104 protein-coding genes, 2 tRNA genes and 2 pseudogenes (2 of these 108 cut by a window edge) are annotated in these 113,862 nt (G+C 68.0%); 56 read left to right on the top strand and 52 right to left on the bottom strand.

What is annotated here, in order from left to right:
- Positions 1-618, bottom strand: partial view of a LysR family transcriptional regulator gene (locus ACIBVQ_RS13985; RefSeq protein ID WP_399177730.1) — the 5' portion only. The gene continues 285 nt to the left of window position 1, outside the view; 618 of the gene's 903 nt are visible here — the first part of the coding sequence; its start codon is at positions 616-618; its stop codon lies beyond the left edge, outside the window.
- A gap of 98 nt (positions 619-716) precedes the next feature.
- Here ACIBVQ_RS13985 and ACIBVQ_RS13980 point away from each other — a divergent pair, with 98 nt between their 5' ends.
- Complete coding sequence (locus tag ACIBVQ_RS13980; protein WP_352014165.1) at positions 717-1,085, top strand: nuclear transport factor 2 family protein; 369 nt, start codon at positions 717-719, stop codon at positions 1,083-1,085.
- 20 nt (positions 1,086-1,105) lie between these two features.
- On the opposite strand, the gene ACIBVQ_RS13975 is transcribed toward ACIBVQ_RS13980, so the two are convergent.
- Positions 1,106-1,975 carry a helix-turn-helix transcriptional regulator gene (locus tag ACIBVQ_RS13975; protein ID WP_352014166.1) on the bottom strand — a complete coding sequence of 290 codons (870 nt, stop codon included), beginning with the start codon at positions 1,973-1,975 and terminating at the stop codon, positions 1,106-1,108.
- Between the two features lie 185 nt (positions 1,976-2,160).
- Between ACIBVQ_RS13975 and ACIBVQ_RS13970 the strand changes: the two genes are divergently transcribed.
- Complete coding sequence (locus ACIBVQ_RS13970) at positions 2,161-3,228, top strand: aldo/keto reductase (protein ID WP_399177727.1); 1,068 nt, start codon at positions 2,161-2,163, stop codon at positions 3,226-3,228.
- On the opposite strand, the gene ACIBVQ_RS13965 is transcribed toward ACIBVQ_RS13970, so the two are convergent.
- The 4 genes from ACIBVQ_RS13965 to ACIBVQ_RS13950 all read right to left on the bottom strand — a co-directional run bounded on the left by ACIBVQ_RS13965 (position 3,229) and on the right by ACIBVQ_RS13950 (position 5,938).
- A complete protein-coding gene (locus ACIBVQ_RS13965; RefSeq protein WP_399177725.1) occupies positions 3,229-3,726 on the bottom strand; it encodes a hypothetical protein in 498 nt (165 codons plus the stop codon).
- Positions 3,727-3,836: 110 nt separating this feature from the next.
- Complete coding sequence (locus tag ACIBVQ_RS13960) at positions 3,837-4,487, bottom strand: hypothetical protein (RefSeq protein WP_399177723.1); 651 nt, start codon at positions 4,485-4,487, stop codon at positions 3,837-3,839.
- 20 nt (positions 4,488-4,507) lie between these two features.
- The gene (locus ACIBVQ_RS13955) at positions 4,508-5,080 is read right to left on the bottom strand and encodes a sigma-70 family RNA polymerase sigma factor (protein WP_352014170.1); all 573 of its coding nucleotides are present in this window, start codon (positions 5,078-5,080) and stop codon (positions 4,508-4,510) included.
- Between the two features lie 525 nt (positions 5,081-5,605).
- Positions 5,606-5,938, bottom strand: a complete 333-nt coding sequence (locus ACIBVQ_RS13950; protein WP_399177721.1) for a hypothetical protein — start codon at positions 5,936-5,938, stop codon at positions 5,606-5,608.
- A gap of 135 nt (positions 5,939-6,073) precedes the next feature.
- Here ACIBVQ_RS13950 and ACIBVQ_RS13945 point away from each other — a divergent pair, with 135 nt between their 5' ends.
- The 3 genes from ACIBVQ_RS13945 to lepB all read left to right on the top strand — a co-directional run bounded on the left by ACIBVQ_RS13945 (position 6,074) and on the right by lepB (position 8,000).
- A complete protein-coding gene (locus ACIBVQ_RS13945) occupies positions 6,074-6,739 on the top strand; it encodes an SDR family NAD(P)-dependent oxidoreductase (RefSeq protein WP_399177719.1) in 666 nt (221 codons plus the stop codon).
- A 235-nt stretch (positions 6,740-6,974) separates the two neighbouring features.
- A complete protein-coding gene (locus tag ACIBVQ_RS13940; RefSeq protein ID WP_399177717.1) occupies positions 6,975-7,295 on the top strand; it encodes an antibiotic biosynthesis monooxygenase family protein in 321 nt (106 codons plus the stop codon).
- A gap of 234 nt (positions 7,296-7,529) precedes the next feature.
- A complete protein-coding gene (gene lepB, locus ACIBVQ_RS13935) occupies positions 7,530-8,000 on the top strand; it encodes a signal peptidase I (protein WP_399178027.1) in 471 nt (156 codons plus the stop codon).
- Between the two features lie 161 nt (positions 8,001-8,161).
- Here lepB and ACIBVQ_RS13930 read toward each other — a convergent pair whose 3' ends face one another.
- Positions 8,162-9,376 (bottom strand): WD40 repeat domain-containing protein, encoded by a 1,215-nt coding sequence (locus ACIBVQ_RS13930; RefSeq protein WP_399177715.1) that lies wholly within the window; start codon positions 9,374-9,376, stop codon positions 8,162-8,164.
- 139 nt (positions 9,377-9,515) lie between these two features.
- On the opposite strand from ACIBVQ_RS13930, the gene ACIBVQ_RS13925 reads away from it, so the two are divergent.
- The gene (locus ACIBVQ_RS13925; protein WP_399177713.1) at positions 9,516-10,109 is read left to right on the top strand and encodes a hypothetical protein; all 594 of its coding nucleotides are present in this window, start codon (positions 9,516-9,518) and stop codon (positions 10,107-10,109) included.
- Positions 10,110-10,424: 315 nt separating this feature from the next.
- On the opposite strand, the gene ACIBVQ_RS13920 is transcribed toward ACIBVQ_RS13925, so the two are convergent.
- Positions 10,425-11,000, bottom strand: coding sequence for an SDR family NAD(P)-dependent oxidoreductase (locus tag ACIBVQ_RS13920; protein ID WP_399177711.1), 576 nt, complete (start codon positions 10,998-11,000; stop codon positions 10,425-10,427).
- A 63-nt stretch (positions 11,001-11,063) separates the two neighbouring features.
- Here ACIBVQ_RS13920 and ACIBVQ_RS13915 point away from each other — a divergent pair, with 63 nt between their 5' ends.
- On the top strand, positions 11,064-11,684 hold the full coding sequence (locus ACIBVQ_RS13915; protein ID WP_399177709.1) for a hypothetical protein: 621 nt from the start codon (positions 11,064-11,066) through the stop codon (positions 11,682-11,684).
- A 314-nt stretch (positions 11,685-11,998) separates the two neighbouring features.
- Here ACIBVQ_RS13915 and ACIBVQ_RS13910 read toward each other — a convergent pair whose 3' ends face one another.
- From ACIBVQ_RS13910 to galU, 10 genes are all read right to left on the bottom strand, one after another.
- A complete protein-coding gene (locus tag ACIBVQ_RS13910; protein ID WP_399177707.1) occupies positions 11,999-12,940 on the bottom strand; it encodes an NmrA family NAD(P)-binding protein in 942 nt (313 codons plus the stop codon).
- The gene (locus ACIBVQ_RS13905; RefSeq protein WP_399177705.1) at positions 12,937-13,545 is read right to left on the bottom strand and encodes a TetR family transcriptional regulator; all 609 of its coding nucleotides are present in this window, start codon (positions 13,543-13,545) and stop codon (positions 12,937-12,939) included. Before ACIBVQ_RS13905 ends, ACIBVQ_RS13910 begins: the two co-directional genes overlap by 4 nt.
- Before the next feature lie 154 nt (positions 13,546-13,699).
- A complete protein-coding gene (locus ACIBVQ_RS13900; RefSeq protein ID WP_399177703.1) occupies positions 13,700-14,146 on the bottom strand; it encodes a DUF6461 domain-containing protein in 447 nt (148 codons plus the stop codon).
- Positions 14,147-15,039: 893 nt separating this feature from the next.
- Positions 15,040-15,113 (bottom strand) — tRNA-Ala (locus tag ACIBVQ_RS13895).
- Between the two features lie 70 nt (positions 15,114-15,183).
- Positions 15,184-15,945, bottom strand: a complete 762-nt coding sequence (locus ACIBVQ_RS13890) for a hypothetical protein (RefSeq protein ID WP_399177701.1) — start codon at positions 15,943-15,945, stop codon at positions 15,184-15,186.
- Positions 15,946-16,069: 124 nt separating this feature from the next.
- Entirely contained in the window at positions 16,070-16,723 is a 654-nt protein-coding gene (locus ACIBVQ_RS13885) for a GNAT family protein (RefSeq protein WP_352014343.1), read from the bottom strand.
- A 68-nt stretch (positions 16,724-16,791) separates the two neighbouring features.
- Positions 16,792-17,265, bottom strand: coding sequence for a MogA/MoaB family molybdenum cofactor biosynthesis protein (locus ACIBVQ_RS13880; protein WP_352014180.1), 474 nt, complete (start codon positions 17,263-17,265; stop codon positions 16,792-16,794).
- Positions 17,262-17,732, bottom strand: coding sequence for a cyclic pyranopterin monophosphate synthase MoaC (gene moaC, locus ACIBVQ_RS13875; RefSeq protein ID WP_399177699.1), 471 nt, complete (start codon positions 17,730-17,732; stop codon positions 17,262-17,264). Before moaC ends, ACIBVQ_RS13880 begins: the two co-directional genes overlap by 4 nt.
- Positions 17,729-18,913, bottom strand: a complete 1,185-nt coding sequence (gene glp / locus ACIBVQ_RS13870) for a gephyrin-like molybdotransferase Glp (protein WP_399178025.1) — start codon at positions 18,911-18,913, stop codon at positions 17,729-17,731. The genes moaC and glp overlap by 4 nt, the downstream gene beginning before the upstream one ends.
- Before the next feature lie 5 nt (positions 18,914-18,918).
- The gene (gene galU / locus ACIBVQ_RS13865) at positions 18,919-19,818 is read right to left on the bottom strand and encodes a UTP--glucose-1-phosphate uridylyltransferase GalU (protein ID WP_352014182.1); all 900 of its coding nucleotides are present in this window, start codon (positions 19,816-19,818) and stop codon (positions 18,919-18,921) included.
- Positions 19,819-19,841: 23 nt separating this feature from the next.
- Here galU and ACIBVQ_RS13860 point away from each other — a divergent pair, with 23 nt between their 5' ends.
- The 3 genes from ACIBVQ_RS13860 to ACIBVQ_RS13850 all read left to right on the top strand — a co-directional run bounded on the left by ACIBVQ_RS13860 (position 19,842) and on the right by ACIBVQ_RS13850 (position 22,411).
- Complete coding sequence (locus ACIBVQ_RS13860; RefSeq protein WP_352014183.1) at positions 19,842-20,414, top strand: 5-formyltetrahydrofolate cyclo-ligase; 573 nt, start codon at positions 19,842-19,844, stop codon at positions 20,412-20,414.
- Between the two features lie 60 nt (positions 20,415-20,474).
- Positions 20,475-21,980, top strand: coding sequence for a potassium/proton antiporter (locus ACIBVQ_RS13855; RefSeq protein ID WP_399177696.1), 1,506 nt, complete (start codon positions 20,475-20,477; stop codon positions 21,978-21,980).
- 119 nt (positions 21,981-22,099) lie between these two features.
- Positions 22,100-22,411 carry an FmdB family zinc ribbon protein gene (locus ACIBVQ_RS13850; protein WP_362779466.1) on the top strand — a complete coding sequence of 104 codons (312 nt, stop codon included), beginning with the start codon at positions 22,100-22,102 and terminating at the stop codon, positions 22,409-22,411.
- A gap of 11 nt (positions 22,412-22,422) precedes the next feature.
- Here the strand turns inward: ACIBVQ_RS13850 and ACIBVQ_RS13845 are convergent, their stop codons facing one another.
- Entirely contained in the window at positions 22,423-24,420 is a 1,998-nt protein-coding gene (locus ACIBVQ_RS13845) for an MFS transporter (RefSeq protein ID WP_399177694.1), read from the bottom strand.
- Between the two features lie 375 nt (positions 24,421-24,795).
- Here ACIBVQ_RS13845 and ACIBVQ_RS13840 point away from each other — a divergent pair, with 375 nt between their 5' ends.
- The 3 genes from ACIBVQ_RS13840 to mscL all read left to right on the top strand — a co-directional run bounded on the left by ACIBVQ_RS13840 (position 24,796) and on the right by mscL (position 27,137).
- The gene (locus ACIBVQ_RS13840; protein WP_352014187.1) at positions 24,796-25,605 is read left to right on the top strand and encodes an S-methyl-5'-thioadenosine phosphorylase; all 810 of its coding nucleotides are present in this window, start codon (positions 24,796-24,798) and stop codon (positions 25,603-25,605) included.
- 460 nt (positions 25,606-26,065) lie between these two features.
- A complete protein-coding gene (locus tag ACIBVQ_RS13835; RefSeq protein WP_399177691.1) occupies positions 26,066-26,671 on the top strand; it encodes an SAF domain-containing protein in 606 nt (201 codons plus the stop codon).
- Between the two features lie 61 nt (positions 26,672-26,732).
- Complete coding sequence (gene mscL / locus ACIBVQ_RS13830; protein ID WP_352014189.1) at positions 26,733-27,137, top strand: large conductance mechanosensitive channel protein MscL; 405 nt, start codon at positions 26,733-26,735, stop codon at positions 27,135-27,137.
- Between the two features lie 89 nt (positions 27,138-27,226).
- Here mscL and ACIBVQ_RS13825 read toward each other — a convergent pair whose 3' ends face one another.
- The gene (locus ACIBVQ_RS13825) at positions 27,227-28,360 is read right to left on the bottom strand and encodes a D-alanyl-D-alanine carboxypeptidase family protein (RefSeq protein WP_399177689.1); all 1,134 of its coding nucleotides are present in this window, start codon (positions 28,358-28,360) and stop codon (positions 27,227-27,229) included.
- A 128-nt stretch (positions 28,361-28,488) separates the two neighbouring features.
- A complete protein-coding gene (locus ACIBVQ_RS13820) occupies positions 28,489-28,917 on the bottom strand; it encodes a hypothetical protein (protein ID WP_399177687.1) in 429 nt (142 codons plus the stop codon).
- A gap of 557 nt (positions 28,918-29,474) precedes the next feature.
- On the opposite strand from ACIBVQ_RS13820, the gene ACIBVQ_RS13815 reads away from it, so the two are divergent.
- Positions 29,475-29,547 (top strand) — tRNA-Arg (locus tag ACIBVQ_RS13815).
- Between the two features lie 86 nt (positions 29,548-29,633).
- Here the strand turns inward: ACIBVQ_RS13815 and ACIBVQ_RS13810 are convergent.
- Positions 29,634-29,861, bottom strand: a pseudogene (locus ACIBVQ_RS13810) (transposase); the annotation flags it as partial.
- A gap of 680 nt (positions 29,862-30,541) precedes the next feature.
- On the opposite strand from ACIBVQ_RS13810, the gene ACIBVQ_RS13805 reads away from it, so the two are divergent.
- Entirely contained in the window at positions 30,542-31,147 is a 606-nt protein-coding gene (locus ACIBVQ_RS13805; protein ID WP_399177685.1) for a thioredoxin domain-containing protein, read from the top strand.
- A 286-nt stretch (positions 31,148-31,433) separates the two neighbouring features.
- Here ACIBVQ_RS13805 and ACIBVQ_RS13800 read toward each other — a convergent pair whose 3' ends face one another.
- Together ACIBVQ_RS13800 and ACIBVQ_RS13795 are read right to left on the bottom strand one after the other, a co-directional pair.
- Entirely contained in the window at positions 31,434-31,823 is a 390-nt protein-coding gene (locus ACIBVQ_RS13800; RefSeq protein ID WP_352014192.1) for a hypothetical protein, read from the bottom strand.
- Positions 31,824-32,362: 539 nt separating this feature from the next.
- Complete coding sequence (locus ACIBVQ_RS13795; RefSeq protein ID WP_362779451.1) at positions 32,363-32,563, bottom strand: hypothetical protein; 201 nt, start codon at positions 32,561-32,563, stop codon at positions 32,363-32,365.
- Positions 32,564-32,654: 91 nt separating this feature from the next.
- Here ACIBVQ_RS13795 and ACIBVQ_RS13790 point away from each other — a divergent pair, with 91 nt between their 5' ends.
- The 3 genes from ACIBVQ_RS13790 (at position 32,655) to ACIBVQ_RS13780 (ending at position 36,208) form a co-directional block, all read left to right on the top strand.
- Positions 32,655-34,589, top strand: a complete 1,935-nt coding sequence (locus tag ACIBVQ_RS13790) for a primary-amine oxidase (protein WP_399177682.1) — start codon at positions 32,655-32,657, stop codon at positions 34,587-34,589.
- Positions 34,590-34,678: 89 nt separating this feature from the next.
- Positions 34,679-35,665, top strand: a complete 987-nt coding sequence (locus tag ACIBVQ_RS13785; RefSeq protein ID WP_399177680.1) for a sigma-70 family RNA polymerase sigma factor — start codon at positions 34,679-34,681, stop codon at positions 35,663-35,665.
- A gap of 135 nt (positions 35,666-35,800) precedes the next feature.
- Positions 35,801-36,208, top strand: coding sequence for an SgcJ/EcaC family oxidoreductase (locus ACIBVQ_RS13780; RefSeq protein ID WP_352014196.1), 408 nt, complete (start codon positions 35,801-35,803; stop codon positions 36,206-36,208).
- Between the two features lie 40 nt (positions 36,209-36,248).
- Here ACIBVQ_RS13780 and ACIBVQ_RS13775 read toward each other — a convergent pair whose 3' ends face one another.
- On the bottom strand, positions 36,249-37,256 hold the full coding sequence (locus ACIBVQ_RS13775; RefSeq protein WP_399177678.1) for an HNH endonuclease: 1,008 nt from the start codon (positions 37,254-37,256) through the stop codon (positions 36,249-36,251).
- 30 nt (positions 37,257-37,286) lie between these two features.
- On the opposite strand from ACIBVQ_RS13775, the gene ACIBVQ_RS13770 reads away from it, so the two are divergent.
- The gene (locus tag ACIBVQ_RS13770) at positions 37,287-37,640 is read left to right on the top strand and encodes a phosphoribosyl-ATP pyrophosphohydrolase (protein WP_399177676.1); all 354 of its coding nucleotides are present in this window, start codon (positions 37,287-37,289) and stop codon (positions 37,638-37,640) included.
- A 48-nt stretch (positions 37,641-37,688) separates the two neighbouring features.
- On the opposite strand, the gene ACIBVQ_RS13765 is transcribed toward ACIBVQ_RS13770, so the two are convergent.
- From ACIBVQ_RS13765 to ACIBVQ_RS13755, 3 genes are read right to left on the bottom strand one after another with little or no spacing between them, the layout of a single operon-like run.
- The gene (locus ACIBVQ_RS13765) at positions 37,689-38,120 is read right to left on the bottom strand and encodes a nitroreductase family deazaflavin-dependent oxidoreductase (RefSeq protein ID WP_399177675.1); all 432 of its coding nucleotides are present in this window, start codon (positions 38,118-38,120) and stop codon (positions 37,689-37,691) included.
- Positions 38,117-38,767, bottom strand: a complete 651-nt coding sequence (locus ACIBVQ_RS13760; RefSeq protein WP_399177673.1) for an antibiotic biosynthesis monooxygenase — start codon at positions 38,765-38,767, stop codon at positions 38,117-38,119. The genes ACIBVQ_RS13765 and ACIBVQ_RS13760 overlap by 4 nt, the downstream gene beginning before the upstream one ends.
- The gene (locus ACIBVQ_RS13755; protein ID WP_399177671.1) at positions 38,764-39,363 is read right to left on the bottom strand and encodes an NADPH-dependent FMN reductase; all 600 of its coding nucleotides are present in this window, start codon (positions 39,361-39,363) and stop codon (positions 38,764-38,766) included. The genes ACIBVQ_RS13760 and ACIBVQ_RS13755 overlap by 4 nt, the downstream gene beginning before the upstream one ends.
- A 105-nt stretch (positions 39,364-39,468) precedes the next feature.
- Between ACIBVQ_RS13755 and soxR the strand changes: the two genes are divergently transcribed.
- Positions 39,469-39,912, top strand: a complete 444-nt coding sequence (gene soxR / locus ACIBVQ_RS13750; RefSeq protein WP_352014202.1) for a redox-sensitive transcriptional activator SoxR — start codon at positions 39,469-39,471, stop codon at positions 39,910-39,912.
- 161 nt (positions 39,913-40,073) lie between these two features.
- On the opposite strand, the gene ACIBVQ_RS13745 is transcribed toward soxR, so the two are convergent.
- Positions 40,074-41,006 (bottom strand): hypothetical protein, encoded by a 933-nt coding sequence (locus tag ACIBVQ_RS13745; RefSeq protein WP_399177669.1) that lies wholly within the window; start codon positions 41,004-41,006, stop codon positions 40,074-40,076.
- A 260-nt stretch (positions 41,007-41,266) separates the two neighbouring features.
- On the opposite strand from ACIBVQ_RS13745, the gene ACIBVQ_RS13740 reads away from it, so the two are divergent.
- The 4 genes from ACIBVQ_RS13740 to ACIBVQ_RS13725 all read left to right on the top strand — a co-directional run bounded on the left by ACIBVQ_RS13740 (position 41,267) and on the right by ACIBVQ_RS13725 (position 44,212).
- Positions 41,267-41,413 (top strand): hypothetical protein, encoded by a 147-nt coding sequence (locus ACIBVQ_RS13740; RefSeq protein WP_184718277.1) that lies wholly within the window; start codon positions 41,267-41,269, stop codon positions 41,411-41,413.
- A 50-nt stretch (positions 41,414-41,463) separates the two neighbouring features.
- Positions 41,464-42,447 (top strand): MvdC/MvdD family ATP grasp protein, encoded by a 984-nt coding sequence (locus ACIBVQ_RS13735; protein WP_352014204.1) that lies wholly within the window; start codon positions 41,464-41,466, stop codon positions 42,445-42,447.
- Entirely contained in the window at positions 42,447-43,559 is a 1,113-nt protein-coding gene (locus ACIBVQ_RS13730) for a TIGR04500 family putative peptide maturation system protein (RefSeq protein ID WP_399177666.1), read from the top strand. The genes ACIBVQ_RS13735 and ACIBVQ_RS13730 overlap by 1 nt, the downstream gene beginning before the upstream one ends.
- A 77-nt stretch (positions 43,560-43,636) precedes the next feature.
- Complete coding sequence (locus ACIBVQ_RS13725; RefSeq protein ID WP_362779422.1) at positions 43,637-44,212, top strand: cupin; 576 nt, start codon at positions 43,637-43,639, stop codon at positions 44,210-44,212.
- Positions 44,213-44,241: 29 nt separating this feature from the next.
- Here ACIBVQ_RS13725 and ACIBVQ_RS13720 read toward each other — a convergent pair.
- Both ACIBVQ_RS13720 and ACIBVQ_RS13715 read right to left on the bottom strand, forming a co-directional pair.
- Positions 44,242-44,573 (bottom strand): annotated as a pseudogene (locus ACIBVQ_RS13720) (MerR family transcriptional regulator).
- Between the two features lie 350 nt (positions 44,574-44,923).
- On the bottom strand, positions 44,924-46,570 hold the full coding sequence (locus tag ACIBVQ_RS13715) for an MFS transporter (protein WP_399177664.1): 1,647 nt from the start codon (positions 46,568-46,570) through the stop codon (positions 44,924-44,926).
- Positions 46,571-46,684: 114 nt separating this feature from the next.
- Between ACIBVQ_RS13715 and ACIBVQ_RS13710 the strand changes: the two genes are divergently transcribed.
- Positions 46,685-47,104 carry a MarR family winged helix-turn-helix transcriptional regulator gene (locus ACIBVQ_RS13710; protein ID WP_399177662.1) on the top strand — a complete coding sequence of 140 codons (420 nt, stop codon included), beginning with the start codon at positions 46,685-46,687 and terminating at the stop codon, positions 47,102-47,104.
- A gap of 44 nt (positions 47,105-47,148) precedes the next feature.
- On the opposite strand, the gene ACIBVQ_RS13705 is transcribed toward ACIBVQ_RS13710, so the two are convergent.
- Both ACIBVQ_RS13705 and ACIBVQ_RS13700 read right to left on the bottom strand, forming a co-directional pair.
- Positions 47,149-48,234 (bottom strand): hypothetical protein, encoded by a 1,086-nt coding sequence (locus ACIBVQ_RS13705; RefSeq protein ID WP_399177661.1) that lies wholly within the window; start codon positions 48,232-48,234, stop codon positions 47,149-47,151.
- 258 nt (positions 48,235-48,492) lie between these two features.
- Positions 48,493-49,425: a sensor histidine kinase gene (locus ACIBVQ_RS13700; RefSeq protein WP_362918522.1), complete on the bottom strand. Its 933-nt coding sequence runs from the start codon at positions 49,423-49,425 to the stop codon at positions 48,493-48,495.
- Positions 49,426-49,718: 293 nt separating this feature from the next.
- Between ACIBVQ_RS13700 and ACIBVQ_RS13695 the strand changes: the two genes are divergently transcribed.
- From ACIBVQ_RS13695 to ACIBVQ_RS13680, 4 genes are all read left to right on the top strand, one after another.
- The gene (locus ACIBVQ_RS13695) at positions 49,719-50,702 is read left to right on the top strand and encodes an NAD-dependent epimerase/dehydratase family protein (RefSeq protein WP_399177658.1); all 984 of its coding nucleotides are present in this window, start codon (positions 49,719-49,721) and stop codon (positions 50,700-50,702) included.
- 70 nt (positions 50,703-50,772) lie between these two features.
- Positions 50,773-51,453 (top strand): TetR family transcriptional regulator, encoded by a 681-nt coding sequence (locus ACIBVQ_RS13690; protein ID WP_399177656.1) that lies wholly within the window; start codon positions 50,773-50,775, stop codon positions 51,451-51,453.
- Complete coding sequence (locus ACIBVQ_RS13685; protein WP_399177654.1) at positions 51,447-53,180, top strand: ABC transporter ATP-binding protein; 1,734 nt, start codon at positions 51,447-51,449, stop codon at positions 53,178-53,180. Before ACIBVQ_RS13690 ends, ACIBVQ_RS13685 begins: the two co-directional genes overlap by 7 nt.
- A gap of 104 nt (positions 53,181-53,284) precedes the next feature.
- Positions 53,285-55,174, top strand: coding sequence for an ABC transporter ATP-binding protein (locus ACIBVQ_RS13680; protein WP_399177652.1), 1,890 nt, complete (start codon positions 53,285-53,287; stop codon positions 55,172-55,174).
- Positions 55,175-55,228: 54 nt separating this feature from the next.
- Here the strand turns inward: ACIBVQ_RS13680 and ACIBVQ_RS13675 are convergent, their stop codons facing one another.
- On the bottom strand, positions 55,229-55,393 hold the full coding sequence (locus ACIBVQ_RS13675) for a hypothetical protein (protein WP_390038258.1): 165 nt from the start codon (positions 55,391-55,393) through the stop codon (positions 55,229-55,231).
- Between the two features lie 257 nt (positions 55,394-55,650).
- Here ACIBVQ_RS13675 and ACIBVQ_RS13670 point away from each other — a divergent pair, with 257 nt between their 5' ends.
- Positions 55,651-56,475: an NAD-dependent protein deacetylase gene (locus ACIBVQ_RS13670; RefSeq protein WP_399177650.1), complete on the top strand. Its 825-nt coding sequence runs from the start codon at positions 55,651-55,653 to the stop codon at positions 56,473-56,475.
- A gap of 59 nt (positions 56,476-56,534) precedes the next feature.
- Positions 56,535-57,995, top strand: a complete 1,461-nt coding sequence (locus ACIBVQ_RS13665) for a hypothetical protein (RefSeq protein ID WP_399177648.1) — start codon at positions 56,535-56,537, stop codon at positions 57,993-57,995.
- A gap of 246 nt (positions 57,996-58,241) precedes the next feature.
- Here ACIBVQ_RS13665 and ACIBVQ_RS13660 read toward each other — a convergent pair whose 3' ends face one another.
- The 5 genes from ACIBVQ_RS13660 to ACIBVQ_RS13640 are packed head-to-tail and all read right to left on the bottom strand — an operon-like array spanning position 58,242 to position 64,203.
- Positions 58,242-59,306, bottom strand: coding sequence for a DNA cytosine methyltransferase (locus ACIBVQ_RS13660; protein WP_399177646.1), 1,065 nt, complete (start codon positions 59,304-59,306; stop codon positions 58,242-58,244).
- A 10-nt stretch (positions 59,307-59,316) separates the two neighbouring features.
- On the bottom strand, positions 59,317-60,294 hold the full coding sequence (locus ACIBVQ_RS13655) for a DNA cytosine methyltransferase (RefSeq protein WP_399177644.1): 978 nt from the start codon (positions 60,292-60,294) through the stop codon (positions 59,317-59,319).
- Between the two features lie 59 nt (positions 60,295-60,353).
- Positions 60,354-61,187 (bottom strand): DUF6339 family protein, encoded by an 834-nt coding sequence (locus ACIBVQ_RS13650; protein WP_399177642.1) that lies wholly within the window; start codon positions 61,185-61,187, stop codon positions 60,354-60,356.
- Entirely contained in the window at positions 61,184-62,104 is a 921-nt protein-coding gene (locus tag ACIBVQ_RS13645) for a hypothetical protein (RefSeq protein WP_399177640.1), read from the bottom strand. Before ACIBVQ_RS13645 ends, ACIBVQ_RS13650 begins: the two co-directional genes overlap by 4 nt.
- Before the next feature lie 8 nt (positions 62,105-62,112).
- On the bottom strand, positions 62,113-64,203 hold the full coding sequence (locus tag ACIBVQ_RS13640) for a helix-turn-helix domain-containing protein (RefSeq protein WP_399177638.1): 2,091 nt from the start codon (positions 64,201-64,203) through the stop codon (positions 62,113-62,115).
- A gap of 450 nt (positions 64,204-64,653) precedes the next feature.
- Between ACIBVQ_RS13640 and ACIBVQ_RS13635 the strand changes: the two genes are divergently transcribed.
- The 5 genes from ACIBVQ_RS13635 to ACIBVQ_RS13615 are packed head-to-tail and all read left to right on the top strand — an operon-like array spanning position 64,654 to position 78,438.
- On the top strand, positions 64,654-69,351 hold the full coding sequence (locus tag ACIBVQ_RS13635) for a DEAD/DEAH box helicase (protein WP_399177636.1): 4,698 nt from the start codon (positions 64,654-64,656) through the stop codon (positions 69,349-69,351).
- Positions 69,348-71,222 (top strand): UvrD-helicase domain-containing protein, encoded by a 1,875-nt coding sequence (locus ACIBVQ_RS13630; RefSeq protein ID WP_399177634.1) that lies wholly within the window; start codon positions 69,348-69,350, stop codon positions 71,220-71,222. Before ACIBVQ_RS13635 ends, ACIBVQ_RS13630 begins: the two co-directional genes overlap by 4 nt.
- Entirely contained in the window at positions 71,206-74,406 is a 3,201-nt protein-coding gene (locus ACIBVQ_RS13625) for a helicase-related protein (RefSeq protein ID WP_399177632.1), read from the top strand. Before ACIBVQ_RS13630 ends, ACIBVQ_RS13625 begins: the two co-directional genes overlap by 17 nt.
- Positions 74,407-74,408: 2 nt before the next feature.
- Complete coding sequence (drmB, locus tag ACIBVQ_RS13620) at positions 74,409-76,283, top strand: DrmB family protein (protein ID WP_399177630.1); 1,875 nt, start codon at positions 74,409-74,411, stop codon at positions 76,281-76,283.
- 46 nt (positions 76,284-76,329) lie between these two features.
- Positions 76,330-78,438: a UvrD-helicase domain-containing protein gene (locus ACIBVQ_RS13615; protein WP_399177628.1), complete on the top strand. Its 2,109-nt coding sequence runs from the start codon at positions 76,330-76,332 to the stop codon at positions 78,436-78,438.
- On the opposite strand, the gene ACIBVQ_RS13610 is transcribed toward ACIBVQ_RS13615, so the two are convergent.
- Positions 78,392-80,347, bottom strand: coding sequence for a DNA translocase FtsK (locus ACIBVQ_RS13610; RefSeq protein ID WP_399177626.1), 1,956 nt, complete (start codon positions 80,345-80,347; stop codon positions 78,392-78,394). The two genes, ACIBVQ_RS13615 and ACIBVQ_RS13610, sit on opposite strands and share 47 nt — an antisense overlap.
- A gap of 319 nt (positions 80,348-80,666) precedes the next feature.
- On the opposite strand from ACIBVQ_RS13610, the gene ACIBVQ_RS13605 reads away from it, so the two are divergent.
- The 4 genes from ACIBVQ_RS13605 (at position 80,667) to ACIBVQ_RS13590 (ending at position 84,141) form a co-directional block, all read left to right on the top strand.
- Entirely contained in the window at positions 80,667-81,047 is a 381-nt protein-coding gene (locus tag ACIBVQ_RS13605; RefSeq protein WP_399177624.1) for a very short patch repair endonuclease, read from the top strand.
- A 763-nt stretch (positions 81,048-81,810) separates the two neighbouring features.
- Complete coding sequence (locus ACIBVQ_RS13600; protein WP_352014217.1) at positions 81,811-82,125, top strand: metalloregulator ArsR/SmtB family transcription factor; 315 nt, start codon at positions 81,811-81,813, stop codon at positions 82,123-82,125.
- Positions 82,122-82,658: an SRPBCC family protein gene (locus ACIBVQ_RS13595; protein WP_362917684.1), complete on the top strand. Its 537-nt coding sequence runs from the start codon at positions 82,122-82,124 to the stop codon at positions 82,656-82,658. Before ACIBVQ_RS13600 ends, ACIBVQ_RS13595 begins: the two co-directional genes overlap by 4 nt.
- Positions 82,659-82,959: 301 nt before the next feature.
- Complete coding sequence (locus tag ACIBVQ_RS13590; RefSeq protein ID WP_352014219.1) at positions 82,960-84,141, top strand: cytochrome P450; 1,182 nt, start codon at positions 82,960-82,962, stop codon at positions 84,139-84,141.
- On the opposite strand, the gene ACIBVQ_RS13585 is transcribed toward ACIBVQ_RS13590, so the two are convergent.
- The gene (locus tag ACIBVQ_RS13585; RefSeq protein ID WP_399177621.1) at positions 84,131-84,982 is read right to left on the bottom strand and encodes an alpha/beta fold hydrolase; all 852 of its coding nucleotides are present in this window, start codon (positions 84,980-84,982) and stop codon (positions 84,131-84,133) included. The two genes, ACIBVQ_RS13590 and ACIBVQ_RS13585, sit on opposite strands and share 11 nt — an antisense overlap.
- A gap of 53 nt (positions 84,983-85,035) precedes the next feature.
- Here ACIBVQ_RS13585 and ACIBVQ_RS13580 point away from each other — a divergent pair, with 53 nt between their 5' ends.
- Complete coding sequence (locus ACIBVQ_RS13580; RefSeq protein ID WP_399177619.1) at positions 85,036-85,470, top strand: MarR family winged helix-turn-helix transcriptional regulator; 435 nt, start codon at positions 85,036-85,038, stop codon at positions 85,468-85,470.
- A 7-nt stretch (positions 85,471-85,477) separates the two neighbouring features.
- Here ACIBVQ_RS13580 and ACIBVQ_RS13575 read toward each other — a convergent pair whose 3' ends face one another.
- Positions 85,478-85,834: a VOC family protein gene (locus ACIBVQ_RS13575; RefSeq protein ID WP_399177617.1), complete on the bottom strand. Its 357-nt coding sequence runs from the start codon at positions 85,832-85,834 to the stop codon at positions 85,478-85,480.
- Positions 85,835-85,944: 110 nt separating this feature from the next.
- On the opposite strand from ACIBVQ_RS13575, the gene ACIBVQ_RS13570 reads away from it, so the two are divergent.
- The gene (locus tag ACIBVQ_RS13570; protein ID WP_399177615.1) at positions 85,945-86,793 is read left to right on the top strand and encodes an AraC family transcriptional regulator; all 849 of its coding nucleotides are present in this window, start codon (positions 85,945-85,947) and stop codon (positions 86,791-86,793) included.
- Here the strand turns inward: ACIBVQ_RS13570 and ACIBVQ_RS13565 are convergent.
- Positions 86,783-87,985 (bottom strand): cytochrome P450, encoded by a 1,203-nt coding sequence (locus tag ACIBVQ_RS13565; RefSeq protein WP_362779369.1) that lies wholly within the window; start codon positions 87,983-87,985, stop codon positions 86,783-86,785. The two genes, ACIBVQ_RS13570 and ACIBVQ_RS13565, sit on opposite strands and share 11 nt — an antisense overlap.
- Before the next feature lie 35 nt (positions 87,986-88,020).
- A complete protein-coding gene (locus ACIBVQ_RS13560) occupies positions 88,021-89,214 on the bottom strand; it encodes an acyltransferase (protein ID WP_362779366.1) in 1,194 nt (397 codons plus the stop codon).
- Between the two features lie 593 nt (positions 89,215-89,807).
- On the opposite strand from ACIBVQ_RS13560, the gene ACIBVQ_RS13555 reads away from it, so the two are divergent.
- Positions 89,808-90,905, top strand: a complete 1,098-nt coding sequence (locus ACIBVQ_RS13555) for an acyltransferase (RefSeq protein WP_352014226.1) — start codon at positions 89,808-89,810, stop codon at positions 90,903-90,905.
- A 57-nt stretch (positions 90,906-90,962) separates the two neighbouring features.
- Here the strand turns inward: ACIBVQ_RS13555 and ACIBVQ_RS13550 are convergent, their stop codons facing one another.
- Positions 90,963-92,501, bottom strand: a complete 1,539-nt coding sequence (locus ACIBVQ_RS13550; RefSeq protein WP_362779360.1) for an MFS transporter — start codon at positions 92,499-92,501, stop codon at positions 90,963-90,965.
- Positions 92,502-92,670: 169 nt separating this feature from the next.
- Between ACIBVQ_RS13550 and ACIBVQ_RS13545 the strand changes: the two genes are divergently transcribed.
- The gene (locus tag ACIBVQ_RS13545) at positions 92,671-93,039 is read left to right on the top strand and encodes a YciI family protein (protein WP_352014228.1); all 369 of its coding nucleotides are present in this window, start codon (positions 92,671-92,673) and stop codon (positions 93,037-93,039) included.
- 38 nt (positions 93,040-93,077) lie between these two features.
- Complete coding sequence (locus ACIBVQ_RS13540; protein WP_386195754.1) at positions 93,078-94,328, top strand: RNA polymerase sigma factor; 1,251 nt, start codon at positions 93,078-93,080, stop codon at positions 94,326-94,328.
- On the opposite strand, the gene ACIBVQ_RS13535 is transcribed toward ACIBVQ_RS13540, so the two are convergent.
- Entirely contained in the window at positions 94,325-95,137 is an 813-nt protein-coding gene (locus ACIBVQ_RS13535) for an alpha/beta fold hydrolase (RefSeq protein ID WP_399177611.1), read from the bottom strand. The genes ACIBVQ_RS13540 and ACIBVQ_RS13535 overlap by 4 nt on opposite strands.
- 171 nt (positions 95,138-95,308) lie before the next feature.
- On the opposite strand from ACIBVQ_RS13535, the gene ACIBVQ_RS13530 reads away from it, so the two are divergent.
- Positions 95,309-95,923 carry a TetR/AcrR family transcriptional regulator gene (locus ACIBVQ_RS13530; protein WP_399177609.1) on the top strand — a complete coding sequence of 205 codons (615 nt, stop codon included), beginning with the start codon at positions 95,309-95,311 and terminating at the stop codon, positions 95,921-95,923.
- Between the two features lie 112 nt (positions 95,924-96,035).
- On the opposite strand, the gene ACIBVQ_RS13525 is transcribed toward ACIBVQ_RS13530, so the two are convergent.
- Positions 96,036-96,542 (bottom strand): DinB family protein, encoded by a 507-nt coding sequence (locus ACIBVQ_RS13525; RefSeq protein WP_399177607.1) that lies wholly within the window; start codon positions 96,540-96,542, stop codon positions 96,036-96,038.
- 160 nt (positions 96,543-96,702) lie between these two features.
- Between ACIBVQ_RS13525 and ACIBVQ_RS13520 the strand changes: the two genes are divergently transcribed.
- The gene (locus tag ACIBVQ_RS13520) at positions 96,703-97,248 is read left to right on the top strand and encodes a DUF4262 domain-containing protein (RefSeq protein WP_352014233.1); all 546 of its coding nucleotides are present in this window, start codon (positions 96,703-96,705) and stop codon (positions 97,246-97,248) included.
- A 364-nt stretch (positions 97,249-97,612) separates the two neighbouring features.
- Positions 97,613-99,478: a potassium transporter TrkA gene (locus ACIBVQ_RS13515; protein ID WP_399177605.1), complete on the top strand. Its 1,866-nt coding sequence runs from the start codon at positions 97,613-97,615 to the stop codon at positions 99,476-99,478.
- 467 nt (positions 99,479-99,945) lie between these two features.
- On the opposite strand, the gene ACIBVQ_RS13510 is transcribed toward ACIBVQ_RS13515, so the two are convergent.
- A complete protein-coding gene (locus tag ACIBVQ_RS13510) occupies positions 99,946-101,607 on the bottom strand; it encodes an alpha-amylase family protein (protein ID WP_399177603.1) in 1,662 nt (553 codons plus the stop codon).
- A gap of 106 nt (positions 101,608-101,713) precedes the next feature.
- Between ACIBVQ_RS13510 and ACIBVQ_RS13505 the strand changes: the two genes are divergently transcribed.
- The 7 genes from ACIBVQ_RS13505 (at position 101,714) to ACIBVQ_RS13475 (ending at position 109,732) form a co-directional block, all read left to right on the top strand.
- Positions 101,714-102,121 (top strand): hypothetical protein, encoded by a 408-nt coding sequence (locus ACIBVQ_RS13505; protein ID WP_399177601.1) that lies wholly within the window; start codon positions 101,714-101,716, stop codon positions 102,119-102,121.
- Positions 102,122-102,442: 321 nt separating this feature from the next.
- Complete coding sequence (gene secD, locus ACIBVQ_RS13500) at positions 102,443-104,710, top strand: protein translocase subunit SecD (protein ID WP_399177599.1); 2,268 nt, start codon at positions 102,443-102,445, stop codon at positions 104,708-104,710.
- Between the two features lie 124 nt (positions 104,711-104,834).
- Entirely contained in the window at positions 104,835-105,035 is a 201-nt protein-coding gene (locus ACIBVQ_RS13495; RefSeq protein ID WP_352014239.1) for an EF-hand domain-containing protein, read from the top strand.
- 596 nt (positions 105,036-105,631) lie between these two features.
- Positions 105,632-106,747 (top strand): aminotransferase class I/II-fold pyridoxal phosphate-dependent enzyme, encoded by a 1,116-nt coding sequence (locus ACIBVQ_RS13490; RefSeq protein ID WP_399177597.1) that lies wholly within the window; start codon positions 105,632-105,634, stop codon positions 106,745-106,747.
- Positions 106,744-107,805 (top strand): cupin domain-containing protein, encoded by a 1,062-nt coding sequence (locus ACIBVQ_RS13485; RefSeq protein ID WP_399177595.1) that lies wholly within the window; start codon positions 106,744-106,746, stop codon positions 107,803-107,805. The genes ACIBVQ_RS13490 and ACIBVQ_RS13485 overlap by 4 nt, the downstream gene beginning before the upstream one ends.
- Positions 107,802-109,322 carry a hypothetical protein gene (locus ACIBVQ_RS13480; RefSeq protein WP_399177593.1) on the top strand — a complete coding sequence of 507 codons (1,521 nt, stop codon included), beginning with the start codon at positions 107,802-107,804 and terminating at the stop codon, positions 109,320-109,322. The genes ACIBVQ_RS13485 and ACIBVQ_RS13480 overlap by 4 nt, the downstream gene beginning before the upstream one ends.
- A complete protein-coding gene (locus ACIBVQ_RS13475; RefSeq protein ID WP_352014243.1) occupies positions 109,319-109,732 on the top strand; it encodes a nuclear transport factor 2 family protein in 414 nt (137 codons plus the stop codon). Before ACIBVQ_RS13480 ends, ACIBVQ_RS13475 begins: the two co-directional genes overlap by 4 nt.
- A 96-nt stretch (positions 109,733-109,828) precedes the next feature.
- Here the strand turns inward: ACIBVQ_RS13475 and ACIBVQ_RS13470 are convergent, their stop codons facing one another.
- Positions 109,829-111,202, bottom strand: a complete 1,374-nt coding sequence (locus ACIBVQ_RS13470; RefSeq protein ID WP_399177590.1) for a hypothetical protein — start codon at positions 111,200-111,202, stop codon at positions 109,829-109,831.
- Between the two features lie 232 nt (positions 111,203-111,434).
- Between ACIBVQ_RS13470 and ACIBVQ_RS13465 the strand changes: the two genes are divergently transcribed.
- Positions 111,435-112,067, top strand: a complete 633-nt coding sequence (locus tag ACIBVQ_RS13465) for an IclR family transcriptional regulator (protein ID WP_399177587.1) — start codon at positions 111,435-111,437, stop codon at positions 112,065-112,067.
- Between the two features lie 7 nt (positions 112,068-112,074).
- On the opposite strand, the gene ACIBVQ_RS13460 is transcribed toward ACIBVQ_RS13465, so the two are convergent.
- The 3 genes in view from ACIBVQ_RS13460 to ACIBVQ_RS13450 are tightly spaced (at most 45 nt apart) and all read right to left on the bottom strand, a layout consistent with a single transcriptional unit that may run on beyond the window.
- A complete protein-coding gene (locus tag ACIBVQ_RS13460) occupies positions 112,075-112,791 on the bottom strand; it encodes a DUF981 family protein (RefSeq protein ID WP_352014246.1) in 717 nt (238 codons plus the stop codon).
- Between the two features lie 45 nt (positions 112,792-112,836).
- Positions 112,837-113,280, bottom strand: a complete 444-nt coding sequence (locus tag ACIBVQ_RS13455) for a MarR family winged helix-turn-helix transcriptional regulator (protein ID WP_399177584.1) — start codon at positions 113,278-113,280, stop codon at positions 112,837-112,839.
- Positions 113,277-113,862 carry the 3' portion of a LysR family transcriptional regulator gene (locus ACIBVQ_RS13450; protein ID WP_362917646.1) on the bottom strand. It continues 314 nt past the right edge of the window, so only the last 586 of its 900 coding nucleotides appear in the window; its start codon lies off the right edge, out of view; the stop codon is at positions 113,277-113,279. Before ACIBVQ_RS13450 ends, ACIBVQ_RS13455 begins: the two co-directional genes overlap by 4 nt.

Below are 113,862 nucleotides of genomic sequence, written 5' to 3'. Positions count from 1 at the left end.
GTCGAACACCGTGCGCAACCCCGTGCCCGGCGGCATGCACACGATCGGGTGGGCGGTCAGGTCCCGCAGGGTGACACTCGGCCGCTCCGCCAGCGGGTGACCGTACGGCACGGCCGCGACGAGTCCCTCCCTGACGACCGTCAACGCCTCCAACCCCTCGGGGGTCGTGCCCGCGCTGCCGACGAGGGCCAGGTCGGCGGTGCCCGCGCGCACCTCCTCGACGAGCCGGTCGGAAGCTGCCTCGAACAGTGAGATCTCCACCCCGGGGTGGGCCCGGTGGAAGGCCGCCAGGGCGTCGAAGAGCGGCGTGACGGTGCAACCGACGACCATTCCGACCGTGAGGCGCCCCCTGACCAGGCCGGTCACCTCCCCCACCGCCCGGCCGAACGCGGCGGCCTCGGCGAGCGCCGCGCGGGCGTGCCCGAGGGCGGCCTTGCCCGCGACCGTGAGGGTCACGACGCGCGCCGAGCGGTCGAACAGCTCCGCCCCGACCTCCCGTTCGAGCTGCCGGATCTGGGCGCTGACCCCGGACTGGCTGATGCGGACCCGCTCGGCCGCCCGGGTGAAGTTGCGCTCCTCGGCGACCGCGACGAAGTACTCCAGCTGCCTCAGTTCCATAACCATGGATTCTAGTTACGAGAAGAACAATCTGTTGGACTTCTGAAAAGGGGGTGACAAGACTGGAGAACGTCCGAACCGACGACCAGGAGGACCCCATGACGGAGTACGAGAAGGCCATGCGCCCCGAGGACATCACCCGGCTGTTCGTCGAGCGGTCCAACGCCGGTGACGCGGCCGGGGTCGCCGCCCTCTACGAGGAGAACGCGGTCCTCGCCTACCCGCCCGGCGGCCGGACCGTCGGCCGGGAGGCGATCCGCGTGCTGTGGGAGAAGGTCCTGGCCAACCGGCCGCGCTTCGAGGCGGAGGAACCGCTGCCGACCCTGGTGAGCGACGACATCGCCCTCACCTCCACCCCGCCGAAGGACGGCTCGGGCGCCCGAGCCCAGGTCGTACGGCGCCAGCCCGACGGGAGCTGGCTGCGCCTGCTCGACCAGCCCGAGTTCGTCACGCCTCCCGCTCGCTGAACCCGCGGCCTTCGAGGGTCCTACCCGACGGCCCGGTGGAGCGTGCGCCGGCCGTCCTCGGCCTCGCGGGCGATGGCGTCCAGGGCGGCCTGCGAGGCCGCGTCGGAGGCCCGGTAGATGACGAGCCGGTGACCGGGGTCCTGCAACGGGTTCAGCACCTCGAAGTCGACGGTGAGCGGCCCCACCCTGGGATGCATGAGCGGCTTACGGCCCCGGCCGTTCACCTTCACATCACGGAGCGCCCACAGACGGACGAACTCCTCGCTCTGCTCCTGCAACTCGGTGACCAGGTCGCCGAGCGCGGCGTCGTCGGTGTGGGCGGCCCACGCCGCGCGCAGGTCGGCGATGCCCTCGCGCATCACCCGCTCACGGTCACGGTAGAAGTCGTGCAGCCCGGGGTGGACGAAGCAGAGCCAGAGCGAGTTGCGCTGCCGGGCGGGCACGGCGCCGAAGTCCAGCATCAGCGCGGCCATCTCACGGTTCCAGGCGAGAATGTCGAACCGGTGGTCGAGCAGCATGCACGGCAGTGGCGACAGGTCGTGGACCAGCCGGGCGACCGGCGGGGGAACCTGCCTCGACGGCGGAACCCGGGTCACCGCCCGCTGCCCGACCAGGTCGAACAGGTAGGCCCGCTCGTCGTCGCTCAGCCGCAGCGCCCTGGCCAGGCCGTCCAGCACCTCCGGCGAGGGGCGCAGCCCCCGCCCCTGCTCAAGGCGGATCACGTAGTCGACGCTCACCCCGGCCAGCTCGGCGACCTCCTCGCGCCTGAGGCCGGGAGTGCGGCGCGAACGTCCGCTTCGCGGAAGCGCGAGGTCGTCGGGTGCCAGCCGTTCACGGCGGGTGCGCAGGAACACCGCCAGTTCGTTGGTCACGTACGCGTTGCCGTTCACCGTCTCGATCCTACCTCCGGCCCCCTGGAAGGGCCGGTCCCCGGGCCTCGACGCCGATGCCGCCGTTGGGCGGGCGGAGGCCTCCGGTTGCCTGGGAGAGCCAGTCCCAGGAAGGACCTTCACTGGTTGGCCGTACGTGATCGTTCCAGCATGGGAGAAACGAATCCGGCACACAGGAGGCCATCGTGTCCGAACCCGTCTCCCTCGACCTCTACCGGCTGCTCGGCCGTTCCGGCCTGCGCGTCTCCCCTCTCTCCCTGGGCACCATGACCTTCGGGTCCGACTGGGGCTGGGGATCGGACAAGGACGAGGCCCGGCATATCTTCGACGCCTACCTCGACCGGGGCGGCAACTTCGTCGACACCGCCAACCAGTACACCAACGGTACGGCGGAGCGGTTGCTCGGCGAGTTCGCGCACGGCCGTCGCGAACGTCTGGTGCTCGCCACGAAGTACACGCTGGCCACCCGCCCCGGCGACCCGAACTCGGGCGGCAACCACCGCAAGAGCATGATCGACTCGGTCGAGGCGAGCCTGCGCAGGCTGAACACCGACTACATCGACCTGCTCTACCTGCACGCCTGGGACGGCACCACCCCGGTCGAGGAGGTGCTGCGCGCCATGGACGACCTGGTCAGGGCGGGCAAGGTGCTCTACGTCGGCATCTCCGACACCCCCGCCTGGCAGGTCTCACGCATGCAGGCGATCGCCGACCTGCGCGGGTGGAGCCCGCTGATCGCGCTGCAGATCGAGTACAGCCTGATCGAGCGGACCGTCGAACGTGACCTCATCCCGATGGCGCGTGAGATGGGGCTCGGGGTGATCCCCTGGTCCCCGCTCGGCAGTGGCGTGCTGACCGGCAAGTACACCCGCGCCGATCTGGAGACCGGGGCGGTGTCGGCCACCGCCGAGGGGACGCGGAAGGACATCGCGGTGTCCAACGGCTCCCTGACCGAGCGTGGTCTCGCCATCGCCGACGTGGTCAAGGAGGTCGCCGCGGGCAGGGGCGCCACACCCGCGCAGGTCGCGCTCGCCTGGACGCTGCTCAACCCGGCGGTCACGTCCTCGATCGTCGGAGCCAGGACCCTCAAGCAGCTTGAGGACAACCTGGGCGCCCTTGAACTGCGCCTCACCGAGGACGAGGTGACCGCCCTCGGCGAGGCCAGTGCCGTCGAGCTCGGCTTCCCGCACGCGTTCCTGACCAGCCCGATGCCCCAGGGCCTCATCTTCGGCGGCACCAGGGTCGCGCGCTGATCAACGCACGGCGGAGGGCTCACGCGTCCTACGCGCCACCACGCCCGCGGCCCACAGCGCGACGCCGATGTAGAGGATCTGCTCGGGGACCCGCTGCCACAGCGGTGTCGCGGGCTCCCCTCCGAGGGTCGTCCCGGCCAGCACGGCGTAGACGTTGGCCGGGAGCATGAGCACGAACAGCAGTGCCAGGCAGATCCCGGCCGCCCGCCGGGTGGCGGGAAGCACCAGCCCGACCGCCCCGGCCAGTTCCAGGACCCCGGTCAGGTAGACCACGAAGGCGGGCAGCGGGACGAACGGCGGAACCATCGCCACCATGTCGGCGTGGTTCGGCATGAACGTCACGCTCGACGGGACGAAATGGGCACTGGCCGTCATGACCAGCATGACGGCCAGCCCGCAGGCGGCGCTCATCCTCCAGGTGGCGAAGCGCGCCACGCCGAACACCGCCCCCGACAGACGGAAGCACAGCGTGGCCACGAAAAGGACGATCACGGTCATAGAACTCACCTTCCTTGGATAGTGATGTTATCCAATGTTCGATAGTGGCGCTACCTAACGAACTTCGCCGGTGAGTTCCGTGCTCCGCGGTGGCCCGCCCCGCCCGGGGATCAGCTACCCGCGGGCGGGAGTCCCTCGGGGCCGATCACGTCCCAGGACGGATCGTCGATGACCACACAGGGCTTGACGGGGCCGTCGGTGACCTGGAAGAGGAACTGCCACAGCGCCCTCGGCTTCTCCGGACCCGAGGTCTGGTCCTCGTTCTCGGTGAACTCCATGACCACGGTCCAGTTCGGCTTGATCTTCTCCGGGTAGATCTTCAGGCCGCCCCCCGGCACGGTGTCGTACGCCTGACGTGAGGGCGTGCCCTCCATCGCCTCCAGGACCCGCTTCCTGACCCCGGGGTCCTTGCTCCGTAGCTCCTCGGGGGTGAAGGCCGGCTCACCGATGGTGGTGAACCGCCCCGGGGCGCACCTCTTGCCGGGCCGGACATAGGAGACGTCCGCCTTCACGCCCAGATCGGCGAGGTCCCGCTCGACCTGGTCCGGGTTCCGGAACTCGTTGATCTTCAACGTGATGGATCCGTCCGGGTTCTCGGTCAGCGCGTACGCCGAGCTCTCCGTCCCCATGACCATCGGTACGGCCACCAGCGCCGCGGCGGCCAGGCCCGCCACCGCCACCCCCGTCAGCAGCCGCCGGCGCATGGGCCTGCGGACGGGCCCCCGCGCCATCCGCTCGCTCATCTCTGTCTTGAGTTCCATGAGCAGTCTCTCCTCGAAATTCATCGGAGTCCTTCCATGACCGTGGGGGAGGTGACGCCGGGAGCGTGGCGCAGTGCGCGGCGGGCGCGGTACAGCCGGACCCTGGCGGTCCCCTGCCGGATGCCGAGCGCGGTCGCCGCCTCAGGGATGGAGAGCTGGTCGACGACGACCAGTTCCAGGACGGCGCGTTCGCTCTCCGGCAGACCGGCCATGGCCTCGAAGGCCCGCCGGGCCGGGCTCTCCGCGTCCAGACGTTCCTCAAGCCGCAGCAGGTCGTCCGCGTCGAGGAGCCGCCGTCCGCTGATCCTGCTGGTGAGACGCAGCTCGCTCGCCGTCCGCCGCCGCTCCGCGGACAGGGTGTTGCGCGCCACGCCGTACAGCCAGCCGATCTCACTGCCCAGGCCAGAGCGGTAGGTGTGCGCCGAGTCGAGCACCGCGACGAAGACCTCCGCGACCAGGTCGGCGACCGTGTGTGGATCGTCCACCCTGCGGGCCATGAATCGCGTGACCGCTTCGACGTGGCGCCTGTAGAAGGCTTCGAAAGCCTCGGGATCGGTGGAGATCTCCACCGATCCCGTGTGTTTGAGGCGCACTGGCCGTGCTCCCTTCGTCGTCCTCCCGAACACGTCAGTGCTTGGAAGAAGGCAAAAGAAGCGTTACATGCCCAACCCCCACGATCCCGACAACCTTCGGCGTCCTCCGGTCACGTGAGGAGGCGAGCATGCCCCTGGGGCCGAGCGGTAGGCGCCGGCGAAACCACGATGAGACGCCCGGGCAGCTTCTCCAGGTCGTACCTCCGCCGCCAGGTGAGGATGCGCTCGCCGTCCGGTGCGGCGGAGGGCCGACGCGCGCCCGCCATGATCACCCCGCTCGGAGCAGGCGCGGTCGCCGTACCCGCCTTGTTCGGAGGCGGATCCTTGCTCAGAGACAGATGGAGCCGGGCCGCGGGATCCGTCGCCCGGCCGATCGGTTCGAGGTGCTTTCCGGCCGTCCGCGCGGAGGACACCCGTCCTGGCGCGCGGTCACCGTACCCGGCCGGAGGGCCACTGCGACCCGGCGGGAGAACCTCCGCGACTCGGCACGGAGCCGCCATGGCTCAGCCGAAGAACCGCTGTGACTCAACCGGAGAACCGCTGTGCGAGGTCCCGGGCCCATCGTGCGGCCTCGGCCGCCTGGTCGCCGGGGACGGGCGCGCCGGGCATCCGGCTCAGGCGCTCCACCTGCTCGGCGAAGCCGAGACACTCCCGGTGCGCGTGCTCCCGGCACGGCAGACAGGTGACGCTCTCCGGGCGGAGCGAGGTCATCGCGTAGGGCACCTGAAGCCCGCACCCGGTGGTGACGACGCTCGGACTGTCGGGCACGAGCCCGAACAACGAAACGATCACATTGCGAAAGTCGGCACCGGCCCGCAACACCTGCCGCCCGACGTGGACGTGCGGATCAACCTCCACACCGCCTCCATTCGAGTCGTCTGCAAATGAGGCTAATTCGTGGAAGCCATGTATGCCGATATATGGACTCAAGTGTCATGCGCCGTTTCCCTGAAGGTGGTGATCATGTGCCATGTCGAGACGGAGGGAAGTCGCGTGGGAAACGTTCTGGTGACCGGGGCCACGGGAGGGATCGGGAGGGTGCTGGTCGACGCGCTCACCGAGGCGGGACATCGGGTGATCGCCGTGGGCCGTGACGTCGGGCGGCTCGACGTCCGTGGCATCGAGGCCGACCTGGCCGAACCCGCCACCCTGGCCGCCGCACTGGAAGGGCTGGAGGACATACAGGGGCTGGTGCACTGCGCGGGTGTCTCCCCCGTCGAGGCCGTCGCCGAGAGCGACCCTGAGACGTGGCGGCGGACCCTGGCGGTGAACGTGGCCTCGGCCGCCGAGCTCGTACGGCTGACGCTGCCCGCGTTGCGTCGGTCCGGAGGTCACGTGATCTTCGTCAACGCCTCGCCCGGGATGACGGCGGTCCCCCGCTGGTCGGCCTTCGTCGCCAGCAAGGCGGCGCTGCGGGAACTGGCCGAGTCGCTGCGCGCGGAGGAGGCGGCCCACGGGGTGCGTGTCACCACGGTCTTTCCCGGGGGAACGGCGACCGACCTGCTGGGAGAGGTCAGGCACGCCTTCGGGCGCCCGTACGACCCCGGACTGTGCATCCAGCCGCGGTCTCTGGCCGCGATGATCGTCTGGGTTCTGAACGCGCCCCCCGACGCCTACGCCTGCGAACTGTCCGTACTGCCGGCGCCGCATTCGCCCTGACAACAGCGGGCTTTTCCCAGCCGTTCCGCGGACCGGGCAGCACCACAAGAACCAGGACGGTCGGCGAAGTAAGGGACGCCCGGATGAAACGATAACGGTCGGTGATCGCACGATTCCGTTCGGCGGCGGCATATCCCCCAGCAGGGGCATTCGGCCCGGCAGAAAGCAACTCCGGCGAGCGGGACCCTCTCTGATATCAAGCGCGCCAAAACGGGATTGTCAGTAGCATAGACACATGACGCCTCTTACACCCCCCTACTACGCGGTGATCATCACCCAGAAGCTGAAGGACACCGGCCTGGAGGGGTATGACGAGATGGCGGCCCGGATGGTCGAGCTCGGCACCAAGTGGCCGGGCTACCTGGGCCGTGAGTCCGTCGCCAGAGCCGACGGCCACGAACTGACGGTGATCTACTACGCCGACGCCGAGTCGATCGCCGACTGGAAGGCGGACGTCGAGCACCTGGAGGCGCAACGACTCGGACGCGAGCGCTGGTACGAGTACTACGACGTTCAGATCGCCCGGGTCGAACGCGCCTACAGTTTCAGGCCCTGAACGTTCACAGGGCGCCTCTTTCCGCCTCGCGGCGACGAATCCATAACCTGGAACCGAAACTCGCGTTCCGGGTCTCCCTCTGGGAACGAAACACGCGCCGTGGAGGGGGAATGAGATCGTGACAAGAATCGCCAGTTCAGAACTGCGTGTGACTCGGATAATGCCCGGGTGGTATTCAAAGGACTGAGGGCCCTACTCGTGGTGTTACTCATCCTCCCCACGACCGCCTGCGGGATGGTGGAGGACATCACGGGAAGAAGAGGCTTCCGAACCGGAAGTGCCGCGATGGAGCCCACCATCAAGAAAGGTCAGCACTTCATCGTCCGCATGGTCGGCGCAGACTTCGTTCCGAAGACCGGTGAGGTCATCCTCTACCGGCCACCCGCGTCCTGGACCGGCCCGAGTTCCCAGCCGGACACCGGTTTCCGCATAGCGCGGATCATCGGCGCTCCCGGAAACTCCGTCAGTTGCTGCGACGCCACCGGGAAGGTGGTGGTCAACGGACGCTCGCTGTCCGAGCCGTACGTGTCCGCGCATCCGGCCTCCGCCGCGGACTTCGAGCTCGACGTACCGCCGGGCCGACTCTGGATCATGGGCGACAACCGCGACATATCCGCGGACTCGCGCTATTACCAGGACACCGCCGAGCACGGCACCATCGCGGTCTCGGACGTCGTCGGCGTCGTCGACACCAGATCCAGCTGAGCCTCAGGCCGGGTCACCCGGACGACCTTCGGCAGGCCTCCCCGGCTTCCGTGAGCGATGGACACCGCGTCGAACCGGGACAGCCGTGAGAAACCAGGGGCGCCCGTCGTCCTCGGTGAGACAGACCCCTGTTTGGGATCACCCGGTGCGACAGACGTGACTCATCTCGCGTAGGCGCTCAGATCCTGCACCCGCACGTCGCCGTCGCCATCCCCGGTGACGGCGACCACTTTTCCACCCACATGTCCGACCGCTACGTCTCCGACCCGGTTGGCGTATCTCATTCGTTCGCCCACCGGTCTGCGCGTACGTAGGTCCCAAACCCGCACGGCACCGCCGCCGTTTTCGTCGTCGCCACCGCCGGTGAGGGCCACCGGCCGACCGTTGATCTCTTCGACCACCACTGTCCTGACCCCATGGACATGGCCGGCCGGCATCGGTGCACCGATGAGCCGGTGGGTGGTCAGGTCCCACACCCGAACGTCCTTATCGTCGCTGGAGACAGCGATCTGTCTGCCATCCACCCGTCCAAGCGCGACATCCCCGACGCCGGCGCCGTTGGTCATCGGATCGCCGATCTGCTCGCGGGTGGTCAGGTCCCACATGCGTATCGTGCCGTCAACGCTGCCGGTGACGGCGACCGCTCGACCGTTCACCTCTCCGAGCGCCACGGTCGAGACGAAGTCGGTGTGTCCGATCATCGGATCGCCGAAAGGTTCGTGTGTGGCCAGGTCCCACACCCACACAGGCAGTTCATAGCCGGAGTCGCCCCAGCCCGCCGCAACGACGACGACGGCTCGACCGTTCACCTCCCCGACCGCAAGAGCATCGACGCGTTCGGTGTTTCCGAGCCTTATCGGTTCACCGACGAGGCCGCGCGTAGCCAGATCCCAGATCCGTACGGTGTTGTCGTAGCCGCCTGTGACGGCCACCGGCCTGCCGTCCACTTTCCCGAGTGCCATCGCCACGACGCCCTCCGGGTGAGCGACGATCGGTTCGCCGATCGGATCGCCTGTGGTCAGGTCCCACACCCGCAAGGTGGTGTCGTCGGGGCCACTACCGGCGCTTACGGCGACCGGCCTGCCGTCCAGTTCCCCCACTGCCGCCGCCCCGACAGGGTCGTCGTGATGCCCCAGCAGATCGAAGGAAGGCCACACGACGACGGCCGACGCTCCCAGAAGTGCCAATGCGACGACCCACCGGAGACTTCGACGGAAGAACGACGGTCGCACCGATACGGCTGTCGGCTCCATGGAGCCGGACCGAGCGGAGGGGAAAGATCGGTCGTCCACCGAGGGGTCACCCATACCCGGCGCGGTTGGACCGCCGGCAGAGGCATGGGAACCGTCCGTGTCCAGCCGCACCAGATCAGACACCACTCACCGTCCCTTGTGGCCGGTTCTCAGCCCGAGGGCGACCGGAGGAGTCAAACGATCACAGACGGCCGAGAGTAATGGCAGTACTCCCGGCACACCAGATCATGCAGAAACCCTTGTTCTCCACCACAATGATCATGTGATCGATTACTACCGTGACTTCTTCGAGCGGCATCAGTGGCTGGAGAACGGTCTCTCCTGGACCGTGGTGCTGCCCCTCAACGAAGAGATCACGGTGGATGACCTTCTACGGCGGCTGAACGGAGGTCGCGACCCCGAGCAGCGCGTCATGGACCATCCCGGGGAAGAGGCCATGGACGAAGGCCGCCCCGTACTCCTCCTCTCCGAGGGAGAAGGAACCTGGGGCTTCCTCGAACTCGCCTACGGCTTCGGCCTGTCCGACCGCGTCCTGACCGAACTCAGCAGGGAGTCACGCGTATGGATGGTGACCTGGCACTTCAACGGGGGATACACGATCCTCTACGCGGCCGACGGCAAGATCAGGGCACGAATGCGCGACTTCGTCTTCACCGAGCACCGCATTGAGGAGGGTGATCCGAGCATATTGACCGACTTCCGCGCCATGCTCGACATGCTCGGCCCGGAGGACTACCGCGGTAAGCGCAGTGCGGCGTTCGCCTTCATCAAGGCGGCCACCGGCATGGACCTGGACGGTGAGTTGCCGGTTGTGGAGAACGCCCCCGTCGTCATCCTCGACAACCCCGACGCCTGACCCGGTCATCGGCCACCGCCCCCGTCACGGGTGGCGGCTCACCCGTTGCGAGGACGTTCGCTGACTCCGCCCCCGGAACCCTGAGTGGACGCCACGCCGTACGGGCCCGGCCACTAACAACCTGTGCGGCACCTGAACAGCGAAAAGACCCGGCCCCATGTTCTGGAACCGGGTCTTTCGATCTTGTGGGGTGTTCACGAGTGGGCCTGGCCTGGAAGATCTCGCCGGTTGGAGATCGCTTCCCAGCCGACGACTGATCGTTTCCCGGGCTGAAGGTTCCTGCCCGGCGCCGACCGCAGGCCGACTGAGCGTCGGTCACCAGGCGACGGGGCCTAGGCGATCAATGAAGATCCCGGTCGGCCCGTCGGCGTCGATCATCGCGAGTTCGACGATCGGGTCGGTGCCTTCGGTGACCGTCAGCTGGCCGGTGTGACCGTTCATGTCGGTGGCGGCGAACTTGCGGTTGGCGACTTCTCCAGGAGTGACCATGTTGAACTTGATCTCCGGGAGCGCCTGGGCGTACCGGACAGTGATCATGTTCAGCGCCGCCTTCGACGAGCTGTAGGCGAGCTCGTGCATCTTCGAGGCGGGCTGCCCCGGATCGGTCACGACCGCGAAGGTACCGACGGCGCTGGACACCATCACCACCCGCGGATTGTCCGCCGCCCGCAGCAGGGGAAGAAATGCGTGCGTGACTCTGACCGGTCCGTACACGTTGGTGTCGTAGACGGAGTGAATCTCGTCAACCGTCGCGTCCGCGGGTGCGATGGCCCTTCCCGGCGCGCCGGCGTTGTTGATCAACACGTCCAATCGGTCGGTGTGCTCCCGAACGAGCCGTACCGCGTCTCTCACCGACTCCTCCGAGGTCACGTCCAGCGGGACCATGATCACGTTCGCGCCGCCGGTGGTCAGCTTGGTCGCGGCCGCCTGTCCCCGCTTGAGCGGGCGGTCTTCGTGCTGCGTGAGGTGTTCGACTTCGGCTTTTCCGAGGTCGCGTCAGCCGTGGGGCGCTCGGAGGCGGCGTGCCGCCAGCTGGTAGTGCGGGCGCGGCGCCATATGGCCGCAGGCCGGCCCCGCTTCGAGGCGGCCCGCAAATCGCGGGAAGAACTGGCGTCGCGGTTCTTCGACGCCCTTCGCGAAGGCGACGTCGCCGGCCTGCAGAAACTCCTGTCCGCCGACGTATCGATGGTCGGCGACGGCGGCGGCAGAGCCCCGCAGCTGGCCAAGGCCGTCTTCGGCGCCCAGAACGTGGCCCGGCTGTTTGCCCCCGTCTTCCCCCAGATGGCTCTGATCGGCGTGACGTTCGAGCCGCATGAGATCAACGGCCAGCCGGGCGCGGTCTTCCGCGGCCGAGACGGCAAGGTACTCCACATCCTGGCGCTCGACGTACTCGACGGGCAGATCCAGACGATCCACGCGGTGATCAACCCCGACAAGCTCGGGCACGTGGGCCCAGTGGCGGATGCCTGGGCAATCGACCGCGAAGTAAGACAGGCACGCCAACTCACGAAACAGCAGACTGCACCTCGAACCCTGCTCCAAGAGCTGTCCTTGAGTGAGTCCGAGCTGGGGTGACTGCCGGGTGGTGGCTCCGGACCCGTCGGTCACCCGCCCACCCGAGCCTTCCCGGACACCTGCTCCGCAGCCCCAAACCAGGACGAACCCAATTCGGAGACCTCTGAAACGACAAGATCTCGTCTGATCGCGATGATCAGACGGGACCCGTCAACCTCAGTCCAGCCGTTTCAAGAACGGCTCTGGGTGGGGCGTTCACGAGTGGGTGTGGCCTGGGCGGCGAGGCTCCTTGGAAGATGGCTTCCCAGGCGAGGCTTGCGGTAGCGCGAAACTTGAGGACCGCTTTCAGCGCCGCCGCCCTCATCGAAGGGTGTTCAGCCCCAGCTGGGCTGCTGAGCGAGCACCTGGTCCCAGTCAACGGTCTGCGCCCAGGCCAGGTAGGAGTGCCAGCCCACTTCCGGGAACTCCGCATGCAGCGCGGCTATATCGGTGTGCGCCCGGTTGTCCTCGAAACTCTGGAACATGTCGGCGATATCGTCCCCGGCCCACTGGCGGATCATCGGAATGGGAATGTTCTCGTACGGCACGGGCGAGCCGATGGCCTCAGACAGGAACCGCGCGGCTTCCAGGGTGGTCACGCTGTCGGAGACGACATCGATCGCTCTCCCGTACAGCTTGGCGGGGTTCTCGATCGCATGGACGGCCATGCCGGCGATGTCCAGCACGGAGACCTGGTCGAGCTTGCGGTCAGGAGAGAGCGGGAAGGCGTAGACGCCCTGGTTCAGCCGGGTCAAGCCCACGTTGAGCGCGTTCTCCATGAAGTAGGCCGGCTGGACACTCGTGAAAGTGGTGCCTTGCTCGATGAGGTAGCGGTGCACGACCTGCTTGGCGGAGGCATGCTCGACGGTGAAGTCGACGCCACTCGCCGCCCCCTTGACCGAGGAGTACACCAGGTGTGCGCCCGCCGCCCCCGCCGCGTCGGCGAGGGCGCGGCCCTGGGCGATCTCCTCGGCGGCGCCGTTCTCGCCGAAGGGAACCGTCAGCCCGAAGATCGCGTCCATGCCCTTCGCCGCCCTGGTGAGGGCTTCGCGATCAGCGAGATCGCCGACCGCGAGGCGGATGCCCTGCGCGGCGAGCGCGTCCGCCGCCGGGGTCGCGGGGTCGCGGACGTAAGCGACGGGTTCGTGGCCGTGCTTGAGGAGGCGTGCGACGACGGCGCCGCCCTGCTGGCCGGTGGCTCCTGTGACGAGGACACTGGTCATGAGTTCTCCATATTCAATCAGTTGAATGATTTTATCGATGAGGACGAGCCTCACGCCCGCCGTACATCGAGAAAGGCCGAGAGATCCTCGCTCACGCGTTGCCGGTACTCCTGCGACAACGGATCCACCTCGTAGATCCCCTCGATCACCTGCGGAAGCGCAACCGGGGCGAAGGCGAGCAGAAAGGAAAGCAGCGCGACGAACTCGGGCGAGTGGCCGTCGCCGATCTCTCCCGAAGCCTGCCGGGCGCGCGTCTGCTCGACGGCGGCGGCAGTCACCGTGCGCCATTCCTGCGCCAGCGCGTCGGTGTCGCCGGGGTAATCACCGAGCGCCTGCCACACCACCAGACGAGCCCGCCGGGGATCACGCAAGGTGGCGTTCAACACCATGCGGAAGCTCTCCAGGAACGGCTCGGCCTTGCTGGCCGGGACCAGCTTCGTGCGCCGCTCCTGCCAGCTCGACAGAAGCTCTTCCAGCAGACCTTCCTTGCCGCCGAAGTAGTAGGAGATCAACTGCACATTGACACCGGCGCGCTTGGCGATGGCCGCGGTGCGAGCGCCGCTGTACCCCTTGGCGGAGAACTCGTCCAGGGCCGCATCCAGGATGCGCTTCCTCGTACGTGCCGCCTTGTCCGTTTCCGGGACCCGATCTCCTGGCATGTGCCCAATATTATCAATCAATTACATGATTACAAGACCTGGGCCAGGACGTTGATCACTTCCCGGCTTCGCTTCCCGCCAAGAGAGTGATCTTTCCCCGCCTCCGCCGAGGCACTTTTGCACGGCCCGGACGCGGTAGGGCCATGGGGTGATGTCAGGCAGGTTCTGGCGCGCCACCATGGCTCAGGCGAGTAGTAGTCGCATACAAGGGCGACTGCAGGTGCTGAGGTTCCAGACGGGCACCGGTACGGTGCTCGGCAAGGGCGAGTGCAGCCGGGAGATGGCGGTAGATGAACCCGTCGCCGGGATCCTGGTAGCCGGGAATCATGTCGAGGTACTCGCCGTCGAGAAGTTGGTCGTCCAGGTGGCGTATGGGGCTGTAGCCGCGATACATGGGATCGAACCTGGCGCGCACTTGGCCGTCAACGGCGTAGAGGAAGGTGGCGTGCCAGTTGACGCCGGCGATCAACGCACCGGCCGGCAGATCGCGAACCACGTCTCGCATGATGCCCGCGTAGGCACCCCATTCGATCATGACGGATCCCCCCGATGCAGTGCCCACCTCGATGCCGCCCGGGCCGATGCAGTCGGGGTCGTCCACGGCCCGCAGGCGGCGCAGCACGTCGGAAGAGCTCGCCGCGCTGATCGCCGTGCGAGAGCCGTACTTGCTGCGCCTCAAACAGAGCGCGAACGCAGACGGCGCCGTCCGCTACCGGTGCCCGGCAGCAGGCACCTCCCCATCGGTCACCTGCCCCCGCTTCGACCGCCTCCACCAGCGCGGATCCAGCCGACCCACCGCTGTCGACCTGACCGACGCCCGGCAGCGAGCCGCTCATCCCGCGTCCTGCCGCCACAACCTGATCTGAAGGCCGACCAACTGCCGAAGATCTGCAGCCAGCACACCATCACCGTCCGCAAGGACGATCTCGGCCACCTCGACAAGTTCCGCCTGGATCGGGACCTACAAGTCCGCCCGCGCCAACACCGAAGGCATCAACGGCAGACTCAAGGGACACGACCTCTACCTCGGCGATCCCAAGAACCGGCTCGCCCACGGCCGCGTCGCCCAGACCATCCTGGTCGCATTGCTCGTCACCGTCGCCAACGACCACTTCCTCGACCAGTGGCGCCACACCCGCCACCCCCAAGACGAGCCCGTCATACCCGCCGACACTCCGCAGACTCCACTCGAGCCTTTCGACGGCACGCCACCTCCAAGCCAGAGCAGGCCACCACCAGCCCCATAAGCCGCGAATCCCACCATCTCCTCGCAGCGCCCCACTCGCCGTCGGCTTCGCCATGCCCAACGGCCGGATCTCGGTCCTCCACCAGCGGCCCGACACCACCTGGGCCTTCCCGGACGCCTGCTCCGCGGCTCCCAAACCAGGACGAACCCAATTCGGAAACCCTTGAAACGACAAGATCCCGCCTGATCGCGATGATCAGACGGGATCCCGTCAACTTCAGTCCAGCCGTTTCAAGAACGGCTCTCGGTGGAGATGAGGGGATTCGAACCCCTGACCCCTTCGATGCGAACGAAGTGCGCTACCGGACTGCGCTACATCCCCGAAGACGTCCCCTAGATTAGCAAACATCCGGAGGCGCTCGCGCCATCCGTGCATCGGGGTGTGGAGGAGATCAGTCGCCGACCGCGCGGCGGTTCGGTTCGGCGTACTGGTCGAAGATCTCGTCGCGGTGGGCCGACAGGTCGATGATCTCGGCGGCCGGGCGCCGTGTCTCAAGCTCGGCCCGCCTGCGGGCCCGCCTGGCGCGTTCCGCACGCGCCTGAGCCGCGGCCTGACGACGCTGGGCGTCGAGCCGTACGGCGCTCCTGAGAACCACCAGATAGAGGCCGAGAAGGGTCACAGAGGGCGCCACGCCCCACCAGGGGATGACCTGAACAGAGGCCGTCACCGTTGAGGCGACGACCAGGAGAAAGCACCACAGGGTCAACCGTCTGCGTTTGGCCACCCGTCTGGCCCGGCCGCGCAGTTCCGCGCGCCTGCGTTCCGTGGCGGAGCGCCGTAGGGGCCGGGTGGGCGGGGCAGGGGCACCACGAGGCGCGGGCGCCTTCGACGAGGTCTCCCGGAAGCCGGACGACGCCTCCGCCGGACGAGCGGACGCTCCGGCCTGACGGGAGCCGGACGACTCAGCCGGACGGGGGTCGGACGGCCTGTCCAGGTTTTCCCGGACGACCGGGGCCGACGGCGCCGAGGGGAGAACGATGTCACGCTGCGTTTCGACCGAGTCCTCTGAGGGCAGTTCCTCCTCGTCCTGAACGTACGGCTCGGCGTCCTCGGTGAGTTCGGTGAAGGCGGCCCGGTCGCGACGCAACCACATGGGCACGAGCACGCACAACCACATGACGACAATGGCCAGGTACAGAAGAACGCTGCTCACGGCCACCTCCGGGCAGCATGGAAACGCCTGGGGTCCTTTGGCGTCTCCAATGTGCTCACGTCACGCACAGTAAGACCGCGTGTCACTATTTGACGAGTATTCAGTGCGGTGTGTCGCGAGATCTTCAAGCCTCTTCATGGGGAGGGCCACCATGGGCCGCCGCCTCCCGGGCCCTGCGCCAACGCACCAGCAAACCTCTTGGTGCGTCTTCAACCGTGAGCGCGTAACAAATGTGGTCGCGCCAAGCGCCATCTATGTGCAGCTGGCGCCGTCTTATGCCTTCCTCCCTAAACCCCAGTTTTTCAACCACCCGTCGGCTCGCGTGATTTTCCGGACGGATATTCGCCTCAACCCGGTGCAGACCGGTGGTGAAGAAGCAGTAGTCGACCGCCATCGCCACGGCGGTCGGGGTGATGCCCCGGCCCGCCAGGGCGCCGTCGATCCAGTAGCCGATCTGAGCCGACCTGGCCGAGCCCCAGACGATGGCGCCGATGGTGAGCTGCCCGGCGAAGGCGCCACGGTAGGTCATCACCCAGGGCAGGGCGAGCCCCTGTCTGGCCTCCCTGCGCAGGGTGCCCGCCATCGAGATGTAGGGGCCGAGACCGGTCCGGAAGAGCGGGGTCTCCGGATTGCTCGGCTCCCAGGGGCGCAGCCAGCCGGCGTTGCGCAGCCGCGTCTCGCGCCAGACACGAACGTCTCGCAGGCGCAGCGGCCGGAGTCCCACCGGGCCCTCCGTCAGGGTCACCGGCCAGCCACGAAGTCGATCCACGTTCCCCATCATCCTCCCAAGACGCGCCGACGTGCCATGGAGTCCCCCGGCCTGTCAGCGTGTGCGACAGGAGGGCGTCATCGGGGGTGGTCGCCTCCCCTGATCTGGTCGACCGCGTGGCCGAGGATCGGCGCGAGCACCGCCATGCCGTCGCGGACCCCGCCGGAGGAGCCCGGGAGGTTGACGACCAGGGTGTCGGCGGCCTGTCCCGCGAGCCCTCTGGACAGGATCGAGGTGGGCACCCGGTCGCGGTTGGCCTGCCGTACGGCCTCGGCGATGCCGGGGATCTCGCGGTCGAGCACCCGCGCGGTCATCTCCGGGGTCAGGTCGGAGGGGGTCAGCCCGGTGCCGCCGGTGGTGACGATCACGTCGTAGTCTTCGGCGATCCCGGCGCGCAGGGCCTGTTCGACCGGTTCTCCGTCGGGGACCACCCGTGGGCCGTCCACCTGGCATCCGGCCTCGGCGAGCAGCTCCGCCAGGAGCTTTCCTGATTTGTCCTCGTATATCCCGGCAGAGGCCCGGTTGGAGGCGGTGATCACCAAGGCTCTCATGTCCTGGTCCACGTCCCGGTCTTGCCGCCGGTCTTCTCCTCGACCCGGACATCGGTGATCACGGCCGCCGGATCGACCGCCTTGACCATGTCGATCAGTGTGAGGGCCGCGACCGAGACGGCGGTCAGCGCCTCCATCTCGACGCCGGTCCGGTCGGCGGTCCTGACCAGGGCGACGATGTCCACCCCGTCGTCGGCCACGGTCAGCTCGACCTTCACCCCGTGCAGCGCGATCGGATGGCAGAGCGGGACCAGGTCAGGGGTGCGTTTGGCCCCCATGATGCCCGCGATCCGCGCGGTGCCGAGCGCGTCGCCCTTGGGCACCTCACCCGACCGCAGCAGGGCGACGGCCTGCTCGGACAGCAGCACCCTGCCGGTCGCGCGGGCCGTACGGACCGTGACGTCCTTGGCCGAGACGTCCACCATGCGCGCCGCGCCGGTCTCGTCGATGTGCGTGAAGCCACTCATAGCGGGATGACCTCGACTTCCGTTCCCTCGGGCACCGCGGTTACGTCCTCGTCGATCACGATCAACGCGTTCGCCGTGGCGAGCGCGGCGAGCTGGTGGGAGCCCTGTCTGGTCACCGGGGTGACGGATCCCCCGGTGAGCACGGCGCGCAGGTAGGACCGCTTGCCCTGGGGCGAGTGCAGCGGGGCGAGGGTCACGGCCCGTACGGCCGGCACGGGCCTCGGCTCCAGCCCTCGCATCTTCCGCAGCGCGGGCCCGACGAACAGTACGAACGACACGAACGACGACACCGGGTTGCCCGGCAGGGCGAAGACCGGGATCCGGCCCTCCCCCGCGACTCCGAAGCCCTGGGGCATGCCCGGCTGCATCGCGACCTTCTCGAAGCGGAAGGTGTCGAGATCGCCGAGCGCCTCCTTGACCGGCTCGTAGGCCCCCATCGAGACCCCGCCGCTGGTGATCACGGCGTCGACCTCGGGCAGGTGGGCGTTGAGCTGGTCGAGGAAGCCCGTGGCGTCGTCGGCGGTGATCCCGGCCCGGTAGGCCTCACCGCCCGCCTCCCGCACCGCCGCGGCCAGGGCGTAGCTGTTGGACTCCCAGATCTGCCCCGGCCCCAGCGGCGTGCCCGGCTCGGCCAGTTCGGAGCCGGTCGAGATGACCACCACCCGTGGGCGGGGCCGTACCAGCGCGTGGGCGCGGCCGACCCCGGCCAGGATGCCGAGCTGGGCGGGTCCGATCAGTGTCCCCTCGGGGAGCACGACGTCGCCCGCCAGGACGTCCTCGCCCGCCAGGCGGATCGCGTTCCCGGCGGGCGCGGACCGTTCGAACCTGGCCTGTTCCCCACCGCCGTCCGTCCACTCGACCGGTATGACCGTGTCCGCGCCCTCAGGCATGGGGGCGCCGGTCATGATGCGCATGGCCGTCCCCGGCGCGACGACCGGCCGTCCGCCCTCGCCGGCCGCGACGTCACCGGTGACCGGCAACGTCACCGGAACCTCCGCGACGTCACACGCCCGTACGGCGTAGCCGTCCATGGCCGAGTTCGCGAAGGGTGGCAGCGCGACGGGAGAGGCGACATCCTCGGCCAGGACCGTGCCCAGCGCCTCCTGAAGCCCCGTCTCCCTCGGGGCCGTCGGCCGTACGGCGAGCAGGATGTCGGCGAGGTGCTCGTCGACCGATCTCATCGAGGTCATCGGTTGGCCAGGAACTCCTTCAGCCAGGGCAGGAACTCGGGCGCCAGGTCGGGGCGGTCGGCGGCGAACTGGACCACCGTGCGCAGGTAGTCGAGCTTGTTGCCGGTGTCGTAGCGACGGCCGCGGAACAGCACGCCGTGCACCGGGCCGCCCTCGTCGCCACCACGGGCGGCCAGGGTGCGCAGGGCGTCGGTGAGCTGGATCTCGTTCCCGCGGCCGGGCGGGGTGTTCTCAAGGACCTCGAACACGGCCGGGTCGATCACGTAACGGCCGATGATCGCCCAGTTGGACGGCGCCTCCTCCGCTGGGGGCTTCTCGACCAGGTCGGTGACCCGGACCACGTCGTCCTCATCGGTCGGCTCGATGGCCGCGCAGCCGTACAGGGACACCTGCTCCTTGGGGACCTCCATCAGGGCGATGACGCTGCCGCCGTGGGCCTGGCGGACCTCGATCATGCGTTTGAGCAGTTCGTCGCGGTAGTCGATCAGGTCGTCGCCGAGCAGGCAGGCGAAGGGGTTGTCGCCGACGTGCTGCTTGGCGCACAGCACCGCGTGGCCGAGACCCCTCGGCTCGCCCTGCCGTACGTAGTGGAGGGTGGCCAGATCGGCGGGCTCGCGCACCTGCGAGAGCCGTTCGTCGTCACCCTTCGCTTCCAGGACTTCCTCCAGCTCGATGGCTCGATCGAAGTGGTCCTCGATGGAGCGCTTGTTCTTGCCGGTGACCATGAGGACGTCGAGCAGACCGGCGGAGACCGCCTCCTCGACGACATACTGGATTGCGGGCTTGTCGACGATCGGCAACATCTCCTTGGGAGTCGCCTTGGTCGCCGGTAGGAAGCGGGTGCCCAGGCCCGCGGCAGGGACGACGGCTTTGGTCACGAGATCGAAGTCGGCCATACGAAAACGATAGTGGAGGGGTTGTGGACAAGCCGAGGCTGCGGTCGGCGATCGGGGTCGCGCGCGCCGCGGTTTCCGAGGAAGACAGGCACACCGCCTCCGTCATGACGAGGGAGTCGCTGCTCGAACAGCCGTGGGTCCAGATGGCGGGGCTGGTGGCGTGTTACTGGTCGATCGGCACCGAGCCCTCGACCCACGGGCTCGTCTTCGCGCTGTGGAAGCACGGCGCCACCGTGATGCTTCCGGTGCTGCGTGAGGACGACGATCTCGACTGGGCTGTCTACGACGGTCCCGACACCCTCGCCCCCGGGCGTTTCGGGATCATGGAGCCGGTCGACACCCGGCGTGGCGTGGACGCCGTCAGGACCGCGGCCCTGGTGATCGTGCCCGCCCTGGCGGTAGACCGCTCCACCGGGGTGCGGCTCGGCCGCGGTGGTGGCTCCTATGACAGGGCCCTGGCCAGGGTCGGCCCGAATGTGCCCACGGTCGCCCTGCTCTACGCGAATGAGCTGCGGGAAGACGTCCCCGGAGAACCGCACGACATACCGGTTCGTTACGTCGCGCAACCAAATGGAATCACCCGAATTGTCCCTTGATGTGCCTAACGACTCTGTCCAATACGACACAATGGTCCCTGGAATCAGAGAGGGGACCGGATGGGGTTGGATGTCTGGCTGCTTCTCGGTGCGGGTGTCGTCATCGCGGCGATCATCGCGGTACGGGTCGCCCACCGCAGCGGACTTCCCAGTCTCCTGATCTTCCTGGCCTTCGGTCTGCTCATCGGTGAGTCCGGCCTCGGGCTCCAGTTCGAGAACCCGGTGCTCGCCCAGCAGATGGGCCTGATCGCCCTGGCGGTGATCCTCGCCGAAGGTGGCCTGACCACCAACTGGAACCACGTACGGCGCTCCATTCCCACCGCGCTCGTGCTCGCGACCGTCGGGGTCGGGGTGAGCATCGCCACCGTCGCCGCCGCGGTGCACACCCTGCTCGACATGGACTGGCGGACCTCGCTGCTGCTCGGCGCGGTCCTCGCCTCGACCGACGCCGCGGCGGTGTTCTCCGTACTGCGCCGCCTGCCCCTGCCCTCCCGGCTGGCGGGCATCCTCGAAGCCGAGTCCGGGTTCAACGACGCGCCGACCGTCATCGCGGTCATGCTGCTGAGCGCCGCCGCCTCCCCCAGCCTGGGAGAGGCACTGCTCATGGTCGCCGTCGAACTGGCCGTCGGAGCGGTCGTCGGCCTGGCGGTCGGGCCGCTCGGCGTCTACGCGCTGCGCCGTATCGCGCTGCCGATCTCCGGCCTGTACCCGATCGCGGTGCTCGCGCTGGCGTTCGTCGCCTACGCGGGCGCCGTACTCCTGCACGGCAGCGGTTTCCTCGCGGTCTACCTGGCCACCCTGGTCATGGGCAACTCCCGGATGCCCCACCGCGCCTCGTCGAGGGGCTTCGCCGAGGGCGTCGCCTGGCTGGCCCAGATCGGCCTGTTCGTCATGCTCGGCATGCTGGCCAGCCCTTCCGAGATGCCGTCGGCGATCATTCCGGGCCTGGTCGCCGGACTGATCCTGGTCGCCGTCGCCAGGCCGCTCTCGATCGTTGTCTCCGCCCTGATCGTCAGGAGCGCGCGGATCGACCGGCTCAACTGGCGGGAGCAGGCCTTCCTGTCCTGGGCGGGACTGCGCGGCGCGGTGCCCATCGTGCTGGCGACCATCCCCTGGGCGGCCAACTCGGTGCACAACGGCGTCGCGAAACTCGTGTTCAACGAGGTCTTCGTGATCGTCGTCGTCTACACGCTGCTGCAGGGGCCGACGCTGCCCTTCGTCGCCAAGGCCCTCGGCCTGTCGACACCGGACGAGGCACGTGACCTTGAGGTCGAGTCCGCTCCCCTTGAGGAACTCAACGCCGACCTGCTGCAGGTCAAGGTGCCGCCGACCTCCAAGCTCCACGGCGTCGAGGTCTTCGAGCTACGGTTGCCGACCGACGCCCAGGTCACCCTGATCGTCAGGGACGGCAGGACGTTCGTTCCCTCGGACTCGACGAGGATCAGGATCGACGACCAACTCCTGATCGTGACGACCGCGGCCTGCAGGGAAACGGTCGAGCGCAGGATGAAGGCGATCAGCCGCCGGGGCAAGCTGGCGGGCTGGTTCGGCGAGCGGGGCAGCTGATCCATTCATTCCCGCCCGGAATGCGACAGATCCGACTCGCGTTTATGCTTGTCGGCTGCCTATCATTAGCAGTCGCGTCAGTAGAGTGCCAGACGGCGCGGATCGAAGGAGGAGGAACGGTGCCCACCTACCAGTACGCCTGCAGCGCATGCGGCAACGAGTTCGACATCGTCCAGAAGTTCTCAGACGACGCGCTCACCGAGTGCCCGTCCTGTGCCGGTGAGCTGCGCAAGGTGTTCTCCGCGGTCGGCATCGTGTTCAAGGGCTCCGGCTTCTACCGGACCGACAGCAGGTCCTCCTCGACCAGCACGGTGAGCTCGTCCTCGACGTCCGCCTCCTCCGGCTCGTCCGGAGAGTCGAAGTCAAGCGAGTCCAAGCCGAGCGAGTCCAAGCCCGCCGCCGCCGGCACCCCGGCTCCCGCGGCCTCCTAGCGCGGCACCCGTCACGCTCCGGCGGCTCCTCGGGGGCGGTCGGAGGCAGAGCCGAGCATCTCGTGGGGCAGCCTGTCCAGCAGCTCACGAAGCCCTGGATGCCGCGCGGGGTCCCAGTCGTCGATCATCCGCCGCAGCCCCTCGCGGGCCTCGGCGACAAGTGCCCCGGCCACCCGTTCACCGGCCGGGGTCAGTTCAAGGCGCCCGCCGCCGTCGGTACGGCGGGCCAGCCCTCGCGTGACGAGCAGATCCGCGTACGGCCTCCCCCTCTCGACCGTGACCCCCGCCCGTTCGGCGAGTTCCACGCTTTTCTGACCGCCCCCGGTGCCCAATCTGGCGATCAGCCACACCGAACCCGGCGGCAGGTCGAGACCGGCCGTCTCTCCAAGACGGCGGTAGTAGTCCCGGCGCATGTCCGCGTCGGCCAGTCGCCACAGCCCGCGTTCCACCTCGCGCAACGAGGAACGCTGCGCGGACACCGCGCCGTAGCACTCCCCCAGGTCCACGGGCCTGGTGGTCTCGCGCAACGGCACCTCGGGCAGCAGCCAGGCCGCTGCGAAGGCCACCAGCGCGACGGGCGCGGTGTACAGGAACACCCCGGCGATCGCGTCCGAGTAGGCCGCCAGGAACGCCGCCATGGCCCCGGGCTCCAGCCTCCTGACGGCCGTCGGGTCCGACTGGACCGCCGTGGCGACCCCCGGCGGGAGCCGTACGGTCCGCGACAGCCGTACGAGGTCGTCGGTCAGCCGTGAGGCGAAGACCGTGCCCGCGACGGCGACGCCGAAGGAACCGCCGACGGAGCGGAAGAAGGTGACCCCCGAGGTGGCCACCCCCAGGTCCTCGAAACCGACGGCGTTCTGCACCACGATCACCAGCACCTGCATCACCAGGCCGATGCCGACGCCCAGTACGAGCAGGTAGACGCTCAGTTCGAGGACCGGGATGTCCACCCGGACCCGGGAGAGCAGGCAGAGCCCGAGCGTGGTGACCGCGCCACCCGCGATCGGGAAGACCTTGTACCTCCCGGTCCGGGTGATGATCTGACCGCTGACGATCGAGGTCACCAGCATGCCCGCCATCATCGGCAGCAGGTGGATGCCGGACCACGTGGGCGAGACCCCCTGCACGACCTGGAGGAACAGCGGCATGTAGGTGAGCGAGCCGAACATCGCGAAGCCCACGGCGAAGCCGATCAGCGACGCCACGCCGAAGGCCCTCGACCGGAACAGATGGGGCGGCAGCACGGGCTCCCTGGCCCGGTTCTCCGCCCGCCACCAGAGGGTCAGCAGGAGCGCCGCCACCAGCACCAGGCCGACGACGACCGGGTGGGTCCAGGGGTAGACGGTGCCGCCCCAGGTCGTCACCAGCACCAGACAGGCGGCGGCCGAACCGAGCAGGACGATGCCGAGATGGTCGATGACGTGGTGGGTCCGTTCCGTGTCCTGGGGCAGCGCGGAGGAGATGACGGCGAACGCCACAACCCCGACCGGCAGGTTGACGTAGAAGACCCAGTGCCAGGACAGACGGTCGACGAACAGGCCGCCGAGCAGCGGCCCCGCGACGCTGGAGACGGCGAAGACCGCGCCGAAGAACCCCTGGTACCTCCCACGCTCCCTGGCCGGCACGACGTCCCCGACGATCGCCTGGGCCAGCACCATGAGCCCGCCCCCGCCGAGCCCCTGCAGGGCGCGGAAGCCGATCAGCTGTCCCATGTTCCGCGACAGGCCGCACAGCGCGGAGCCGATGAGGAAGATGACGACGGCGGCCTGGAAGAGTCCCTTCCTGCCGTACTGGTCGCCGAGTTTGCCCCACAACGGCGTCGAGACCGTCGAGGCCAGCATGTAGGCCGTGACCACCCAGGAAAGCTCCCCGAGGCCGCCGAGGTCGGCCACGATCGTCGGAAGCGCGGTGGCGACGATGGTCTGGTCGAGGGCGGCGAGCAACATGCCCATCATGAGCGCCCCGATGACGAGCCCCACCCCGGCCCCCGTACGGCGCGCGACATCCATGCCGTTCCCCTACCCACGGCTCTTGTTTCCGTACGGCATGCCCTGGCAGGGATCAGCCAGGTTTGTTTATCCGGGCCATGTCTGTCCCGGCGGCGCCCGTCGTGTCCGGCCCCTCACGGTTGTCGGATCGCCCCGGAGGGATCGGCTTTACGACAGGACCCTGCTGAACCGTTTTCGCGACGCTTTCACCTGGATCATGGGCTTTTATGTGACCCACCGCCCTTGACCGTTTTCATAGCGGGTTTCACGATCCATGACGCTGTTGTCCAGGATCACGGCCCGGTTTTCCACAGGGAGAATGTGCTCTTCTCCAGTTATCCACAGGGCGCGCATGGGCCTCCTCAACGGCTCGTCGATAACGCTAATCTCGGCGCCATGGTCACCAAAGCGGACATCGGAGTCATCGGCGGCTCAGGCTTCTACTCTCTGCTCGACGACGCGGCAGAGGTCGAGGTAAGCACCCCCTACGGCCCGCCCAGCGACGTCATCACCGTCGGCCGGATCGGATCGCGGTCGGTCGCCTTCCTGCCCAGGCACGGCCGCGACCACCGTTTCGCCCCTCACCTCATCCCCTACCGCGCCAACCTGTGGGCCCTGCGCTCCCTGGGTGTCCGCCAGGTTCTGGCCCCCAGCGCGGTCGGTTCCCTGCGTCCCGAGCTCGGCCCCGGCACCCTGGTCGTTCCCGACCAACTCGTCGACCGCACCCTGGGACGCACCCAGACCTACTACGACACCGGCGGCGTCGTTCACGTCTCCTTCGCCGATCCCTACTGCCCCCTGGGGCGCACGGCGGCCATCGAGACCGCCCGGTCCTCCGGGTGGGAGCTGGCCAAGGACGGCACGCTGGTGGTCATCGAGGGCCCTCGGTTCTCCACCCGCGCCGAGTCCCGCTGGTTCACCTCCAACGGCTGGACGATCGTCGGCATGACCGGCTCCCCCGAGGCGGTCCTCGCCCGCGAGCTGGCCATGTGCTACACCACGCTGTCCCTGGTCACCGATCACGACGCCGGCGTCGAGGTGGGTGAAGGGGTCACCCACGAGGAGGTCCTGGCCTTCTTCTCCACCAACATCAACCGGATGCGCTCCCTGGTCGCCGACGTCGTCACCGCCCTGCCCGAAGAGCGCGCCTGTCCCTGTCCCAACACTCTGAACGGCCTGTCCCTCCCCTTCGAGCTCCCCGGCTGACCAAGATCTCCTACGGCAGGCGCCCGGCTTCCGCGCCGGGCCTGCCGTACGGCACCGCCCATCCGCTCTGTTCGGCTGTCCCAGACACCACTGCCCGAGACGACACATCTCCGTACGGTGAGACCCGGCCGCTCAGCCGACCCGCGTACTCCTCGGTCCCGTCCAGCATCGCCTCGCTCCGCGAGAGGCGCCCCGCACCACTCCCGAGGCCGCGTTCCCCGCCTCCGGTGCCTCAGAAGGTCTTTCCTCCTGCGGCCTCTCACCGGCTCCCAGCACGTCGACGCCTCCCGCCTTCGGCTCTTCCGGCGTCTCACCCACTGATGTCCGGTCGTTCCGACGACCGGATCTTCGACCACCCCTGGAGTCAGACATGCGCGTCCTCCGCGATCCTGCCGGTCCCCCGGCTCGGTCTCCCGCCCGCCCTCGCGCCCCCTCCGCTCCCGGCTCCCCGGTCCGTGGCGTGGACGCCCTGCTCCGTTTCGGAGGGCGTCGTCATCGGATCGTCGCGGCTCTCGTCGCCGCGTCGGCGATGGCCTGCGCCCTGGTCGGGCTGAGGCCCGGCAGTGCGTCGGTGACCGTGCTCACCGCAGCCAGGGATCTTCCCGGAGGGGCGCTGGGCGCCTCCGACCTGAGAGCGGTCGCCATGCGGCCCGAGACCGTCCCCGACGGCGCACTGAAACCCGGCGCGCCGATCGTCGGCAGGGTCCTGACCGGTCCCGTGCGACGAGGGGAGCCACTGACGAACGTCCGTCTGCTGGGTCCCGGCCTGCTGTCCGCCCGGGGGCCGGGGACGGTCGCCACCCCTGTCCGGGTTGCGGACCCTCAGACGGCACGCCTGCTGTCCGCCGGCGACGTCGTGAACGTGCTCGCCACCCCCTCCTCCTGGGACGGAGCCGCCCCCGCCCGGACCGTGGCCGAGGGGGTCACCGTACTGGCCACGCCTGGAGGCGAGGCGGACCAGGGCGCGCTCGTGGTGCTGGCCACCTCATCGGCACAGGCCGCCGAGCTGGCGTCCGCCCAGGTGGGTGGTCACCTCTCGATCACCATCAACCCTCACATAAAGTAATGTGACAGATACTCAAGGTGATGACATGAATGCCGGCTGAGCGCACGGACGAGGGGGAACCATGATCAACGGATTCAAGAACTTCCTGCTACGGGGCAACGTGATCGACCTCGCCGTCGCGGTGATCATCGGCGCCGCCTTCACGGCGATCGTGAACTCCTTCGTCAGCGACATCCTCACGCCGTTGATAGCCGCCATCGGCGGGCGTCCCGACTTCTCCGCGCTCACCCTGCGCATCGGCGGGGGCGAGATCAAGTACGGCCTCTTCCTCAACGCCCTGATCTCGTTCCTGATCGTGGCGGCCGTCATCTACTTCCTCATCGTCAGCCCCTACGAGAAGCTCTCCTCCAGGTTCGCCAGGCGGGAGGAGAGCAGCCTGCGCGACTGCCCCGAATGCCTCTCCGAGATCCCCCGGGCCGCCGTCCGCTGCTCCCAGTGCACCGCCCAGGTCACCCCTGTCCGCTGATCACGAAAGGCACCGGTCATGAAGGGCACCGGCCCTAAAGAGCTCTGGTCGCGAAAGGCGCGCCATGACTTCGCGACCACGTCGCAGCCCTACAGCAGGGAGCCAAGCTTCGGGTCGTACTCCCAGTGCCAAGGCTCAAAAGGACTGACATACGCCCATTTCGGATGCATCCAGCCGTACTTCTTGCTGTTGGCCTCCAGCCAGTTGAACTCGGCCGACCGGAAACGCTCCACGCCCCCGCACAGGTCCACGGCGAGCCCGAGACCGTGGTTACTGCGACCGGGCACGGCGGCGAATCCGGGCCTGCGGTAGTAGACGGACTGCTGTTCGGCCAGGCTCCGATAGCTGTCCGTCACGCACATGTGCTTGCCGAACCTCTGCCGGTAGGCCTCGTTCAGGCTGATGAACGCCAACGCCGCGTCGGCCCGCAGCTGGTTGCCCTGTTGCTGGAGCGGACAGAGATAGGCCTTGGGGATCAGGCCGTTGGGGAAGTCCTCCAGCGAGGTCGCCCTCGTCGGATCACACCCCCCCACGGGGTTGCCCGACCTGTTGACCTTGACCCCCAGTTTCACCAGTGCCTGCGTCAGCGATTTCACGATCTTGGAGGAGCGGTCCCTGAGGGTCTGGATCTCGGCGTTCATCTGCGCTTCCGCCAGAAGGGTGCTCGCCCGGAGTTCCTGGGCCTCCCCCGCCAGGCGCTCCTTCTCCGCCTGCAGACGGGCGCCGTCCCCAAGGACCTGGTTGCGTTCGGCCGCGATCTGGTTGATGTCGGCCATGGCTCTGAGGGTGGAGGCGTCGGCGTCACCGGCCAGGAAGAAAAGGGCATCGCCCCCGAGGGGACGCTGGTAGAGCTGACCGATCAGGTCCGACAACGGCTGTCGTAGCTGTGCGAAGGCCCGCTCCGCGACCTGCAACTCACGGAGCTTGGCGGCCAGTTCCTTCTCCGAAGCCTGGATCTTGGCACGCCTCTGCTCCAGCGCCTTTGTCGCGCTCTCCAGCTCCTTGGCTGCTTTCTCCGCCTCACGCCGCAGCTCGGTGAGGTTGACGGGTGCGCGAAGGGTTCCAGTCGGGGTGACCCGCGTTTTCCCTGCGAGGGTGGTCGACTTACCGGCGGCGACCGACTGGGCCTTCGTCTGCGTCGGATTCGCGGTAGCCACCCCCGGGACGAGGGAAGACATCGTCGCGACGACGACGATCAGGCCCGCCGATCGACGAGGTGGCACGTTCGACCCCTCCGTTTGCGAACTCGTGACCTGGGTCAGGCACGCACGTTACTACAGTCAACCAAGTGCCTGGGTCGGACTCAGTACAGCTGATATGCGCCAAACACCCCATTTGACCATCTGGCGGCTCAGGTCTTGTTGCGCATCTCTTCTACGCAGACCTCCCACAACCAGGTGTTCCGCCACTCCTTGGGGCACTCGAATCTGTCGTTCGACGGTTCGGGGCGCGGAGGCTTCTGGACAGGCCGTCGCACCGGCGGAGCCGGACGCTCCTTTCTGATCACACGAGTCGGGGGAGGCGGCTTGGCGACCCCCGCGGAGCGCGCCTTCGGGACGGCCACCGGCGGCACCCGCCTCCCGTAGACGCGGACGAGCCCATGCCGATGCGGGATGCCTCTCGGTCCCAGGACCGTACTCGGCGAGCCGGCCTCCGGCCGCTGGAGTGCGCCCGAGGGAACGGCCTCGGCCCTGCGCACCACATCCCGCACCGGTGCGATCGCCACGGGCACCAGGGCGATGGCGCGCGACGAACCACCGTTTCCCTCCTCCTCCGTCACTCCCCAAACCCCAAGTGCCTGCCTCGCCGCTTTCACCCTTTCCACGTAGGACTCACGGCGGCCACGATCATGAGCCCGAGCGAGCGCCCAGTCCTTCTCGTGTCTCAAGGCTCTGCCGATGTCACCGAGCCCTCGAAAGGCGGGTTGTGTGTCGAAGCCCTCGAAACCCTTACGGATGCCATGAAACCCATGGGCATGAGACTCGTGGGGGATACGAGGACCACGAGGCAGGCCATCACGGAACTGTCCTCCGGCGATCCCGCGAGAACCTGTCCGGTATCCGGTGAGTTCCGCCACCAGCAGGCCTATCGCCAGAAGCACGGGCGCCAGCATCGCCCCGCACAGCACGAGCAGCTGCAACGCTCGGTACCCGTGGATTCGATTCCGTTGCCCGTCCGTCACGGAGTGTGACACTAGGCGTCGCCACTCCGGCGACACTCGTCCACTTGCCGCCCTTTTACCGCAGCTCAGCGAACCGATAACCCGGCGATCGCCGCCAACTCCCCCTCCGGGCGCGCATCCACTCCACACTTTCGCTACTCTTATGGAGAGTCCCTGCCTCCGTAGCTCAGGGGATAGAGCACCGCTCTCCTAAAGCGGGTGTCGCATGTTCGAATCATGCCGGGGGCACTCTTCTTCCAGCGGGTACACGCTCGACCTGTGGCTGGGCCCGCCCGGGCGGGTCACGTCCACGCCGATGGCGCGTGATCCTGTTTCTACAAATTAAGCGGGTTGTGGGCCGGTACACCGTCCGCGACAAGGCGCATCCGGCACCTGGCGAGCCCATCGAACCCCAGGTGGCGGCGGCCCCCGCCCATCGGCCTGCTCGGTCAAAACCGTACCGACAAGCCGGACGGTCACCGCCCGGTCGAGGAAGATCCCGACCACGTTGGTGGGGCGGACCTCCTTGTTCAACCGCCCCGCGGGTTGTTCGACCAGGCCTGCCATCAGGCCTCGTTCGGGAAGGCGGCCGCGCGTGGTCCAGGCGCCCACACGCGACTGGCTACCCGGCCTCCAAGTCCTCGATGGCCCAGGCCTGCTGGACTCACATCCGCTCGACGGCGGGCCGGTCGAAGAAGCGCACGCCAGAGTCGCCGCTCGCGGCGGTCGGCGCGTTCATCGGTCCGCTCACCGCGTCCGGCGCCACAGGACATTGGCATCGGCCGACATCGGCGTCTCGGCCATGGTCTTCGCCATGGATCGCAACAGATCCGGATCGCCGGTCTCGATCTGCCGCGCCGGCCATCGCCTGGTTCAAGTTTCGAACTTGGTCTTCGCCACTCGAAGGATCACGTGACGGCCGTCCTCACTCAGGGCACCGCGCCATCCAGCCGGAAAACTCACACACCGCCTCTGTGGAGACGACCACCGGCCTCCTCCATATCAAGCACGGTTTGTGCGGGAGGACAGAGGAACCATCTCATATCGCCTTTCGAGCGACCCGCCACATCTAATCATCATAATATGTTATGTTACCCTCCCTAAAATCGTGACCTAGGAGGTTATATCGGTGAAGCGCTGGAAAAGAGGACTGGTCCCTGCGCTTCTCGTGGCGGTACTGGCAGTGACATGGGCCCAATCCGGGGAATCCGGCAGTGAGCGGGCCAAGGCATCCTACGCGTCCTTGAGCGAAGTACCGCAGAAGCTGGAAAAGGACGGCACGACGGTCTCGATCGGTGATCCCAACGCGGCCGTCACCGTCCATCTGTATGAAGATCCGCGCTGCCCGGTCTGCGAGGAATTCGAGCTGACGGGCGGTGGACCGGTCTTGCGGAACTGGGTCCTGCAGCGGAAAGCGAAAGCCGAATACACGCTGGCCTCTTTCCTGGATGATCGACTGGGCGGCAATGGCTCGAAAAGAGCCGTCAACGCCCTCCGAGCCGCCCTTGAGGTCGGGAAGTTCGCCGAGTACCACGCGGTCCTCTACGCGCACCAGCCCGATGAGCTGAACGACGGCTTTACCGAGGCACGGCTACTCGAACTGGCCTCTCTGGTCGACGGGCTCCGAAGCCCGTCCTTCGACACAGCCGTGAAAGGGATGAGGCACCAGGACTTCATTACAAGATCGCAACAGCAGTACCAGCAGGCGGGCACATATGAAGGCCGGCCGGGCCCGGGAACTCCCACCGTAGACATCAACGGCAGACGGGTTCCCGACGAGGACTTCGAGGCCATCTTCGACGAAGAAGGCTTCGCCTCGCTCCTCAGCATGGCCGAACCGGCGTCATAGCGAGCCTGCCTGGTTCCGTCACGGGCGGCACACGGAGTGATCCTGAAGATGCTCGCCCACTTCGCCGCTGTTTTCCAAGCGTTCCATCCGCATGGATCCCCCGGCCCGGCACCGGCATCACGTTCGGATCATCCTTACCGCGGACGATCGGGCTCGGCGGGGGGCACCTGACCGGACCAGGATCACGAGGAGAACCACACCGTCGCCGACGTCCTTGAGGGCGAACGGGAAGCCCCGGTGCGCGCCGGTGGCCGATCGCGGAGACCCACGCCTGTCGGCGTATTCCTCAGGCGGGTCGCGACGGGGCCAGGGCGGTGAACACCCGTTGGCGCAGCAGTTCGTACTGTTCACGGCACCGGCGGGGCGGGCCCGGTGGCCGATGCTGTACGTGGCCGCCGACAACGACCTCGCCGGAGCCGAACTGGTCGGAGGTGAAGTCAACCTCGGTGCCGTCAGGCAGCCGGTTCCAGTAGTGGTTCCAGGCCTTGGCCCCGTCGACATGGACCTCGCCAAGGATCAGGTCTCCGCCGAGCAGGTCCTGAACCACCAGTGCCGTCGTGCCGCACTGACTCCTCGCCGGGTTGTCCGGCCGCCACTGTTCACGGCCCACCGGATCACAGGTGTCGGGTCCCCATGCGGCTCTCAGCAACGGCCGCAGCAGTTCCGCGTTCAGCATCCTGGGAGTGTCGCAGAGAGGTACGACAAATCCGTTGACCGGCAGACGGGGCCGCGGCTGACTTGGGATCCTCCGCTTCCGCATGCGGCATTGGCCTCAACCGCGACCGTGGTGCCCTGACCCTCCACGGCACCGGAACACCCCACAACCGCGACCATGGCACCCGTTCTCTCTGTCGCGTCATGCGCAAAACCAGATAACGGCACGAAGACCAGAAGGGCGATCACCGAGTTCGCCGGAAATCCGCCGACCGACGGGGAGCACAGGTCCGCGTCGCGCTCGGTACACGCGCGAAGGCGCGCCGACCCGGCGGCGAGCGCTCCGGCGCCTTCGTGTCCGGCCGAGTCACCTTGGCCTCAGCGCGGCGGGATCCGCCGGGACGGCCGACGCCCGGCCTCCTTTGTCCGCATACGGCCATGAGGACAGCCCGACGAAAGAGGGGAGAATTCCTGCCGGAACCTCGATCAGCCAACCATCGCGAATGGGACTTTTCACATAAAAACGGCTGATATCAATGGGCATTTTCCTTTTCGGTGCGCTCAATCCGCCCACAACAATCCTGTCAGTTCGGCCACATTTTTGGCACTGGCGCCCATCACGCCCCATTGATAAATGTTGCTCACCAGGCCGCTCTTTCCAGGGTCTGCCATGTGGATCGCCCCCTGGAAACCGTTCCAGAAGCCCGGAGACAGGCCCGGAGGCGGGTTCTTCCCACTGAACGCGGCAGCCCAGGAATGCACGCGTGCGCTCCCTGCGACGGAACACGAGACGTCGAGGGCGTCGAGCCGAGCGGCTCGACGCGAACCACCCAGAGAGGATTCCGTAGCCACCATGACCACCCCGGTTTCCAGCCTCACCGCGACCGAGATCGAGCGGACCACCGCCCTGGTACGCGAAGCCGGTCTGGCCGGCGAGAGCGTCCGCTTCGTCTACGTCGGCCTGCTCGAACCGCACAAGCAGGAGGTGCTCGCCTTCCAGGCGGGCACCGGGCCCAGGCCCGACCGCCGGGCACGGGTGCTGCTGCTCGACACCGCGACCGGTGACGCCCGGGACGTGACCGTCGACCTCACCGCCGACGTGGTGGCCGCGATCGTCGACGTCGACGGTTCCCACGGCGGGATGCCGATCCTGGCCGAGGAGTTCATGGCGGTTGACGGGATCCTCGCCCAGGACCCGGTCTGGGTCGACGCGCTGGCCAAGCGCGACCTGACCCCCGAGCAGGTGAGATGCGCACCGCTCTCGGCCGGTGCCTTCGGCCTGCCCGGTGAGGAGGGCAAACGGATCATCCGGGTGCTCTGCTTCGCCCTGCTCGACCCCGACGCTCACGTCTGGGCGCACCCGGTGGACGGATTGAGCGCCTACGTCGACCTTATCGCGAGGAAGGCGACCGAGATCATCGACATCGGCGTCTTCCCGCTGCCGGAGGAACGGAGCAGGTTCCACCTCCCGCAGGGGCGCCCGGCGCCGTTGGAGACCCTGAGGCCCATCGAGATCACCCAGCCGGAGGGGCCGTCGTTCCAGGTCGAGGGCGACCGGATCACCTGGGCGAACTGGTCCTTCACCTTCGGGTTCGACGCCCGTGAGGGTCTGGTGCTCCACCAGTTGTCCTACGCCGACCCCGACCACGACGGCGAGGTCCGGCCGATCGTCTACCGCGCCTCCATCGCCGAGATGGTGGTGCCGTACGGCGATCCGGCTCCGGTCCGGTTCTGGCAGAACTACTTCGACACCGGTGAGTACCTCTTCGGCCGGTTCGCGAACTCGCTCACCCTGGGCTGCGACTGTCTCGGCGAGATCCACTACGTCGACGTCGACCTGGCCGACGAGACCGGCGACGTGCGGCGCATCCCCAACGCGATCTGCCTGCACGAGGAGGACCACGGCACGCTGTGGAAGCACACCGACATCTACACCCCGAACTCCGCCGAGGTCCGCCGCCAGCGCCGCCTGGTGATCTCGTTCTTCACCACGATCGGCAACTACGACTACGGCTTCTACTGGTACCTCTACCTCGACGGCAGGATCGAGTGTGAGGCCAAGCTCACCGGCATCCTCTTCACCTCGGCCTACCGCGGGCTGCAGGAGTGGCCCTACGCCGGAGAGGTCGCCCCGGGTCTGGGCGCACCGTTCCACCAGCATCTGTTCAGTGCCCGCCTCGACATGATGGTGGACGGTGTCCGGAACGCGGTCGACGAGGTCGACGCGGTCCGGGTGCCGGTCTCTCCGGAGAATCCGTACGGCAACGCCTTCGGCCACGCCCGCACCCGGATCGTGAGCGAGGCCGAGGGGGTGCGCAGCGCGGACGCCTCCGTCGGGCGGTCATGGCACGTGGTGAGCACCGAGCGCACCAACCGGCTCGGACAGCCGACCGGCTACGTGCTGCGCTCCGAGCAGCACCCGACCCTGCTGGCGGACCCGTCCTCGTCGATCGCCGCGCGGGCGGCGTTCACCACCCGGGATCTGTGGATCACCCGGTACGCGCCCGAGGAGCGGTACCCGGCCGGCGAGTTCGTCAACCAGAACCCCGGCGGGGACGGCCTGCCGGCGTACGTGGCGGGTGACCGGCCCCTGGACGGCGAGGACGTCGTGCTGTGGCACACCTTCGGCGTGACCCACTTCCCGCGGCCCGAGGACTGGCCGGTGATGCCGGTCGACCACACCGGATTCTCGCTGACGCCGTACGGGTTCTTCGACCGCAACCCCGCGCTGAACGTGCCCGCCAACACGGCCAAGCACTGCGACGGACACCATCACTCCGAAGAGTGATCACCAAATGGTGACATATCCGCCCATGGCGTATTGTCGCCGCAGTCGCCAGGTACGGCGATCGCGGCGGCAGTGGGACGGGGCGTGGCGTGGTGGGGGAAGAGGGCTTCGACCGGCGGGTCGAACCGTTCCGGGCGGAACTGCTGGCCTACTGCTACCGGATGCTCGGCTCGGCCCACGACGCGGAGGACCTGGTCCAGGACACGTACCTGAGGGCGTGGCGGGCGCGGGAGCAGTACGACGACACTCGCAGCTCGCTGCGCACCTGGCTCTACCGGATCGCGACGAACGTCTGCCTGACCGCCCTGGAGGTTCGCGGTCGTCGGCCGCTGCCCTCGGGGCTGGTCGCCGCCTCCGACCCGCTCGCGCCGTTCGTCCAGGGAGAGCACGCCACCTGGCTCCAGCCCCTGCCGGACTCGTCACTGGAGGCGGGTGACCCGGCCGGGACCGTGATCGACCGCAGCAGCCTGCGTCTGGCGTTCGCCTCCGCCCTGCAACACCTGTCGGCCCGGCAGCGTGGCGCGCTGATCCTGCGTGAGGTGCTCGGCTTCTCCGCCGCCGAGGCGGCGGAGATCCTCGGCACCACCGTCGTGTCGGTGAACAGCTCCCTGCAGCGGGCGCGTACCCGCATGAAGGAGATCGGCGACCTGCGGGAACGGGTCAGCGAGCCGTCCGCGACCGAGCAGCGCGCCTGGATCGAGCGTTACATGAAGGCCTTCGAGCTCGCCGACGTCGAAGGCCTCAAACGGCTGCTCACCGAGGACGTCATCATGGAGATGCCGCCGATGCTCAACTGGTTCTCCGGCCGCGGCAACTACGGCCTGTTCATGGAGTGGGTCTTCGAGAAGGCCGGGAAGGACTGGCTCCTCAGAGAGGTCACGGCCAACGGCGGCCAGCCCGGCTTCGCCGCCTACCGGCGTGTCGGCGACGGGTACGGCCTGCACACGCTCCAGATCTTCACCGTCGTCGACGGGGGCATCGCCCGGAACTCGGTGTTCCAGGACCCCGCCGTCTACGCGACCTTCGGCCTGGCGGCCAGGCTCGACGACGAGGGACGCGCCGTCGCCGGGGTCTGATCGGGCCCCGGCCCGTGCGCCGAAAACGTCCTGGCTTCTTCTGCGCGCCGGCGCGATGAGTTCCGACCTCACCGCCGGTATGTACTGACGAGCTCGCCGGAACACCCCGGCGAGCCGTTCACAGGGGAGAATCCGATGTCGGACAGTCGTGTGGAAGACGAGGCCGCGATCCAGGCCGTACTGGTCGCCTCCTACAGGGCGTGGGCGGCGGGCGACGCCGACGGCATGGTCGCCGACTACACCGAGGACGCGACCGCCATCATGACCGGCTCACTCCGCGGCAGCCGTGAGGTGATCCGTCAGAACATGGCCCTGGGCTTCGAGGGCCCGCTCAAGGGCAGTTGGACCCACAACAAGCAGCTCGGCATCCGTTTCGTCGGCAGGGACGGCGCGATCGTCATCAGCGAGTCCGCCATCCTGTTCCCCGGCGAGACCGAGGTCCCGGACGACCGGCGCAAGGTGAACGCGACCTGGGTCTTCGAGAGGCGGGACGGCCGATGGTTGATCGCCGCCTACCACAACAGCCCGGTGGTGGCGCACTGACGAACTGACCACGCAACGGGGGCGGCCACCACCTTCCCCCTCATCGGAGAAAGGTGGTGGCCGTACGGCCCGTGGGGGGTGTCCAGACGGCGGGCAGGAGTTCGGTGGCCCTCCGGTAGGCGAGTTTGAGGGTGGCGTGCCGGATGGCCGCGGTCTCGCCGGTCTGGGTCATGAGGACCTCGCGCAGCGGATGACGTGACTCGATGAGGTCGTTGTTGCGCTGTTCGAGCCAGGGCATCCACTCCTGGTGCGGCGCCCGGTCCCGCTTGGCGTCGTTGCAGGGCTTGCATGCCAGGACCAGGTTCCAGATGGCGTCGACGTCGGGACCGTTCCAGTGCCGGGTGAGCAGTTTCCACGGCAGGACGTGTTCGACGACGGGCCCCGCCATGACCTGGTCGCAGTAGGCGCAACGGCCGTCCTGGTATCCGTTGAGGGCGGCGACGACCCCGGTCACGGACTTGCGACGCTGTCTGGTCCGCAGAACCAGCTCCTGGGTTCCTGAGTCGTAGACCAACCCGAGCACGGCGTCGGACACACCGGTCGCCCACGCCGTCTCCACCAGCCGCCAGCGGGCGGTGATCTCGGCGCCGAGGCCCGGGGCGTGCGCTGACAGGGCGAGTTCGCGGAGCTCGTCGCGCAACACCAGCCCCGGAGCGGTGGAGTCCCGGCGCCGGTCCTCGTAGTAGCGCACCGGCGCCGGGCCGCCGCCGAGCTGAGGGAAGGCGTCGACGACGTTGGCGAAGCCGAACTGGACGGTGCGCCGGTGCAGCGTGTCCCGGTCGAGTTCGCCCGCGTTGAACGCGCGGCAGGCGTCCAGGAACCTGCTGCGGGCGGCGGTGCCCTGCCGGTCCTGACGGCGCAGGGCCTGACAGAGCAGTTCCGCGTACGGCACCGCCAGCTCTTCGAGCGTCACGTGGGTGCGGCCGGTGGCGGCGACCTTCAGGAGGGTCGTGCCGAAGGCGAACTTGTAGGTGGCCGAGTTGGCACCGTACAGGACGATGGCACGCCATACGCTCTCACCGGTGACCACGCCGCGTCGGTAATCCACCCGTGCAGTATCGATCAAGGGGGCGACATTTTGCGCCAAAGCCGGACAATCACCTATGGCAAGTTGGTCCGCGACCGGATTCCGGAGGTCATCGAGGCCGACGGGTTGACGGCCGAGGTCAGGGTGCTCGACGAGTCGGAGCTGGTCCCGGCGTTGACCGCCAAGCTCGTCGAGGAGGCCGAGGAACTACGTCAGGCGAGCCCCGACGACCGTCTGGGGGAGCTGGCCGACATTCACGAGGTGTTGACGACCCTCACCGAGACACTCGGGTTCTCCGATGAGCAGATTCGGGAGGCGGCCCGCCGTAAGCGAGCCGAGCGAGGCGGCTTCGACCGCCGCCTGTGGCTCGACAAGGTGACGCGACCCGACGAGCTCGGGGGCTGATGGCGCCCTGCCCCGGTGTGTCCGGGGCAGGGCGCCGAACGGTCCCGGTCAGTCGCGTTCCAGGATCACCAGGGGGATGCCCCTGGGCGCCTCGGCCCGGTACTTGTCGTAGAGGGGGAAGATCGAGGTCATCAGCCTCCACAGTGGGGGCTTCTCCTCCTCGGTCGCGGTGCGGGCCCTGGCGGTGAACCTGTCCGGGCCGACCTGCACCGCGACGGCCGGGTCCTCGCTCAGGTTGAGATACCAGGCGGGGTGTTCCGCCGAGCCGGCGTTCGAGGCCACCAGCAGATGGCGGCCGTCGGCCTGGCCGTAGATCAACGCGGTACGGCGCAGCATGCCGCTCCTCCTGCCCCGGGTGGTGAGCAGCAGGGTCGGCCATCCCTGGTACATGTGGCCGTCCGCGCCGTCGGTCTCGACGTACCGGCGGATGTGTTCGGCCACCCAGCCTGTCCTGCTGTCGTGAACCTCTGGATCCGTCATCCGGTCATCCCGGTGGGACCGGTTCTGGCGAGGCTCGCGTGGAGGTGGTAGCGCCTGAACTCGTTCCTCCGCACGCCGGGGAACTCCAGGACCCGTAGCCATTCGGGTGTGGAGCCGACGGTTCCCCGCCCACTGTTGTCCAGGGCCTCCTGGTGGGACGCCTCGTCCGTCCATTCCGCGTAGTTGAGCACCCGGGTGCCGTCCAGGCTGGTGTGGAAGTGGCCGGAGATCCCTCCGGGATGCAGGTCGGTCTCGGCGGCCAGCGCCGCGAAGACCGTGTCCACCCACCGTTCCTGCCGTTCCCGGTCGGGGCCGTCGAACTCGACGGAGACGATGACGACGCATCCCGGCACCGGAGCGTTCTCCCTGAGCCCGCTGCGGTAGAGCCGGTAGGCGACCGGCTCGGCCCCCATCGGGGAGTAGGGGCCGTCCGGTTCGTCTGCCCACTGCTCGTAGACCAGCACGTCCTGCCCGTCGGTGCTGACGTAGACGTTGACCGAGACAAGTCCTTCGGGCCACGGTCTGTTCTCCCACGCCGTGGTGACGGCCATCGGTGGCGTGTGCCGCAGGGGCCACCGGCCGACCAGTACGGCACCGGCGTCGGCGCGGGCCAGGGTGGGGTTGAGGTCTCGGACGAGGTTCGTCATGCCGCCTGCTTCCTGTCGTTGTACGGGTTCTTGTTCCTTGCGTCCCTGAGCGCGTCCGCCCACCACAGGAGCTGGTCGAGCAGGGTTTCGGCCGCCGGACCGCAGCCCGGGTCCTTCGGCAGGCCGTCGGAACCGAAGCGGTTCCAGGCGTCGTGGAAGCTGACCGTCTCGCGGACGGTGACCGTGTGCAGTTCGGCGAAGACCGCGCGAAGATGCTCGACCGCCCGCAGGCCCCCGGACATACCGCCGTAGGAGACGAAGCCGACCGGTTTGGCCTGCCACTGGGTGAAGTGCCAGTCGATCGCGTTCTTCAGGGACGCGGGGAAGCTGTGGTTGTACTCGGGGGTGACGACCACGAAGGCGTCCGCCGCCTCAAGCCGCGGGGTCAGTGTCTTCAGGGCCTGTACGGCCTCGGGTGACGGAGCCTGCCCGAAGGCCGGAAGCACCTCGGGCAACGGTGTGTCGGCCAGGTCGACGAGGTCCACCAGGACGTCGTCGCGTGACCTGGCCCGGTCGGCGAACCAGTTCGCCACGGTCGGCCCGAACCGGCCCTGCCTGACGCTGCCCACGATCACCGCGAGCCGCAACGGTTCCATGACATGTCCTCCTTTGGGGACCCCGAAGCGGGGAACCCCGAGACGGTGGGGTGAGAACAAGCCTGGAACTTAAACAAAGGTTCAAGTCAAGCTAGGGTGGGCCGCATGACACGAGCCGGGGAACTCACCGTCGGCGAGTTGTCGGCTCGCAGCGGTGTCCCCACCTCCGCCCTGCGTTTCTACGAACGCCAGGGGCTGATCCACAGCAGACGCACCACGGGAAACCAGCGCCGCTACACCAGGGGCACGCTGCGCAGGGTGGCCTTCATCCGCGCCTCGCAGAGCGTCGGTCTCCCGCTCTCCGCGATCGGTGAGGTCCTGGCCCTGCTGCCCGCCGACCACACCCCGAGCAAGGAGTTCTGGGTCCGGGCCTCGGATTGCTGGAGAGATCGGCTCAACGAGCGCATCGAACGGCTGGAGCGGATGCGTGACCGGTTCACCGAGTGCATCGGCTGTGGCTGCCTGTCGTTCGAGGAGTGCGCGCTGGTCAATCCCGGCGACGCCATGGGTGAGGAGGGGTCCGGGCCACGGCGGCTGTTCGCCCCCTGACCCGCGGGGCGAGCCGTACGGTGACCGGGTGTGAGACGCCTGCCTCGTCGGCGAGGCGGCCGAAGGACAGGGTGAGACGCGGGCCGGTCACGGCGGCCGGGGGGCGTCGAGCGCCGCGGTAACGCCCCCCGGAACGCCTCTCGGCAGGGCTTCACATCGGGTCAGGCACGGTCGCTCATCCAGAGTTCGATGAGCCGTCCTGTGTCGGCGGTGAGCGGGGTGACGCTCTTCTCCCGGTGGTTCACCTCGACCTCGACCGGCCGCAGGTCGGGGACCTGTCCGCTGGCGAGCGCGGCCGGCTCGGGCAGTTGCTCGTAGGCCCCGGGGAACCACCAGTAGACCTGCGCGGTGAGGGCCTTGTCCCCCTTCTCGACGTGGGTCCTGGTGAGCTCCTGCATGGCCTCCAGGGCGGCGATGATGTGGGTGTCGCCGATCTCGTGGACGATCAGGTACTCGGGGACGGGGAAGGAGACCAGCGCGCCGTACCTGGCGGCCCCGACGTGGCGCCTGAGCACGTGGATGTGGGAGCCGACGTAGCGGTGGGTCTCCCCGACGTGGGTGATCGGGACGCCCCAGATCGCGTCGGTCTTGGCGTAGTGGGGTTCCTTGGTCAGGGAGGCGTGCAGCGCGGCGCCGAAGACCTGTTCCTCGGGTCTGTCGCCGATCTGGGAGCGGTTGAGCGGCACGATCGAGTCGGGCGTGTCGACGACCACCGTCTCGACGAGTCCCGGAGCGAGTGTGCGGGTCAGCAGGGCGTCCCGCAGGCCGGGCGGCTCGGACAACGCCTCCTCGGTGTACAGGCGCATCCGCAGCGACTCCTCGGCCAGCAGCCGCTCGATGTCGGACCACGGCGGTGACGGCTGTGCCTGCGCGCGGATCGACCTGGCGAACCCCTGGGCGACGTGCGCGATGAACGACGGCAGTTGGGCCGGGGGGATCTCGGCGGCGCGGGCACGCCACTCACCGATGTCGATGGTGAAGTCGCTGACACCCGGGTAACTGACGCCGACGGTCGTCGGGCCGATGAGGCTGCCCGTGACACCCTCTTCGGCGAGGGCCTTGACCAGGCCTTCGCCGACGACATCGTGGGTCATGGGTTCTCCGATCAGAGAGGACCGATGACGGCTGTGTCGCCCCCGTTGGCACAGCGTCACGGGCCAGGCATCGGTCGCCGGTATTACCTAACCCGGGCATTATGCCGCTTTCGCCGGTCGCGATGATCACCGAAGGAGTCCCCTGGGAGGGGGACCGCCGATCATCCGCGTGACGGACGACCCGCCCGGCCGCCCCCGCCTAGCCTTCCGGCATCGGACCGCACCGGACGGCCCGCGGAAACAGGAAAGGCAGGAACGACGTGAGCAAGTCGCGTACCACGCTCGACGACATCGCGGCCCTCGGCCCCGAGCTCGACGAGAACCAGCTCCTCCAGGTCAGCGGCGGCGCGAAGAGCCAGGTCATCGTGATCCACGGTAACCACTCCCACACCTCCGGCGACAGCTGATCGGTCCGCCACGGGGACGTGTGGGACCGCGTCCCCGTGCGGGATCCCTGATGATCCTCGTACTGACCTCCGCAGGAGACGACCACGCCGACCACGTGACCGGTCTCCTCACGTCCGCGGGCGCGGACGTCGTCGTCTTCGACCCCGCCTCCTACCCGGTCCGCGCGAGCGTGGAGATCGGCCTGTCGGGTGACGGTTCGACCCGCAGGGTGCTCGACACCGGTGAGCGCAGGGTCGTGCTGGACGAGCTGACCTCGCTCTGGTACCGCAGGCCGCTGCCCCCTGCCGTGAGCCCCGCCATCCGCCGGGAGCACGTGAAGGCCTCCGTGAAGGCCTACGTCGAGCAGGAGTGCCTGGCCGTGACCGAGGGGCTGTGGGACGGTCTCGGCTGCCTGACGGTTCCCGCCCCGAGGCCGGTCGTCGACCGGGCCGGGCGCAAGCCGTACCAGCTCGAACAGGCGCGGCTGCTCGGCTTCGAGCTGCCCGAGACGTTGATCACCACCGATCCGGACGGCTTCCTCGACTTCTACGACCGGCACGAGGGACGGGTGATCACCAAGCCCGTGCACGGCAACCGGTTCGAGGCGGACGGGGAGCGGTTCGGCCGGTTCGCGGCACCGGTCACCCCCGCGGACGTGGCGCACGCCGACGCGCTGCGGCTGTGCCCGGTCATCGTCCAGGCCTACGTGCCCAAGCGGGTCGAGGTGCGGGTGACCGTGGTCGGGCGGCAGGTCTTCGCCGCGGAGATCCACTCCCAGGTGAGCAACCACACGCGCTACGACTGGCGGCACTACGACCCGGGCGCCACCCCCATCAGGACGCACGAGCTGCCCGCCGAGATCGCCACGCGGTGCGTGCGGCTGGTCGAACGGCTCGGCCTCGTCTACGGCGCGATCGACCTGATCCTCACGCCCGACGGCCGCCATGTCTTCCTTGAGATCAACCCGAACGGCCAGTTCCTCTGGATCGAGGCCGCGACGGGACTTCCCATCGGCGCGGCGATCCGCGACCTGCTCATGATCGGAGCGACGTGATGGCGGACGGCCGGACGCTGGCTGAGGCGTTGCGCGTGCTCACCGACGGCGCCGACCTGGGCGCCTTCCGGCGCGCCAACCCCGGTCTCCGGGTACGGCTGGTCGCCCAGCGGGAGGAGTTCGACGGCTCCCTCCAGCACGCCCTGCTCCTCAAGGAGCCCGACGGCTCGACCGTCTCCCTGTCGTGGTCCCCCGCCCTGGGGCTGCCCTGGCCGCTGCGCGGCGTGCACCGGGCGGCCGAACACCTGCTGCTGCGGGTCAACGGCGTCGAGACCCCGGTCGCCAGGGCCGTCGCCTGCCTGGACTTCGTCTGGGACGAGCGCGGGGTCGCCGACCGCCTGGTGACGGACTGCCTGGTGCGGGAGGCGCTTGAGGAGGAGCCGGAGCCGATCTCCGACGCGGAGCTGCAGCGGGCGATGGACGCCTTCCGCCGGGCGCGCGGGCTGCTGACCGGCGCCGGGACCCGGGCCTGGATGGAGCGCAACCACATCTCCCACGCCGAGCTTGAGGAACTGGTCGCGGTCGAGGCCTCGGTCGCCAGGCTGCGTTCGCGGGTCGCCGCCGGGCGGGTCGAGGACTGGTTCGCCGCCCACGGCCGCGACCTCGACGCCGTACGGCTGGCCAGGGTCGTCCTCGCCCCCGCAAACCCCAGGAGCCCCGAAAGCCCCAGGAGCCCCGGCCTTGGAAGCTCCGGCCTTGGGAGTCCCGTCCTTGGGAGCTCCGGCCTTGGGAGTCCCGTCCTTGGGAACCCGGACGACTTCCTCGCCGACGTCGAGCGGGCGTTCGCCGCGGGCCTGGCCGTACCGGGTGAGGTGTTCGTCACCGCGCGCAGACCGGAGCTGGCCGGGGAGATCGGTGAGGAGGCGGCCGAGGTGGTCCTGTCCGCCGCGCCGGGAACGCTCGCCGGCCCCTTCCCCACGGCTCTGGGCGACCTGACGGTCAAGGTGCTCGCTGTGGAGCCCGCCGTACTCGACGACGCGGTCCGTGACCTGGTCGAGCGGCGGATCTTCGCCGAGTGGATCGAGCGGCGCAGGAGGGCCGCGAAGATCGAGTGGTTCTGGGGTACGGCGGAGCGCACCGGCGGCACACGGGAAAATCAGCCCGAAAGGTAAGAGAAGTCCGCCGGGCTCGGGGGAGAAAATCACGGGAAGCCCTGGAAACCGCAGGAACCCGTGACGAGGAGAATCCGATGACGTTGCTGACCGTCTGGGCCGACGACGACCCGGACACCGTGCTCACCAGGACCGAGGACCCCGAGGAGGTCGCCGACGCGCTCAAGCCGTTCGGGATCCGGTTCGAGCGGTGGGAGCCGGTCAGGGACCTGCCTGCGGAGCCGACCCCGGAGCAGGTGCTCGACGCCTACCGCGACGAGGTCGACCGGGTGATCGGCCAGGAGGGATACGTGCTGGTCGACGCCGTGCGCATGACGCCCTCCGACGATCCGGAGTGGGCCGAGCAGGCCGCCAGGGCACGGGAGAGGTTCCTCTCGGAGCACACGCACGCCGACGACGAGGACCGTTTCTTCGCGCGGGGCGCCGGGGTGTTCTACCTGCACCTCGACGACAGGGTGTACGCGGTGCTGTGTGAGGCGGGTGACCTGCTCAGCGTGCCCGCGGACACCACTCACTGGTTCGACATGGGCACCCGGCCCGACTTCGTGGCGATCCGGTTCTTCCACGACGAGGACGGCTGGGTCGGGGACTTCACCGGCAGTCGCCTGGCCGACGACTTCGCGGACTTCGACACGCTCATCGCCACCCGCTGACCGGCGGGTCCACCCGGGGTCACCCGGGATCACTCGGTGGGAGACTCCACCCGCCGTCTCAGCTCGGCGTTCAGGCGCAGGGCCTCCTCAAGCTGGTCCTCCAGGGCGATGATGCGACAGGCCGCGTCGAGTGGGGTGCTCTGGTCGAGCAGCCTGCGGGCGCGGGCGGCCAGGTGGAGCCGGCGGCGGGAGTATCTGCGGTGGCCCCCGGCGGACCGGAGGGGTTCGATCAGCCGGGCGACGCCCAGGCTGCGCAGGAACGCCGGGGCGACGTCGAGGATCTCCGCGGCCCGCCCATGCTGTAGGCGGGGTGGTCGTCATCGTCGAACCTGTCGAACAGCGCCGGCCGGGCCTCTCCCATCGCACCTTCCGTGACGTGTGTCGGGCCCCGGTGCGCGCGAAGCACCGGGGCCCGAGGAGTTCAACACCATCTACCGGCTATCCTGCCGGTCTTCCTTGACCGCACACGCCCCGTCGAAGGCGGGGCGGGCGGGAATCGCGTGTGAGTTGACGAGGAACCACCTCCAGAGCCGTGGGTCTGCGGTGTGGTGTCCGTCTCCCCTTTCCCATGTTCCGCGACGCGGCGGGCACCGGGCGGGACCGTGTCGCGAGAGGTCCCGCGCGACCGGTGGCCTCCCCGCGTCGCACGGCTTTTTCGTCACCTGTCACAGATGTTTTTCCCTTTCCGTGACACAAAAAATGCTATGTCTCCTATATTCGAATGTCTACATCCATGACTGGAGATTTACCCAGATCACTCCTCGGTACGGCCCCGCCGAGGGAGCCGAGGGACAGGCTGGCCAGCAGGCCGACCGCGAGGAAGCCCGCCGCCCCGAACGCCGCGTAGCGCGTGCCGACCGCGAAGGACTCCTTGGCCGCCTCGGCGACCCCGGGCAGCCGGGACAGCCCGGCGATGGCTCCTCCCGCGCTGCGCTGCACGGCCGAGACGATCTGCTCACGCCGTACCGGGTCGACACCGTCCGCCTGGCTCAGCCGGTGGTCGAGGTCGGCGCTGAGCCCGCCGAAGAGCAGCGTGCCGAGTACGGCGATGCCCAGCGCGGAGCCGATCTGCCTGACCGTGCTCTGCGTGCCCGAGCCCTGACCGCTGCGCTCAACCGGGACCTCGGCCAGGACCACCCCGGTGAGCTGGGCGGTCGCCAGCCCGATGCCCATGCCGTAGCAGAACAGGAACGGCACCGGCAGCGCCCACGGAGTGCCGGCGGAAATCACCAGGCCGAGTCCGGCGATCCCGGCGATCTCCAGAACCAGGCCGAGCCGGACCACGAAGGCCGCTCCCCTGGCCCGCGACAACGGGGAGGCGAAGGCACTGGCGGCGAAGGAGCCGACCGCGAGCGGCAGCAGGGCGACCCCCGTCTCCAGCGGCGAGTAGCCCAGGACGAACTGCATCCACAGCGGCAGCGCGAACAGCACGCCGAACTCGCCGAGGCTGACGATCAGTGCGGCGATGTTGCCGTTGCGGAAGGAGGTGATGGACAGCAACGACAGGTCCAGCAGGGCGACCTGGCCACGCCGGCCACGACCCCGCTCGACCAGCACGAAGGCGGTCAGGGCCAGCGCGGAGGCGGCGAAGGCGACGGGCACCGGGGACAGCGCGAACGGCCATCGCCATCCGCCGACGGTGAAGGGCTCGACGGACCGCCACCAGCCGTAGACCCTCCCCTCGACCAGCCCGAACACCAGCAGGCCGAACCCGAGCGTCGACAGCACCGCGCCACCCAGGTCGGCGCCCCGCCTGCCGTCCGACTCCCGCGACTCGGCCACGAAGACCAGCACCCCGGCCAGTACGGCCACCGCGACCGGGATGTTGACGCCGAACGCCCAGCGCCAGGACAGGTCCGTGGTGAGCCAGCCGCCGACCAGTGGCCCGAGCGCGGCCATCCCCCCGATCGTGGCGCCCCAGACGGCGAACGCGGTCGCCCTGTCCCTGCCCCGGAAGCCCGCGTTCAGCAGGGACAGCGTCGTGGGGAAGATCATGGCCCCGCCGACGCCCTGCAGGATCCTGGCCCCGATGAGCATCGGCCCGCTGACGGAGAAGGAGGCCAGCAGGGACGTCAGCGCGAACAGCGCGACCCCGGTCAGCAGGAGTCTGCGCCTGCCGAGCCGGTCGGCGAGCCTGCCGAAGGTGAGCAGCAGCGCGGCGAACACCAGCGCGTAGGACTCCTGGATCCACTGCGCGTCGGTCGAGCTGAGCCCGAGGTCACCGATGATCTGCGGGACGGCCACGTTGGTGATCGTCGTGCTGGAGATGACCATCGCCACGGCCAGCGCGATGAAGGCCAGCCCGGCCCACCGCGTCCGTTTCGTCTCCGCCGTCTCCGGCGGCGCCGTCACGCCCATACGCTCTCCTTTTCGAACCTTGACCCTCTTTGGGCCGAAAATACTAAGTACCCTTAGCATCCTTCGGATAGCGTGGACGGAGGGTTTCAGCCGAAGGCCGGAAAAATGGGATTCATGGATGATCACGCCTCATGGGCGACCGGCCGCCTGCTCCTGGTGGCCGCGCGGCTGGTGGAACGCGAGTGGAACGCCGTGCTCGCCGAACGCGGCCTGACCCACGCGGGCTTCCTGACCCTGCACGTCCTGCAGGACGGTCCCCGGACCCAGCGGGAGCTCGCGGCCCACACCTACGTCGAGGAGCAGACGATCCGGCCGGTGCTCGACCGGCTCGAACGCGACGGTCACATCGTCCGCGAGCGGGACACGACTGACCGGCGCCGGGTGATGGTGAGCCGTACCGACCTGGGCGGGCGGACCTACGCCGAGATCATGAAAGGAGACCCGGCCGAGCGAATCATCGCCGACCGGGTCGAGGACCCCGGCGCGCTGCGCGCCGAGTTGATCCGGCTGATCACCGGAATCCGGAGTCGTTGAACGGCCGGTGGCCCCGGAGGACGCACGGGACCACCGGCCGTCGGTCACTTCTCCGAGGTGTAGCTGGTGAAGGAACGTTCCGGCTTCAACGTGACGGCGTTGTAGCACTTGACGCCGTTGACGACGGCGTCGTTCGGCGGGGTGACCCAGAGCTTGTAGATGTTGCAGTACTCGGGACCGGGGCCGAACGCGGTCACCTGGACGTGGTCACGGAGATAACCGATCTTGGGGAAGGTCACCTTCCGTCCGGGCGCGAAGTTCTGGACGGTGTTCCCACCGGGCACCAGGGTGTTGAAGTTGATCCCGGCGGGAGTCGGCGCGTACGGCCCGGCCGCCGTCGGGTTGGTGTCGAGGACGTAGCCGAAGAACCTGGGCGGAACCGCGGCCCCGGTGATCGCCCGCTGACGCTGGTAGGTCAGCGTCCAGCCGGTGTTGATCGGCCGGCTCGTCGCGTCATGGCAGATCACCTTCACGTTCTGCGCGCTGACGGCCGATCCCCACGAGCCGATCTTGCAGCGGGCGGGCCGCTGCGGGTCGACGGCGGTCACCTGGAAGCCACCCTCGGGGCCCGGCGACCCGAGCCCGGGAAGGGTGACGCCCCAGACGCCGGTCCCGCCCGAGGCGACCGTGTTGACCGCGCCCGACGAGTTGAACTGCGAGGCGATCCCACCGCCGTTGTAGTGGATGTAGCCGAGCGCCTGCGGCGCGGGCAGCAGGCCGGTGCTCGTCTCGTAGACGATGGTGAACGGGGTGAACACCGGGGTGCCGCCGTACTTGTAGCACTGGACGACCGCGACCTGGTCAGCGCCGGAGGGCAGCCAGGTCTGCAGCTGGCACCATTCGGCGTTCGGCGAGACGGCCGTCACGTGCGCGACGCCACCGGAGCTCGCGATGCCCGGGAAGACCACCTTCACCTGGCCCGTCGCACCGGGCGAGACGGTTACGGTCGGCCCCGACGCCCAGCTTCCCGCCTGGTGGGCCAGGGAGGGGACGCCGGAGAAGACGTCGACGAAGGCGAATCCCCAGCGGTCGGGGACCGCCGCCTGGGCGTTCGTGGTCGGGATGAGTCCGGCGAGGAGCGCTGCGATGCCGCACAGAACTCCGAGAAACGTTTTTCTCAACCGGTGCATGCGTTTCTCCATCCTTATTTCTGGGGGGTGTGATGGCGCATATGGGAGCGACACCGGTGGAAGCCGGTGCTGATACGGGGGATGGATGAAGCCGGCCTTTTGGCCTCTGCGCCATTGATAACCCAGTCACGGTCCGGAGAAAAGACCCAAAACGGCATATGACGCCCTTAATTCCAACTGGTAATCCGTCAGCGGCAAAAAAGCGGCGTCCGCCTGTCAACTTCGTATATAACCCGGCTGGATCCCCTCGTCGAATGGTCAGACCGTGAAGTACACCCGGACGGTGGTTCCGCCCTCGCCCGTGTGGACGCGGACGAGATCACTGAGCAGGTTGGTGACGAGCAGCCCGCACGCGCGCCGCCGCCCGGGATCGACCGGCCCGCGCCCGGCGAGAGGGTCGGTGATGTGCCCGGCGTCCCTGACGTCCAGCACGACCTGGCCGCCCTCGGTCCACACGCGCAGCACTCCCCTGCCGCCGCCGTGGTCGAGGCTGTTGGCCACCAGCTCACCCGCGATCAGCCGCAGGTCGTCGAGGCGCTCACCGCGGAGCCCGGCCCGGGCGGCGTGCCCGACGGCGAACTCACGGGCCCGCGCGAGCTCGCCGCCCCCGAAGCTCAGGACCTCGGCCCTTCTCGGGTCGGGCAACACCCTGTTGGCGTCGCGGATCGCGCGTTCCGGCGCGTAGGCGTCGCTGACCCGCAGCCCGGAACCGTCGAGCAGGACGGGGTGGGTTGTCTCGGCGTCCCTGACGACCGTGGGCTCCAGGGCCTCGACGTCGTACGGGCACATGATCGTGACGGCCCGCCCGGGAAAGGCCAGGTTGACCAGCGCCTCGTGCTGGAGACAGGCGGGATACTCGGTCGTCGAGCGACCCGGCCAGACCGGCTCCCCGACGATCCGCACCCTGCGGCCCTCGTGCGGATCGGCGAAGGCGCGCAGGACGGCGGGGATGATGCGGCCCGGGTTCCGGCCCTCCCTGGTCATGTCGAGGAAGCACACCGACGAGGCCAGCGGGCCGAGCCAGCTCCGCAGTAACCGGAGATTGCGCTCGGGGACGGCGACCGCCACGGGTTCTCCCGCCGCCAGGCCGCCGCGAATGAACGGCAGGGTCGCCTGGAGATACTCGTGGTCACCGCGATAGAAAAGGGCAGGATGGACAAAAGGATCGAGTTCGGCTGTCGCGGTGTCCATCACGCCTCCGCACCAACCGATGAGTGACGAGCGAGCACGGGCCCCGGAAGGCAGCAGCTGTCCGGTGATCCCAGCTCTGGCCGAATTGCCATGGCGATGATCCTGAAGTAGGGAAGGGGTACCGTCCAACGTACCCCCTGCCGCCTTTCTCAGCGAAGCCGACGACCGCCAAAAGACATCACAAAAGCTCCCTACCTGCCTTTTTCCGACATTTCATGTTATCGACCATCCCTGCGGGAACACTCGGGAATTTTCCCCACCACACAGCCGACATATACGACAAAATTATGGCCATGCGAATTTTGATCATCGGTGGAACCAGGTTCGTCGGACGGCACATCACCGAGGCGGCCCTCGCGGCCGGGCACGAGATCTCCCTGCTGCACCGGGGAAGGACCGGAGCCGACCTGTTCCCCGAGGCCGAGCACCTGACGGCCGACCGCAACACCGACCTGTCGATCCTGCGCGACAGGACGTGGGACGCGACGATCGACGTCAGCGCCTACCTGCCCACGCAGGTCGACCTCCTCGCCGACACGCTGTCCACCGGGCGCTACCTGCTCATCTCCAGCACCTCCGTCTACACCCCGCCCCCCGCCCCCGGCTTCGCCGAGGACTCACCGCTGGCCGAGATCGACGGCCCGGTCCCCACCGAGGTGACCAACGAGACGTACGGCGCGCTGAAGGCGCTGTGCGAGCGGACCGCCGCCGCCAGGTTCGGCCGGAACACACTGGTCGTACGGCCGACCTATGTGATCGGCCCCCACGACCACACCGGACGCTTCACCTACTGGGTGAACCGGATCGCCGAAGGCGGTGAGATCCTGGCGCCCGGCGACCCCGCGGACCCGATCCAGGTGATCGACGCGCGCGACCTGGCCTCCTGGATCGTCACCCTGCTCGACCGGCCGCTCGACCCCGCCGCTCCCACGGTCTTCCACGCGGTCAGCCCGGCGCCGCCGTACTCCTTCGGCGACATGCTGGAGGCGATCCTGGCCGAGGTCGGGCCGCCCGGAACGACCCTGACCTGGGTCGGCGCGGACTTCCTGTTCTCCGAGGGGGAGAACGGCGCCTCCCTGCCGCTGTGGTCGGAGGGCGACGAGTGGATGACGGCCAACACCGCCGACCCGGCGGCGGCCCACGCCGCGGGACTCGATCCGCGTCCGCTCGGCCGTTCGGTGCGGGAGATCCGCGCCGCCGAGGCCGCCTTCTCCACCGAGATCACGATCACCCGGGAGCGGGAGGCCGAACTCCTGGCCAAGTGGCACTCCCACTGACGCCTTCCCGTCCGGTCAACGCCCAATAAATATGAGTGAGTGAGTCACTCACTCATATAGGGTGATTCGCGTGATCTCTACCTCTCCATCCTCCTCCCGCGCCTCGCCGCTCCCGCCGGACGAGCGGCGTGCCGCGCTCATCGCCTCCACTCTCGCGCTCATCCTCGCCGAGGGTCCCGACGTCAGCACCCGGCAGATCGCCCAGGCCGCCGGGGTGGCGGAAGGCACGATCTTCCGTGTCTTCGCCACCAAGGACGAGCTGGTCAAGGCGGCCATCATCAGCGCCATCGACTCCACGCCGCTGATCCGCGACCTGACGGCCGTCGACCGTACGGCCCCGCTGCGGGCGCGGCTCGTCGCCGCCGTCGAGATCCTGCAGCACCACACGACGCACGTCTTCCGGCTGGTGGACGCGCTCGGCGCCGAAGGGGTGACCCGGATCGCCCGTGAGGGCAGAGCCGAGCGCGGCGAGGAGGACTGCGACCCGCACGCCGCCATCAGGCAGGCGATCGTCAACCTGATCGTCCCCGACCGCGACCTGCTGCGCTGCACCGCCCCTGAGGCGGCGCGCCGCCTGCAACTGCTGACCGTCGCCGGCAGCCACCCCAAGCTCGTCGAGGACGACCCCCTACCTCCCGCGGAGATCGTCTCCATGCTGCTGGACGGCGTCCGCCGACGGCACGACGACGACCATCTCCTCCCTCCGGAGACCCCGGACCACGAGACCCCACGTGGAGACCCCCAATGCTGAGCCGCCTGCTGCGCACCCACCTGCGGCCCTACACCTCGACCCTCATCGCCGTCGTCGTACTGCAACTGGTCAGCACCATCACCTCGCTGTACCTGCCCAGCCTGAACGCCGACATCATCGACCGGGGCGTCGCCACCGGCGACACCGGTTACATCCTCACCGCGGGCGCCTGGATGCTGGCCGTGTCCCTGGTGCAGATCGCCTGCTCGATCGCCGCGGTCTACTTCGGAGCCCGCGCGGCCATGGGCTTCGGCCGGGACGTCAGGGCGGCCGTCTTCCACCGGGTGAACGGCTTCTCCAGCAGGGAGCTCGCCCACTTCGGCGCCCCCTCGCTGATCACCCGCACCACCAACGACGTCCAGCAGGTCCAGATGCTGGTGATGATGACCTGCACCATGCTGGTCGCCGCACCGATCATGTGCGTCGGCGGCGTCATCATGGCGCTGCGGCAGGACGTCGGCCTGTCCTGGCTGATGCTGGTCTGCGTCCCGGTGCTGCTGGTCTCGATCGGCCTGCTCGTCTCCCGGATGGTCCCCCAGTTCCGCGCCATGCAGACCAGGATCGACGAGGTCAACCGGGTGCTGCGCGAGCAGCTGTCCGGCATCCGCGTCGTGCGCGCCTTCGTCAGGGAGCGTGAGGAGACCCGGCGCTTCGCCGAGGCGAACGACGCGCTGACCTCGACCGCGCTGAGCGTCGGACGGCTGACCGCGCTCATCTTCCCCGTCGTCATGTTGATCCTCAACGCCTCCAGCGTCGCCGTGCTCTGGTTCGGCGCCTTCCGCGTGGACAGCGGGGAGATGCAGGTCGGCGCGCTCACCGCCTTCCTCATGTATCTGATCCAGATCCTCGGCTCCATGATGATGGCCACCTTCATCTCGATCATGATCCCGCGCGCCGCGGTCTGCGCCGAGCGCATCGGCGAGGTGCTGCGGACCGACTCCTCGGTTCCCCCGCCCGCCGACCCCGTACGGCAGGTGCGCACCCGCGCCGAGCTCGAACTGCGTGACGTCGAGTTCCGCTACCCGGGCGCCGCGGCCCCGGTCCTGTCCGGCGTCTCCTTCCGCGTCACCGCCGGGCAGACGACCGCCGTCATCGGCAGCACCGGGTCGGGCAAGACGACGCTGATCTCCCTCGTCCCCCGCCTCTTCGACGCCACCGCGGGCACCGTACTGGTCGACGGCGTCGACGTGCGCGACCTCGACCCCGCGATGCTCTGGGCACGCATCGGCCTGGTGCCGCAGAAGCCGTACCTGTTCACCGGCACCGTCGCCGACAACCTGCGCTACGGCAACCCCGAGGCGACCGAGGAGGAGCTGTGGGAGGCGCTTGAGGTCGCCCAGGCCCGTGACTTCGTCGAGGCGATGCCCGAGGGGCTCGACGCGCCCATCACCCAGGGCGGCACGAACGTCTCCGGAGGTCAGCGCCAGCGCCTCTCGATCGCCAGGGCGCTGGTCAGCAAGCCCGAGATCTACCTGTTCGACGACTCCTTCTCCGCTCTCGACCTGACGACCGACGCCCGGCTGCGCGCCGCCCTGCGCCCGCGCACCGCCGACGCCGCCGTCGTCATCGTCGGCCAGCGGGTCTCCACCATCGCCGACGCCGACCAGATCGTCGTCCTCGACGACGGCGTGGTCGTCGGCAGGGGCACCCACGACGAACTGCTCGCCTCCTGCCCGACCTACGTCGAGATCGTCGAATCCCAGCTCACCGAAGAGAGGGCGGCATGAGCGGCAACCGGCCCATGACGACCGCGCGTCCGCGCCCCCCGGCGGGAGGCGGCCCCTTCGGCCGCGGCCCATTCGGCGGCGGGGGGATGCCGGTGGAGAAGTCGATGAACTTCGGGCCCTCCATGCGCCGGCTGATACGGCGCCTGGCCCCGGAACGCGCGCGGATCGTCGCGGTGATCGGCCTGGCCGTGATCAGCGTGGTCTTCGGCGTCATCGGCCCCAAGATCCTCGGCCAGGCCACGGACCTGATCTTCAGCGGCGTGATCGGCAGGAACCTGCCCGCCGGGACGACCACGGAACAGGCCGTCCAGAGCGCCCGTGCCTCGGGCAACGAGAACTTCGCCGCCCTGCTCTCCGGGATGGACGTCGTCCCCGGTCAGGGCATCGACTTCGGCGCGCTGGCCACGGCTTTGTCCTGGGCGCTGGCACTCTACGTCGCGGCGTCGGTCTTCGGCTGGCTGCAGGGCTACCTGCTCAACGACGTGGTGCAGCGGACCGTGTTCCGGCTGCGCTCCGACGTCGAGGACAAGCTGAACCGGCTCCCCCTGCGCTTCTTCGACGGCCAGCCACGCGGCGAACTGCTCAGCCGGGTCACCAACGACATCGACAACGTCTCCCAAACCCTGCAGCAGACGTTGAGCCAGTTGCTGACCGCGCTGCTGACCGTGGTCGGCGTGCTGGTGATGATGTTCGTGATCTCGCCGCTGCTCGCGCTGATCGCCCTGGTGACCATCCCGGTCTCGACGATCCTCACCGGGCAGATCATGAAGCGCTCGCAGAAGCTGTTCGTCGCGCAGTGGACGCACACCGGCACCCTGAACGCCCACATCGAGGAGGCCTTCACCGGCCACGAGCTGGTGAAGGTGTTCGGCCGGGGCCCCGAGGTCGAGGAGGTGTTCCGCACCAGGAACGAGGAGCTGTTCAAGGCCAGCTTCGGCGCCCAGTTCATCTCCGGCATCATCATGCCGACGATGATGTTCGTCGGGAACCTCAACTACGTCGCCATCGCGGTCGTCGGCGGCCTGCGGGTCGCCACCGGGGCGATGAGCCTGGGCGACGTGCAGGCCTTCATCCAGTACTCCCGGCAGTTCACCCAGCCACTCACCCAGGTCGCCTCCATGACCAACCTGCTGCAGTCCGGGGTCGCCTCGGCCGAGCGGGTCTTCGAGCTGCTCGACGCCGAGGAGCAGACCCCCGACCCGGCCGACCCGGTGCCGCCGACCGTACGGCGTGGCCGCGTCGAGTTCGAGCACGTGTCCTTCCGCTACGAGGCGGAGCGGCCCCTCATCGAGGACCTGTCGCTGGTGGCCGAACCCGGGCACACGGTCGCGATCGTCGGCCCGACCGGCGCGGGCAAGACCACCCTCGTCAACCTGGTCATGCGCTTCTACGAGCTGGAGGCGGGCCGCATCACCCTCGACGGGGTGGACATCACCGCGATGCGCCGGGACGACCTGCGCTCCCACGTCGGCATGGTGCTCCAGGACACCTGGCTGTTCGGCGGGACCATCAGGGAGAACATCGCCTACGGCAACCCCGGGGCGACCGAGGAGCAGATCCAGGCCGCCGCGCGGGCCACCTACGTCGACCGGTTCGTCCGCTCCCTGCCCGACGGCTACGACACCGTGATCGACGAGGAGGGGGGCAACATCAGCGCCGGTGAACGGCAGCTGCTGACCATCGCCCGCGCCTTCCTGGCCGACCCGTCCCTGCTGATCCTCGACGAGGCGACCAGCGCGGTGGACACCCGCACCGAGGTCCTGGTCCAGCACGCCATGGCCGCGCTGCGCTCCGACCGCACCAGCTTCGTCATCGCCCACCGCCTGTCCACCATCCGTGACGCGGACCTGATCCTGGTGATGGAGGCGGGCAGCATCGTCGAACAGGGCACCCACGAGGAACTCCTCACCACCGCAGGCGCCTACCACCGCCTCTACTCGGCCCAGTTCGCCGGCGCCCTGACCGCCGTGGAAAGCGAGGCCCCGGCCACCTGATCCCACCGGAAGCACCGGGGCGGCGGGCGTTCCGCCCGCCGCCCCGGTGCTTCGTCAGGGCAGTTCGTAGCGCGTCAGAGCCTTGGCGAACGGCTCTCCGCTCGTACGGGCGTACGCCATCCGTGCACGTGCTTCGCTGAGCGTACGCGGACGGTAGCCCGGGCCGCCACAACAGCTCTTGTGGAAGCGGACGCCCGAGTGCAGCAACAACGAGAGCACCCGCCAGGCCTCCCTGTCCCGCCGTCGTGGGGCCGCGAAGGCGGAACCGACATGGATCAGCGCCGTGGCACAGCGCGGGCAGGGCCGGTCCCGGTGACCAGGGCCGGGGTAAGGCTGCTTGTACGAGGCACGGCAAGGCAGACAGACAAAGGATGTCTTCGCGTGGGCCATACGCCCAGGGTAGGCCGTCGCGAGCCAAGATCGATCGTCTCTGACGCCGGGCCTGTACGGCGTGCCCGGTGAGGCACCATGGAAGAGTGAACGAGGGCAGGAACAGGCTGGCAGAGTTGCTGGGCGAGGGGGGCGTCGTCGTCCTGAGCGGGGCGGGGATGTCCACGGAGTCAGGCATCCCCGACTATCGAGGTCCGCAGGGCTCACTGAGCCGGCACACCCCCATGACCTACCAGACCTTCATGGGCAGTGAGGCGGCCAGGCGGCGTTACTGGGCCCGCAGCCACGTCGGCTGGCGGACGATGACCCAGGCCGCGCCGAACGACGGCCATCACGCGGTCGCGCGCCTGCAGCGGCAGGGCCTGGTGACCGGCATCATGACGCAGAACGTCGACGGCCTGCACCAGGCGGGCGGCGCCCAGGAGGTCGTCGAACTGCACGGCAGCCTGCACCAGGTGATTTGCCTCGACTGTGGCGACTCGACCCCGCGCGAGGAGCTGAACCATCGCCTCCGGCAGGCGAACCCCTCTTTCGGTTTCCAGACCACCACGATCAACCCGGACGGCGACGTCGACCTGGACGACGCCGAGGTCAGCGGGTTCCGGGTGGTCGGGTGCCTGGCGTGCGGCGGGGGAACGCTCAAGCCCGACGTCGTCTTCTTCGGGGAGAGCGTCCCCGCGGACCGGGTGCGCACGTGCTACGCCCTCGTGGCGAAGGCACGCCTGCTGCTGGTTCTCGGGTCGTCGCTGACGGTGCTGTCGGGCCGCCGGTTCGTCCTGCACGCCGCCAGGCTCGGCATCCCCGTGGTGATCGTCAACCAGGGCGAGACCCGAGGCGACCCCTACGCCACTTTCACCCTCAACGCCCCCTTGGGCACGATCCTCCCGGAACTCGTCCAGTCCTTGACCTAAAACGACGGATTTATCAGCATAAATGGGCTTGTCGGAGAAGCTTGTTAACCTTCCGTCCCGTGTCCAAACGATCAACAGCCCTCTGGGCGGCGGCAGTCCTGACCGCGACGGTTCCCTCCGCCTGGTTCTGGATCGTGGAGGCACTGTCCTACCGGTCAGGGGGTGGCTATTCCAGCCTTGTCGTAGCCCGTCCGTGCGCGGGCTATGAGCTCGGCACCGAGGCGCAGGCCCTGCTGTACCCCATCCGGGATCTCCCCCTCATGGGGTACGGCGCCGCTCCGCTGATCGCGCTCTCCTGGGGAGGCCTCCTGCTGGCCCGGCGGTTCGGTCGTCCCCGCCTCGGGCGCGTCCTGCCCTACCTGACCGTCGCACTGCTGGTTGTCCGCAACCTGCCCTCCCCGCTGCTGCTCATGCTCGACGTGTCGAGAGATCCGGCATGCGCCGAGATCTGGGGCCCATCGGAGATAACGGGCTGGAACACCGCGATACAGCTCTACGCCCTGATCCCCGCCGTTCTGATCCTGCTCGCCCTGCGCACCCCGAGAGCCTCGCGCGCCTTGGGAGCCCAACGCGCCTTGGGAGCCCAACGCGCCTTGGGAGCCCAACGCGCCTTGGGAGCCCAACGCGCCTTGGGAGCTCGGCGTGGCCGCCTCGCCCGTGCGGGAATCGCCCTCGTGCTCGCCGCGCCGATCGTCCTGTGCGTGACGACCGACACCGCGACCGGCCCCCAGGGATCCGACTGCGCCGGATCCGACGAAGGTCCCGACCGGGACTTTCTGTGCGCGATCCGGGAAGGCGAATACGGGGAGGGCATGCCGAACCGCGAACTCCTCGCGTACGGTGACCGGCTGTGTGAGCCGGCCGTACGGAACAGCTCCCCCGCCGCGGAGAAGGCGATGAGCCGGATGACGGACCGTCCGTCGCCGACGGGGACGTTGGCGGAGCGGTGTTCGGTCGTGGCCCAGGCGGCCGAGGAAGAGGACCGGCGCAGAAAGGCCGAGAACGACGCCTACACCGCCGCAGCGGACCGGCGCTGCGGCGCTCACCCCCGTCACCGTCCGAAGACCAGGCCGGTACGGTGGGCCAGGGCCGTCATGGGGACCGAGTTCTGGTACATCCACGCGTGGGACGAGGGCAGACGCGCCGGCGAGATGGTCGCCGACCTGGTCAGCGGCGGCCTCGGCACGTTGAAGGTATGGGTCGCCGACGAGGCCGGGGACGCGTGCGTGACGGGCGAGGCCTACCTCCGCCGTCCTCCGGTGGAGACCCGGGGCTGGGAACAGGTCGTCGAGGTGAGCTACCGAACCGCCAAGGGCACCCTGTCCCTCGTGGACAGCGACGGCAAACGCATGCCCAACCTCGCGGTCGCGGGCCCGGGGGATTACCGGGTCCGAGTCCACATCCGCGGCCGCGAAGCGGTAGAGGAAAACACCGAAACCCCAGCCGCCACCGTCCAGCTATTGATCATGGTCTTCCCCGGCAAGGAAGGGAAGCCGGTGATCTATCGTAATTACTCCTGAAGAAGGCCAAGAAATAATCCTAAAAGATATAACACTTCCACACGGGAGTCCACACCTGGAAATCAATAACGAGCCAAAGGAGCGGAACGACTCCAGGAACCTTCGACTACGAAGTCATACTCGATATGGGAACATTCGCTGTCGGCCAAATGGTTGGCCTGTTCCTTAAAAAGGACGATGGCAGCGTCAAGAGCTTCTGTCCTCCCACGCCGAAGGGCATCTCTCTCAAAATCTCCACCGCAGGTTTCATGACGTGACCCCAGGCAAGGGATCGGCGTTCCACGGCGGCAGGTTCGCTGCGGACCACGCGTCGAGGTCCGTGTCCAGTTGGAGTGCTGCGTCCAAGACATGAAGGGCAAACAACGGAGGCACGGCATTGCCGATCTGTTGGGCGATGCCTGTGCCGTTCCATGGAAAGTCAGCCGGGAAGGTTTGGAGTAACCCGGCTTCGGGATCGGTGAAGCGCGAACAGCCCCCATCTCCTTCGTCCACCCTGTTTCGTGAGATCTTCCCCGTGACGGTGGCCGACGGTGTGGTGTGGCGTCGCTTTCCTCTCTCCTTGGGGTCTCCGCCGGTGCCGTAGTTCGATATGACGGTGAACGGTCGGCCTCGGCGTACCACCTCTCCCATGGACACCCAGGGCTTCAGCATGGCGTCACCCTCCGTCTGGGCAACGCCCTTCCGATACAGCCGGTGGGTGGGTTGGGGAAGGGCGACCTCGGTCGTGTTCCAGCGAGCGATCAGTACGGCACGGCGACGTGTTTGCGGCACCCCGAACTGCTCGGTGTGAAGCACGCCAGTGGCGACTCCGTATCCGTTGGCTCGGAGGATCTTCGCCATGGCCTCCCAGATCTGGATGACAGCGGGCACCTGCTCCAGCACGATCACGTCATACGGGCGTTCCAGATCGACTGCATCCAACGCCCAACGCAGCGGTTCCAGCACCAGACCGGTGCGCACATCCGGCATCTCGTCGAGCTCACGCCTTATGTTCTCGCCGGCCGCCATCCGACGGGCGAAGTCGAGCACCTTGTCAAGGTTGTGACGGCCCGTACCGGACCCGGCGACGGTGTAGGTCTGGCAGGGCGGCCCTCCTACGAGAACATTGGCGTCGGGAAAGTCCTTAGGACCAAAATCACGAACATCACCCTGCCAGGTTTCAAGACCAGCGGCTTTTCGGGTGGCGCAGGCCTGATCGTCGATCTCGATACCGGCGGTTGGTATACCAAGCCAGCGCGCCGCCACGTCCAAGCCGCCGGGACCGGCGAAGAGGTCAATGATGCGGTAGTCACTGGTGGTGCCGGAGGTCATGAGCGTCACCTTATCGAGACCCGCGCTCCAGTGCGGCAGCGATCTGTTTGCCGACAGCCTCGGCCAGCGGGGGTGGAACCGCCTGGGCGACCTGCTTATAGCGTGCGGTTTTGCCGCCGGTAACGGTCCAGTCAGCTGGCAGGCCCTGTAGCAGCATCACCTGGTCAACCGTCAGTTTGGGCACCCCGTCCCGCCCAAGTGACGGGTCGAACTCGAAATCGGGCGGGGGCACGTCGTTGCCGATACCGTGACCGTTGACCGCCAGTTCCATCCACTGTCGTTTGGTTCTCGTGGGCCCAAGGTCGGCACCGCCGTGTTTCTTCGATCCACCAACGATCGTAGGGGCGACCCGAGTGGCTCGTGAGGCCCAGGCATCCGAGAAGGGCCAGCCTCTACTCGCCATCGACTCTTTCAGCGCTTCACCCACGGTTGCTCCAGCGTCCGATCCGGGCGAGGGCCACTCAAAAAAGACGAAGTCATCCGGTCTCATTGCCACGAGCAGGCAGCTCTTCCGAGTCTGGGGAACTCCAAAGTTCTGGGCGTCCAATACCGTCCACGACCAGACATACTCCAGATGCTTTAGTTCCTCCTCAACATTTTGCCGGACGTCGATGAACTTGGGCATGAGTAGCGAGGGCGTGGTCTCCAGCAGTATGGCGCGCGGCTGCAACTCAGTGGCGAGCCAGATTGCCGGCCTGAGCAGGTCGCGACGATCCTCAGCCCCTTCTTGTTTCCCCGCGACCGAGTAGGGCTGCGAGGGCAGACCTCCGGAGAGGAGGTCTACGGTGTCGACTCCGTACTCGGCGCCGACGAACTCTTTGAAATCGAGCTCAAGGACCTGCCAGCCGGGCCGGTTGGAGCGAAGGGTACGGCAGGCGTGCGCATCATTGTCGATCACCACCACGGGATCGAATCCGGCCCGTTCCAGGCCGAGAGCCTGCCCGCCGACTCCGGCCCCGATCTCCAGGCTGGTGAATCGTCCGCCCATGCTCCTCACTTCTATTTAAGTTCGTCTGCGATATAAGACTTTCTCGATGAGACAAAGCCTCAGAGCTGTGCCGGAATTCCTTCATTGCCCGGACTCTCCGTAAACATCTGCTTGTAGAGCGTGACCAGGGCCTCTACGGAGCCAGCCCGCACCTTGCCGTCCGACGGGCCGGCCGGCAAGGAATCATAAGGCACCAGAACGCCCTCCAACTCCTCGATCCAGTCCCGGTACGTGTCGTGGTCACGAAGGCTGTCTGGAGCCAGTGCCTCATAGGAGATCGTGCTGCCGACGGTGTTCACAGCCTGAGCCAGCGCGTTGACCTGTCGGCCCGTGTGGATGAAGCCCGTTCTCAACAATTTAATGATCGCCTGTGCGGTGGGACGGTGAAGGATCACCTCCAGGCGCAGAACGGTGTTCAGCACGTCCTGGTTGCCGCAGGCGACCAGGACCGGCTCATAGTCCGATCCGTCGCGGAAAAGCTCCGCCGCCCACCACAGCCTGGAAAACGCCTGGGAGTGGAATGGACCGGAGAATCTGACCCGCGACACCGTTGGCGGATTTCCTCGGCTCAGGTGTCGCCAATAGACATAATCCGGCGCGAGCCGTATGGCTAGATGATTCCAGAGCCGTGAATCCGAAGCCTCGCGGCGTGTCAGTCGGAGCGTCGCATGCAGAACGGGTGCCAACCAGGCATCGGCGGCGGTCCGCTCGACCGGAGTAAAGCGTTTCAGGGCCTCGTCTATGAGCTGTCGGACCGGTTCTGCATCTCGCTGTGAAGGTTCGGAGGCCCTGTCGATCGCGGAGAACGGCAATGGTTCGTTGTTCTCCAGAACTCCCGCTGTCAAGAACCGCGCAGCCGATTCGTCGGGTAACAATCCCAGTGTCGTGCTCATTCTTCCTCTGGCTCGATTTTCTGCAGCGATCGAATCATTCCCCCCAGGTTGCGCGGCAGCTTCGCCTGTTTTGCCGCAGCGTGCAGTACGCGGGCTTGAACGGGCCCCGTCCCTTGATTGACGATCTCCCGAAGTGCGTCCTCCGGGGAGTGGTCGGGGAACAGATCGGGAAGCATGCGGCGTAGTACAAGCCCGCGCCAGCCGTCTGGCCATTCGGAGCCGTCCACGTGATGGGCCGCATCGTTGAACAGCGCCGTCCACATACTGGCCGCGATCTGGGCCGCCAGTGCCTCCCGTACAGGACGATCCACAGTTTTGTCGCTTTCGAGCACGGCGCGCAACCCATCGAAGCCGCTGTTCAGGTGCAGTGTCGCTGCAGCGTCGGTAGCGGTGATCGTCCAAGGGTCGTTTCGGCACCAGGCCAGATCGGGATCGTCGGCGAAGCTGGTCCATCGGGTTTCGACGGACTCCTTCCGAGACTCCGCGCGAACACGAAGGTCAACGGTCCAGGGCCGGTCTACGGTCGCGATCACCCGGCCCGGCACGTTGTCCACGGTCGCCACGAGTTGACCGGAAAGGAGAACCCGACCGATGTGGTCGTCGCGGTGAAGTTTGATCTCGCCGGTCCACTCACCTGGCTGACCCATCATAAGCTTGACCGTTGTCTGCGTGTTGGTGCCGCGTTCCAAAGCCGTGGCCAGGAAGGCCACGCTGTACCAGGGGTTGGCGTCCAGCTCATGTTTCGGCGCGTTGACCAGCAGCGAGAGCCGCGCGACAGACCAGCGCCCGTCGTCATGCGAGTGGAGCCCGATGGACCGGTTCTGCTCGGAGGTCACGTCGTACGGCAGAATCACGTCATCGAGTCGAACCTCACGAACGGTCATGGTGACCTCTCCGACCAACACCGGGTAAGGCATGACTCGCCTCATCGGCCACCATCCTTGGCCTGGACCAGGTCCACCTCGGCGATAAGCATGTTGCCCGCCGCCGGGTGGCCCGCCACGTCACTCACTCCGGTGAAGACCGCGGTGCGTTCCCTCGGCGCGCAGAGCAACACGTCGTCACTGACCTCACAGTTCGACTCGGCCGACAGCGTGGCCCATCGGGCCTCGGGTTTGGGGCCGGAACGGGTTGCGAAGCGCAACAACGGACGGAGCACCCATGGATCTTCACGCTCCGGCAACTTGATCTCGACTCGGATTCGCCAGGCGCCGTCTTTGTCGACCTCACCAGTCGCGCTTCTGACGGTGGGGTAGCCTTTGGCTCGGGGGCCGGGGGTGGGATCGAGATCGGTCAGGTCCCGCAGAACTGACGGAATACTGCTCCGTTCCACCGGCTCGGCGGGCTTTACGGCCGCCCGGACCGTGGCGAGGATCGCCTTGCGGAACTCCTTCAACCTGGTGACCGCGCCACGCGCGTAGGTCGAGGTCAGGTCTTCGGTCGACTTCCAGTCGTTGTGCTCGGGCGGCTCGGCCGCGCGAAGGAACGCCTCAGCCACCTCGTCGGCAGCCAGGCCGGACTCGGTGGCCGTCCCGGCCAGAAGTACCGCCTGGAACTCGGTCGCCCCCAACGCGACCCCGGTCACGGGGCGGGTCAAGACAGTCATTCTGGTCCCCCGCATTCCGATCAGGCGGTTCGATGTCTCATCGCTCTCAACCGCAGGTGTCACCAACAGCACCGCGTGATGCTCCGTCGGGCTGCCACCGATCTCCGTTTTGAGCGGAGGAACGGTCAGTGGAACCGTCAGCTCAACGACGTCGTCGGCTTTGGTGAGTTGTTGCACGGTGGTTCGGTCAAGGAAGGTCCGTACGGCCCGCGCCCTGGCCGGCGTGTGGACATGAGGATCGACTCGTTCCTCGGCCACGACCTCCTGATCGTCTTTTAAGGCCCTGACCGACACTTCGAGCATGGGTGATCGTCCGCTCCCCGCAACCATGGAGGCCCAGAAGTCGGTGACCAGTCCGTGCACAAGGACCTGGTGCAGTTCCTCCAAGGTTGTCGCCTCTCCGGACGGGTCGTGAGCGCCGACGATGAGGAAACTGGTGCCGGGGTCGGAACTGTGTCGGTTGAGGTGAAGTTCCTCGATGATGCGCTCCCCCGCCCACCACGACTTGGCAGCCGATTCCCTCTGGGGATCCTTGGCCCCCAACCAGGCGGGGCCCGCATAGCCAACTCCACCGAGCTCGTGCCAGGGCAGATCGATCCGACCGATCACACGACGCTCCCGCAACCCCTCGAAGGGCTCGGAAAGCGCGCTGTTGACGATGACCAGGCCGAAGCGGCTGGCTCCCCAGATGGTGGCCTTGCCCAAGCCGAAGGAACCACTGGCCGCCACATCGGACTTGCGACTTTCGAGTTGCCGACGGACCACCGCGGCGAACCGACCGTCGTCGTATTCGGGACCGGTGAGCCCATTGGCGTTGTAGTCGTCGATGCGGAGCAGGAGAAGCTTGCCGGTCTCACGTAGTTCCCGGAGCCCGTCAGCAAGGGTTCTGCCGACCTTGTGTTTGGCATCGCCAGCCGCCTCTATGTGGGGGGCCAGTTCATCCCAGAGAATGGCTTCCTGGAGCCGACGTAGCCGTTCGCCAGAGATCTCATGAAGAGTGAAGCGGACCCTGACCGGCCGGGTGCGGTCCCAGCGCTCATCCAAACTGTTCTGGGTCGCCTCTCTGGCGGTGATCGCGAGCGAGGCGTCGAAGGCGAAGGCCGCCGCGTTGCCGAGTTCCCGACCACCGTCAGGGTGAGCGAGGCGGTGATGCCAGGAAACGTAGCCGCTGGACTCGGGCACCTCGTCCCGGGTGACGGAGGCCCCGGAAGCAAGGTCAAGTATCTCCTCGATCTGGTGGATCTTGTCGATCCTGGGCATAGCACGCCCGGTGATCCAGGCTGAGACGGCGGCTCGGGTCACGTCGAGGGCTGCGGCCAGGTCTGACTGGCTCATGCCCTTACGTCGTAGCTGTCTGCCCAGCCAGGCTCCGAACGCCTCGGCGTCCCGAGGGGTGCCATCCTGCGTCATCGTGCGATTCTCCAGGTGAGACGGGGCTCGTTTGACACCCCAGGCTACCGTTTAACGATGGTTGACATCACCACTCCAATGCCAACTCCTATATGACTTGGGGTGGTTCAACATCGCGCGAGGCATTTTTGCGGCACTTATGGCGAAATGTCCGATCCATAGGTAAAAACCAGGAATTCTCACCCCTTCCTTGCATACGAGGGAGAGCTGTGACAGAGTTTCCCTCACTCCAGGATGGGTCAACGCAAAGACTCTCCCCAAGGGGCGAATTGCGCCCCCAAATCTTCCCACCCCCCACCTGCCAGTTTAATCAAAAGCCCTATTTTGTCATTCTCCGGCAACCGGTGGCCGCGAACGCGCCCCGGAGCCGTCCTTGGCGTACGCGAATAGCTTTCACGATCGAGCCCCACCTTCTCTTAAGATCATTTCGATCATCAGGAGCTGACTGCTGTGAGCAGCGACAACCCCACCGTGCTCAAGGCCGTCCTCAGTGGATCCGCGGAGATCCTTGAGGTCTACGCGATCTCTCCGCGTCTCATTGAGGAACACGCCAACGGGGAACGACGTATCGCCGAGGGCGGTTACGGCGACCGTCAGATCTACGAGCTCGTCCAGAACGGTGCCGACGAGTTGAGGAACGACCCGGACGGAGAGATCGCCGTCGTCCTCACCGACACCCACCTTTACTGCGCCAACCAGGGAAGCCCCATCACCTCCGAAGGCGTGGACACCATTCTCAGCATGGGGGTTTCACGCAAGCGTGGTGGTCAGATCGGCCGGTTCGGTGTCGGCGTCAAGTCGGTCCTGAGCGTCACGGATCACCCGGAGTTCTTCAGTCGGGAGGACGACAAGAGCTTCGGATTCGACAAGGACTGGTCGGAGCAGGAGATCAGGAGGGTTCAGCCGTTGGCTCGGACGATGGAGACGCCTGTCCTGCGGATGGCTCGCCCTCTGGACCGGGATCGACACGCCGCCACCGACCCCGTACTCAAGGAACTGCTGAGCTGGGCCACCACGGTGGTGCGGCTTTCGCTCAAGTCGGGCGTCGTCAAACGACTTGCTCAGGACATCGACAGGTTCCCGGCGGAGTTCTCCCTGTTCTCGCCGCACGTCGGAACGGTCACCTTGGAGAAGCGCCTGTCCGGTCAGGTGGCCAGGCGTCAGGTCTTCCAGCAGATCAACGGTGATCGCCGAAAGCTCCAGAAGGTGTTGACGGTGGGTGGAGTCGAAGTGAAGGAGGAGAACGAAGCCTGGCGTGTCTTCACCAGGGTCTATCGCCCCTCGTCCACGGCTCTGGCCAACGCGGGCGAGCTTCACGATCGTCCCGAGATCGATCTCGCATGGGCCGTACCCGACGTCGAGGGGCGGGTCCCGGGGCGTGGGGAGTTTTGGGCCTATTTCCCGACCAACTACACCACGACGCTTCGCGGCATCATCAACGCGCCATGGAAGACGAGCGAGGATCGGCAGAACCTCTACGCGAGCAACGGGTTCAACGAGGAGCTGATCACCGAGGCTGCGGAGCTGGTTGTCTCCTCTTTTCCGCTGCTGGCCCGTCCTGGAGACCCGGGTGCGTTTTTGGACTTCGCCCCCGCCCGAGGCCGCGAGGAACCGCAGTGGGCGGCTACAGACCTTGTCGCCAAAATCTGGAAGTTGTCCGGCAGCCGCCCGACGCTCCCGAATCAGGATGGAGACTTCGGTACGCCGGGAACGGTCCGCGTTCACCCGGCCGACCTTCAGCAAGAGTGGCTCCAGTTGTGGCGAGAGTACTCCGGAAGGCCGGCCGAGTGGATTCATCACTCCGTCGACAAGGCTCGGCACCGGCGAGACGGTGTGAACCTGATCCTGGGGAACGCGAGGGGGGTCGAGCCGGCGACGGCGAAGGAGTGGTTGGAAGCCCTGGTCTCCGACCGTTCCCCGGAGGCATCCGCACGAGCGATCTTGATCGCTGCCGACATGAAGCACTCCCAACACCCTCTGGCCAAAGACGCCCTACGGGCGCGCATCGTGCTCATGGAGAGCCGCGACCTGGTCACGCCGTCGAACTCGGTTTTTCGTCGCTCCACCGCTGACGGACTCGCGGACAACACCACCTATGTCGACGAACGCGTCTACGTTGGCCAGGAGCCCGTCATGCGGGCTCTGGATTCGCTCGGTATCCACGAGGCCCACCACGTGGGGCGGTTCGCGTCAGTCGTGGAACGTGGATTCGCTGGCTACACCGACCAGGACTGGGTGGCCTTCTGGGACTTGGCCAAGCTGGCGGGGCATGGTGGAGTGCGGGCGGCCTTCGAGGGTCGCGAAATCGACGCGACCAGAGAGATCAAGATCAAGACCCTGGCAGGGAAGTTTCGGCGAATTCGGGACTGTTTCCTGCCTGGACGAGTCGTCCCCGCCGACGGATCACGGGACGCGGCGCTGTCCGCGGACATGGGTTTCCACCGAGACGAACGGGCGATCCTCACGGCTCTCGGCCTTCAGGACGCGCCCTCCGCCAACGTGTCCCCTGAAGGGGAGAGCTGGTTTGAGGAGTACCGCGAGGCGTACTGGAAACAGTACGTCGCCAGGCTCCCGGCCAATGAGGCTCGTCCGACTCTGGCCAAGATGCATTTCGAGGGAGCCGCTCTACCTGGACATCTGCATCTGTTCACGTCGTTGTCCCAGGAGGGGAGGGCGGCCTTTCTCAAGGCCATCCCCGCCGGATCCACCGTGTCGAACTGGACCATGCAGCCGGGGAACAAGGGGCTGGCGAGCCGTCGGCCGGTTCCGTCACCGTTGCGGTGGCTGGCCCGTAAGTACGGCTACGCCCAGACGTCACGAGGCCTGCGGAGGGTGATCGACAGCGTCGCTCCCGAGTTGAAACCTCACGGGAACGTCCTCCCCGTCGCCGACGTACCGCCCGGGGTTGCCGCGATGCTGGCGCTGCCGTACAGGTTGGAGGACCTACGGGAACAGACCTGGGCCGATTTGGTCGAGGAGGCCTCCGCGTCCACCGACGACGGTTTCCCCGGAAAGGTCTACGCCTTGATATTCGAGGTCGGCACCGCCTTTCCCGAAGGCGCGATGACCCGATGCCGTGTGGGTGGCGAATGGCGCAGCGACGTTGAGGACAAGGACATCGCGGTGACCGCGGTGCGGTCCGAGTACGAAACCCTGATCAGAGAGCGGGTACCGGCACTTCTGGTGCCGACCGACTCCTTGGCCGAGACCATGCGGGAAGCCTGGGGAATGCTCTCCCCGGCGGAGGCGATCCAGAAGGACGTCAGGTCCGCCGGCCAGTCGGAACCCGTCGTCGTCCTGGAGGAGTTTCCGTATCTGAAGGTGTTGCGGCGGTCGCAGTTGGACGGGTGGTCCACAGTTCGGTGCGACGAGCTGGAGGAGATCATTCGAACGCCGAGTGGTATGCGGACCCAGTCGATCCCGGTGGCGGTCATGCCCGGAGAGCGAAAGGTTCTCATCAGGACACCGGGAGACGACCTCGCGGTTCTCAACGCGGTCGACCGCGCGTTGAAGCTCGCGCTCGGCTCGGCGAACTGCCAGGCCGTACTCGACCGACGGGAACAGGAACGTGACAATGCGCGCATCCGGCAGGTCCGCGAAGCAGAGGACATCGCCGACAAGCTCCTGCTGCTGGTCGGTGCCGAGGCTCTACGGCGGGGGCTGCCCGAGGGGCTTTTGGAAAGCGAGGAGGCCGAGAGGCAAAAGCCCGCTGATGAACGTCGGATCGCCGAGTTGGCGCACAACGCCTACCTGACCGACGTGCTACGGGTGTATCGCAAGGACATCGAAGCAGCGTTTCCGCAGTTGGCCACAGGCTTCCGCGGCGAGACCAAAGCCGTGCAGGTCGTGAACGACCTGCGTTTTCCCGGCGAGTATGCAGGAACGAAGGCCGAGACGCCGCCCCCGATGGAGAAGATCGACGGCCCGTCCGACTTCCCGCGTCTCCACGACTACCAGGAACGGCTGGCACGGAAGGCGGTCGAACTGCTGACCAAGTACGACGCGCCGCGTGCGATGCTCTGCCTCCCCACTGGCGCGGGCAAGACCCGCGTGGCGGCCGAAGCCGTCATTCGGGTGATCAAGGAACGAGGCCTGAACGGTCGGCCGGTCCTGTGGATCGCCCAGAATGAGGAGCTGTGTGAGCAGGCGGTTCAGAGCTGGGCGTTCGTCTGGTCCAAGGTCGGTCCCGAGCAGCAACTCACCATCAATCGGCTCTGGTCCACGCGGGAGGCTGCTCCCGTCAAGGACAGCGCTCAGCTGGTGGTGGCCACGGACGCCAAGCTGGAGGCCTGCCTGGACTCACCCGAGTACGCGTGGCTGCGGGATCCGGCATTGGTCATCATCGATGAGGCGCACGCGTCCATCACGCCACGCTACACCAGGCTCCTGACGTCCATGGGGCTGACCTTCCGTGAGACCAGCCGCCCGTTGATCGGCCTGACAGCCACGCCGTACCGAGGGTTCAACGAGGTTGAGACCAACCGGTTGGTGGACCGGTACGGCGGAAACCGCCTGGACGAGGGGATCTTCCCGACCGGGGACGCGTACGCCGAACTCCAGGAGTTCGGCGTGCTGGCCCGCGTGGATCACCGTCAGCTGAAAGGCATGACGCTCACCCTCTCCGACGAGGACCTCCGCCAGACCATCGCCTTCGAGGGCGCCCGGCTTCCCTCCACCGTGGAGGAGAAACTGGCGCGTGACAGCGCGCGTAACGAGATGCTCGTGCGGGAGATCGAGGCGCTCCCGAAGGACAGTCCGGTGCTGCTCTTCGCCACCTCCGTCAACCACGCCAAGTTCATGGCGGCGAAGCTCAACGACCGGGGTATCAGGTCGGCCGCGATCGACTCCGGGACCCCGGACTCCAGCAGGCGATCCCTGATCGAGCAGTTCCGGCGCAAGCAGATCCGCGTTCTGACCAACTACGCCGTCTTGGCACAGGGCTTCGATGCCCCGGCCACCGAGGTGGTCATCGTGGCCCGTCCGACCTACAGCCCGAACGTCTACCAGCAGATGATCGGCCGTGGTCTTCGTGGCCCGAAGAACCGGGGCAAGGAAACCTGCCTGATCCTCGACGTCGCCGACAACATCGTCAACTACGACCGTCAGCTGGCCTTCACTCAGTTCGAATATCTCTGGAGCAACAAGTGAGTGATGCCTATCAGGACTCCCCTCCACTTACCGCCGAGCAGCGGGCTGTCGTCGAGCAGCCCGCCGAGGCTCGGGTCCTGGTTACGGCAGGGGCCGGTGCGGGCAAGACCCATACCCTGATCCGGCGCCTGGACCGGCTGGTGGCCGAGGAGGACTTGAGCGCCGGGGAGATCCTGATGCTCACCTTCTCCCGCGCAGCCGTACGCGAACTCAGGAACAGGCTCTCCCAATACGGCGACGCCGCTCGGTTCGTCCAGGTGCAGACCTTCGACTCCTGGGCTCTCGACGTGCTCACACAGGTCGACGCGATGGGAGGGTGGGGCGGCAGGTCGTTCGACTCACGGATCGTGGGCGCGAGAGACGTGGTGGACTCCGGAAAGTCCGACGAACTGTACGAACACGGTCTTCGCCATGTGGTCATCGACGAGGTCCAGGATCTCGTCGGGGATCGCCGTGACCTGGTGGAGGCCCTGCTCGACCGGTACGACTGTGGGTTCACCGTTGTCGGTGATCCTGCCCAGTCTGTCTACGGTTTCACCGTCCGGAACTCTCAGGAGCGGAAGGCGGAAACCAATCGGTTCTTCGAATGGCTTCGTGTCGCCTTCGGAGAGGAGCTGACCGAGCTGGAGTTGACCGAGAACTTCCGCGCCAGAACCGAGGACGCCAAGGTCGCTCTCAGGTTCGGGCCTCGGCTCCGGAAGCTTTCGGAGTCCGGCAACGTGGAAGGCGAGAAGCTGTACGACGGTCTGCGTGACGTACTCGGCGGCGTTCTGGACTTCGGGGATTTCGACAAACTGGCCGCAGACGCGCTGACCGGCCACGATGGGACCGCGGCGATCCTGTGCCGAACGAACGGCCAAGCGCTGCTCGTCTCCGAGATGCTTCATGCCGTCGAAGTGCCGCACCGCCTACAGCGTTCGGCCCGAGATCGAGCCGCCCCGGCCTGGCTGGGCCGGTTGCTGGCCAAGAATGACTCCTCCACCTTGACCAGGGAAAGATTCGGCGAACTGGTCGGAGGTCCCGATGCTGATCGGCTTTGGCGACTGCTCCGGCGCACCGCCCGGGGCAGCGGCTCGGATCGGCTGCTGGATCTGTCCGCCGTGCGTACAGCCATCGCCGCCGGTCGACTGCCCGACGAGTTGACCGCCCAGCAGCCAGCCAAACTCGTGGTCTCCTCGTTCCATCGGGCCAAGGGCCTGGAGTTCGACCGGGTTCTCGTACTGGACCCCGGCCCCATCCGAGAGGGGCGCAACGGCGACGAACGAGACGCGGCCGAGGAGGCCCGACTGCTCTACGTGGCCATGACCAGGCCGCGTGAGGAGCTTTACCGCCTGGACGGCACCGCTCTTCGATACGTCAAGGTGGACAGGCGCACCCTCCGTTGGTCCCGGCCCGGTTACAAGGGCTGGATGCGGATGGGACTGGAGCTACACGGCGGGGATGTGCTCACCGAGCACCCGGCGGGCACGCTCGACTTCGAGGGCGATGCGGTCGAGCTACAGGAATACCTGGCGACAATCGTGCAACCGGGGGATGCCGTGAAGCTGGAGCGGCTCTTTCCGGAGCCGATCGGGGTTCTGGAGAGCCCGCCGTATCTTGTCCTGCACAACGGCAGGTCGATTGGAACGGCGTCGGAGCAGTTTCGCAAAGACCTCTACACGCATCTGAAGAACGGCAAAAACTACATTCCACGGAACTTCCCCGCCCTCATCTCCGGAGTCCACGTCGACACATTGGAGACCGTTGCCGGAAACGCGGCGGCGGGGGTTCGGGCCGGGCTCAACGCACACGGTGTCTGGTTGGCACCGCGTCTCGTCGGCCTGTCCACCTTCACCTGGGACAAGAAGGATGTCGATGTCGAAGCATCGTGAACACTACGCCTTCCGAGCCGAACTGGTCGAGCGGCTGAGGCTCGACACGGTCGGTCCGGTGGGAGGCGAGGACGAGATCCTCAAGGACTCACCGGCGACCACCTACGCATCGGGCGTGCTCTACCCGCAGCGGCGGGATCGGGAGGTGGTGTCCGAAGAAGCTGTGGAACGTGACATCGACCTCGGTTCGGAGAACAAGGTCAAGGATGAGATTCCGGACATCGGAGTGTCTCTGGCCAACAATCAGGCGCCCTCATCAATGGGGCTGACCTTCGGAGTGAACCCGGAGATCTCACCGACGATCACGGTGACGGTCACCGCCGGTGTGTACGAGCCGGTGGACGAGTCCGGCCGCCCGGTGAGGGCTCAGCGAGCCGAACGCCGCGCCACACAGGAGCAGACACTTCGCTGGCGACGTCGCCGACTTGACTTGAAGCCGATCACGGTGGACGTGTTCGGGGAAACCCCGGAGCCCGATCCCTTAGTACCCGGGTTGGAGCTGCGCGTGCGGGTGCGCAGGCCCAAGGACGGTGCGGTGTCCATCACGGTGGCGCTCGTCAACACGCACAAGATGGAGCCGGGAGGAATTTGGGATGCTTACGCCTTCTTCCAGCCGAAGATCCATGTTTCCGGAGCCGAGGGTACCGAGCCATTCGTGGAGCGACCTGTCCCTGTGGGCGCGGACGAGGAAGAGATCAAGATCAATCGCCTGCTCTACCGCTACGCCCCCAACTTCGCGGTCGGCCACGGGTGTGCGGCCGACTGGCACTGGACTCCTCCGGCTCCGCGCGATGACGCCCTCCTCAAGGGCGCCCCGGCCGGGGTGGCGGCGATCTGGAGCGAGTTCGTCCCGACCAAGGAGGTGCTGCTCACCGACTCCAATCCGGAGATCGACAGTTCGGCACTGCGCATGATCGATCTGGCACGAAAGCCTGGGGACGAGATCCTGGCCGGATTGAGGGGGCTGGTCGCGGGTTACCGAGCGTGGATCGCGGAGCGGGCCGAGGAGTCCCGGCTACTGGGTGGCACCGAGTACGCCCAGGCCGCAAGGGATCAGATCGGGCTTTGTGAGATCGCCTGCGACCGCATGGTCTCCGGCATCGAGACTTTGAGACGCGATCCACAGGCGATGACCGCGTTCCGCTACGCCAACGAGGCAATGGCGACTCAACGGGCACGGACCAACTGGATCAAGGCGGGGAACGAGGGATCTCCAAAGGTCGAGGAGGGAGCCTGGCGCCCCTTCCAGATCGCCTTCCTTTTGCTTTGCCTGGACGGCATCGTCGATCCAGGCCACTCGGATCGCGGGAAGGCGGATCTGCTGTGGTTCCCGACCGGTGGCGGTAAGACCGAGGCCTACCTGGGCATCATCGCCTTCACGATCTTCCTTCGCCGGCTTCGCAGGGGCGAGGGAGGAGGAGGCGTGACAGCGATCATGCGCTACACGCTCCGGCTGCTCACTCTGCAACAGTTTGAACGAGCCGCCACCCTGATCTGCGCGATGGAGCGTATTCGTGACGCACGGCCGAAGGAACTCGGAGAGGAGACCATCTCCATCGGCATGTGGGTCGGCGCCGCGGCCACGCCCAACAAGTTGAAGGACGCTGCCGAGAGCCTCAGGAAGCTCCGCGACAACGTAGACCTGCACAAGGAGAATCCGGTCCAACTCCAGTTCTGCCCGTGGTGTGGCACCTCAATGGGGCCGGACGAGTACGAGGTGGATGTCGCCGGCTCCAAAATGCGCATCTACTGCGCCAATCTGGGCTGCGAATTCCACAACGAGCTCCCTGTCCATGTGGTGGACGAGAAGATCTACGTGGTTCGACCGACACTGGTCATAGCGACCGTGGACAAGTTCGCCCAGGTCACCTGGCGTCCCGAAGTCGCCACGCTCTTCAATCGGGACCGAGCGGGAACGCCTCCGCCGGAGCTGATCGTCCAGGACGAACTTCACCTGATTTCAGGACCACTCGGTAGCCTCACCGGCCTCTACGAGACTGCAATCGACTGGGCCGCGGAGCAGCCCAAGGTCATCGCCTCGACTGCGACCATTCGGCGCGCGAAAGACCAGGTCAATCGGCTCTTCAACCGGGACGTCGCACAATTCCCGCCAGCTGGCCTCGACGCCCGTGACTCCTGGTTCGCGGTGGAGACCCCCGCCAAGGACAAGGCCTCGCGATACTACGTTGGACTACTCACCCCCAACCTCAGTCAGGCAACCCTGCTGATCCGGGCATACGCGGCGCTGCTTCATCACGCCGTGAACATCGAGGGCCCGGATGCGGTCCGGGACGCTTACTGGACTCTGGTGGGTTACTTCAGTAGCCTCCGTATCCTGGCCGCGGCCGAACTGCAGGTGGCCGACGACGTCCAAGACCGGTTGAAGATGCTGGCCGAGCGACATGAGCAGAAATCGCGGGTAGCCGACCAGAACACCGAGCTCACCAGTCGGGTCAAGTCCAGTGACATTCCAGCGCGGTTGAAAGATCTGGAGATCAAGTATCCGGATGAGCGTACTTTCGACACCGTTCTCGCCACCAACATGATCTCCGTCGGGGTCGACGTGGACCGTCTCGGCCTGATGGCGATCATGGGCCAACCCCAAACTACAGCCGAGTACATTCAGTCGAGTAGCCGGGTCGGGCGTCAGCACCCGGGCCTCGTCGTCATGCTCTACAACGCGAATCGGTCCCGTGACCGATCCCATTACGAGAGCTTCGTGCCCTACCACTCAGCGCTCTACCGGCAGGTCGAGTCAAGCAGTGTCACGCCCTTCTCTCCCCGTGCCCGGGACCGGGCGCTACATGCGGTGCTGGTGGGCATGGCCAGGCTGATTTACCCAGAACTCCGGTTCAACAGCGCGGCGGCGACCGTACGCAAACACATGAGTCGGATTGAGGAGATCAAGGATCTGATCCTGTGTCGAGTCAAGCTTGTGGCCGAGCACGAGCGAGCCGGGGTCGAGAAGGACTTGAACGACATCATCGCCAAGTGGACGCAACTCGCCGACGACAACGAGGAACTGGTTTACGAGGCCAAGCCGAGGTTCGGACGACACCAGCGCCGCGATCCCGACACTGCATTGCTCTGCACATACACCGACACCGACCTCACCGAGGCCGTCCCCACCCTGTGGAGTCTGCGTGACGTTGACGCCGAATCCGACCTGTACCTGGAGCGATGAAAATGGGACTTCGTAGCACGCGTACTCGGCAAGCCGGCGCGAACAACAAGGCCGAGGTCACCAAGAAGCCGCTGGGCGCGGTCCGGCGGGCGCAGACCATCACCACCTATGGCGTCGGTTCGATGATCGCGGTTGAGGATCAGTCGTACATTGTCAGTGGAATCGACAGCTGGCGGGTGTGGCCCTCCGATGTCATTTGGGAACCTCGACTCCAGCGCTGGCTCAACGCCAAGAGGTTTCACCTGCCCCCGGCCGATGAGCCGCCCTCAGGTGACGGAATCAAGATCCGACTGTTCCCCGAGATGTACTCCTGCGGCTCGTGCAAGAGGCTCCAGGGCTTCAAACGCTTCGGCTCTCCGGCGGAGCAGAGCAAATGCGGTGACTGCGACAAGCCGTTGACCCCCTCCCGATTCGTGATCGCCTGCGAGAACGGGCATCTGGATGACTTTCCTTACTTCGAGTGGTTGCACAAGAAAAGTGAGCGAGCTCAGGGAGGAAGCAATCAAGTCAAGCACGAGCTCACGCTGGACAGCACCGGGCAGACGGCGTCTCTCCGCTCTGTCGTGATCACATGCTCCTGTGGAGTGCGGCCAGCTTCGTTGGAAGGCGCGTTCGGTCGCGCGGCCATGAAGGAGTTGGGGATCAAGTGCCAGGGACGACGCCCTTGGCTCGGCAGGGACACGAACGAGCCGGGCTGTCTCGCCGTCCCGCGGACCCTGCAGAGGGGTGCCTCGGCTGCCTGGTTCGGCATCACCCGATCGGCGCTGTCGATACCCCCCTGGTCAGAGACCCTGCAGCAGCGGATCAATCCTCGTTACGAGGAGTGGAACGCGCTGCTCGACGGCAATGTGCCAGACAAGATCATTCTCAGCATGATCGAGAAGAGCGACGTCGTGGACGACGACCGGTTCGCCCCGGAAGCGGTACTGGCGGCCGTCCGACGGCGACGTGAGCTGGAGGCCAGCGCGCTTCCCGACTCGGATGAGCAACTCATGCTGGAGTCGGCCAACGAACTGCGACGTGAGGAATACGCCCATCTCCACGACGGCACGGGCAACGTGGGCCGCGAGGAGAACTTCGAGTGCGTCCAAGCTCCGGCAGACGGAACATCCCTGCCCTACGGATTCAAGCGTTCCATGCTCGTCAAACGACTTCGCGAGGTCAGGGCGCTGGAGTCCTTCACCCGAGTGGAACTCCCTGATCCGGCCAGTGGAGACAGACGCCGATCGGCGATGGCCAAAAAGCCCATGGAATGGCTACCCGCCATCGAAGTCAGCGGTGAGGGGGTCTTCCTCGCAGTCGACGGAGACGTCCTGAAGGAGTGGGAGCAACGGACCGGTCCCGAACGACGGGCTCACAGGATCTGGACCAACCACACTGCGCTTCTACGCGAGCGTGCCCAAAGGACGGAAAGTACGCAGCCGCCTTCCTCCATCAAGTCGCCGGTGACCGCGCGCTACGTTCTACTCCACACCCTCGCTCACGTGCTCATCAACGAATGGAGCCTCGACTGCGGTTACCCGACTGCGGCCCTACGCGAACGGCTCTATGTTGACGACAAGATGGCCGGCATCCTGATCTACACCGCCACCAGCGACTCGGCGGGCTCGCTCGGCGGTGTCGTCGCTCAGGGCGAACACCACAAACTCTACGAAACGGTGGAAGCGGCCCTGGCCAGGACCGAGTGGTGCTCGCAGGATCCACCCTGCATGGAGGCCGAGGCCAACGGTCTCGACAGCCTCAACCTGGCGGCTTGCTATGCCTGCGTACTGCTGCCGGAGACCAGCTGCGAAACCAACAACGTCTTCCTGGATCGCGCGATGCTGATCGGCACACCGGAAGACCCTTCAACCGGTTTCTTCCACCGGGCTAACTGACTAGCGTGACCTCTCGGACCGAGGGGTCGATTTGAGGAGGGGTGCTGTGCCGCGACTGGGTATCCACCAGGATTTCCTGCAGGATCTCATTCGTCTGGAGCGCCCCATCCAGCGGAAGGTGCTCGACACCATCAAGAAATTCGAGCAGACCGCGCACACCGGAGCTCATCTGGAAAAGCTCAACGACTTCCGCGACCCAAGGTTCAAGAGCATCCGGATCGGTCTCGACTATCGCGGCATTGTGCTCGTCCCTGAGCAGGGTGATCACTTCACCCTGCTCAGGGTGGACACCCACGACGAAGCTTATGCATGGGCCCGACACCGGCGTGTCTCGGTCAACATGGCCAACGGCCACATGGAGATCCGTGACGACGCGATCATTGACACGGCCATCGAGACGATGACCCGCGCTCCGGTGGAGGCGGCTCATCCTCTTTTCGAGCATGTCTCCGACGCCGACCTGGTCCGACTTGGGATCGACGACCAGATGCTCAGGTTCGCCAGGATGCTCACGGACGTGAACATCCTGGAGGCCCTGGACGGCAAGCTGCCCCAGACCCAGTTTGACGTGCTCTTCGGGCTGGCCGCCGGAATGACTCCCGAAGACATCTGGAACGACGTGGTCGGCGCAGTCGCACGAGAGAGGATCGACCCGGACGATCTCGCGGCGGCCACAGGACGAATGCCACACAAGGTGGCGCTCGTCGAAGGGACCGAAGAGCTCATAGAGCTGTTCGACAAGCCCTTCGCTCGATGGCGTGTCTACCTTCATCCGCTACAGCGGGAGGCCGCGTTTCAGGAGTACTCCGGTCCCGCACAGGTCACGGGCGGTCCCGGAACCGGCAAGACAGTGGTCGCGCTGCACCGGGCCAGACACCTGGCTCGACAGGGCGGGAGGGTGCTGCTCACTACGTTCACCGCGACCCTCGCCCGGTCGCTCGCCGAGTCGCTCCGGCTGTTGGAAACCGACGATGAGGTGCTGTCGCGCATCGACGTGCTCACGGTTGACCAAGTTGCCAGGCAGTACACCGGCAGGTTCACGCTGCTTCGGGACGAAGAGGAGAAAGAGATCTGGCGGAAGGTGATCCGTCGTCGAGGCCTCGATTTCGCCGAACGGTTCTTGGCTGAGGAATGGCGACAGGTCGTCCTCGCCCAGGGGATCGCCTCGTCCGACGACTACCTCTATGCCCGGCGGATCGGGCGGGGACGTCGGCTCGGGTCACTACAGCGAGCGCAGGTCTGGAGGGCGATCGCGGAATTCGAGCAGGAACTGGTGAAGCACAACTACCGCACATTCGAAACGGTCTGTGTGGAGGCGGCGCGGGTTCTGGGAGAACTTGAGGTAGGGCCGTACGACCATGTCGTCGTGGACGAAGCGCAGGACCTACATCCGGTTCGATGGCGGGTGCTTCGCGCTGTTGTACCAGAGAGGCCAAACGACCTTTTCGTCGCCGCTGACACCCATCAGCGGATCTACGACAACCATGTCTCGCTGAGCCGGGTGGGGATTCGGATCGCGGGCAGGTCCGCACGACTGAAGATCAACTATCGGACCACGGAAGAGATTCTCGCCTGGAGCTGCGCGATGCTCACCGGCGAACAGATCGACGACCTCGATGGAACCCGGGCTGACCTCACCGGTTGCCGCTCCGAGATACACGGTGCCGCACCCGAGCTGTACGGCGCCGCCACGAAGAATGCCGAGCTGACGCGACTGGTCGAAACAGTACGGATCTGGCTCGACGCCGGCGTTCTTCCCGAGGAGATCGGCATCGCGGCACGGTCCGAGACGATGGGGCAGTCCGCAGTCGAAGCGCTGAAGCGCGGCGGTGTCGAGGCCTGTTACCTTTCCCGTGATCGAGATGGAGCCGCCGGACAGGTCAGGGTCGCCACCATACACCGCATGAAAGGCCTGGAGTTCCGATGTGTGGCGGTGGTCGGCGTAGGCGCGAACCAGATGCCCGCCCCGAACGCGGTCACCCCGTTCGAAGAGGACGCGACGACGCACGCCAACGATCTCCAACGGGAACGCTGTCTGCTCTTCGTCGCCTGTACACGTGCCAGGGAACGCCTTCACGTCTCCTGGCACGGTGAACCTTCACTTTTCCTCAACCTCGCCAACGACCGGCGATCTCATCGATCTCACCGTCGGTGACGGCGACAAGCTTGATCTTGTACGGCTCACGCCCCTGACCCAGTGCCAACAACCCCTCCCCGGAGTTCAACGACTCGGCGCCGGATCGGTCGAGAATTGAGACGCTTTCCTCGACTGTCGCCACTGGGAGCGCGAGCCGGCTTGGCAGGTAGCCCTTGAGCCGCCCATCGAGTCCGTACGGCTTCGTCGTACGGACAATGAGGTGAAACCCCACCGCACGTCCCTCCCTGGCCAGCTCGACAACCTGCTCCAGATCGTCCACCTCGACCAGTTCGTCAATGACCACGACCACGTCGGGATGTGCCACTTCGATGTCGCCCAACGCACCGATGGGAACCGAGCCGTGAGACTCTCGCAGCTCCCTGTTGAACTGGGCGGTCGTACGACAGTGACGCTCGCGCAGATCCGCATAACGGCAGTCGACTTCGGAGACGGCCCAGTTGAGAGGATCACCGACTTCCTGGGGGATCAGATGGGGCAGTTCAGTGAATGAATTGCAGCGGGTGGACATCAGCAGCCGGAGCCGCTTCGGTGAGTGACGCATGGCCAGTGAAGCGATGATGCCTCGCAGCGGATCGAGCGACCCATGGCTCCCAGCAATCAGGAAATGCGGCGAATCACGCATATTAAGAAAGGCGGGTACTCCGTCCTGAGCACGACCAAGTCCGACGAGCGGGAAGTCACCATCCGGCGCCTCCTGAAGAATACCGCTTAAGCTCAACGGATCGAGAGCGGAGTGGAGCACCTCAAGTCCGATGACCGACGCGCCCGGCGGTGGAGAGCTTGATCGTTCCATCGGCACGAATCGAGCCGAGCGGTGCTTCACAGCCTGCGTGATTTGTTCCAAAAGAACGAGAAGTTCACTCTCAGCAACGCTTGGGCCGAGCCGGATCTCGAAACGGGTCAATACAGAGGTACGAGTGTATCCGGCGACCCGCGCATCGACGCGGACCTCGTGCAGGAACCGGTCAATCTCCTTCGCCATGTTGTCGTCGGTGCCAGTGTGCCGACGCTCCGACGCATCGGACTTCAACAGCCGTTGAGGCGGAAGTCGGTCGATGTTCCTGGCTGGATGCTGCGGCGTACGTGGTCGCATGGCCCTGAGTCGGTCAGCGACTTCGGCTGCCGACTGTGGTCGGTCCACCGGATCCTTGGCGAGGAGTTGGAGAATCAATTCCTCCAACTCCATTGGTATATCAGGACGAATTTCTCCCGGGAAACGAGGTGTCTTGGTGGCATGCTGGAATAGCAGCTGCCAAGCATTGCCATGAAACGGACACTCGCCAGTGGACATCTCGTATAGAACACAGCCCAGCGAGTAGAGGTCACTCCGTTCGTCCGGTGAGCCGTCGGACTGCTCGGGCGCGGCATAGGCCGGCGTTCCGACCTGGGCTGTGGCCTTACCTTCTTCGACGACTCTGGCGATACCAAAGTCACAGAGCTTGGGTCGGTCACCGGATAGAAGCATGATGTTGGCTGGCTTGATGTCTCGATGGATGACTTTCTTGCCATGCGCGACGCCAAGCGCCTCGGCAAGACGGGCGCCGATGGAGACAACACGTCCGATGGGCAATCCGCTCCGGTGTTCCTTCATAACCTTCGCCAGGTCACTGCCGCGGAGAAGCTCCATAACAAAGAAGAGTCGACCGTTGTCCTCGTCGGCGTCATGGACGACCACGATGTTGGGATGCTGGAGCCGACCGCAGATCTTGGCCTCAGCCCGGAAGCGGTTGATTTTTCGCGGTTCACGCTCCATGTGACTGGGGAAGATCTTGACGGCGACGTCTCGGGACAGACGAAGGTCGAAAGCCTTCCAGACCTCTCCCATGGCTCCTGCGCCAAGCTTGGAATCCAGACGGTACCGACCAGCCAATGTGACCTCGGCGAGCACAGCACCCTCCAGATCCATGTGATCGAGCATGTGAGGCTTGAGACGGATCGTAGCTGTTCAGTAGATCTGTACCGTGTCGGAAACGTTGGCGCCACATAGCTCTTCAGCTCTTGGAAGCCATGCCGAACGGTATGTCTCACGTCAAAAAGTTGCAGCACGAGACGCTGCGCGTTCTGGCGGGCCAAGAAGGTCGCGTAGTGGGGCGGGCCGGGTTGAGCAGCCCGAGCCAGGTGGTATCGGGAAGATGAGAACGACTGACGCGTCCTGCGGCCCTAGGGTGTTCCCCGTGGGGGGACTGACACAGTCATGGGCGTCCAGCGATGCCGTGCGGGCGAGCATGCGATCCAACAAGGGCCGAGACACCAAACCGGAACTCGCCCTCCGTCGCGCCATCCATGCGATGGGCCTCCGGTATCGGGTCTCCTACCGTCCGCTTAAGAGCGTTCGACGCACTGCGGACCTCGTCTTCACGAAGGCCAAAGTGGCAGTGTTCATGGACGGATGTTTCTGGCACGGCTGTCCTGTCCACCACACCGTTGCCGTTACCAACGCAAGCTTCTGGGCGGAAAAAGTACGTCGCACGCGAGAACGCGATGCCGAAACGGATCGCCTCCTGCATGAGGCGGGTTGGCATGTCGTTCGCGTTTGGGAGCATGAAGACCCAGCCGAGGCGGCCCTGCGGGTGGCATCGGCTGTCCGACCGCACCGCACTCACTAGTGCTTGCACTTCCTTTATTTCCAGCAGAAATACGCAATAAGCCGCTTTATAGTCCTCAAGGCTTGATCCGCCCGACACTGCTCGACGACGGTGGTGAACATCGACGGTTCCACGATTACCGGAACCGCCTCACACGGACAGGGCCGCTGGGATCGGTCTGCGCGGACGCCATGATCGTGTGGACGCATCAGAACTCGGCCGGGCCGGCTGTCGCCGGTATCGAGGGTGATGCGCCGCAGGTCTCATTCGGCGCCGACCGTCGTCGAGCCGAGATCGTGTCGCCATATGACGGTGCCGCAAAGCCTGGGCGAAGGCCGGTAAGTTCAGCCGATCTCGAGACAGGCCGAGCGAAAGGCTCATGCCGCAGTCGGTGATTCGCCGGGTGCGGGCTCGAAGCCCGGCGACGGCCCGCATCTTGTCACCATTCCGAAAAGATCCGCACCTCTGACCGATCTGTCGGTTTCGCACCCACACTGCTGCGGTGACTGCGGATAAGGCCCATGGGGCCGGGTTCTACCTCTGAGACTCAATCGGTCACCGCAACTCCTCACTTCAGTCACATGCTCAGGACTCCAAACAACCTCTAGACCCCCAAGATCGAAAATGTCCCGTCATATCACCTCCACAGCACGTCGAGAGGGACCCCGTCGTGAAGGGCGTTACTCCGTGGCTGGATGCTGTTTCGCGAACGGATGGCCATCGTTCGTCTCATGCCTTGCCGTAGGGCTTGTCAGGTATATTCCCGGCGAGGCATATTTGGGGGGTGCCTGTGGATGTGTTCGCTGTGCTTGCTGAGCCGACGAGGAGACGGATCCTCGATCGGCTGCTCAGGGCGGAGAGCAGTGTCGGGCAGCTTGTTGACGTGCTCGCGGTCAGTCAGCCAACCATGTCCAAGCATCTGAAGGTGTTGAGGGAGGCCGGTTTCATTTCCTGTCGTACGGCTGCGCAGCAGCGCATCTACCGGATCGAGCCCAGGCGGTTCGAGGCGCTCGATGAGTGGCTCGCGCCGTACCGCCGGCTGTGGGAGCGGCATCTCGACGCCCTTGAACGCCATCTCGACAACCAGGAGGAGCAGTGACGAACTCCGAGGTCGGCTATCAGACCGACGGGGGACGGTGGACTCTCGTCTTCGTCCGGGACCTGCGGCACTCGCCAGAGAGCGTGTGGGCAGCGCTCACGGACCCCGCCCAACTGGGTGAATGGTCTCCCTACACCGCCGACAGGGACCTCGGGACGGTCGGTGAGACGACGCTGACGATGCTCGACGACGGGCCGGGGATCTCCGCGGGGATGTCCGAGTTCGTGAGCCGCGCGGAACCGCCGACTCTGCTCGAATACACCTGGGGCGGTGACCGGCTGCGCTGGGAGTTGGCCGCGCTCGGCTCCGGGACACGATTAACGCTGCGGCACACGCTCAAGGAGCGCAGGTGGATGCCGGAGGTCGCGGCCGGGTGGCACCTGTGCTTCAACGTCGCCGAACACCTTCTCGACGGATACCCGGTGGGTCCAATCCGTGGGAAGAAGGCGCGTGACCACGGCTGGGAAGGGCTGCGCGAGATCTACGCCAGAGAGCTGGAGATCGTCGAAGATCACTGCCTCAAGGCCGTGTGACCGGCTGAGCCGGGCGGATCCGGGCGGATCCGGGCGCTCCATGCCGCGCCCCAATCCGCGCCCGCACCGTAGGCGCACCGGCCGCCATCCAGGCCCATGTCGTACGGCCGCGCTCACGGCCGCCTCTATACCGTCTGCTCCCCGGGTGTCAGGAAGAGAGAACAGAAAAGCCGCCCCTTTCAAGTCCATTTATCGGAAAATGCTCTGTTTTTTTCGCCCCTTCTCCAGGCATTACCGGCTGCATATGATTCGAGCCGGTTGACTGAGGGACACTGCCTCCCGCCTGTGAGGAAGGGGCACCATGGACCGGCCCACCGCACGTACGTTTCCCATCCACCGACCGGACCCGTACGGCGTCCCCGCGGAACTCGCCGAGCTCCGCGGGGAACCGCCCTGCCGCCTTCACTTCGCCGACGGCGAGGAGCACTGGGTGCTGAGCCGCCATGCCGACGTCCGGGCCGTGCTGGCCGACCCCCGGATCAGCGCCGACGACAGGCTCGCCGGCTTCCCCCAGCTGCTGCCCGGCGCCAAGCCGGGTGAGTTGTCGTTCACCCGGATGGATGACCCCGAGCACGGACGGCTGCGGCGGATGCTCACCTCCGAGTTCAGCGTCCCGCGCGTCGAGACGATGCGGCCGACGATCGAGGGCGTGGTCGACGGCCTGCTCGACGACCTGGAGAAGGGCGGTGGCCCGGCCGACCTGGTCCGGCGCTTCGCCCTGCCGGTGCCGACGCTGGTGATCTGCGGGCTCCTCGGCGTGCCGTACGAGGACCACGCCTTCTTCCAGACCCGTAGCGCGGCCATCCTGTCCTCCAACCCGCCCGAGGTCGCGGGGCCCGCCTTCGCCGAGATCGCCGTCTATCTCGACCGGCTCCTGACCGACAGGGAGCGTGAGCCGAAGGACGACCTGCTCAGCAGGATCGCGGCGCGGGTGAACGCCGGCGAGCTCACCCATGACGAGGCGCTCGGCATGGCGCGGGTGCTCCTGATCGCCGGGCACGAGACCACGGCGAACGCGCTGGCGCTGAGCGTCCTGACCCTGCTCGACCATCCCGGGCAGCTCGCCGAGCTGCGCGCGGACCCGGCTCTCGTCCGTCCCGCGGTGGCTGAGCTGCTGAGGTTCCTGACGATCACGCAGGGGCCCATGGCGCGGATGGCGACGGCGCCGCTGGAGGTGGGCGGGGTGACCGTACAGGCCGGTGAGGGGGTGGTGCTCTCCCTGCTGTCGGCCAACAGGGACGAGCGCGCCTTCCCCGAGCCCGACCGGCTGGACCTGCGGCGTGATCCGAGGTTCCATGTCGCGTTCGGGTTCGGCCCGCACCAGTGTCTCGGCCAGAACCTGGCCAGGGTCGAGCTTGAGGTCGCGATCTCCAGGCTGTTCGCCCGCTTCCCCGGACTCGCTCTGGCCCGTCCGGTCGAGGAGCTCGGTCTGCGTGTCGACTCGGTGATCTACGGCGTGCGCGAGCTGCCCGTCACCTGGTGAAGTCGTGAATGAGCTTCCAGACCTGGGCGGGTGCCTCCTCCTGGGCGAAGTGGCCGACGCCGGGGATCAGCGCGGTGACCGGCCGCAGGACGCCCACCTCCCTGAAGCCCTGGGCGTAGGCGGTGATGTCGCCGCCCTCGCCGTCGCCCCGCAGGTAGAGGAGGGGTGTGCCGACCGGTTCCGCCTCGGCGAGGGCCGCGTTGTCCAGCGCGTCCTGGGGGAAGGCACGGTAGAGGTCGAACCCCGCGGTGAGCGCCGTGTCACGCGCGTAGGCGGCGGCGTGGGCGCGGCGTGACTCCGGGGTGATCCTCGCCGGGTCGACGGAAAGCACGTCGTAGAAGTAGTCGAAGTAGGCGGCCTGGCGTCCCCTGACCAGGGTCTCCGGCAGGGCGGGCACGGCGTGGAAGCCGAAGTGCCAGATGTACGGGTTCGCCAGGACGTCCTTCCAGGGGGCCACGCCGGGGATCACCGTGTTCATGATCACCACACGGGCGGCGCCGTACCGTCGCAGGTAGGCGTAGGCGATCATGCCTCCGGCGTCGTGACCGACCAGTGTGAGGTCGGTGAGGCCGAGGCTCAGGACGAGTTCGTGCACCATCCCCGCCAGGCGGAGTTTGGACCCGCCGGGGGCGGGCCCCGTGGAGTCGCCGATCCCCGGCAGGTCGACGGCCAGGAGCCTGGCGTCCGTCCCCGCCGCCTCCATCACGCCCCGCCAGGTCCGCCATGATTCCGGCCAGCCGTGCAGGAACAGCACCGGCCTGCCCAGGGGGTCGCCCGTCTCGACGACGTGCAGCGGGGATCCGGCGATCGGCACGTGGGTGTGCCGCTCCTCAATAGACATGCTTCATGTCTACCAAACGACATGAAGCATGTCTATCGACTAGGCTGGGCCGCGTGAGTGACTTCGAGCGGGGCACGGGTTTCCTGCTGGCGCGGCTGGGGTCGCTGGCGGCGCGGTCGTGGGCCGCCTTCCTGACGGGCCACGACCTCACCCAGGCCCAGTACGTCGTCCTCGCGACGCTCGGCGCGCAGGGGCCCGTCGGCCAGCGGCGCCTGGCCGAGCTGGTCGCCGTGGACGCCCGCAACATCGTGCCGGTCCTCGACTCCCTGGCCGCCAGGGGGCTCGTCGAGCGCAGGACGCACGAGACCGACCGGCGCCGCCGTACGGTCGCCCTCACCGAGGGCGGGAACGCCCTGCTCGGCACCCTCGCCGTCACGGCGGCGGCCGAGCAGGACCGTTTCCTGCACGCGCTGGACCGGCGCGAGCGCGAGCGGCTCAACCACCTGCTCCGCGCGCTCTACGCCTCGCACGTCCCCGCCCCGGGCTGAGGGAGCCTCAGCCCGCGCTGATGCAGAAGGGGTGCCCTTCGGGGTCGGCCAGGACCGTCCAGCCGTCCCCACCCGGCTGGAAACCGGGCCTCGTCGCGCCGAGCGCGAGCAGTTCCTTCGTCGCGGCCTCCACGTCGGCGACCCTGAAGTCCAGGTGGGCGTGCTTGGCCGCGTCGGGCCACCCCGGGCCCCGGTAGTCCTCGATCCGCTGGAAGGCGAGCTGGATCGGGCCGTCCCCGAGGTAGGCGGTCTCGTCGTCGCTGTAGGTGATCCTCCAGCTGGTGGCCTTGCCGTAGAACTCGGCGAGCGCCCGGGGGTCGGCGCAGTCGATGATGATGGCGGTCGGTCCCGCGAGAGAGGTCATCGTGGCTCCTGTGGTCGTCGTTTACGTAACCAGCTTCCCGCCTACGCCGGTTATGGTCTTGAAGATTCTTGCGGGCCTTTTCTGTCGCACCCGCCGGGTAACGTCCCCCCGTGCTGTCCGCCGTGCCCCTCGCCGTCCGCCCCCACTTCGCCGTGTCCACGGTGACCTGCCGCGCCCACCACACCCGGTGGTCGGAGCCCGATCCCGGCGGGGCACACCGGCTGGTCCTGGTACGGCGCGGCAGGTTCAGGCGGTGGGCCGACGGCGTCGAGGCCGACCTGGACCCGACGATGGCCTACCTCGCGGCGCCGGGTGAGGAGGAGCGGTTCGCCCATCCGGCCGGCGGTGACCTGTGCACCTCCGTGGCCGTCTCCCCGCGTCTGTGGGACGGGCCGTGGACCGGCACGACGGTCTACGTGGACGCCCGGGTCGACCTGGCCCACCGGCGACTGCTCGCCGCGGCGCGCGGCGGCGACGTCGACTACGCGCTCGCCGAGGAGCTGCTCGGGCTGGTCGCCGCGGCCACCGGCCACCGTCAGGGCCGTCCGGCCAACCCCGCCGACCGGGCACTCGTCGCGGCGGCCCGTGAGGCGATCGTCACGGACCACCCCGACGCGGCCGGGCTGTGCCCGCTGGCCGCTCTCCTGGGCGTCTCGCCGTACCGGCTGAGTCGTGTCTTCTCCCAGGAGATGGGCGTCTCACTGACGCGATACCGCAACCGGGTCCGTGTCGGCCGGGTGATCCGGCGCATCGAAAACGGCGAAGGCGGCGAAAACCGCGAAAGCGACGAGGGCGGCGAGGGCACGGCGCATGGCCTCGCCGCCCTCGCCGCCGACCTCGGCTTCGCCGACCAGGCCCACCTGACCAGGACCGTCCGCGAGCACCTTGGTCACACCCCGACCGCGCTGCGCCGCCTGCTCGGACGGCGCGGCCGGGGTCAGACGGCGATCACCAGGTGACCGGGAGCTCGAAGACGCCGTAGTTGATGGCCTCGTCCTTGAAGCGCAGCGCCTCGACCGGTTCGGCGAGCCGCAGGCCGGGGATCCGCGCGAACAGCGTGTCGAAGGCGATCTGCAGCTCCAGGCGCGCCAGGTGCTGACCGAGACACTGGTGACCGCCGAAGCCGAACGCCACGTGGTGGTGGTTGCCGCGGCCGATGTCGAACTCGTCCGGCCTGGCGAACTGGTCCGGGTCCCGGTTGGCCCCGGTGATGAGGGCCAGGGCGCCCTCCCCCGCCCTGATGACGGCGCCGCCGAGTTCGACGTCCTCGGTCGCGACCCGGGAGGTGGCGATCTCGGCGATCGTGAAGTACCGCAGCAGTTCCTCCACGGCCGCCGGGGTCCTCGCCGGGTCGGCGCGGAGCGCGGCGAGCTGGTCGGGGTGTTCGAGCAGCAGCAGGGTGCCGAGCGCGATGATGTTCGCCGGGGTCTCGTGCCCGGCCATCAGCAGCATGAAGGCCATCCCGACGAGGTCCTTGTGCCCGGGGACGCCCGGCTCCCCCGGCCTGGCCGCCAGCCTGCCGATCACGTCGTCGGTCGGGTCGCGTTCCTTGTCGCCGACCAGCGCGTCCAGATAGTCCGTCAACTCGACCATGGCACGCCCGCCCTCCTCGGGCGAGGGCGCGTTCATCACGGTCGAGGAGATCTTGAGGAAGAAGTCACGGTCGGCGTACGGCACGCCGATCAGCTCGCAGATCACCATGAGCGGGACCGGGTCGGCGAAGGCCCGCACCAGGTCGACCGGGCGCGGCCCCTCCAGGATGCGTTCGACGTGCTCCTCGACGATCTCCTGGACACGTGGCCGCAGCCGGCGCAGCCGCTGGACGGTGAACTCCCCGGCCACGGCCCGCCGGGCGATCGTGTGCTCCGGCGCGTCCATGCCGATCAGCGAGGTCGAGAACTCCGGCGCGGGCACCTGGTGCTCGTACAGGACGGGGAAGCCGGGGTGGCGCATGTCCGAGCTGAACCTCGGGTCGGCCAGCATCGCCCTGACGTCCCGGTAGCGGGTGACCGCCCAGGCCAGGGCACCGGTCGGCAGCCTGACCTTGGAGATCGTCGGACGCTCGCGCAGTTCGGCGTAGCCGGGGGGCGGCTCGAACGGGCAGGTGCGCCGCATCGGATAGGACAGCGTCGGATAGGTCGCGTCGGTCATCGGTTCTCTCCTGGAGGGGTGACGGTCGACGGTGTTCACGCTTGGAGCTGCGGCCCCGGGGCCTTCGGCCGCGACAGGCCGGACGTCCCCCGCGTACGGCTCCCGCCCCAGCGGCGCATCGCCGGGATCTCGACCACGGTCCGCAGGACCCAGGCCGCGAGCACGCACAGCAGGTAGGCGCCGACGAGGAAGGCGATCCCGGTCGGGGTGTTCCACTGGGTCCGGGTGTAGTGGTTGGCGTATCCGACCCACTCCCCGGCGAACGCGGCGTGCACCGAGAACAGCACCGGGATGTGCACGATGTAGAACGCGAAGGAGAGGTCGCCGAGCCTGACCATCAGCCTGCTGTTCATCACCCTGGAGCGGCCCGCGAGGTCCGACGTCGCCACCGAGCCGATGAGCAGGGCCATCGGGATGGGGTAGAGCGCGGCGAAGACGAAGTTCTGCGGCAGGAAGTACAGCACGACGTAGACGGCCAGCACGCAGAGCGCCGAGACCACGACCGGGACGCGGACCCAGCGGCCCGTCTGGACGATCCTGCACAGGATCATGCCGAGCACGAACTCAAGCGAGCGGGTGATCGGGAAGAAGTACAGGAACCACTGCTGGGGCCACGAGCCGACCCCGAAGACCTTGCTCGGGCCGTACCCGGCCAGGAACGGTTCGCTCAGCAGTGGCATGGCCAGGGCCAGCAGCCCGACGCCCGCCAACCAGAACCACAGCCTGCCCGGCTTGATCCGGTTGACCAGCGCGTACAGCAGGGGAAAGGCCGCGTAGCACAGCAGCTCGACGGAGAGCGTCCAGGTGGGGCCGTTGAGCTGGTAGTACATCAGGTCCGCGTCCGGCCACCAGTTCTGTACCAGGAACACGTTCGCGACCGCCGGGACGAGCCTGATCGTCTCCCCTGCCGCGACGAAGGTGAGCGCCGAGACGACGAGCACCACCAGGTGGTTGGGGAAGACGCGCAGCAGCCTCCGCCGCCAGAAGCGGCGCGCACCCGGCCTGGCCGACCAGGTCAGCACGAACCCGCTGAGCACGAAGAAGAACGAGACCGCGAGGAAGCCGAGGACCCCGTTGTCGATGAGGGTGTTGTAACCGGCGGCGACGCCCTTGTCGGCGAACACCGAGGCCGCGGCGCCGTGGGCGACGAAGACGAACAGCATGCCGACGGCGCGCAGGCCGGTCAGCGACGAGAGGTTTCCTGGAGTTACTTCCTGCGTGGCGGTCATCGGCGGTCACTCTCCCGAAAGTCGACGGGCCGGGGCGGGCCCCGGTCTCCCGGCGGAGATTTCCTCCCGCTCAAAGGTCGGAACCGACCGCGGTTCCTTGACAGTGCCACAACTTCTCCGGCCCGATTTCTTTGAAAATGCTGTGAAGCCCGAAAAGAACGACGGCGGACGTCAAGAACGCGGCCCCGGCTCCGACATATCCGTGAGGACGGCTCCTCGCGGACGGCCCGGATCGGGGACGGGTGCCGCGACGGGTGTGCCGGGCCACCGAGCGCCCGCACACGGAAAGAGCCGCGAAAGGGCCGCGAAGGAGCCACGGAGAAGGCCATGAGGAGGCGTCACCATGCCGTACCGGATTGGAAGACCTGAGAGAAGTCCCTGCTCAGAGCCCTGCCGTCGGTAACCGGACCTCGCACTCGAAAAACCCCGCCCGGCCGTCGTAACGGCACGGAGAGTTCGCACCAACCGCACACCGGCTCTCCCCCGCCGAACGGGAGGGGGCCTGTTTGGAGTCGCGCCACATGGTCGAGTCGTCGAGCCTGTCAGAACCCCGCCCAACCGGACTTCCGTCTCGTCTTCCCTCACTCACGGGAATGCGATTCGTCGCCGCAACCATGGTCTTCGCCCTGCACGTGATGGTCGAGGGGATTTTCGCCTCCGGCGCCTCTCACCCGATGCTCTTCAAAATGCTCGCCCTCGGCGGAGGAGCGGGTGTCGGTTTCTTCTTCGTGCTCAGTGGATTCGTGCTGACCTGGTCGGCGCGCCCCGACGACACGCCGCGGAGGTTCTGGCGGCGGCGTTTCTTCAAGATATATCCGAACCACGTGCTGACCTTCCTCGCCGCGGTCCTGGTCATCACCCTGCTGGTGGGAAACGCCGTCGGCCTGGCGGACGCCGTACGCAACCTGTTCCTGCTGCAGGCGTTCTTCCCGCAGGCGCGGACCATCACCGGCGTCAACCCGGTGGCGTGGTCGCTCTCCTGTGAGGCGTTCTTCTACCTGTGCTTCCCCTTCCTGCTCGGCCTCGTGCGCAGGATCAGGCCGGAGCGGCTGTGGATGTGGGCCGTCGGCGTGGTGGCGGTGATCTTCCTCGTCCCGCTCGCCTCCGGCCTGCTGCCCGCGCAGCAGCCGTACCCGATCCTCGGGGTGACCGAGTGGGAGACCTGGTTCATCTACCACTTCCCGCCGGTGCGGATGCTGGACTTCGTCTTCGGCATCCTCCTCGCCCAGATGGTGCTGACCGGCAGGAGGATCCCCCTCGGCTACACCGGGTCCGTGCTGCTCAGCGTGGTCGTCTACGCGCTGACCCCGCTGATCCCGCCGACCTACGCCTTCGTCGCGGCGTTGTGCGTCCCGCTCGGGCTGGTCATCGCCAACGGCGCCGTCGCCGACCGCGACGGCAGGCGCACCGGCCTTTCCGGGCGGGTGTGGGTGTGGCTCGGCGAGGTGTCCTTCGCCTTCTACATGTGGCACCGGCTGATCCTGATCACCGGTCACGACCTGCTCGGCGCGGGTGAGGCGTGGCCGACCCCGGTCGCCCTCGCCATCAGCGCGCTGCTGTTCGCCGTGACGCTTCTGGTGTCGTGGCTGACGTTCCGCCTGTTCGAGGGACCCGTCATGCGCCGGTTCGGTACGGCGGGCGGCGCCCGGCGGGCCAGGCCCGGCGGTGGTCAGGTGGGCGCGCCGGTGTGAGACGGCTGTCCGGGCCCCGGTCCGCCCGACACGGCGGACCGGGGACTCGGGGCGTGGTCAGCTCTGCTCACCGCCCGCCCTGCGGAAGAAGACCGCGGCCAGAACGGCGAAGAGACCGAAGATGACGGTGGAGAGCACACCGGCCGCGTTGAGGCCCGCGGTGAAGGCGCCGTGCGCCTGCCGCAGCAGTTCGCCGGCCTGGTCGGCGGGCAGGCTCGCCGCGACGGAGGAGGCCCCCGCGACGGTCTCGCGGGCGGTTTCCGCCGCCGCCGCGGGCACCCCTTCGGGGACGGCCCCGGTCATCTGGTGCTGGTAGACGGCCGCCCCGATCGTGCCGAGCAGGGCCAGACCGAGCGCGCCACCGAGGAAGTTCGCGGTCTCCGACATGGCCGCCGCTGAGCCCGCGCGCTCGGGCGGGACCGAACCGACGACCAGCCCGGTGCCGATCGTGAAGAGCGGCCCGGTGCCCACCGCCAGGATCGCGATGCCGATCACGACCGGCACCGGCCCCCACGTCGAGTTCACCACGATCAGTACGGCGGCGCCGAGCGTGGAGACCGCCAGGCCACCGGCGATGGCGACGCTGGGCTTGAGGGACTTGGTGAAGGCCGGGGTGACCATCGTGCCGACCGCGACCGCGAGGCCCATCGGCGCGAACCACAGGGCCGAGACCAGCGGGGAGTAGCCGAGCACGCTCTGCAGGAACTGGGTGACCAGCAGGCCGACGCCGGCCATCACGATCCCGGCCAGCGAGAGCGCGAGCACGACCAGGGCGAACGAGCGCCGGGTGAACAGGCGCAGGTCGAGCAGGGGGTTCTCCAGGCGGAGCTGGCGGCGGACGAAGACGATCGCGAACACCAGGCCGACCAGGATCGCCACGACGGACACGGTGGCCGTGCCGTTCCCGGTGGCGAGGGTCTTGATCCCGTACACGATCGGCAGGATCGCCAGCATGGACAGCAGGACGCTGGTGAGGTCGAGCCGTCCGGCCTGCGGCGGGCGGAACTCCGGCAGCACCAGCGGCCCGGCGATGAGCACGACCACCATGATCGGCAGGGCCATCAGGAACACCGACCCCCACCAGAAGTGGTCGAGCAGGATGCCGCCGACCACCGGGCCGAGCGCGGCGCCGGTGAAGTTGCAGGTGGCCCACACGGCGATGGCCTTGCCACGCTCCTGGCCGTCGCGGAACATGTTGGTGATCAGGGCCAGGGTGGACGGCATCACCGTCGCGCCCGCGATGCCCAGCACCGTCCTGGCCGCGATCAGCACCGTCGGGTTGGGCGCGTAGGCACTGGCCAGTGAGGCGATCGCGAAGAACACCGCCCCGGTCAGCAGCAACTTGCGCCGCCCGATCCGGTCGCCGAGCGTGCCCATCGTGATCACCAGTCCGGCGACCATGAACCCGTAGGCGTCGGTGATCCACAGCTGTTCGACGCTGTCGGCGCCCAGCTCGGCGGTCAGCCTCGGCAACGCCAGGAACAGCACGTTCATGTCCAGCGCGACCAGCAGCGTGGGCAGCGCCAGCACCGCCAGCCCCATCCAGGTGCGCCTTGTCGCCTTTGGCTCGGTCTCCTCCGTATTACTGACGGACATATTGGGCTCCTCTTCGTGGATGCGTCCCGTTGGTGAGGAGGTGACAGATAGGGTTACCTCTCACTGAGAGGTCGGAACGGGTTCTCAGATCTTGCGCCGGGGAGTCAAGAATTCGACGCCGTCTCCGACCTCACCGTGGAAAGCCGGTACGGGCCGAGAGGAGAACCCCGTGAAGTTCCTGCTGATCATGCACATGAACCCCGAGATCTGGGACTCGCTGACCGAGGAGGAACGCAAGGAGATCATGAACGGCCACCAGCCGTTCATCAAAGCGGTCGAGGAGTCCGGCGAGCTGGTCGGTCACCAGGTGCTCGAAGGCCCCTCGACCAGCGCCGTCGTCCGGGTGAACGGCGGTGTCCCGGTGGTCTCCGACGGCCCCTACCTGGAGACCAAGGAGTACCTCGCGGGCTTCTACATGATCGACTGCGAGAGCAGGGAGCGCGCGTTCGAACTGGCCGCGATGATCCCGGACGCCTCCGTACCCGGCATCGGCATCGAGGTCCGGCCCATCATGTTCTCCGCGGGAAGCCCGGTGTGACACTGGAGGCCGGACAGCCCTGAGGTGAGCGGAGGGGCATGACAGCCGCGAACGGATTCGAGGACTTGCTGCGCTCGCTCGCGCCGCAGGTTCTCGGCACGCTCGCCCGCAGGTACGACGACTTCGGGCTCTGCGAGGACGCCGTCCAGGAGGCGCTGCTGGCCGCGGCGCAGCAGTGGCCGGTCGAAGGGGTCCCCGACAACCCGCGCGGGTGGATGACGACCGTCGCCTCCCGCCGCCTGGTCGACCTGCTCCGCGCCGAGCAGGCCAGGCGCCGCCGCGAGGCCACCGTCGCGGCGCAGCTCCCCGAGGTCGTGCCGGGGCCCGACGAGCACTCGTGGGGTGACCGGGACGACACCCTGACCCTGCTGTTCCTGTGCTGCCACCCCGCGCTGACCCCGGGCTCCCAGGTGGCGCTGACCCTGCGCGCGGTCGGCGGGCTCACCGCCGCGGAGATCGCCCGTGCCTTTCTCGTCCCCGAGGCCACCATGGCGCCCCGCATCAGCCGGGCCAAGCAGCGCATCAGGGCCGCGGGCGCGCGTTTCGAGGAGCCGCCGGAGCACGAGCGGGCCGAACGGCTGCGCGTGGTCCTCCAGGTGCTCTATCTGATCTTCAACGAGGGTTACACCGCCACCTGCGGCCCCGACCTGCACCGGACCGACCTGACCCGCGAGGCCGTACGGCTGACGCGCGCGGTGCTGCGGCGGCTTCCCGAAGACGGGGAGGTGGCCGGGCTGCTGGCGCTCATGCTGCTGACCGAGGCGCGGCGACCCGCGAGGACCGGTGCCGACGGCGCGTTGATTCCCCTGGCCGAGCAGGACAGGTCTCGCTGGGACGCCGCCGCGATCGCGGAGGGCACGGCGCTGGTCACCGGGGCCATGTCGCGCTCCGGTCTGGGCCCGTACCAGCTCCAGGCCGCCATCGCGGCCGTGCACGCCGAGGCGGCCGACCCCGAGGACACCGACTGGACGCAGATCGCGATCCTCTACAAGATCCTCGAACGGCTCACGCCCAACCCGATGGTCACGCTCAACCGGGCCGTCGCCGTCGCCATGACCGAGGGACCGAGGGCCGGTCTGCTGCTCCTTGAGGAGTTGGAGGGCGACGACCGGATGGCCAGGCACCATCGTTTCCGCGCGGTGCGCGCCCACCTGCTGGAGATGGCCGACGACCCGCGCGCGGCCCACGAGGAGTACCTCCTGGCCGCCCGGCACACGGCCAGCATCCCCGAGCAGCGCTACCTGCGCTCGAAGGCCGAACGCCTCGGGGGGCTGACCCCGGGACCCTAGGCCAGGGAGCCGAGGAACCCGCGGACGGCCGCGGTGAAGCCCTCGGGGTCGCCGGCGTAGACGAAGTGGTCGGTGGCCAGTTCGGCGAGGCGGGTGTTCGGACGGCGGTCGATCATGGCCTGGACCTGGTCGGCGGGGATGACGCTGCCCTTCGTGCCCCGGATAACGAGGGCGGGGCAGGTGGTGGCGAGCCAGGCGGCCCAGTGGTCACCCCGGTTGAGCTCCTCGGAGGCGAGCATGTCCTGGGGGTGGAAGGGCAGGCGCCAGGTGCCGTCGGGGTTCTCCCGCAGGGTCTTGGTGAAGTAGGGGGCGGCCTCGCCGAGGGCCTCGACCAGCGCCTCACGGGTGGGCGCCTGGTAAGGCAGGCTTTCCAGGAACGCCAGCGGGTTGGGCTCCCCGTCGATGCCGAGGACGACCGGCGCGTCCGCGTTGACGAGGGCGGTGACCCGCTCGGGGTGACGGGCGGCGAGGTGGTAGGCGTTGATGCCGCCCAGTGAGTGGCCCATCACCGCCACCCGGTCGAGGCCGAGGTGGTCGAGCAGGGCGAGGATGTCGGCGAGGTAGCCCTCGCGGGAGTAGTCGGCGGCCCGGTCGGACTCGCCGTGCCCCCGCTGGTCGGGTGCGATGACCCGCCACTCGGGGGCCAGCCCGGCGGCGACGGCGGCGAAGCTCGTTCCCTCCGACAGGTGCCCGTGCAGGGCGAGCAGCGGACGCCCCGGCCCGCCGAAGTCGACGTAGGACAGGCGGCGGCCCGCGATGTCCAGCTCCGCCCGCACCGGGGCCACCGTCGGCGCGATGACATGGTTCATGGTTCTCTCCTCAACTCGGCTTCCGTACGGCTTCGCGAGCGGGTTCCGGTACGGCCCGCTCTCTCGCCTGTCATGAAGGTACCGGCGATTTGGGCATTTGCGCAATGCATATGCCTAAGGCATTTGCGCAAGAGAGCGTGGCGCCGTGAACAGGGCGAGTAGCATCCCGCTATGGGAAATCGCGAGGACCTGCTCGCCGGGGCGAGGCGCTGCCTGGAGGAGAAGGGGTGGGCGCGAACGACCGTGCGCGACATCGCGGCGGCGGCCGGGGTGAGCATGGCGGCCATCGGCTACCACTTCGGCTCGCGGGAGGCGCTGCTGAACGCGGCGCTCATCCAGGCGATCGACGAGTGGGGCCTGGAGACCGGGCAGACGGCCTCCGCCGTCTACGACGACCTCACCGCGACCCCCGAGGAGCGGTACGAGGCCCTGTGGACACGGCTGTCGAAGTCGTTCGGCACCCACAGGAAACTGTGGGCGGCCAGCGTCGAGGCGCTGGTGCAGGCCGAGCACTCACCGGAGCTGCGGAGGTATCTCGCCGACGGCCAGCGGGAGGGCCGCCGGGGGCTGGCCTCGATCCTGCTGGGAGTGGAGGAGGACACGCTCCAGGAGGGCACGACGCGCACCCTCGGCTCGGTGCAGCTGGCCCTGCTGTCCGGCGTGATGATGCAGTGGCTGGCCGACCCGGAGCAGGCGCCGACCGGAGCCGAGATCCTGGAGGGGCTGCGGACCCTCGTGGGCCTCTTCGAGGCCACCGAGGCCGGGGCCCGGCAGGGGGCTTCCTGAGGGCCGGAGAGCGGCGTGCCGTGCGGTGAAGGTGTGCCCTCAGACTGAACGGGCGGCCCACCGGGCAGGTGGACCGCCTCAGAAAGCGCCCGGGCACGGGACCCGCGAGGGGTCAGCCCATGCTCTTGGCGCCGTCGAGGGACTCGCGGATGATGTCGGCGTGACCCGCGTGCTGGGAGGTCTCGGCGATGAGGTGGAGCAGGACCCGGCGCACCGACCTGCGCGCGTTCGGCGGGAACCACGGGGCCTGCGGCAGGGGATACGAGACGTCCAGGTCGAGTGTCGCGACCAGCTCGTCGGTCGTGCGGGCGACCTCCTCGTAGGCGGCGAGCAGGCTTTCGAGCGTCTCGCCGTCGAGCATGCGGAACTGGCCGGTCCAGTCGGTCTCGTTCATCGTCATCGCCTCGGGGTCACCGGTCGCGAAGCGCATCCAGCGGGCCTCGACGTTCGCCACGTGCTTGATGAGCCCGCCCAGGCACAACTCGCTCACGGTGGTGCGCGTCGCGGCCTGCTCGTCGGTGAGACCGGCGACCGTGCCCCGCAGGAAGGCCCGGTGCACGCTCAGCGTCTCCAGCAGGTCGGCGCGCTCACCGGTGAGGGTGTCGTTGTGGATCGTCACGGCGTGGGCCCTTCGAGTCGTCCAGCGGGGCCCGGCGGGAACCCTGCTCCGACAGATTAGGGCCCGCCACCGACAGTTTCGCGAGGCCGGGACACCCTCACACGCAACCTTGGCAAGCCCCTCAAATGCGGCAGACCACCTGACCACTACGCTCAGAGGCATGTTCGACCGGCTCATCTGCCAATGTCCGCTCTGCGCCGCGCACGACGAGGAACTCGACGAGTTCGACCGCGGCACCGTACGGAGGGTCGAGCGGGACGGGTGGGCCGTGGTCATGGTCCCCGAGGACGAGGACGGCCCCGGGTGGGCGTTCACCGTCGGGCTGTGGCACACCTTCAGGTCGCCGGAGGCGGCCATGTTCGGGCTGGACGTCGAGGTGATGCGCCGCTGCCTGAACACCCTCGCCGACCGGGTCGCGGCCGGTCACCTGATGGCGGACGGCCAGGAGCGGGACGACGTCATCAGGAACTACCCGGTCGTCACGCGTACGGTCGACCACAGCTGGTACCGCTCGCTGTTCGGTGTGGCGCTGCGTTTCTACCGCAGGCCCCCGCTGTCCTTCATGGAGGTCGTCTGGCCGGACAGGGCGGGCCTGTTCCCCTGGGACGCCCAGGCGACGCCCCGGCTGCGTGACCTGCAGCCCTCGCTGTGGCTGCCCAGGGACGACCATCCCCCGGGGCCGTGGACGAAGCTCACGACCGGCTGAGGGACGCGCCCCGCGTGGTCAGGGCGAGTTCACCCGCCGGCTCCGAGCCCGGCACGGTCGTGCGCACCACCGGCGGCCCGGAGCCGGGCCTCGGCGTCGGCTCGGCCGGACGTTCGAGGCCGTCGGCGCGCTCTCGGCCGAGGATGGCGCCGGCCTGATCGCCTGTGCGACGAGCCGTCCCCGGCACGTCGACCTGCGGCGGATCGTCGTGCTGCCGGCCCGGCGGCCGTAAAGCTCCGGCTCCGCCCCGGCACGGCACGAGAAACACGGAAAACGCGCTATATTTCATGAATTTGCGAACACCAGAGCGACATGCAACTTTTGTGCGATTGTTGGTCCGGTGTTCACCTACGGGGAGGGGTCCGTGTCAAGGCCGACGGTCCGGGAGCGGTTACGGTACTGGTTCGACAACACCATGTCGCGGGGCACGGTGGCGTTGATCGGCTGGCTGGCCCTCATCTCGCTGGGGCTGATCGTGCTGGTCAGCCTGCTCAGCCTGTGGCTGACTCCCAAGGACGCCGCGCGCAACAGCGGTCTGCCCGGCATGCTGTGGGTCTCGCTGATGCGCACGCTGAGTCCCGGCAAGGTCGCCAGCGACACCGGAAGCATCCTGTTCGTCGCCCTGATGTTCATCGCCTCCATGGGTGGCCTGTTCATCGTCAGCGCCCTGGTCGGCGTGCTCTCCAACGGGCTCAAGACCAAGTTCGAGCAGCTGCGTGAGGGCAGGTCCCGGATCATCGAGAACGGCCACATCGTGGTCCTCGGCTGGTCCGAGCAGGTCTTCACGATCGTCACCGAGCTGATCCAGGCGCACGCGAGCGGCAGGGGGTCGGTCATCACGGTCCTCGCCGACCGGGACAAGTCCCGGATGGAGGACGAGATCCGCCGTCACGTGGGGGACCTCGGCAGGACCAAGCTGGTCTGCAGGACCGGGCGGCCGACCGAGCCCACCGACCTCGACCTGATGAACCTCGACGCCGCCCGCTCGGTGGTCGTCCTGTCCCCGCAGGGCGACGACCCGGACGCGCACGTCATCAAGACGCTGCTCGCGCTGGCCAAGCGGGCGGGTGACCACCCTCCCGTGGTCGCCGCGATCGCCCGCACCGCGAACATGGCCGCCGCCCGGCTCGCGGGCGGCCCCGACGTCCACCTGGTGGACTCCGACGACACCGCCTCCCGGCTCATCGTGCAGTCGTCCAGGCAGTCGGGCATGTCGGTCGTCTGCATGGACCTGCTCAACTTCGACGCCGGAGAGATCTACCTGCGCTCCGACCCCGACCTCACCGGCCTGACGTACGGCCAGGCGCTCCCGGCCTACCGGACGGCCACGGTCATCGGCCTTCGGGGCCCCGGCGGCGTCATGCTGAACCCGCCGGCGGACACGGTGATCACGGCGCGGGACGAGGTCATCGTGATCGCCCAGGACGACTCGCTGATCCACCTCGCCGAGGGCGGCGCCGAGGCCGACGAGGAGGCGATCGTCGAGGCCCCGCACGTCAGGCCCGGCCCCGAGCGGACGCTCGTGCTCAACTGGAACGGCAGGGGCCGCCAGGTCGTCCACTACCTCGACGGCTACGTGGCACCCGGTTCCGCGCTGGACATCGCCTCCGACCATCCGGACGCCGCGATCCCCTTCGAGGGGCTGGCCAACCTGACGGTCAACGCCAAGGAGTGCGAGACCACCGACCGCTACGCGCTCGAATCGCTGGGCCTGGGGGTCTACCAGCACGTGATCGTGCTCTCCGACGACCGCTACCCCGCCGAGCACGCCGACACCCGCACCCTGATGACGCTGTTGCAGCTGAGGGACATGCAGACCGCGCTCGGCGAGCGGTACTCGATCGTCAGCGAGATGCACGACGAGAACAACCGGAGCCTGGCCGAGGTCACCGAGGCCGACGACATCGTGATCAGCGACACGGTCATCGGCCTGCTGCTCGCCCAGCTCGCCGAGAACCGGCACCTGGCGGAGGTGTTCGGCTACCTCTTCGACTCCAGGGGGTCGGAGATCTACCCGCGCCCGGCGACCCGGTACGTCCGTAAGGACACGCCGGTCGGCTTCGCCACGGTGATCGAGTCGGCCAGACGCCGGGGTGAGACGGCGATCGGCTACCGGCTGGCGAAGCGGGCGAACGAGGCGCCGCACTTCGGCGTCGTCCTCAACCCCGACAAGTCCCGCCCGGTCACCCTCGGGGAGGGTGACTCGGTGATCGTCCTGGCCGAACGCTGAGGCGTCCCCGCCTGGCCGTGGCGTGGTTGAGCGTCCTGGCCGGGAGCCGAGGTCGTCCTCGGCTCCCCGTGGGCGCCCGGCGCCCGGCCAGGACCGCCGCCGTCATGGCCGGCGGCATGACGAGCGGGGAGAGGTGCGGAGGGGTCACGACGACCCCGCCGGTGATCCGATTCAGGCGAATCCAGTGGCCGTTCAGCGGCTTTCCCGAACTTATGGTCATAAAAGCTGATATGCGGAACGGGCACCGGGCCGCCGGGGAGATCGACGGTCAGGCAGTGATCATGAAGGCCAGGCCCAGCAGGACGACGACGGGGATCAGCCACACCACGGCTTCGACGGCGAACTCCTTGTACACGGTCAATTTCTCCCTTTAAGTCCCACTAAATCCATAAATCTGGCCATGCGAAGCATATGCGGTCCCACGGGTGGCCCCGCACCCGGCCCACGACGGCCACCTCCCGCAGCGGTCAGCTCCCCTTGGCCGAGGCGTCCTCAAGGGGCTCGTCGGGCGCCGACACACGCAGCCAGCGCGTGCCGTACGGCTCAAGCGTGAAGCCCACCCTCCCGTCGGGGGGCAGGTCGAGCGTGCCGTCGACCAGCAGGTCGGTCAGCATCTGCCCCTCGTCCAGGCCGTCCAGGACGAACTCGGCCCTCGCCTCGCGGTCGGCGAAGTTGTGGACGGCGACCACGGTGCCGCCCTCGGCGTCGGCCCGGTGGACCAGCACCGCCTCGTCCGCCGTCTCCAGGACCCGGTAGGCGCCCCAGGCCAGCTCCGGAGACTCCCGGTAACGCTCGATCAGCAGGGTGATCCAGCGCAGCAGCGAGTCGGGGTCGCGGCGCTGGGTCTCGACGTTGACCTCACGCGGGCCGTACGGCCCGGCCGGGGTGGAGACGGGGGTCCGCTCGGCGACGGGTGAGAACCCTCCCGAGGGCGTCCACTGCATGGGGACCCTGACCGCCATCCGGCCCTCCCCCTCCGGGTTCTCACCGAGGCCGATCTCCTCACCGTAGAAGAGCACCGGCGTGCCGGGCAGGGAGAACAGCACGCTGTAGGCCAGGGCGAGCCGCCGCCGGTCGCCGTCGAGCATCGGTGGCAGGCGCCGCCGTACCCCCCGGCCGAAGACCTGCATGTCCTTCTCGGGGGCGAAGGCGTCGAAGACCTCCTGGCGCTCGGCGTCGGTGAGCTTGTCCAGGGTCAGTTCGTCGTGGTTGCGGATGAAGGTGGCCCACTGGCAGTCCTTCGGCGGGGCGGGCCGTTCGCGCAGGGCCTCGGCCAGGGCGGCGGGACGACCCCGGGCCATCGACAGGTGCAGCCGCTGCATCCCGATGAAGTCGAAGCACATGGTGACCTCGTTGCCGTTGCCGTCACCGAAGTAGGCCATCAGGTCCGGGTAGGGCAGGTTGACCTCGCCCAGCAGGATCGCGCCGCCGTCGCGGCGGTTCATGAAGGCGCGCAGGTCCGCCAGGAAGGAGTGCGGGTCGCCGCCGGCCCCCTCGATCAGGAACGGCACCGCGTCGACCCGGAAGCCGGAGAGGCCCAGCTCCATCCAGAAGCCGAGGATGCGGGCGATCTCGTCGCGGACCTCGGGGTTGCCCACGTTCAGGTCGGGCTGGAAGCGGTAGAAGCTGTGCAGGTAGTACTGGCCACTCCCCTCGTCGAGTTCCCAGATGCTGTCCTCCTTGTCGGGGAAGACGATCGCCTTCGGGTCGAAAGGTCCTGGCTCGTCCCGCCAGACGTACCAGTCGCGCTTCGGCGAGTCCCGGCCCGACCTGGACTCCCGGAACCACGGGTGCTCGTCGGAGGTGTGGTTGACCACCAGGTCGGCGATCACCCGGATGCCCCGGTCCCTGGCGGTCCGCATGAACTCCACGAAGTCGCCGAGGGTGCCCAGGCGGGGGTCGACCGAGTAGAAGTCGGTGATGTCGTAGCCGTCGTCGCGGCCGGGGGTGGGGAAGAAGGGCATCAGCCAGATGCACGTCACCCCGAGACGGTCGAGATGGTCGATCTGCTGGGTGAGTCCCCTGAAGTCTCCGACGCCGTCGCCGTTGCCGTCCTTGTACGTCTCGACGTCGAGGCAGTAGACGACGGCGTTCTTCCACCACAGATCAGCAGTGTGGGTCAGTCGCATGCGCCCGCACTACCCGGGCTTTACCCGTTTATGGGGTATTAAGTAGTGATCGTTCCCCTTATGGCGCCGGTACGGCTACGGTGGAGGCCGGACTGTGGAGGGGACCATGCGGCAGCTCAGGCACGGCGCGCCCTTCGGGTGGCTGCTCAGCCTGCTGTTCCCGCTGCTCGTCGCGGCCGGTCCCGGCGCCTTCCCCTCCCCGGCTTCGCTCACCGGTACGGCCGCCGCCCCCCGGCACTTCGCGGTCATCGCGGAGCGGCGCCCGCTCTCCCAGGAGTCGTCGGCGGGAGAGCGCCCGCACCTCCCGGGGACCCTCACCTCCGCCCTGCTCTCGCTCCTGGCCGGACCGGCGGGAAGCGGCGGTCACCCGGCCGTCGTCCCGCAGGCGGACTTCACACCCGCCCTGCTGCCGACCGGGCCACGGCCCCGCGCCACGGGCGAGGCGCCCTTCCCACCCCCGGCACCGGGGACCGGCCCCGCCAGAGCCCCTCCGGCCACCTCCACAGGCGCCTGAGCGCCACCTGACCGCCCGGCCACACGCCGGGCGGACGACACCGTCCGGGACGTTCGGGACGGCGAAGCACCCCGGCATGTCCGGAGTGACGGCGCCGTCCGGCCCGTTCCCTGACGGTCGAACCGCCTGGGACGTCCCGGAACACCTTTCCGGGCTTCGCCGTACCCGCGAACGTCCCGGCGCGCCCGCGGATGCCCTGACGGCGCCCTGACCAGTGCCTTTGCCAGTGCCTTTGCTCATGCCCTGGTCATGCCTCAACGGCGCTCCGGCGCACCCGCGGGCCGTAACCCAAGGACTTCTTCCAAGCCTGTGGAGGCTTCCATGTCGCGTGCCCCCGTGGTGCGCGCGGTGACGGCGCTCGCCGTCATCGCCATCTCACTCTTCGTGGCGTTCACCATGACGCCACGCCTCGGTCTCGACCTGCGCGGCGGCACCCAGATCGTGCTGGAGACCAGGGACTCCCCGACTGCCAAGGCCGACGCCGAGGCCACCGACCGCACCCTTGAGGTGCTGCGGCGCAGGGCCGACGCGCTCGGTGTCGCGGACGCCCCGCTGTCGCGTTCCGGCGAGCGGCGCATCATCGTCGAACTGCCCGGTGTGCAGGACCCGGCCAGGGCCGCCGAGGTCATCGGCAAGACCGCGCAGCTGACCTTCCACGCCGTCGAGGGCGTGGCGGACGAGAAGACGACTCCCGGCAAGGGCCGGCTCGTCATCCCCGACGAGGACGGCGCCAAGCTGCTCGTCGGCCCCGCCAGGCTCACCGGGGACGGCGTCAGCGGCGCCGAGGCGGGGACGGACCCGCAGAGCGGCGGCGGCTGGTTCGTCACGCTGGACTTCCGCGACAAGGGCGGCGAGGAGTGGGCGAAGCTGACCGGCGAGGCCGCCTGCAACGCCCCCGGCGACCCCAAGCGCAGGGTCGCCATCGTGCTCGACGACAAGGTCCTCATCTCTCCGCAGGTCAACGAGGGCGTCGGCTGCCGGGTCGGACTGACGGGCGGTTCGACGCAGATCACCGGCTCCTTCAGCGTCGAGGAGGCGCAGGACCTGGCCGCGCTGATCAAGGGCGGTTCGCTGCCCGTGCCCGTCGAGATCGTCGAACAGCGGACCGTCGGCCCGACGCTCGGCGCCGCGGCCATCCTGGCCAGCGCCCAGGCCGCCGTCATCGGCGTGCTGCTCACCGCGCTGTTCATCGTGGTGACCTACCGCCTGGCGGGGGCGATCGCCACCATCGCCCTGCTCTGCTACGCGTTGATCTCCTACGCCGCGCTGGTCGCGCTCGGCGCCACGCTCACCCTGCCCGGTCTGGCGGGTTTCGTGCTCGCGATCGGCATGGCCGTCGACGCGAACGTGCTGGTCTTCGAGCGCGCCAGGGAGGAGTACGCCGTCAAGCCCCGGCTGCGGCCCGCGCTCGACAAGGGCTTCCGCAACGCGTGGAGCGCGGTCGCCGACTCCAACATCACGACGCTGCTGGCCGCCGGCCTGCTGTTCTTCCTGGCCTCGGGGCCGGTGCGGGGCTTCGGCGTCACGCTGGTCATCGGCGTCGTGGCCTCGCTGTTCACCGCGATGGTCGTCACCCGGGTGCTGGCCCAGTGGGCGGTGAACCTGTCCCCGGTCGCCAGGCGGCCCAAGCTGACCGGTCTGGCGGACGTCGGCCGGGTCCGCAGGTGGCTGACCGAGCGTCAGCCCGCCCTGATGCGCAGGCGGATGCCGTACTTCCTGGTCACCGCGGCGCTGATGGTCGCGGCGATCGGCGGGATCACGGTCAGGGGGCTGGACTTCGGCGTCGAGTTCACCGGCGGCAGGCTGATGGAGTACTCCACGACCAAGCCGCTGAGCGCCGACGCCGCCCGCGAACTGGTCTCCGAGGCCGGGTTCCCGAACGCGGTCGTGCAGTCCTCGGACGAGGGCGTCTCGGTGCGGACCGGCCGGATCGGCGAGGCCGAGCAGGCGCGCATCGAGACGGCGCTGGAAGGCGGGGGCGGTACGGTCACCAAGCAGCGTGACGAGCTCATCGGCCCCAGCCTGGGCGAGGAGCTGCGCAGGAACGCCATGATCGCGCTCGGTGTCGCGCTCGCCGCGCAGCTGGCCTATCTGGCCTTCCGGTTCCGCTGGACGTTCGGTCTGGCGACGGTGCTCTCCCTGGTCGTGGACGCCGCGGCCGTGATCGGCGCGTTCGCCTGGCTGGGCAAGCCGATCGACGGGGTCTTCCTGGCCTCGATGCTCACCGTGATCGGTTACTCGGTCAACGACAAGGTCGTGGTCTTCGACCGGGTCCGCGAACTGTGGGGGGCGCGGCGCAAGGCGCCGTTCGCCGAGGTGGTCAACACCGCCATCCTGCAGACCGTGCCCCGTACGGTGAACACGGGTCTCGGCGCGCTGTTCATCCTCGGCGCGCTGGCCGTGCTCGGGGGTGACTCGCTGACCGACTTCGCGGTCGCGCTGCTGATCGGCATCGTCGTCGGCACGCTGTCCTCGGCGCTGGTCGCGGCGCCGCTGGCGATCGAGTTCGAGCGGCGTGGCAAGGCGGCGCCGCCGCGTCCCAAGGCCACGCGGAGCCGTACGAGGGAGGGGTCGGGAGCGGTCCTCTGAGCCTTCTCAGGACGCCCGGGGCGGGGCCCGCGCCGAGGTTCGGCGGGCCCCTCCTCGGGGAGGGGACGGGCCGCTAATGTGCTGGGAATCCGGTTCCCCCCGACCTCTGGAAGGCAGACACACCGTGGCGGAAGACTACGCGACGACGTTCAGGATCATCGATGTGGACGGTGACGGCCTCATCTCGGCGCCCGAGCTCGCACGGCTGATGGAGGTGCTCGGTCAGCCGCTCACCCCTCAGGGGGCGGCCGAGGCCGTGGCCAGGATCGACCAGGACGGCGACGGCCTCATCTCCCTGGAGGAATTCGCCGGATATCTCGGCTGATTTCCCCCGTTTCTCCTCATCGAGGGCCGTGGGGGCCGTGACGGCCCCCCGCCCGGCCTTCCGCCATAGTCGCCGGACATTTACCACTTCAAGTGGATTTATCCACTAATACGCCGCCTGAATAGCTGAAATTCGGTGGTGCATCGGCGATATGGCAAAGCATTCGCTCCTGCCCTTGCGGGCTATTGACTCTCCATTCACGACCTAATAACTTAAAGTAGCCAATGAGCTTCATAATGTAGCGATGAGGTGAGGTTCAATGCGTCACACGGTCACGTCGTCCGCCCGCTCACGGCACGGCCCATGAGCACCGTGCCCCCGGAAACGCCCCCCTGAACGCCTTTTCCGAGCACCGTACGCACCACGAAAGACTCCCACACGCACACCCGGTTCAGCTTTCCAGCGTGAGCTGACCCCAATCCTGCGCAGCGGATCGGTCGTCCCCTCGCCGACCTCCCGCCGACTCACCGCGACAGCGCGGAGCCAGCCGGAGATTCCCAGGCATACGACCGATCGGTCTCCAGGGTCCTCCATCCGGCTTTCTCCGCAGGAGGTGAGACATGGCCGGAGGTCTCGCACGTGAAGTGATCCGGTCGATGCGACCGACGTTCCCCACGGCGCCCCGCCGGGAACGCCACGACCTGGTCAATCTGAGAGACAACGAGAATCCCTTCGGCGGACCGCACCGCCACTATCCCGACAACGGGAACGACGACCTGGTCGCCGCCTACACCCGCGCGCTCGACGTCGTCGAGCCCGTGCCCGACGGCCTCACCCGCCCCAGGTGGCGGTGGGGGCCGGAAAGCGTCCTGATCACACGAGGCGCGGCCGACGGCCTCGACCTGGTCTTCAGGACGTTCTTCGAACCCGCCTCGGACGCGGTCGCCGTGACCCCGCCCAGTTTCGCGCTCTTCGACGAACTGGCCACGGTCTACCGGATCGCCCGCCTGCCCGTCCCGTTACGGGGAGAGCGGCTCGACCGGCTCGACGTCGAGCGGCTCGCCTCACTCCCGGTCAAGGGCGTCATCCTGTGCGACCCGGGCAACCCGACCGGCACCTGCCTGGACCGGCGGGACGTCCTGGCGCTCCTTGGGTCCTTCCACGGCCTGGTCGTGATCGACGAGGCCTACGTCGAGTGCTCTGGGCGTGTGTCGTACCGGCACCTGATCCCCGAGCACCCCAACCTCGTGGTCGTGCGGTCGATGTCCAAGGCGCTCGGCCTCGCGGCTCTGCGTCTCGGCGCCGTGTTCGCCCATCCCGACCTGCTCACGGCGCTGCGCAAGACGCGGCTGCCGTACGCCCTGCCGGGACCGGTGGCGGCGCGGGCCGTCGCCGAGCTGTCACGGCCGACGCGGCTGCGCGAACGGATCGCGGCGTTCACCGGGGAGCGCGACCGGCTGGCGGCCGGGCTCGCCGGATGCCCGGGAGTCGGGCGCGTCTTCGCCGAGGCGGGCTTCGTCACGGTCGAGGGGGAACACGCCCTCGCCGACGAACTCTGGCGGGCCGGCTTCGACACGCTGCCCGAGCCGATGGGCTGGCCTGGGCACGTGCGCGTCTCCGTGGGACGGCCCATGGACAACACCCGGCTGCTCGCCGTACTCAAGGGGACCGCCGGTACGGCGCAGGAGCCCTCGGTCGGTGTGAGGAAAACGACGTTCCGCATGGCACGCGGCGGGATCGCCGCGATCCGGGGGAGAGGACTCCAGGCATGAGCACCGAGACGACCACGGCGCTGTCCGTGACGACCGTCGCCCGCCACGACATCCGCGCCATCACCTCGGTCAAGATCGACGGCGACGTCCACCAGCTCGGCCAGCAACGCGACTTCCGCCGCAACGACGCCCTGGCCGCTTTCCTGCCCGAGGCGGGCAGACCGTCCTTCGCCTGGGTACGGCTGCGCGACGGGGAGAGCCTGGCCGTGCACCGGCATCCGACCAAGTCCATGATCCTGGTCTGCAGCGGCTCGGTGCTGCTGCTCGGCTCCGACGAACGCGAACTGTCCGAGGGGGACGTCGTGTGTGTGCCTCCGGAGAGCGACCACGGTTTCCGCACCCGTCCCGGTGAGGAGTTCCACGGTCTGTCCGTGCAGTTCGAGGGGGCCGGTCTCTACGAGGACGGGCACACGCCGAGAGCGAGCTTCGGCGGCTCCGGGGAGGCGCTGGCCGAGCTCGAACGCCTGAACGAGACGCTGCTCCTGCGCCACCGGGGCAACGCGCTGTTCACCCTGTTCGACAGCGGCAGGCTGACCAGGGAACCGGTGCTTCGGGCGCGTTTCCTGGCCGCTCTCTACGTGTGGGCGACCTACTTCCAGCGGATGCTCCACGCCCGCCAGGCCACCTGCTCCGAGGAGCGCCTGCGCGCGGAGTACGGCGAGCACCTGCGCGAGGAACTCGGTCACGACCGCCTGCTGCTCGAACAGTACGACGCGGGCACCGACGTCTACGACCCGATCCTCGAAGCGGCGGGAAGCTGGTTCGTCGCCCAGATGTACCAGATGGACGAGGCCCAGCGGATCGTGCTCGTGCACATGGTCGTCGAGTCGAGCGGCCACCTGTTCGGTCTCACCACCTCGGAGATCTTCCAGGAGGAGGGCGGCTACTTCGCCCTGCACGCCCAGGCGGACGACGACCACAGGAACGTCGGCAGGGCCCACCTGACGGCCCTGCCCCCCTCGGCCTTTCCCGCGCTCGCCGAGACCTGCAGGCGGGCGTGGGACCAGATGGACCTGGTCCACGAGCGCATCGCCGCCTGGACCCTGAAGGACGGATGATGATAGCCGCGACCGGGGGGCGTGTTCCCGCCCCCCACACCAGTACGGCCTCGCCGTACGTCTCCTGCGCCCCGCCCGGCGCCCGACATCCGGTGACCGTGATGTCCGAACGGATCGTGGACGTCTTCGCCGACCTGGGCTACCGGGTCGCCGACGGGCCCGAGGTGGAGGCCGAGTGGTTCGCCTTCGACGCCCTCAACATGGACAAGGGCCACTTCGCCCGCGACCGGGACCACACCTTCTACGTCGCCGACCCGTCGGACAACGGACGCGGCTGTGGCCTGGTGCTGCGGGGACACACCTCCCCGGTGCAGATCAGGCGCATGCTCTCCTCCCCTCCGCCGATCCGGATGATCTGCACCGGGCGTGTCTTCCGCCCCGACCCGCCCGACGCCACCCACAGCCCGGTCTTCACCCAGGCCGAGGGGCTGGTCGTGGACCGCGGCCTGACCATGGCCGACCTGGCGGGCACGCTCGACCACTTCGCGTCGGCGGTGTTCGGCCACGGCGTGGTGACCAGGCTGCGGCCCCACTGGTTCGCCTACACCGAGCCGTCCGCCGAGATCGACGTGGTGTGCGCCGTCTGCCGCGGCGTTCCCGAACGGGCGTGCCGTACCTGCTCGGGAGCGGGATGGGTCGAGTGGGGCGGCTGCGGGATGGTCCACCCCAGGGTGCTGGCGACCTGCGGTGTCGACCCGGCCGAGTACGGCGGATTCGCCTTCGGCGTGGGTGTGGAGCGCACGTTGATGCTCAAACACGGCCTCGACGACATCCGCGCCCTCGGTGAGACGCCGCTGCCCGAGGAGCCGCCCGGTCCGCCCCGCCCCGGAACCGTCAGGCGGGCGGCCGGGAGGGCGCTGGCCTCGGCCGGATACGTCGAGACCGTGACCTCCCCCTTCGTCGGAACCGCCGCCTGGGACGCCCTCGGCCTGGCCGCCGACGACCCGCGCAGACGCACCCTCACGCTCGTCAACCCGCTCGACGCCGGCGAACCCGAGCTGCGCACCACGCTGCTGCCCGGCCTGCTGGGCGCGTTGCGCCGGGACGTCGCACGCGGCCGGACGAACCTCGGCCTGTTCGAGCAGGGCACGGTCTTCACCTCCCCGGTCCTCATGGCTCGGGCGCCCCGCGTGCCCACCGGGGCGCGGCCCGGCGAGGCCGACCTGCGGGCGCTGCGGGACCTCGTCCCCGCGCAGCCGTACCACCTGGCGGCCGCGCTGGCGGGAGAACCCCGCTGGGCTGAGCTGGTCGACGCGGCCCGCACGGTCGCGGGCGCCTCAGGAGACGGCCTGCGGCTGACCACCCGGGAGGGAGGTCCTCCGCCGTGGCTGCCCGGACGCTGTGTCGCGCTGCTCGCGGGTCCGACCGTGCTCGGCCACGCCGGGCAGCTGAGTCCCGACACGGTCGGCGCCATGGACCTGCCGCCGGGAACCAGCGCCATGGAGCTCGACCTCGACATCCTCGAACGCCTCACGACCCCGAACAGCGACGATCTCAGAGAAGGTGAAAGACCGTGACCCCGGAAGAACTCGCTCACGCCTACCTTGACGGGCTCGAACGCGGCGACCTCGACGCCGTGCTCGGCCTGTACCAGGAGGGAGGGATCGTCCACTCCCCCCTGTACGGCCCCATGCCCGCGGCGGAGTTCTACCCCGCGCTGTTCGCCGACACGGGCCGCGCCAAACTGCTGCTGCTCGGCACGACACAGGGCAGGACCGTCACCGGAGCCCCGCTGGTGACCATCTGGTTCCGCTTCGACTGGACCCTGCCCTCGGGGCAGCCGGCGAACTTCGAGTGCGTCGACGTCCTCGAACTGGCCGACGACGGGCGCGTCACGGCGCTGCACATCATCTACGACACGGTGACGGCCAGACCCGCCTTCGAGGCGGAGAAGGGCGTGGGCAGCTCCTGGCGCCCGGTCTTCTGACCGGCCCCAGGGCGCTCCTCCGTTCGGTGGAAACACGAAACCCCAGTCCCACGGTTCGGGTCGTGGGCTGGGGTTTCCGCGTTCGGCCTGGGAAGGTCAGGCGATCGTCAGGTAGACCTGGCTGAAGGTTTCGGCGACCTTCTTGAGGTCGGTCGCCGTGTCCACCTCGGGGGTCGCCGGGGTGTAGACGGCGGCCATGCGACGCTGGATCGGGGCGAGCTTCTTCAACTCGTCCCAGGCGGTCAGCCGGGTGACGGTGCCCTTGGCGTCCTGGACCCGGGTCCAGACGTTCACCTGCTGGGCGGAGCCGTCCAGGACGGGCTTGGAGACCCTGGCCGCGATCTGCTCCGCGGTGACCTGGCCGACCAGGCCGGTCTCCTCGGCGGCGACCTGGCCCAGGGCGTCCCAGGCGCGGGCGCGGACCTGGATCCACTGGTTGGCCTGGGCCTGCTCCGGGGTGATCTTCCAGGCGGTGTAGCCGCCGTAGGTCAGGCCGTTGTCGAGGGAGAGCTGGTCGACCCGGCCGGAGATCAGGTGCGACTCGACCCGCTCGGGGGCCAGCAGCGGGTAGCGCTTGCGCATCTCGGTCTTGCAGGCCTCGTCACCGCCGCAGGCCAGCTCGGGGACGACCGTGTGGACGCCGAGACGCTTGCCCGGCGCGGCCTGGCGCAGCGCGGCGGAGGCGGCCGTGACGAAGGCCAGCACCTCGTCGTCGGTCTTGAAGGTCGAGTTGTAGCCGAGCTGGGAGCTGAACCGGATTCCGGCGACCTCGGGGCGGGCGGCCAGGGCGGCGACCCGCTTGACGGCGGCGGAGAAGTTCTGCGCCCCCGCCTTCCAGTCGTCGGCCAGCTCGGTGTCGATCCAGACGCGCAGGCCGGTGCCCTTGGCGGTGGTGATCACCTGGCCGACGGGACCCTGCGCGGCGGCGGTGACCTCCTGCGGGGTCGGGACCGTGGCGGCCGCCTGCTGGGCGGTCTGGGCCGTGGCGTTCTGGGCGGTGTTCGCCTGGCCGGTGGGCTTGAGGCCGCTGCTCTGCTCGGGCGCGCTCTGCGTGCCGTCGCCGCCCTCCTGGTAGCCGCCGACCGCGCACTCCTGGCCCGCCTCGCACTCGGGCGCGCCGTCGGCGTCCGCGCCCTCGGGGAGCGGGGTGTTCTCGTCGCCCACGGTGCCGTCGCCCTCAAGCTGGGGGCAGGAGCTTCCCGGGGCCGAGCAGTCGATGAACTGGCCGTCGGTGGCGGTGGCGGACTTGAGGTTGGCGTTGTCGTTCGCGCTCCAGAACTTCACGATGTCGTATGCCTCGTCCGGCTTGGCCAGCCAGCGGCACACGATGAAGGCGGGGGCGTCGTCACCCATCAGATCGTTGCAGCTGCGATCGTCGTCCTGTGAGAAGGCCGCCGCAGCCGGCGCCAGCGCTCCGATGACCGCGACGGCCGCGCCGACGGCAAGAGTCCGTCGCAGGTTGATTCGCATGTCCCGAACTCCCGGTGATCCAGTCAAAACGATCGTTTCGCACCCTATACAGATCTCTGATCCCTCAACAGGCTTAGTCAGGAAATAGCCAGAAACCCGCCATATCCCAGTCAGCTCAGCTTGGCCATACCGAAATGCCATACCGACGGTCCCGTACGGCGGAGGCCGCGCGGACATCACATTGGGACACCACGGATAATCGGGGCATGTTCCCAGCCCTGTGGACGCCCTGATGGCCGCGGAGTCCTCGCAGACCCTTGAGCGCGGTCTGCGCCTGCTGCGCCTGCTCTCCGACGGCAGGCCCGGCCGGACCCCGACCGAGCTGGCCGCGGAGCTGGGGCTGAGCCGCCCGGCGGTCTACCGCCTGCTCACCACCCTGCAGAAAGAGGGGTTCGTCAGGCGGGACGGTGAGGGCCGTCTCCATCTGGGCTTCGGCGTCCTCGTCCTGGCCAGGGCCGTACAGCCGTTGCTGCGTGAGGGCGCCCTGCCCGCCCTGCGGCGGCTCGCCGAGGAGGTCGGGGCGACCGCGCACCTCACGGTCGCCGAGGGGGAGGACGGGCTGGCCGTCGCGGTCGTCGAACCGTCGTGGACGGACATGCACGTCGCCTACCGCGAGGGGTCGCGTCACCCGCTGTCCAAGGGGGCCGCAGGACTGGCCGTGCTCGCCCTGCGCGAAGGCCGTACGGGCCATGTGGTCACCGAGGGGCACCTCCAGGAGGGGGCCAGGGGCATCGCGGCGCCCGTGCCCGGATTGCCGTGGCTTGAGGCGTCGGTCGGCGTGGTCTCCTTCACCCCGCTGGACCCCGAGGTCGTCGGCCCCCGGGTGGCCGCCTCGGCCGTCGAACTGTCCCGGGCCCTGGCCTGACCCCGGCCTACATGGTGTTGACGATCAGGCCGATGTGGGTGAAGTAGTTCAGCGCCCCGAACAGGGTGAAGGCGATTCCGGCCACCCCCCAGCACACCCCGACGACGGTCGTGAGCCCTCCCCCCTTGGCCCGCAGCGCCAGCGGGAAGAGCACCGCGCCCAGGCCGACCAGGACGTAGAGGCCGGAGATGAACGTCGCCTCAAGCAACGGCATGTCGGCGAAGGCCCCGGAGATGGGCTCCTGGGGCGGGGCGGCGAACAGGGTGTAGGTCCATCCGGCCGCCGCGATGCCGAAGCACCCGAGCCCCATGCCCGCGACGAACAGGGAGACGGGGCCCGCCGTACGGGCGAGCAGGGCGGGGCGGTCCAGCGCGGCGGCCAGCAACACGCCCTTGCGCCACAGGTAGAAGGCCGCGAACAACAGCAGCGCCCCGAAGGCCAGTGCGGGCTCCCCGAAGACGATGTTGTCGAAGGGGAAGCCCTGCCCGGCGAGCGGCCAGGTGAGCGTCATGTGCAGGCCGGTCGTCGTGAGGATCAGGCCGAGCACCCCGAAGGCCAGCGCCCAGCCCTCGAAGTGGTCGTTGATCCTGCCGCGCAGCACCTTGTGCCCGAGTGCGACCACCAGGACCAGCCCCACACCCGCCGCGACCGCCATGATCGTGTTGTAGGTGGGCATCCTGGCCCAGTCGATCTTCAGTCCAGGGGCCGCCCCCGCTATCCACATAAGGAACCATTTCCCTATGTAGTCACACCAAAACGGTCAGTAATCTCACGAGGTGCTGTGGACCGTGTAGAGCCGGGCGACCATCTCGTTGAGCAACTCGCGTTCGGCCGGGTCGAGGGGCGAGAGGAAGTCGGTCTCCACCTCGGTCATCCGCGTCACGGCCTCCTCGACGGCCTGTCTGCCCTCCTCGGTCAGCAGGACGAGCTGTTTGCGCCGGTCGGCCGCGCTGCGGGCCCGCCGGGCGTAGCCGAGCCGCTCCAGCTTGTCGATCACCGCGACCATCGTCGTGCGGTCGAGGCCGGACAGTCCGCACAGGTCACGCTGTGACGCCTCCCGGTCGTTGGCGAGGCTCATCACCCGCAGTTCCTTGCCCGTTATCCCCCACCGCCGCAGTTCGTCCTCGACCCGGTCGCGGACGAGACCGCCCAGGCGCAGGAGCAGGTAACCGGTCGCCGAGGAGATCCGCCGCTCCGCGCTCCACGTGCTCACCCGCCCAACCTACGGCCTGGGTCCGCCACGGCGTACAGGACCTCGCGCAGGCCGGGGACGTCCTCCCGGTCGGCGCGCCAGACGAGCCGCAGCGCCAGCGGGGTGGTTTCGACGGCGAGCCGTACGAGGGTGCCCTCGTCGAGCTGGGCGGAGACCGCGAAGTCGGGCAGCAGGGTGACGCCGAGACCGCGTTCGGCCCAGGCGCGCATGACGGAGACCCCGCCCGCCCTGACCCGGCGCATGTCCTGCCCGAACAGGCGCTCCCCGGCCAGCCAGAACGAGCAGGCGGGCACGTTGACCAGCAGGTCCTGGCCGCGCAGGTCCCCTCTGGTCACCTCTCGCCTCCCGGAGAGCGGGTGCCCCGGGGCGGCGACGAGCACGAGCCGTACGGTCTCCAGGTCGAGGAAGTCCAGCGGCGCCGACGGCAGGCCGAAGCCGAGCCCGCCGAGCCCCTCCCCCGCGTCCAGCAGCAGCGCCGCGTCCAGGTCGCCCTCGGCGACGTCGGCCAGCAGCCGGTCCCTGGCGGCGTCGGAGCTCACCTCGACCCGCAGTTCGGGGCGCCGCACGGCCAGCCGGGTGAGG

This window comes from Streptosporangium sp. NPDC049376 (assembly GCF_044466505.1).
Classification (GTDB): domain Bacteria; phylum Actinomycetota; class Actinomycetes; order Streptosporangiales; family Streptosporangiaceae; genus Streptosporangium.
This window is presented reverse-complemented; position numbering and strand designations above follow the sequence as displayed.

Coding starts and splice junctions, on each gene's coding strand:
- ACIBVQ_RS13980 (WP_352014165.1), top strand. CDS start 717: ATGACGGAGTACGAGAAGGCCATGCGCCCCGAGGACATCACCCGGCTG.
- ACIBVQ_RS13965 (WP_399177725.1), bottom strand. CDS start 3,726: ATGACCGTGATCGTCCTTTTCGTGGCCACGCTGTGCTTCCGTCTGTCG.
- ACIBVQ_RS13960 (WP_399177723.1), bottom strand. CDS start 4,487: ATGGAACTCAAGACAGAGATGAGCGAGCGGATGGCGCGGGGGCCCGTC.
- ACIBVQ_RS13940 (WP_399177717.1), top strand. CDS start 6,975: ATGACGCCTCTTACACCCCCCTACTACGCGGTGATCATCACCCAGAAG.
- lepB (WP_399178027.1), top strand. CDS start 7,530: ATGGTGGAGGACATCACGGGAAGAAGAGGCTTCCGAACCGGAAGTGCC.
- ACIBVQ_RS13905 (WP_399177705.1), bottom strand. CDS start 13,545: ATGCCAGGAGATCGGGTCCCGGAAACGGACAAGGCGGCACGTACGAGG.
- ACIBVQ_RS13885 (WP_352014343.1), bottom strand. CDS start 16,723: ATGGGGAACGTGGATCGACTTCGTGGCTGGCCGGTGACCCTGACGGAG.
- ACIBVQ_RS13880 (WP_352014180.1), bottom strand. CDS start 17,265: ATGAGAGCCTTGGTGATCACCGCCTCCAACCGGGCCTCTGCCGGGATA.
- moaC (WP_399177699.1), bottom strand. CDS start 17,732: ATGAGTGGCTTCACGCACATCGACGAGACCGGCGCGGCGCGCATGGTG.
- glp (WP_399178025.1), bottom strand. CDS start 18,913: ATGAGATCGGTCGACGAGCACCTCGCCGACATCCTGCTCGCCGTACGG.
- galU (WP_352014182.1), bottom strand. CDS start 19,818: ATGGCCGACTTCGATCTCGTGACCAAAGCCGTCGTCCCTGCCGCGGGC.
- ACIBVQ_RS13855 (WP_399177696.1), top strand. CDS start 20,475: ATGGGGTTGGATGTCTGGCTGCTTCTCGGTGCGGGTGTCGTCATCGCG.
- ACIBVQ_RS13845 (WP_399177694.1), bottom strand. CDS start 24,420: ATGGATGTCGCGCGCCGTACGGGGGCCGGGGTGGGGCTCGTCATCGGG.
- ACIBVQ_RS13840 (WP_352014187.1), top strand. CDS start 24,796: ATGGTCACCAAAGCGGACATCGGAGTCATCGGCGGCTCAGGCTTCTAC.
- mscL (WP_352014189.1), top strand. CDS start 26,733: ATGATCAACGGATTCAAGAACTTCCTGCTACGGGGCAACGTGATCGAC.
- ACIBVQ_RS13800 (WP_352014192.1), bottom strand. CDS start 31,823: ATGCTGAACGCGGAACTGCTGCGGCCGTTGCTGAGAGCCGCATGGGGA.
- ACIBVQ_RS13790 (WP_399177682.1), top strand. CDS start 32,655: ATGACCACCCCGGTTTCCAGCCTCACCGCGACCGAGATCGAGCGGACC.
- ACIBVQ_RS13780 (WP_352014196.1), top strand. CDS start 35,801: ATGTCGGACAGTCGTGTGGAAGACGAGGCCGCGATCCAGGCCGTACTG.
- ACIBVQ_RS13765 (WP_399177675.1), bottom strand. CDS start 38,120: ATGACGGATCCAGAGGTTCACGACAGCAGGACAGGCTGGGTGGCCGAA.
- ACIBVQ_RS13760 (WP_399177673.1), bottom strand. CDS start 38,767: ATGACGAACCTCGTCCGAGACCTCAACCCCACCCTGGCCCGCGCCGAC.
- ACIBVQ_RS13755 (WP_399177671.1), bottom strand. CDS start 39,363: ATGGAACCGTTGCGGCTCGCGGTGATCGTGGGCAGCGTCAGGCAGGGC.
- soxR (WP_352014202.1), top strand. CDS start 39,469: ATGACACGAGCCGGGGAACTCACCGTCGGCGAGTTGTCGGCTCGCAGC.
- ACIBVQ_RS13745 (WP_399177669.1), bottom strand. CDS start 41,006: ATGACCCACGATGTCGTCGGCGAAGGCCTGGTCAAGGCCCTCGCCGAA.
- ACIBVQ_RS13735 (WP_352014204.1), top strand. CDS start 41,464: ATGATCCTCGTACTGACCTCCGCAGGAGACGACCACGCCGACCACGTG.
- ACIBVQ_RS13730 (WP_399177666.1), top strand. CDS start 42,447: ATGGCGGACGGCCGGACGCTGGCTGAGGCGTTGCGCGTGCTCACCGAC.
- ACIBVQ_RS13725 (WP_362779422.1), top strand. CDS start 43,637: ATGACGTTGCTGACCGTCTGGGCCGACGACGACCCGGACACCGTGCTC.
- ACIBVQ_RS13715 (WP_399177664.1), bottom strand. CDS start 46,570: ATGGGCGTGACGGCGCCGCCGGAGACGGCGGAGACGAAACGGACGCGG.
- ACIBVQ_RS13710 (WP_399177662.1), top strand. CDS start 46,685: ATGGATGATCACGCCTCATGGGCGACCGGCCGCCTGCTCCTGGTGGCC.
- ACIBVQ_RS13705 (WP_399177661.1), bottom strand. CDS start 48,234: ATGCACCGGTTGAGAAAAACGTTTCTCGGAGTTCTGTGCGGCATCGCA.
- ACIBVQ_RS13700 (WP_362918522.1), bottom strand. CDS start 49,425: ATGGACACCGCGACAGCCGAACTCGATCCTTTTGTCCATCCTGCCCTT.
- ACIBVQ_RS13695 (WP_399177658.1), top strand. CDS start 49,719: ATGCGAATTTTGATCATCGGTGGAACCAGGTTCGTCGGACGGCACATC.
- ACIBVQ_RS13685 (WP_399177654.1), top strand. CDS start 51,447: ATGCTGAGCCGCCTGCTGCGCACCCACCTGCGGCCCTACACCTCGACC.
- ACIBVQ_RS13680 (WP_399177652.1), top strand. CDS start 53,285: ATGAACTTCGGGCCCTCCATGCGCCGGCTGATACGGCGCCTGGCCCCG.
- ACIBVQ_RS13660 (WP_399177646.1), bottom strand. CDS start 59,306: ATGACCTCCGGCACCACCAGTGACTACCGCATCATTGACCTCTTCGCC.
- ACIBVQ_RS13655 (WP_399177644.1), bottom strand. CDS start 60,294: ATGGGCGGACGATTCACCAGCCTGGAGATCGGGGCCGGAGTCGGCGGG.
- ACIBVQ_RS13650 (WP_399177642.1), bottom strand. CDS start 61,187: ATGAGCACGACACTGGGATTGTTACCCGACGAATCGGCTGCGCGGTTC.
- ACIBVQ_RS13645 (WP_399177640.1), bottom strand. CDS start 62,104: ATGCCTTACCCGGTGTTGGTCGGAGAGGTCACCATGACCGTTCGTGAG.
- ACIBVQ_RS13640 (WP_399177638.1), bottom strand. CDS start 64,203: ATGACGCAGGATGGCACCCCTCGGGACGCCGAGGCGTTCGGAGCCTGG.
- ACIBVQ_RS13625 (WP_399177632.1), top strand. CDS start 71,206: ATGTCGAAGCATCGTGAACACTACGCCTTCCGAGCCGAACTGGTCGAG.
- drmB (WP_399177630.1), top strand. CDS start 74,409: ATGGGACTTCGTAGCACGCGTACTCGGCAAGCCGGCGCGAACAACAAG.
- ACIBVQ_RS13610 (WP_399177626.1), bottom strand. CDS start 80,347: ATGGATCTGGAGGGTGCTGTGCTCGCCGAGGTCACATTGGCTGGTCGG.
- ACIBVQ_RS13605 (WP_399177624.1), top strand. CDS start 80,667: ATGCGATCCAACAAGGGCCGAGACACCAAACCGGAACTCGCCCTCCGT.
- ACIBVQ_RS13590 (WP_352014219.1), top strand. CDS start 82,960: ATGGACCGGCCCACCGCACGTACGTTTCCCATCCACCGACCGGACCCG.
- ACIBVQ_RS13585 (WP_399177621.1), bottom strand. CDS start 84,982: ATGTCTATTGAGGAGCGGCACACCCACGTGCCGATCGCCGGATCCCCG.
- ACIBVQ_RS13575 (WP_399177617.1), bottom strand. CDS start 85,834: ATGACCTCTCTCGCGGGACCGACCGCCATCATCATCGACTGCGCCGAC.
- ACIBVQ_RS13565 (WP_362779369.1), bottom strand. CDS start 87,985: ATGACCGACGCGACCTATCCGACGCTGTCCTATCCGATGCGGCGCACC.
- ACIBVQ_RS13560 (WP_362779366.1), bottom strand. CDS start 89,214: ATGACCGCCACGCAGGAAGTAACTCCAGGAAACCTCTCGTCGCTGACC.
- ACIBVQ_RS13555 (WP_352014226.1), top strand. CDS start 89,808: ATGCGATTCGTCGCCGCAACCATGGTCTTCGCCCTGCACGTGATGGTC.
- ACIBVQ_RS13550 (WP_362779360.1), bottom strand. CDS start 92,501: ATGTCCGTCAGTAATACGGAGGAGACCGAGCCAAAGGCGACAAGGCGC.
- ACIBVQ_RS13540 (WP_386195754.1), top strand. CDS start 93,078: ATGACAGCCGCGAACGGATTCGAGGACTTGCTGCGCTCGCTCGCGCCG.
- ACIBVQ_RS13535 (WP_399177611.1), bottom strand. CDS start 95,137: ATGAACCATGTCATCGCGCCGACGGTGGCCCCGGTGCGGGCGGAGCTG.
- ACIBVQ_RS13530 (WP_399177609.1), top strand. CDS start 95,309: ATGGGAAATCGCGAGGACCTGCTCGCCGGGGCGAGGCGCTGCCTGGAG.
- ACIBVQ_RS13520 (WP_352014233.1), top strand. CDS start 96,703: ATGTTCGACCGGCTCATCTGCCAATGTCCGCTCTGCGCCGCGCACGAC.
- ACIBVQ_RS13510 (WP_399177603.1), bottom strand. CDS start 101,607: ATGCGACTGACCCACACTGCTGATCTGTGGTGGAAGAACGCCGTCGTC.
- ACIBVQ_RS13505 (WP_399177601.1), top strand. CDS start 101,714: ATGCGGCAGCTCAGGCACGGCGCGCCCTTCGGGTGGCTGCTCAGCCTG.
- secD (WP_399177599.1), top strand. CDS start 102,443: ATGTCGCGTGCCCCCGTGGTGCGCGCGGTGACGGCGCTCGCCGTCATC.
- ACIBVQ_RS13490 (WP_399177597.1), top strand. CDS start 105,632: ATGCGACCGACGTTCCCCACGGCGCCCCGCCGGGAACGCCACGACCTG.
- ACIBVQ_RS13485 (WP_399177595.1), top strand. CDS start 106,744: ATGAGCACCGAGACGACCACGGCGCTGTCCGTGACGACCGTCGCCCGC.
- ACIBVQ_RS13480 (WP_399177593.1), top strand. CDS start 107,802: ATGATGATAGCCGCGACCGGGGGGCGTGTTCCCGCCCCCCACACCAGT.
- ACIBVQ_RS13470 (WP_399177590.1), bottom strand. CDS start 111,202: ATGCGAATCAACCTGCGACGGACTCTTGCCGTCGGCGCGGCCGTCGCG.
- ACIBVQ_RS13465 (WP_399177587.1), top strand. CDS start 111,435: ATGGCCGCGGAGTCCTCGCAGACCCTTGAGCGCGGTCTGCGCCTGCTG.
- ACIBVQ_RS13460 (WP_352014246.1), bottom strand. CDS start 112,791: ATGTGGATAGCGGGGGCGGCCCCTGGACTGAAGATCGACTGGGCCAGG.